Origin of the sequence: Mammaliicoccus sp. J-M41 (assembly GCF_022385935.1) — a bacterium.
GTDB classification, from domain to species: Bacteria; Bacillota; Bacilli; order Staphylococcales; family Staphylococcaceae; genus Mammaliicoccus; species Mammaliicoccus sciuri_A.
The window spans coordinates 1-98,195 of record NZ_JAJNIR010000006.1; the positions used below are offsets into that span (position 1 = coordinate 1).

The following is a 98,195-nucleotide window of genomic DNA, read 5'->3' on the forward strand; positions in this document are numbered from 1 at the left end:
GCCACGAAATTAGCATCATGCTAGCAAGTTAAGCGAACACTGACATGATAAATTAGTGGTTAGCTATATTTTTTTACTTTGCAACAGAACCGAAAATAATCTCTTCAATTTATTTTTATATGAATCCTGTGACTCAATGATTGTAATATCTAAAGATTTCAGTTCATCATAGACAATGTTCTTTTCAACATTTTTTATAGCAAATTGATTAAATAAATTCTCTAATTTCTCCCGTTTGATTTCACTACCATAGATTATATTATCATTGATATAGTCAATGAATAATGACAAATTATCACTCATAACAGTCCCAACCCCTTTATTTTGATAGACTAATTATCTTCATCATTGTAAAACAAATTACACCCTTTAAATTTAACTCAACTTAAATATCGACAAATTAAAAAACAATAAAATTACTTGAATATTATTCATAATATATTAACAACTTTATTATACTGCTCTTTATATATAAAATCATTAATAATTAAACAAGCCTTAAAATATTTAACTTTTTTGTGATTATTACACATTATCTTATCTGCTCTTTATCACCATAAAAATAGAAAAAACAAGATTCCTAAAGAATATAGGAATCTTGTTTCAGACTGTGGACAAACTGATTTTTTATCAGTTAGCTTATTTAGAAAGTTTTATTTAAATTACAGTTTCTATTTTTATTAGATCACAATTTTATTTTAGCTCTTGTTCAAGTAATCATTTTTCGCCAAAAACTTTATACTGAATAGCTTCTACATTAAATACTTTGTCAATGAGATCATCTACATCTTTAAATTCAGAATAATTTGCATATGGATCTATAAAATAAAATTGTGGTTCTTTACCAGAAACATTAAATATTCTTAATATTAAATATTTCTGCTTATATTCTTTCATAGCAAACATTTCATTTAGCGACATAAAAAATGGTTCCTCAATACTAGAAGATGTAGATGTTTTAATTTCAATAAATTTTTCTACAGCTTTATCTGTATTTGTTGGATCAAAAGCTACTAAATCATAGCCATGACCGTGTTGAGAGCCTGGATTATCATTTAAAATATTCCTAAACTGTTCTTTCTTATCTTCGTCTATTTTATTATCAATTAGCTCATTAAAGTAATTTAGCGCTAATTTTTCTCCAACTTTACCGGTTAATTTATTCTCTTTATTTGATTTTTCAATTTCTGAATCATTTTTAGTAGTCTTTGATACACCTTTTTTATATTTTGGAATTATTCCTTTAGGTGCTTCCACTTCCTTGAGTGTCTTATCTTTTTGTGCTGTTCTAATTTCTTCAATTTCGCTGTCTTCCTGTATTTCGTCTATGCTATTGACCAAGCTATCATAGGATGTTTTTGTAACTTTTGAAGCTAATTCATTAAATAGTTCTAAAAATTTCTTTAAATCCTCTAGCATATCTTCTTCTGTGAATCCTTCATTCAAATCATAATATTTGAATCTTATTGATCCATGAGAATATCCTGATGGATAATCATTTTTTAAATCATAAGATGAATCTTTATTTTCTGCGTAATAAAATCTTCCAGTATTAAATTCATTTGATGTAATATATTTATTGAGTTCGGAAGATAAAGTTAATGCTCTTTGTTTTGCAGCATTTTTATCCCGCGGAAACATATCACTTATCTTTGACCATCCTTGATTCAAAGATAAGTATATGCCTTCTCCTTCCGGATGAAAAAGATATACCAAATAATATCCATCCTTTGTTTCTTTTGTTATATTCTCATCATATATTGAAATCCAAGGAACTTTACTATAGTTCCCAGTAGCAACCTTCCCTACAACTGAATATTTATCTTCTTTTATATGCACTTTTAACTGCTTGGGTAACTTATCATGGACTAAAGTTTTATATAGATCACCTTTATCCCAATCAGATTTTTTAACTACATTATTGGTACGTTTCTCTTTAATTAATTTAAGGACCTGCATAAAGTTGTCTATCATTTGAAATTCCCTCCTATTATAAAATATATTATGTCTCATTTTCTTCAATATGTACTTATTTATATTTTACCGTAATTTACTATATTTAGTTGCAGAAAGAATTTTCTCAAAGCTAGAACTTTGCTTCACTATAAGTATTCAGTATAAAGAATATTTCGCTATTATTTACTTGAAATGAAAGACTGCGGAGGCTAACTATGTCAAAAATCATGAACCTCATTACTTATGATAAGCTTCTTAAAAACATAACAGCAATTCACATAAACCTCATATGTTCTGATACATTCAAAATCCCTTTATGAAGCGGCTGAAAAAACCGCATCATTTATGATATGCTTCGCCACGCATGATTTTGAATGCACGATACACTTGTTCCATCAGGATGACTTTCATCATTTGGTGTGGGAAGGTCATTTTGCTGAATGATAGGGCGTAGTTGCTGCGTTGTAATACTTTTTGATGCAGGCCGTTTGATCCGCCGATGATAAATGTGATGTGTGAATTGCCTCTTGTCATGAGGTTATCGATTTCTTTACTGAGGCCTTCGCTTGTTAACATTTTGCCTTGTATTTCCAAGGTAATAACGTAACTGTCTTGTTTGATTTTAGACATGATTCTGTCCGCTTCTTTTTCCTTCACTATCTCTATATCTTTATCGCTCATATTATCGGGTGCTTTTTCATCTGCTACTTCAATGAGTTCTGTCTTTGTATATGCACCTAAACGTTTATTATATTCATCTACGGCTTGTTTCCAGTATTTCTCTTTTAGTTTACCTACCGTTATGATTGTTATCTTCATTTTTATCCACCTTTATTCATCTTGTTAAAAGTTATCCACATGTTATTAACTTATGCACAGTTTTCTTTATTATTATATCAACAATTTTAATTTTTTGTACGTTTTCTAAATATTAAGTCGTTTATTTTTATACATTTTATTATGATTTATCCACGGATTTATATACATTGTGGATAAAACAGTGGATAACTACCTATATTATTCACAGTTTGTGGACATTTGTGTATAACTGTGGGTATATATGTGCACAAACTAAAAAGATATCCCCAACTCAATAATTGGGGATATCTTTTTTAAATGTAGTATATTGGTGTTGCTTTTTCTTTATCTGTATCACATAAAATGACTTCTTTATTTGTATCAATATCATGTTTGTTTAATACTTGTCCAACGCTCATTCTTGCTAAATCTTTCATGTTGTTGTCTTGGCTTAAGTGTGACAGATAGATACGCTTCGTACTTCCTGTTATAACATCACACATTGCATGTGCTGCATCTTCGTTAGATACGTGACCCATGTCGCTTAATATACGTTGTTTCGTCTTCCATGGATATTTGCCCATTCTTAACATATCCACATCATGATTACTTTCGAATACAAAGGCATCACTTCCGTGTATCATACCTTTCATGCGGTCTGACACGTAGCCTGTATCTGTAATCATCGTTAACTTTTTATAGTCGTGATTAAAGATATAGAACTGTGGGTCTATTGCGTCATGTGACACGCTAAATGATTCGATATCCATACCTGCTAAAGTCTTAGTTTCATATGGTTCAAAATGGAACTTTTGATCTAGTGGTATGTTTTTATCTTTAGCTTCTATCATTTGCCATGTCTTTTTGTTCGCATAGATAGGAAGTTTATACTTTCTTGCGAGTACACCTAACCCCTTTATGTGATCGATATGTTCGTGGGTTACTAAGATACCTTCTAGGTCGCTGATGTTACGGTCAATTTGTTGAAAGAGACCTTCTATTTTCTTTCCTGTTAAGCCAGCATCGACAAGTAGGCTTCCTTTATCTGATTCTATATAAGTGGCATTTCCTGTACTGCCACTTGCGAGTACGCTCATTGCGATCACAAGTGTTCATCTCCTTTAATTACTGCTTCTCTTACGATTCTTCTAAGACGGTAGATTCTGGTTTAATGGCATCGATATACAATGTCTTCGTATCTGTTTTACCGTCTTTTTCGGATTTAATTTTAACTTCCCATGACGGTACAAGTACTTGTCCGCCTATTTCTTTAACGACACTGTAGTAGCCTAACCTTACAGACTCTACTTTATCGCCTTTTTTAAGGTACGTGTTGTAATACAATGTCTCTAAAGCTGTCTTCGCATCTGCTATTTTACGTTTATTATTGTTGTCGCCATTTCCTGGTTTAAGTTTGTCTAAGTACGTTTGTGTAAATGACTTAGCTCTACCATTATCCATATCTATGACGATTTGTCCTTTGTTGTTGTTGAGTATTGGTAAATCTTCATAGTTTTGTTCATAGACGACTTTGTTTTTATCTGTGTTGTTCTTTTTATATTCGTAATCTTTACCTTTAAAGGCATCTTTATTAATAAAGCTCTTAAATGACGACTGTTTACTATCTTTATCTAAATCTGCATTGACGTCTTTATTGATTTTCGTGTCTTTTTCACTTAATGAATAAACACCTTCAAGTTCATCTGAATCAAACGATTTACTACTACCTGTTATGGCTTGCATCTTCTTATCTCGATATTCTGGTAACTGCGGGATGTCTATGCCTTCTTTAGCAAAATTGACATCTGATTGTGCGTTTGATTCTTGAACGATAGAGTTATTTACTTTATTAAAGTATACAACGACCAATCCTATATTAATGAGAATAAACACAATGATGAAGAGTGACTTAGCATGTTTCCAATCCATTAAGAAAGTCCTCCATTCTCGTACCGTTTCCATTCACCGTCATATTTGATATACCATTTCGGTGTAAATTCAATCGTGTCTTGTAAGTTATTAATTTCGTCTTTAGGTAATGATAAATCATAGCCAATTGCTAAATTCGTAACTTTGTTAAAATCAATCGAACCATTTGAAGCTAGGTTAAATCTAACTTCTTCTGATGAAGGTAATCCATCCGCTTCTTTTTTAGACGGTACGGCTACTCCTGTTGTAATAAGACCGCGATTATATTCATTAATCGTATCTCTACCCCACACCGCTTCTATTGAAGATAACTTATCATCATTAAACACTGGATAATTATTTAAGAACATTTGATAGTCTATTTTACCAGATTTTTGATCCGTACTAAATAGACGGAATTCATCTGTATATCCTGCATGTTCATTAATAAATTTAAATGAATTTGTAATCGATTTTGACATATCTTTTTGACGATTTTCATCTTCTGATAAATTCGTATAACGATATGTTTGTTTCGCTTCATTCACGGTAGAAATCCCCGTATTGTTGTTATATGTCGAAACGTTATGTTCATTACTACGCGCAATCACTGAATCACCAAGAATAACATCATTTAATTCAGATACTGATATTTTGTTAGAAACGTAACGGTAAATATTCATATTATCCGCATTCTCTGGTGCATAAATTTGGTAAATTTCATTCGTAGTCGTCTCATTTGTAATCATGCCTGTATAAGGTTTCAAATCTGGTGCTGCTTCTTTATTCACCTTATCAAATTGCGTGCTTTTAATATTTGTCTGTAGTTTAACAGCTTTTTGTTTATTCTCACTTAAAAGATACACAACAGCTTCTTTCGTTGATTTCGTATCTACAAGAATTCGATCAAAATTAATATTAGGATAATAGTTCATATTCATGCCTAATACTTGGTTCAAGTACATTTCACTCGGAATGCTATCAGGGAAGTCTAAAATCGTATACCTTTCAGATAAATCTTCAAGTTGAACGACTGACTCACTGCTTAGAATATCAACTTTCTTCACTTCTTTACTCAACAATTGGTCAGTAATCTTCTTGATGTCTTTCACGTTAGACGTCCCTTTCACGTCCGTGCCATTTCGATTAATCATTCTAAACGGCATAATCACACTATCAATAGGCTTACTAATTTTAGGTCCAATAGAAGGTGTTTCTGTATTCACATCTGTTTCTAAATCTGTCAGTTCAGGTGTAAATGTCCATACACGGTATGTCATAAACACACTGATAAGCACAAGGATTATGAGGATAGCAGATTTAATCAGTTCTCTATTACGCATCCCAATCACCAAACTCATCTTCCATGACTTCACATGGCAATGTTATATAGATGGATGTACCTTGACCTTCTTTACTGCTCGCCCATATTCTACCTTTATGTGCTTCTACGATTTCTTTAGTGATGGCTAAACCTAAACCTGTACCACCCATTTTACGTGCTCTCGCTTTATCTACTCTGTAGAAACGATCAAAGATTTTATCTACTTTATTCACTGGAATACCGATACCATTATCTTTAATTTGTATCGTCATTCGGTTATATAAAGTATTTTGTTTCACATGAAACTCTACACGTTTATGTGATTCTTGTGAGTATTTAATCGCATTTGTAATGACGTTATCAAACACTTGTGTCATCTTATCTGGATCAATTTCAACGAATAAACCTTTAACAGGTATATCTCTAATGAACGTCACGTTCTTACCTTGTGTCATTTCGTGTCTGTTAATGATTTTGTTAATAAACATATTAAAATCAATCAATTCAGAGTTCATTTGATCACTTGAACTGTCCATTTTAGAAAGTTGTAATAAGTCATTCACAAGACGAATCATACGATCTGTTTCTTCACGTGTAACATTTAAGAATGTCGGTGCAACTTCAGGATCACGCCAAGCACCTTCTTCTAATGCTTCTATATAACTTCTCATAGATGTTAACGGCGTACGCAATTCATGTGAAACATTCGCAACGAATTCGCGACGTTCATTTTCTAAAATGTGCTGCTCCGTAACGTCATGTAATACGGCAATATAACCGTTGATAAAGCCTGTATCTTGAATAATTGTACTGAAGTTAACACGCGCAATAATGCCTTCTTCACTATTAATATCAATAATGAAACTATCATTATTCTCTTGTAAGTCATCTAATGAATAATCATCGTCAATATTTAGAATATCTAATATATGTTTCGCTTCTACATCAGCACGTTCTAGACCTAACATTTTAAGTGCCATTTCATTAATAATACGTACGCGGCCACGTCTATCAGTGGCAAGGACACCATCGCTCATATGCGTGATAACCGAGTCTAGACGACGCTTTTCACTTTCCGTATTCGCTTGTGCTTCTTGTACACGTTTAGATAAGTTGTTAAACGACAGTGCAAGTTCACCGATTTCGTCATTTCCGTATATCTTAACGCGCTGCGTATAGTTACCTTTAGACATCTCTAACGTTTGGTTACGCATGTCTGATATAGGTTTCGTAATCGTTCTCGCAATGAAGAAACCGAGCACGATTGTGATCAATAATGAGATTGCTGTACCGATGATGAAGATTTGGTTAATGTTGTTTAACTGTTCGTAAACAGAATCAATATCTGATTCAACATATATATCTCCGACAACTTCACCTTCGTATTCAACAGGTTTATTTTTGATCCATACTCTATTACTATCGGATGAATCATTTTTTAATACGATTTTATCATTAGCTTTTCCTAATGATAACGCCTTTTGTACAGAGCTATCGTTTACTTTTTGATTGACGGTATTTTGATTCGTAGCTTTAGATGTCGCCACAATAATTTGATCTTGATCAATAAACTTAATCTCATCAATTTCAGTTCTATTGGCATAATCATCTAATATATTTTGTATTTCTTTTTGGAAGTTCCGATTTGGATCTTCTGAGTTGTACGTTTTCTTTATGTTGTAATTAATCTGTTTCACGTGTTGTTCAATATTTGTCTTGAAGTTACGTGTCAGTTCTTTCTCAAGACTGTTTGTAAAATATAATCCAATAATTTGCATACCAATAATGATTAATAAAACATAAATAACGACAAGTTTAATGTGTAAGGACTGAAACTTCTTTAGCCAATTCATAATATCAGCCTACTCTTGTGTTTGTAGGAAATAACCCACACCTCTACGCGTCACAATATATTCTGGGTGTGATGCATCGTCTTCGATTTTCTCACGTAGACGACGTATCGTAACATCGACTGTACGTACATCTCCAAAATAATCATAACCCCATACAGTTTGGAGTAAGTGTTCACGCGTCATAACTTGTCCAATATGTTTTGCTAAATAATGAAACAATTCAAATTCACGGTGCGTCAATTCGATATCGACACCACGTTTTTTAATTGAATATGCATCAGGGTATACCGTAATATCTTTAATGACGATTTCATTTGTTTCTTCGTCTTCTGTTTGTGTTGGTTGAGAATAATGTCTACGTAAGTTTGCTTTCACACGCGCGATTAATTCACGTGTTGAAAAAGGCTTCGTCACATAATCATCTGCACCTAACTCTAACCCTAGAACTTTATCAATTTCTGAGTCTTTAGCTGTTAACATAATGATTGGCATTTCAAATTTCTTACGAACCTCTCTACATACTTCCATACCATCTCTACCAGGTAGCATAATATCTAATAATACGATGTCTGGTTCTTCTGCATATATCAAATCTACTGCGTCATTACCGTCATATGCGCAATAAACATCATAACCTTCTTTTTTTAAATTAAATTCAAGTATATCTGCAATTGGTTTTTCATCATCAACGACTACTATTTTTCTAGCCATACATTTACCTCATTTCTTTTTGAAAATAAGTATCTCTAAGCACACAATTGTGCATGATATCCTATACTATAATTTAACACTATTTGTCTATTAATTCTATTGTTTGACGTTAATCTATGATTGAACAACAAAAAAATGCTTATCGTTATTACGATAAGCATTAAAAGCGGTCCCGACGGGAATCGAACCCGCGATCTCCTGCGTGACAGGCAGGCATGTTAACCGCTACACCACGGGACCTTATGTATAAAATTGAGATGGTGACCCCTACGGGATTCGAACCCGTGTTACCGCCGTGAAAGGGCGGTGTCTTAACCGCTTGACCAAGGGGCCTCTGTTTAACACAAGATTGATTATAGCATGAATAATATACAGAAGACAAGATTTTATTTTAAATTTTTTATATAATAAATATAGAAGTACTAAAAAGGATGATAATATGGAACAAGCACAAGTTATTAGAAAAGGACATCGTAAATTACGTAAAGGAGAAATCCTCAAACGATTCATATTTATCACCATCGGCAGTATATTAATGGGGGTAGGGTTAGAATTATTTTTAGTTCCTAACAATTTACTAGATGGTGGCATTGTCGGTATCGCAATTATTTTGAGTCATCTCACCAATTTAAAGCTTGGATTATTTATCTTTCTACTAAATATTCCGTTTTTCTTTTTAGGATACAAGCAGATTGGTAAGACATTCACGATTTCTACAATTTACGCAATTACAATATTATCTATTACAACAGCCTACTTACATCATTTTGATCCTTTTATTAAAGAAGCGTTTTTAGTAACGATCTTTGGAGGCGCAATTATTGGTTTAGGCGTAGGTCTCGTAATACGATATGGAGGATCTTTAGACGGATCTGAAATCAGTGCTATCTTAATCAGCAGTAAAGCACCATTTTCAGTAGGCGAAATCGTCATGTTGATTAACTTCTTCATATTTACAGCTGCAGGATTTGTATTCAATTGGGAATCAGCGATGTTTTCCGTTATTGCATATTTTATAGCTGCTAAGATGATTGACGTAACCGTTCAAGGATTTGATGAATCAAAAGCCGTATGGATCATCAGCGATACATATAGAGATATCGGAGAAGCCATCAATGACCGACTCGGTAGAGGTGTCACATACCTGAATGGAGAAGGCGCATATACAGGTGAAGATAAAAAAGTCGTATTCTGCGTCATCACACGATTAGAAGAATCCAAACTAAAAGATATCGTAACAGAAATAGACAACACCGCATTCCTATCAATCGGTGACGTGAGCGAAGTAAAAGGCGGACGCTTTAAGAAAAGAGAAATACATTAATAAATCACAGTAATATGCATAAGAATTTATGATTTCAAAGTATAGATAGACGTCTATGATTGCGGACAGTCTTAATTAGGAAGCCTGATTAAGTTAGTTTCTAGAGCGCAGTTGGTAGACAACCTTGAAATGATAAGTTTTTATGCTTTTTTGTTGGGTGGGGTTGAGGGGGGATGGATTGCGGTGCGGTACGGAATAGGTGGAATTTAGTTAGGTTCAGGTCGGGTTGAAGTTTATGGGCGATCTCTTGGCTTTATTCAGGACTTAAGCCATGACTGTACTGAACCCAAAAATCTAAACCTTAATTAGTATATTATTTCAAAGGTTTGTCTCCTGTAATTTTTGGGAGATAAGCCTTTTAATTTTGATTTGATTCTTTCGTTATTATAAAAATTGATATATCGATGAATAGCTTGTTCAAGATCTTGAAAATCTTTAAATTCTTGGCCATAATACATTTCTTGTTTAAGTAACCCAAAAAAGTTTTCCATAACTGAATTATCTAGACAATTACCTTTTCTAGACATACTTTGAAATATCTTATGTTCTTTTAATAAATTAGTGTATTGCGAATGTTGATAATGCCAGCCTTGATCTGAATGAATCGTTAAACGGTGGCCAAGGTTTGGACGACGCTCTATCATTTCTTTTAGTGGATTGATTACTATATCTAATGTAGGACGACTTGAGATTTTAAAGCTTATAATCTCTGAACTATATAAGTCCAGATAAGGTGATAAATATAATTTCTGACCATTCTTTAATTTGAACTCTGTAATATCTGTTACGACTTTTTGAAATGGGAGACTTGTTTTAAATCTACGATTTAATATGTTTTGAGCTACTTTACCAACTTTACCTTTAAAGGAACGATACTTACGACCTCTATGTGTGAACTTTGTACAAGTTAGATTATGTTCTTTCATGATTCTTAGTACTTTTTTATGATTTACAATAATACCTCTATTTCTTAGTGCTTGTGTAACACGACGATAACCATAGGTATGGTTTGATTCATTACATATTTCTTTTATTACTTGAATCAACGATTCATCTTTATTAGGTTTACTAAATTGATTTATCCAATAATAGTATACAGATTTAGCTATTTGAGCGATTTTAAATAAGATGCTTAATCTTATATTATATGTTTCATTTAGTTCCTTAATGACCTTTACTATTTCTGATTTTTGCTTCCGTAAATGTCGGTCAAGGCCTGTAACTTTTTTTGATAAGCTATACCTGCCTTTAACGTCTCGACTTCATTTCTAAGTCTTTCAAGTTCTTCACGTTCATTTTCATTTAAAGGTAAATTTTTATTATCTGATTTAGCTCGTTTTTTAGTCATAGTGTGAGATCGTCCCTTTTGTTTATTATCTATATCAAGACGACATTTTTCATCAAACTGACGTTGCCAATTGGCAATGATAATAGGATTAATAATCCTAAAGTGATTCGCGGTATCTTGATAAGACAACATATTTTCTTGTCTAAATTTTAAAACAGATAATTTAAATTCGCTAGTATAAACACTATTTCTAATTTTTTACTTCTAAACTTTTATGATCTTGTGAGTTTACTACTCCTTTAACTCACATCTTCGCCGATCTGCCCCCACAATCTCGTCCGCTTTCTCAACCCAACTCTAAACAATCCTGTCCAACCCTAACCAACTCCAAACCTCATCACCTTATATCAACGCACAACACCCAAACTCAACTCACTCCAAACCACACAACACCTTCCCCCAATATGAAAAAACCAGCAGATACGCTACATATCTGCTGGTTTCTCTTTATTTATTAGTCCCATAGGTTTTCTAATAGGTTTGTTTGGTTTCTATCTGGTCCTACTGAGAAGATAGAAATTTTAACGTTACATAATTCAGAAATGCGTTCTAAATAACGACGTGCGTTATCTGGTAATTCTTCTAATGAACGGCATCCTGTGATGTCTTCTTCCCAACCTGGTAGTTCTTCAAAGATTGGTTTACAACGTTCTAATTCGTTTAAGTTTGCTGGATATTCAGTGATTTCAACACCATCAATTTCGTATGCTGTACAGATTTTAACTGTTTTTAATCCTGTTAATACGTCAATTGAGTTAATTGATAAATCTGTAATACCACTTACACGGCGTGAATGACGTAGAACTACTGAGTCAAACCAACCTACACGACGTGGTCTTCCAGTTGTTGTACCGTATTCACGACCTACTTCACGGATATGGTGACCATCTTCATCAAATAATTCTGTTGGGAATGGACCGTCTCCTACACGAGATGTATAAGCTTTACATACACCAATTACTTTAGATACGTATGTTGGACCAACACCGCCACCTACTGTAACGTTACCTGCAATTGGATTACTTGAAGTAACGAATGGATATGTACCGTGGTCGATATCTAACATCACACCTTGCGCACCTTCGAATAATACTTTTTCATTGTTTACGAAAGCATCATCTAATAATTTAGCTGTGTCTGTTACATAATCTTTCAAACGTTGTCCTGCTGCATAGTAAGTTTCAAAAATTTCTTCAAAAGTGAAACCTTCAGCGTTGAACATTTTTTCGAATAATTCATTTTTATATTCAAGATTTTCTTTTAAGCGTTTTTCAAAAGTTTCTTTATCTAATAAATCAGCCATACGGATACCGATACGTTGTGCTTTATCTACATAAGCTGGACCGATACCTTTTTTAGTTGTACCAATTTTGTTGTCACCGCGTTTTTCTTCTTCTAATTCATCTTGTTTAAGATGGTATGGTAAGATGACTTGCGCACGGTTTGAAATTCTTAAATTGTCAGTTGCAACTCCGCGTTCATTTAAAGCATCTAATTCTTTCAATAAAGCTACTGGATCAACAACTACACCGTTACCGATAACACTTGATTTCTCTTGATAGAAAATACCTGATGGTACTAAATGCAATTTGTAAGTTTCTCCATCAAATTTAATTGTGTGACCTGCATTGTTACCACCTGAAAAACGTGCAATAACGTTTGCATCCTCTGCTAAGAAATCTGTAATTTTACCTTTACCTTCGTCTCCCCATTGCGTCCCAACGACTACGATTGATGACATGTGAGCACCTCCGCTTTTTCTCATTAACCATTAAGTATTCTATCAGTACTATCCTTAAATTGCAAACTAAAAACGAACATTGATTACTAGTGTTAAATTACACTTCTTATTCATGCTGGAATTGCTAAAAAACACCTTAACCACAGTATTTAAAAGGATTATAATCGTTTTATCCATTTTCAAAAACACAAACTTAAGCACATAAGTGTTACTTTACACAAAACAAAAGACGTACATTTTTGCATAATACACAATAAATGTACGTCTTTTATATTAAAAACTTTTTTTATCCAAATTCCATTCCGGCATGTTGATAGTCAATATCGGTGAATTTGTTATATTGTTTCATGAAGTGTAGTTTAACAGTTCCTGTTGGGCCGTTACGTTGTTTAGCGATAATGATTTCAATTTCACCATTCTCGTCTTGTGCACCCGCATCAACCGCTTCTCCATCTTCATCTTCGCCACCTCTTGAGTAATAGTCATCTCTATATAAGAAGGCAACGATATCCGCATCTTGCTCAATCGAACCTGATTCACGAATATCACTCATCATTGGTCTCTTATCTTGTCGTTGTTCAACACCACGAGATAACTGACTTAACGCAATAACGGGACATTCTAATTCTCTTGCGATTGCTTTAAGCATACGAGAGATTTCTGATACTTCTTGTTGTCTATTATCTGAGCTACGAGAACCACTACCTTGAATTAATTGTAAGTAGTCAATCATGATCATATCTAATCCATGTTCTTGTTTGAGCCTACGACATTTAGCACGAATATCCGTAATTCGGATGCCTGGTGTATCATCGATAAATATTTTCGTTCTTGATAGTTTACCTACTGCAACTGTAAACCTGCTCCAGTCTTCCTCGGTCATTGAACCTGTACGCAATCTATTTGAATCGACATTTCCCGTACTACATATCATACGTGTAGCAAGCTGATCGGCACCCATCTCTAAAGAGAAAATACCGACTGAATACAAATCTTGGTGTGTTGCAACTTGTTGTGCGATATTTAATGCGAAGGCAGTCTTACCTACTGATGGACGTGCCGCAATAATGATTAAATCATTTCGGTTAAACCCTGCTGTCATTTGGTCTAAATCTCGATAACCAGTTGGTATACCTGGTGTTTGTCCATTATTTTGATCGAGCTGTTCGGCATTATCAAACACAATACTTAATACATCTTTAATATCTTTGAAGCCTTCCGTACCTCTTGAAGCAGAAATCTCTAAAATTCTCTTTTCTGCATCTCCTAACAATGATTCTAAATCAAGCTCAGGATTATACCCATCTTCAGCAATACTATCCGCCACACGAATGAGTTGGCGTTTCACTGCATGTTTAAACACAATATCTATGTAGAAATGTATGTTTCTTGTTGTTGGGACATTATTTGCTAATTCTGCTAAATAGGCTGGACCGCCCGCTTCTTCTAATAATGATTCTGCTGCTAACTGGTCCATCAATGTAACAGAGTCAATTTCTTTATTCTGTTCATTTAGCATTAACATCGCTCTAAATATGTGTTGATGATTTGCACGATAGAAAGCTTCAGGTATTAATGTTTCACCTGTTGAGTTAATCAGTTCAGGATCAATCAAGATTGCACCGATAACAGATTGTTCAGCCTCTATACTATGGGGCATTTGTTTTGGGTTCATCATATTATCCATACCATCCATACTGATTACTCCTTTCCATTTTTAATAATTTTTATTATAACGCATTAAAATAGGTCGGTAAATCAAATACCGACCATTTTATTGATGCCTTTATTCTTCAACAACATGTACTTTTAATGTACCAGAAACTTTGTTGTGTAGTTTAATTGGTACATTTGTATAACCTAAACTGTGAATACCATTTGGTAAGTCCATTTTACGTTTATCAACTTTGATTTTGTGTTGTTTATCTAATGCTTGCGTAATTTGTTTCGTACTTACTGATCCGAATAATTTACCGCCTTCACCTGTTTTAGCTGGAATTTTAACTTCTAATTCTTTAAGTTTTTCCGCAAGTGCTTTAGCATCTTCTATTTCTTGTTGTTTTAATTCTTCTTGACGTTTGTTTTGTTGTTCTAATTGTTTGAGGTTTCCAGGTGTTGCTTCTACAGCATAATTATTTTTGATTAAATAGTTTTGACCATATCCTACTGGTACGTCTTTCACTTCACCTTTTTTACCTTTACCTTTAACATCTTGTGTGAAAATAACTTTCATTATTCTTCCACTCCTTTATCATCTGATTCAACAACCTCAACTAATGCTTCGATTGCTTTTTCTACTGTTGTATTTTTAATTTGTGTTGCAGCATTGGATAAGTGGCCGCCTCCACCGAGTGCTTCCATCGTTAATTGTACGTTTACTTCTCCTAACGAACGGGCAGAAATTCCAATTGTATCTTCTGATCTTCGTGCTACTACATAAGATGCTTCTACACCTTCTAAGCCAAGCAACTCATCTGCTGCTTGTGCAACTGTAACGGGGTGATATGTTTCATGATCTTCACCATGTGCAATTGCGACACCTCCGCGGAATAATTTAACTGTCTTAATTAAGTCTGAACGTTTAATATACGTATCGATATCATCTTTTAAGAAATGCTGACAAAGAATCGTATCTGCACCATGACTTCTTAAAAAGCTCGCAGCATCAAATGTTCTTGATCCTGTTCTTAATGTAAAGTTACGTGTATCCACAATAATACCGGCTAACATAATCGTTGATTCGATTCTCGTTAAACGATGTTCTGTTGGTTGGTATTCTAACAACTCTGTAACAAGCTCAGCTGTCGAACTTGCATAAGGCTCCATATACACAAGTAATGGACTTGAGATAATACTTTCGCCTCGACGATGATGGTCAATAACGACTTTTCTGTTTGCTTTATTAAGCAAGTTCTCATCAATTACAAGTTCAGGTTTATGTGTATCCACGACAACGAGTGTTGTACGTGGTGTCATTTCATGCCAAGCTTCTTCTGATGTAATAAATCTTTCTTTCAAATCAGGCTTCTCGTCTATTTCAGCCATCACACGTTCTAATGTACTATCAATATCCGAATCGTTTAATACAATATATGATTCAAGATTGTTCATCTTCGCAATGCGTGATACACCGATTGCTGCACCGATTGCGTCCATATCTGGTGATTTATGACCCATAATGATCACTTTGTCACCTTCAATTAAGATATCTCGTAACGCATGAGATATCACACGCGCACGTACTCTCGTTCTTTTTTCCATCGGGTCAGTCTTACCGCCGTAGAATCTCACGTTACCATTACTATTTTTAATGGCTACTTGGTCACCACCACGGCCGAGTGCTAAGTCTAAACTCGATTGTGAAAGTTCACCTAGCTCAATTAAGTTCTCACTACCTTCACCAATACCGATACTTAGTGTTAATTGGTGACCGATGTCTCTTGTCTTATCTCTTAAATCATCTAATAAGTTGAACTTCAACGTTTCGATATCTTCTAATATACTCTTGTTTAATAACGCGATAAATTGATCAGCACTATAACGTTTAATAAACAATTGATAACGTGATGACCAGTCATCTATAACGCTTGTAATCAGACTATTGATTTCTGAACGTTGAGAGTCATTCATATTCTGCGTAATTTCATCAAAGTTATCTAAGAAAATAGTTGCTATGATTGGTTTTTCATTCTCATATAATTCATATACACGGGAAGATTCAGTAATATCAAACAGATAAATAGACTGTTCATCTTCAGTATAAGTGACTTTATATTTGTATGATCCTTCTTCAATCTCTACTTCTGAAGTATTTTCTAATCTTTTTAAGATATTTGGAAATACTTCGTTAATTGGTTCGTCTAAAACGTCTCGTTCTAATCGTTTATTAACAAAATTATTAATCCATTCGATATGATTATTTTTGTCTAATAATATGACACCTATTGGTAAGTCACTGACTGCACTTGTTTTACTTTTCGTAATTCTACCGGCTAAACTCCCAATATATAAATCTAATTTCAAAAAGCTCTGTCTAACAAAAAATATGCTTACTGCAATTAGAATTATCGTAGCAACCGTCGAAATAATCGCCCAAAAAATTGAATTAAAAAAACTGAATACGACTAGCACCAAAGCTAATATCATCATAATAATGTACGGAAATATTAGGGCTTTTTTAACAGATTGACGGTTCATAAACTCACCTCAATTTACTTTTTTATACGTTGTTTCAAGTTAAACCAAATGTCCATTAATCCGAATAAGTACGCAAACGGTTTAAATATAAATGCCATTACAAAGATGATGACACCTACTATAATTGGTAATTTTTTAACTTTTACAAATAAATGGAACAACGATAATGCTTGTATAAATATAACCCATTCTAACACAAATTGTAAGTTAGTGACTATGCCATACGCGACGACATTGTCTTGCGTGACAAACAAACTCACAAGTACTGTGATCACAAAAACAAATGCTACACTTCTATTGATTTGCCACATAAATAATGGTCTGAACACTGGTGTTGCGACTTTGAATTTTCTTAAAATCGGAAACGTCACAACTAAATTCACAAGCACTAATAAGAATACCCATAATACTATATACCCAGGAATGCTCGCTTGTAATATTTCTAATGAAACTTGTAATGATTCTTCGATTTCAGTTGTTATATTGCCACCCATTTGGAAATATGACAGTAATACATCATGGTACTGGCTAAAGAACTTGCTTGTTAAAGGTAAGTTTCCCGTAATTTGTAAAATTAACACACTACCTATCGTCAAAATACTCATAAATGTTGTCACTAAGTACAACATACGTTCTTTAGATGTATGCTCAATAAGTAACTGCCCAATAAATACACTCATAAAAATAACAAGTGTCATGGCAGTTAATAAGAATACATGATTAAATAGAACAGTTGCACATAAAGTTATGACAACCGTCACAAAAAAGGACGGTTTAGAGCGATACCAAAGAATCGTTCCTGGTATCGTAATAAATGGTATGATCAATATTGCTAATAATGGTACAAAGTTTATTATAGCGGCACTTAGAACTAGTACAAGTGTTGCTATGATTGTCGCTTTTATATCGACTTTAAAAGACAAATTTTTCACTTCCCAATCTAAATTAAACATCTTTCTCTATTTTACAGATTTTTATCCTTTAAAACAATATAGGTGACTTTTAAGTTGATATCAGCGTGCTTTAAATTTATATAATTTTAAGAAATGATAAACGTTCGGCGCCCAATCTCCAAAATTCAATAAAAATCCATCATGACCAACGTTGTCTTGAACATAGAAATGTCTATGATACTTAAAGAATCGGCCTAAAGCTCTCACTTGGTCATCTGGATATAATAAATCATCCGCAAATCCTAACGTTAATACTTTCGTTTCTAATTGACGTAGACGTTCTTCAACATCATCTCGCCCTCTAGATATGTCATGACTGTCTAATACATCTAACAATGTTAAATAGCAGTCTTTATCGAATGCTTCTTTAAATTTATTGCCTTGATATTTTTGGTAGCTTACAACATCATCTGCAGAGAATCTTGATTCGTAATCTTTACTTGAACGATACGTTAAAAAGCCAAGTTGTCTTGCGATGCTTAAACCGTCTTGTCCGTTCATATGAATAACTTGTCTAGCAATTTCATTAAATGCTCTACTATATGATGAAGTCTTCTCTGTCGCAGCTAATATGACTGCTTTTTTCACTTCAAACGAACCGTCATAAAGCATTTCTAACGTTTGCATTCCACCTAAAGAGCCACCAATTAATACATCTATTTTTTCGTAACCAAATTGTTTCAATCCTAATATGTTTGCTCTCGCAACATCTCTCATCGTCAAATGTTCCGGGAAATTTGGTGTATTTAATCTTGAACTGGATCCATAAGGACTGCCAATTACATTAAATGTTATAAATTGATAATCATTAATTGAAAGGTAACCGCCATCTATAATTTCACGCCACCAACCTGCATGCTCATCATCACCATATGTTAAATGGTTGCCAGTTAACGCATGACAAACTACAACGAGTGGCTGGCCTTTATAACCCACATACTCATATTGAAGTTTTAAGTTATCAATCACTTCACCAGATTCTGTTTCAAAATGTCCAAGATCTACTATGCCTGTTTCTCGAGAAATAATCACATTAAAACCCCCTCTTATTTAAATTGAAAGACTTCTTACTCGTCAAAGAAGTAAGAAGTCCTCATCATCCTTATTATGCGAGTATACTCGTTGGTAGTAGCACCGTATCTGTTATGACCGGTTGCTGAAGTGTCGTCGGGCCAATTCCCTCAACTTCTCTGAATAAGCTTTGCTATGTAATTTATATTAAGAATACTAGAAATGAGCAATTCTTTCAATAAGTTAACGAATGAAATTAAAAGACTAATCTCACAATTGCCATAATAAACATACCGGCTATAACTGTAATCGTTAAACTTCTAAATATGAGCGCTATTAGAATCGTTGGTATCGCGACAATAATGCTCTCAAAATTAAGCGTAAATCCAGCATTGCCTTCTTGATTTAACATGCCTTCTAATATAAATGCCGTAAAGAGACATACCGGCACATATTGTAACCACTTGATCATACTTTCAGGTAAATCCGCTTTTGATAACAATACAAATGGAGAAACACGGATAATCCAAGTTAAAATAAAACAACTTAACGTAATTAAAATTAAATACATCGATATACTCATTTATCAAACACCACCCCTACGATAGAAGCAATAATTGTCGACACAATAATAGATAAATAAGTTGGCATAAATAATGTCAGAATAAGCATGCATACAATCGTTAATAAAATTAAATAAAGATATACTAAGACTTTGCTTTTATGTATCGTTTCAAACTGAGCAATCAATAAAAATATAAACATCGCTGTTAAAGCATAATCGAGACCAAACATTTCAGGTTTAGGTATTAAGTTTCCGACTAAACCGCCAATAATAGATGTCACAATCCATAATAAATAAGCTGAAATATTTAAACCATGCATCCAAGTCGCATTGAGCGATTTCTCTTTCGCATATTTCGTAATCGCAACACCAAATGACTCATCCGTTACAAGTGTACCTATTCCTACATTCGACCAGAAACCATTACCTTTAAATGCTGGTACTAAAGCCAAACTTTGAAGAAACATTCTTGAGTTAACAAAAAATACCGTCAATAGAATTGCTGAAATAGGGGAGTGAATGGCAACTAACGCACATATAATAAATTGAGCAGCACCCGCATAGACAAAAATAGACAACAATGCAATTTCTAAAATAGATAAATCAGATGAAATACCGACAATACCAAAAGCTAATGCAACACTAAAGTACCCAAGCATAGTAGGTATACAGTCTTTCACACCTTGAAGAAACAAACCTTTATTCGTAATACTCGTACTTGTCACAACGTTGCCTCCAAACTACAGTTACAGGTAAGTCTAACGTTTGTCTAACCTCAGTCTTACTTACCTATAAAGAAATTTAATATGTATTAGTTTTATCATACCTATATTACTTTATCAATAACACTTGATTAAATATTCGGAAAATAATTAAATAAAAAACAGCAGAAATTCAATTGAATGAATTTCTACTGTTTGATTATCTATATGAATTATTCACTTAAACCGAATTCTGCACTTGCTTCGAATTTAACATCTCTACCGATCATTACGCCACCAGTTTCTAATGCTTGGTTAAATGATACGCCGTATTTTTCACGGTCGATTTTACCAGTTACTGCGAAACCTGTTACTGTTTCACCGTTTAATGGGTTTTTACTTACGCCGTTGAAATCAACGTCGAATGTTTCTTCGTGTGTTACACCAGCGATTGTTAAATCACCTGTAATTGAATCTTCACTGATTGATTTTGTTTCAAATGTAATATTTGGGTTTTCATCTGCACTAAAGAAGTCAGCTGATTTTAAGTGAGCGTCACGGTCAGCGTTTTTAGTGTTGATTGAATCTGCTTTTATTGTAACTGTTGCTTTTAATGTAGAAAGGTCATTGATATCTCCTGATACTTCTACGTTATAATCTTCAAAAGTACCTTTAACGCGAGATACCATTAAATGTTTTACTGTAAATTCTAAACTACTGTGTGCTTTGTCGAAATTGAAATTTGTCATGTGTCAAAACTCCCTTTATTTATTTTGTATACTTAGTATATCAAATATAAAAAGTATATTCAAGCATTAAATCAAAAAAAGAGTAACCAATATATGATTACCCTTTTTGAGAGATTTAACTCATTTATAATTTGATTGTTTTTAAGCCGCCCATAAATGGTACTAATACTTCAGGTACAGTGATTGTACCGTCTTCATTTTGGTAGTTTTCAACGATTGCAGCAAATGTACGACCTACTGCTAAACCACTTCCGTTTAGTGTGTGTACGTATTCTGGTTTCGCATCTTTGTTTCGTTTAAATCTAATATTTGCTCTACGTGCTTGGAAATCTGTCATATTTGAACATGAACTGATTTCTTTATAATCGTTGTAACTTGGTAGCCATACTTCTATATCATATGTTTTAGAGCTTCCAAATCCAATATCTCCAGTACATAAGTTCACAGTTCTGTATGGTAATTCTAAAGCTTGTAAAATATTTTCAGCGTGTTGAGTTAACTCTTCTAGTGCTTTAAATGAATCTTCAGGTCTTTCATATCTCACCATTTCAACTTTGTTAAATTGGTGTAATCTAATTAAACCTCTTGTATCTCTACCTGCTGATCCAGCTTCACTTCTGAAACATGCAGATTGCCCTGTAAATTTAATTGGGAATTGTTCATCTTGTAACACTTCATCACGATAGAAGTTTGTTAAAGGTACTTCAGCTGTTGGAATTGTATATAAGCCTTCTTTTTCTACTTTGAATAAATCTTCTTCAAATTTAGGTAATTGGCTTGTACCAAACATAGAATCTGCGTTTACAAGTTGAGGTACCATCATTTCAGTATAACCATGTTGCGTTGTATGCATCGTTACCATGAAGTTCATAAGTGCTCTTTCAAGTTGTGCTCCTTGACCTGTTAAGAATACGAAGCGTGCACCTGATACTTTAGCAGCTCTTTCAAAGTCTGCCATTTTAAGACTTTCAACTAAGTCCCAATGCGCTTTAGATTCAAAATCAAATTGACGTGGTGTACCCCATTTACGTACTTCTACATTATCATCTTCATCTTTACCAACTGGTGTTTCATCACTAATTAAATTAGGAATTCTTACTAATCTGTACGTAACATCTTCATTTAATTGATTTAAATTTTGATCGATTTCTTTAATTTGATCGCCAACTTGACGCATTTCTAAAATAACATCGTCTGCATTTTCTTTATTGCGTTTCTTCTGCGCAATTTCCCCGCTTACTTTATTACGTCGTGATTTAAGTTCTTCTGTTTGAGCGATGAGTTCACGGCGCTTTTTGTCTAATTCTAAAATTTCATCGATGACCTTTGGATCGTCACCTCTTTTGGCTACTTTATCTTTAACAAATTCCGGTTCAGACCTAATTAATCTAATGTCTAACATAATATTTCCTCCCTCTTATACTATAATTGTTTAAGAAAAAAGCACCACGTTCCTCGTTGTTACACAAGGGACGTGGTGCTTACGCGTTGCCACCCTATTTAACAGTTATTAAAAACTGCACTCTAAGTCATATAACGGTTTCTACCGATTGTTCTTCTTAAAAGGATAGATTCGTTTAAGTTTCATGACTTGTTTGCACCAACCACAAGCTCTCTATACATGTACGCTTAAATTACTTATTCCTAAACAATATAGTTATTAAATTAACATAAATATATCAAATTGATATCATATTTTCAAGCTATACTTATGATTCAGTCAAAAGACCTGTATTTTCATAGACTTTTTTACCGTTAATGATCACTGTTTCAGCATGGTTTACACCGTAATGATATGGTAAATATTCATGGTTTGGAATATCCCATACGACTACATCAGCTTGATCGCCAACTTCAAGTGTACCTGCTTCTGCATCAATTGCTTTAGCTGCATTAACAGTGACAGCATTCCAAATTTCATTAGGCGTCAGTTTAAGCTTTAATGCCGCAATGCTCATTACAAGTTGAAGGTTGTCCGTCACACAGCTACCTGGATTGAAGTCAGTCGCAATTGCTACTGCACCGTTATGATCAATCATACCTCTTGCATCTGCATATTGATCTTTACCTAAATAGAATGTTGTGCCTGGCAATAGTACGGCTACAGTGTCACTGTCTTTTAACGCTGCCTTATCTTCTTCACTAGAAGCTACGAGATGGTCTGCAGATATTGCACCCTCATCTATCGCTAATCCTAGTCCACCAAGTGGATCGATTTCATCAGCATGAATTTTAACTTTTAAACCTTTATCTTTTGCCGCTTGCATATAACGTCTTGATTCTTCAATTGTGAATACACCTGTTTCACAGAAGATATCCGCGAAGTCAGCTTTATCTTTCACATCGTCTAATAAATCAATCATTTCTTGTAAGAATGTTGCATTGTCTTTCGCATCTTTAGGCACTGCGTGTGGTCCTAAAAATGTATGTTTCATTCGAATCGGTAAATCTTGCGCTAATTGGTGTGCCACATTTAATTGTTTTAATTCAGTTGCTTTATCTAAACCATAACCACTTTTAGCTTCTACAGTTGTCGTACCGAATTGAATCATTCTAATAATTTCTTTTTTAGATTTTTCGTATAGTGTTTCTTCACTTGATTCACGAGTAGCTTCAACCGTACTTAAAATTCCGCCACCTTGTTTCAAGATATCAAGATAACTTACCCCTTGTTGTTTAAGTGCCATTTCATGTTCTCTAGACCCGCCAAATACTAAGTGTGTATGTGCATCTACTAAACCTGGTGATACGACTTTATGAGTGGCATCAATGACTTCTTTAGCTTCAAATTCTTCAGTATGTTCACCTGCATAAACGACTTTACCTTCATTTACGACAACTGTGCCATTCTTGATAATATTTAATTCATTTAATGCTCTTCCTTTAAGAGGTCCGTCAGTCTTCTTCGGCAAAATTAATCCACCTATATTTTGGATGATGATATCATTCATGGTTATCTTTCTCCTTTAACATTGGAATATCTACGTTTCTTTCTTTTGCAGTATCAATTGCAATGTCATACCCTGCATCAGCATGTCTTACTACACCCATACCTGGGTCAGTTGTTAATACTCTGCCTAGTCTTCTCTCAGCACGTTCACTACCGTCTGCTACTACGACCATACCAGCGTGTAATGAGTAACCCATACCTACACCGCCACCATGGTGAACTGAAATCCAAGAACCACCAGCAGCTGTGTTTACAAGTGCATTTAAGATTGCCCAGTCACCTACAGCATCTGATCCATCTTTCATTGATTCTGTTTCTCTGTTTGGTGATGCTACTGAACCTGAATCTAAGTGGTCACGTCCAATAACGATTGGTGCTGAAATTTCACCTTTTCTTACAAGTTCATTTAATGCTAATCCCATTTTTGCACGTTCGCCATATCCAAGCCATGCAATTCTTGAAGGTAAGCCTTGGAAAGCAATTTTTTCACTTGCCATATCTAACCAGCGCATTAATTTTTCATCTTCAGGGAAGAGTTCGCGCATTAATTCGTCTGCTCTTTCAATATCTTTAGGGTCACCACTTAAAGCAGCAAATCTAAATGGTCCTTTACCTTCACAGAATAATGGACGGATATATGCAGGTACGAATCCTGGGAAATCAAATGCATTTTCTAAACCTTCATCAAATGCTACTTGTCTAATATTATTACCATAGTCAAATGCAACAGCACCATTTTTTTGGAATAATAACATTGCTTCTACATGTTTTTTCATAGATGCTGAAGACAATTCTACGTATTTTTTAGGGTCACTTTCACGAAGTTTATCCGCTTCTTCAAGTGAATATCCTTCAGGCACATAACCGTTTAATGGATCATGTGCAGAAGTTTGGTCAGTCACAATATCAATTTTAAATCCTCTATTTAAGATTTCATGATGAATTTCAGCAGCATTACCTACTAAACCAATTGATAAAGGTTTACCCGCTTTTTTAGCTTCTTCTGCTTTTTCTAAAGCTTCATCTAATGAATCTGTCATAACATCACAATATCTTGTTTCGATACGTTTTTCAATTCTAGACGGATCGACGTCTACACAGATAGCGACCCCACCATTCATCGTTACAGCTAATGGTTGCGCACCACCCATACCGCCTAATCCAGCTGTTAACGTAATCGTACCTTCTAATGATCCTCCAAAATGCTGGTTCGCACATTCAGCAAATGTTTCGTAAGTACCTTGAACAATACCTTGAGAACCAATATAGATCCAGCTACCAGCAGTCATTTGACCGTACATCATAAGCCCTTTTTTATCTAATTCATGGAAATGTTCCCAGTTAGCCCATTTAGGTACTAATACAGAGTTTGATAATAATACACGCGGTGCTTCTTCATGTGTTTTGAAAACAGCAACTGGCTTACCAGATTGAACAAGCATCGTTTCATCATTTTCTAATCTTCTTAACGTTTCAACTATCGCGTCGAAACTTTCCCAGTTACGCGCTGCTTTACCAATACCACCATATACAACTAACTTCTCAGGATGTTCCGCAACCTCAGGATCAAGGTTGTTGTATAACATTCTTAGAACCGCTTCTTGCTCCCAACCTTTACACTCAATTTCCAAACCTTTTTTCGCTTTAATCGCTCTAGACATATTTCATTTCCCCTTTACTAAAAAATTAATAAACTAAACGGTATCGCAATTAATAAAGTAAGTGCGACACGGATAAACCAAATCACTACTAACTTCCATATTGGAATTTTGATATCTGTTGCTAAAATACAAGGTACCAAAGCAGAGAAGAATATAATTGCTGAGATACTCGTAATTGCTGTAACGAACTTCACTTCAATTGATGCTTTAACAACTAGAAGTGAAGGTAAGAACATTTCTATAATTGAAATTGTTGAAGCTTTCGCTAACAATGCTTTATCATCTATCGGAAAAATATAGATAAATGGATAAAATATATAACTTAACCAATCAATAATAGGTGTGAAATTAGCTAATACCAAACCTAGAAATCCGATTGAAAGAATAGAAGGTTGTATCGCCATCGTCATCTCTATACCGTCTTTTAAGTTGGTCATGATATTTTTAAATAATGATAATGATTGGTGTGATTGTCTCTTTGCTTCTTCATAAGCTGTTTTTAAATAATTGCCTTGCACTTTTACTTCTTTTTGACCTTCTTGGTTCTGATAATAAGCTTCCGATTCACTTGAAATCGGCGGTAGATGTGCAGAAATTGCAGTCACTGCAAATGTGATCACTAACGCCGACCAGAAGAACAAATTCCACATATCCATTAAATCTAGTGTTCTTGCGACAATAACCATAAATGTTGCTGATACTGTAGAAAACCCAGTCGCAATTATGACCGCTTCTTTCTTGTTATACATATCATCTTTATAAACTCTATTTGTAATCAGTAATCCTAATGAATAACTCCCTACAAATGAAGCTACTGCGTCAACAGCAGACTTACCAGGCGTCTTAAATATCGGTCTCATAACAGGTTGCATAAAGACACCAATAAATTCTAAGAGCCCATAACCAACTAAAAATGATAATGCAATAGCACCTACTGGAATCAATATACTGAGTGGTAACATTAACTTTTCAAATAAGAACGGACCGTAGTTAGGCTCAAATAATAGTTTCGGACCAATTTTAAAGACATACATACACCCAATAATTGCGCCGATAATTTTGACTAATACTAAAATTAAATCTGTAACTGACTTTTTAAAATCCATTCTTATGACAGGTAATATTGCGCCAATCAATATAATGATTAGTGCGTAATAAGCAGTGTATTCACCTAATAATGAACGTATGCCCAAATGTATGTGATCTACTAGTATCGTATTATTTTTACCAATCGTTATAGGTACAAAGAACAATACAATACCTAACAGACTAAATACATAAAATCTCCACATATCCTTACCTTTGTTGTTTTGATGCTGATTTCTCATCACAACACCCCTTTGTTTGTATAATAACTATCTTAAATATTCACAAACTTTCTCTATATCATGATGGAATACTCTATCTTGTGTGATTGAAGGTACGATTGATCTTAGTTCTTCGTATTTTGCTTTTGTCTTCGGTGATAGTTTGTCTACACCTTTAATTTCTACTGCTTGCAGCGCGATAATACATTCTATAGATATAACTCTTCGTACGTTCTGTATAATTTGATACGCATGTCTTGCGCCTATTGTTCCCATTGATACATGGTCTTCTTGGTTTGCAGATGATGGGATTGAATCCACACTTGCTGGATGTGCTAATGTCTTATTCTCTGATACGAGTGATGCTGCTGCGTATTGCATGATCATTGCACCACTTTGTAAGCCTGGCTCAGGACTTAAGAATGCTGGTAATCCGCCATTGAGTTGTGGATTAACTAATCTTTCAAGTCTTCTTTCTGATACATTCGCTAACTCAGCGACACCAATTTTCAAGAAATCTACGGCAAATGCTATTGGTTGTCCATGGAAGTTACCACCTGAGATTACGAGTGTTTCATCATCGTTATCAAATATTAATGGATTATCATTTGCTGCGTTCATTTCTAATTCTAATTTTTCTTTTACATAATTTAATACTTGGAAGCTTGCGCCGTGTATTTGCGGTATACATCTCAATGTATATGCATCTTGTACGCGTACTTCACCTTGTCTAGTTGTTAATTTAGAACCTTCTAACCAATTTCTCATACGCTCTGCTACTTCAACTTGTTCATTAAAGTTTCTGACGATATGCACATGTTCATCATATGCATCTACGATACCGTTTAATGCTTGATGTGTTAATGCAGCAATCCATTCTGCATGATATGCAATATTTTCAGCTTCAATATATGCAATCACACCTTGAGATGTCATCGCTTGTGTACCGTTTATAAGGGCTAATCCTTCTTTCGCTTGTAACGAATGTGGTTCCAATCCTACTTCGTGTAAGACTTCTTTCGCATTTCTAGTTTCACCTTTATAATGGACGTCTCCTTCACCAATTAACGCTAAAGCTAAGTGAGATAATGGTGCTAAATCTCCTGAAGCACCTAACGATCCTTGCTCAGGTATGACAGGAATGATTCTTCTATTAATAAATTCTACTAATAACGAAACAAGTTTTTCTGTAACACCTGAATGGCCTTTTAACATTGTATTTAACCTTAAGACCATCATGATTAATGACACATTATCTGGAAAAGGTTTACCCGTACCACATGAATGAGAACGTATTAAATTGACTTGTAAATCGTTGTATTTTTCTTTTTCTATTAATACATCACTAAATAATCCGAAACCAGTCGTAATACCATAAATCGTTTCTTTATTTTTAATGATTTTTTCTACTGTTTCACGACTTTTTCTGACATTAACTAATGCTTCTTCTGAAATGGATATTTGACCACCTTCTTTCAAAAATTGTTTAATGTCTTGAATTGTTAAATCTTTACCATTCAATACTAAGTTCACTGAAAACACTCCTTTTTAGGACACAAAAAAATACAACAAATCAAAATTTGTTGCACCTTTCTTATATCTAGTATCTAGTAGGTGTTTCTATGTCTTATATATGATTGATACCTAACCCAATTGTTTCATGTTCTTTACCTTTTATAGGCGCTCCGATTGTACCGTACAAACTCACAGCTATCCATTCACCTTCTGCTTTATCTCGGTAAGGATAACCTCTAACTATTGAAAACTTTAAGCCAACCGTTCGCATAATTTCACCAATAGATAATTCACCTCTTGTAATACCATTCACCGCTTCTAAAATCGCATGGTATAACGCGTGTGTTTCTCTATACTGACTTTCCGAAATAATCCCTTGTCTTCTAGCCGCTGTTTCAACAGATGCAATGATTTTATTTAATGACATTGTGCCAATTTTGCCTACAATAAATTGCATATCATGACATTGAGGCATTAATTGCTTTGCCGTTTGCTCATCTGTGATCGTTAATAACGTAGCGTACTTCCCAATTGATATTTGTTCAGTCATGTGAAAGCTCCTATCTCATCTAATAACTAATGTCTATATTTATATTAAGTATACGCTTTCAGAAATTTTCTGACAATACTTTTTAGCACATCCATAACTCAGTGATTGATTAATATATTAGCCTGTTAAAGTAATTTATTTGTTACGTTTTGGAAAATTCTCTGTTCAATTTCAACTTTAAGTGGCATAATAAATCGTACAATTATTTGAAGGTGGGTTAATATGAAGACTATTTCATCTGTCACAATTCCAAAAAGAGAACAAGAATCTCATAAAGGGGATTATGGTAGGATATTATTAATCGGAGGTAACGCTAATTTAGGTGGCGCAATTATTTTAGCAGCGAGGGCATGTGTATTTAGTGGTAGTGGACTTATAACTGTTTCTACACATTCATCCAATTTTGCTGCATTGCATTCAAGATGTCCTGAAGCAATGGTTTCAGATATCACGGATTTAAAAAAGCTTTCTAAATTAATTGAGCAATCGGATTGTATTTTAATAGGTCCAGGTCTCGGTTTAGATTTTAAAGGGAATAACACATTAACATTTCTATTCCAAAATATTCAGCCACACCAAACATTAATTATTGATGGAGATGCTATTACGATTTTAAGTAAGTTAAAGCATACTTTACCTGAATGTGAGATTATCTTTACGCCTCACCAAAAAGAATGGGAAAGACTGAGTAATATCCCGATTGAAGAACAAACATATGAAAACAATAAAGAAGCGGTTGATGCGTTAAATGCAACAGTCGTATTGAAAAAACATGGTACTGAATTATTCTTTAAAGATCATGAATATAAATTATCTATTGGTACACCTGCTATGGCAACAGGTGGAATGGGAGATACGTTAGCAGGAATGATCACAAGTTTCGTTGGACAATTTGATTTAGAAGAAGCGGTTATTAACGCAACGTATATTCACAGTTATATTGGTGAAAAGCTTTCTAAAGATATGTATATCGTACCACCATCAAAACTTATAGATGAAATTCCATATGCTATGAAATCATTCGAAGCTTAAATATTCAAAATAAAAAAGCATATCACGCTACTGATGCTCATCAGTAAGCTTGTGATATGCTTCTTTATATATTATTCTTCGTCGTTATCTTGTTCTTCGATGTCTTCATTTACACGTTCCATGAAGTCTTCTCTTAAATCTTCTTTACCTTCTTGTGCGTCAGTTTCAACAGCTTCAGTTTCTGTTGTTTCTTCTAACACTCCTTCAACAGGTGATTCTGCAATTTCATCTTCGTCTGGCTCAACTTTAGCTACTGTTGCAACATGTTGATTATCACCTAAACGGATTAATCTTACACCTTGAGCACTTCTACCATTTTGAGAGATATCTGCTACGTGTAATCTAATGATGACACCTGAATTTGTAACAATCATTAAGTCTTCGTCACCGTTGACTGTTGTGATACAAACAAGGTTACCATTCTTCTCAGTTAGAGTGGCAGTCTTAATACCTTTACCACCTCTATTAGAGATACGATATTGATCAGCTGACGTACGTTTACCATAACCTTTTTCAGTTACGATAAGTATTTCATCTTGTTGATCTTCATCTGTAACATCTAATCCGATAACTTCATCATCTTCTCTTAATGTAATACCTTTCACACCCGCTGCTGTTCTTCCTAATGGGCGTAATTTAGATTCATCAAAGCGTATTAATGATGCATGTTTCGTACCAATAATGATTTCTTTCGTACCATCTGTCAGTCTAACCGCAATAAGCTCGTCGCCTTCTTTAAAGTTGATCGCGATTTTACCATTTTTGTTAATACGTGAGAAATTAGATAATTTAGAACGTTTAACTGTACCATGTTTAGTAGCAAAGACTAAGTAATCTTCTTCACTTGATAAGTCTTTAACAGCTATCATCGTACTAATCATTTCATCTTTTTCGATTTCTAATGCATTAACGATTGGTAAGCCTTTAGATTGTCTAGACATTTCAGGAATTTCGTAACCTTTAAGTTTGTAGACACGACCTTTATTCGTAAAGAATAAGACGTTATCATGTGTACTTAATGTTACGAGTTGGCTAACAAAGTCATCTTCTATCGTATTCATACCTTGTACACCACGTCCACCTCTATTTTGTGAACGATATGTAGATACTGGTAATCGTTTAATATAGTTGTTATGACTTAATGAAATAACGATTTGTTCTTCTGGGATTAAGTCTTCATCTTCAATTTGATCAAGACCTGCTGCCGTAATTTCTGTACGACGCTCATCACCATATTTATCTCTTATTTCAGTAATTTCTTCTCGAATGATTTCTAGTAATTTTTCTTCATCACGTAAAATCTCTTTTAATTCTTCAATAAGTTTAAGTAAATCTTGATATTCTTTTTCGATTTTGTCGCGTTCTAAACCAGTTAAACGACGTAAACGCATATCTAAAATCGCTTGCGCTTGTCTTTCAGAAAGGTTGAAACGATTTTGTAAACCTTCCATCGCTTCTGAGTCACTTTGTGATTCACGAATTAATGTAATGATTTCATCGATATGATCTAATGCGATTCTTAAACCTTCTAGAATATGCGCTCTATCTTGAGCTTTTTTCAAGTTATATTTCGTACGTCTTGTTACGACATCTTTTTGGTGTTCTAAATAATGATATAGAACTGCACGTAAGCCTAATAATTTAGGTTTACCATCGACTAATGCAATCATATTCACACCAAATGATGTTTGTAATGGTGTTTGTTTGTATAGATTGTTAAGAATAACATTAGCATTCGCATCTTTTCTAACTTCTATAACTATACGTACACCGACTTTTAAGCTTGTTTCATCTCTTAAGTCTGTAATACCTTCAATTTTCTTATCGCGTGCTAATTCAGCAATTTTCTCGATTAATCTTGCTTTATTAACTTGGTAAGGTATTTCAGAAATGACGATACGTTCTTTACCATTTTTCATAACTTCGATTTCAGAACGTGCTCTCATTAAGATTGATCCACGACCAGTTTCGTATGCACGTCTAATGCCACTTCTACCCATAATTAAACCAGCTGTTGGGAAGTCAGGACCATGAACGATATCCATTAACTCATTTGTCGTAATTTCTGGGTTATGACTAAGCGCTAATACGCCGTCTATAACTTCATTTAAGTTATGAGGTGGAATATTTGTTGCCATACCAACTGCGATACCTGATGTACCATTCACCAATAAATTAGGGAATCTTGCAGGTAAGACTACCGGCTCTCTTTCGTTACCATCATAGTTGTCTTGAAAATCAATTGTATCTTTATTGATATCTCTTAATAATTCACTTGTAATTTTAGCCATACGTGCTTCTGTATAACGCATTGCAGCAGCACCATCACCATCCATAGAACCAAAGTTCCCTTGGCCATCTACTAATGGATATCTATAACTAAAGTCTTGTGCCATACGTACCATTGCTTCATAAATAGATGAGTCACCGTGTGGGTGATATTTACCCATTACGTCACCAACAATACGTGCAGACTTCTTGTAAGGTTTGTCTGAAGTCATACCTTGATCATTCATACCATATAAAATACGTCTATGAACTGGTTTTAAACCGTCTCTAACATCGGGTAATGCACGAGATACAATTACACTCATTGCATAGTCTAAGAATGATTCTTTCATTTCTTTACTGATGTTACGTTCACTAACTCTTGATTGTGGTATTTCAGCCATTAATCATATCCTCCTTAAATCGTAAATGATGCTTTATATATCTAACGTTGCGTATTCGGCATTTTCTTCAATAAATTGACGACGAAACTCAACAACATCTCCCATAAGCATTTCAAAAGTTTCGTCAGCTTCTATCGCATCTGTTAGTGTTACTTGAAGCATTGAACGATGTTCAGGATTCATTGTTGTTTCCCACAATTGATCAGCATTCATCTCTCCAAGACCTTTATAACGTGCTATAGACAATTTCGGTGTTGAGCTAAGTTCTTCTTTTAATTTATCTAATTCTCTATCGTTAAATACATAATATTTTTTCTTACCTTGTTCTACTTTGTATAAAGGTGGTTGTGCAATGTATACATAACCCGCTTCAATAAGTGGTCTCATAAATCTATAGAAGAATGTTAATAATAACGTTCTAATATGTGCACCATCGACATCGGCATCTGTCATAATAACTAATTTATGATATCTCGCTTTACTAATATCAAACTCTCCACCAATACCTGTTCCTAGACCTGTAATCATGGCACGAATTTCGTTATTACCTAAAATTCTATCTAAACGTGCTTTTTCAACGTTTAAAATCTTACCACGTAACGGTAGAATCGCTTGTGTCTTAGAGTCACGACCTAATTTAGCAGACCCCCCGGCAGAGTCACCCTCAACGATGTATAATTCACATTCTTCAGGTTTCTTACTTGAACAGTCTGCAAGTTTACCAGGTAAGCTTGATACTTCTAATGCTGATTTACGTCTTGTAACTTCTCTCGCTTTTTTAGCGGCAAGACGTGCTCTAGAAGCCATCACACCTTTATCTACAATGATTCTTGCCACGTTTGGATTCTCTAATAAGAAGCGTTCAAAGAGTTCAGAGAATAATTTATCAACGATTTGACGTACTTCTGAGTTACCTAATTTAGTCTTTGTTTGACCTTCGAATTGAGGATCACCGTGTTTAACAGATACAACAGCTGTCATACCTTCACGTACGTCTTCACCAGATAGCTTTTCTTCGCCTTCTTTAAGAAGCTTGTTCTTAATACCATAGCTGTTAATAACACGCGTTAATGCACGTTTAAATCCATCCTCATGCGTACCACCTTCATAAGTATGAATGTTGTTCGCATAAGTTAATAAATTCGTCGCAAAACCATTGTTATATTGAATGGCAATCTCAACTTCTACGTCATCTTTAGTATCATGAATATAGATTGGCTCATCATAAAGTACTTCTTTAGATTTATTTAACATTTCAACATAAGATTTAATACCGCCTTCATAGTGGTATGAATCTTCTTGAATGTTTTCGTCATCTCTTTCATCTCTCAATGAAATTTGGATACCTTTATTTAAGAATGCTAATTCACGAATACGTTTTTGTAATGTTTCATAGTCATATTCAGTTGTTTCAGTAAAGATTTCACCGTCAGCTTTAAAGCGTATTGTTGTACCTGTATGATCTGTGTCACCAATGACTTTCAAATCAAATGCTGGTACACCTCTTTCATACGCTTGATGATAAATTTTATTGTTAAGGTGAACGTAAACTTCTAAATTAGAAGATAGCGCATTTACGACAGATGAACCTACACCATGTAAACCACCAGATACTTTGTATCCGCCACCGCCAAATTTACCACCGGCATGAAGTACTGTTAAGATAACTTCTACAGCAGGACGTCCCATTTTCTCTTGAATATCAACAGGTATACCTCTACCGTTATCTGTTACTTTAATCCAATTGTCCTTTTCTATTACAAGTTCAACATGATCTGCATATCCAGCTAATGCTTCATCGATACTGTTATCTACAATTTCCCAAACGAGATGATGTAATCCTCTTGCAGATGTAGAACCTATATACATACCAGGGCGTTTACGGACTGCCTCTAAACCTTCTAATACTTGTATCTGATCTGCACCATAACTTGAAGCGTTATTTTGTTCTGACACGTATTTCCACCTTCACTTTCATCTACTCAATAATATTGCCTTTAGATACATTAAATACCTTGGCATCTTTCATAATCTCATGCTCTATTCCATCAACAGATGTTGTTGTTACAAACGTTTGTACCTTCTCTTGAATTGTACTTAATAAATGGGTTTGTCGATTATCATCAAGTTCACTTAGCACATCGTCTAACAGTAGAATTGGATATTCACCAACGACTTGATTAATCAACTCAATCTCAGCAAGCTTTATGGATAATGCTGTCGTACGTTGCTGTCCTTGAGAACCATAAATTTGTACATTCATATCATTAACATGAAAACTAATGTCGTCTCTATGCGGTCCAAAGCGTGCACTTCCACGTTCAATCTCTTTATCCATTGAATCATTAAGCAACGAACAAAAAGCCTCTTTCAGTTCAGTTACATCTTGATATGTTTCTGATAGTTTAATATTCGGCTCATATTGAACCTTTAAACTTTCTTTTTCGCTCGTAATGCCTTGATGGATCACTTCGGCAATCTTTTCTAATTCACGAATAAAGTGCGCACGTTTCAAAGTCACATTGGCTGCCGCTTCTGAAAATTGCTCATTGAATACTTCTAACATCGTTCGATCTTTCATTTTCCCAATTTGTAATTGTTTGAGGTAATGATTTTTTTGTTTAAGTAATCTTTGATAACTAGATAAATGATTTAAATAGACCGCAGACATCTGACCGAGTTCCATATCAATAAAACGTCGTCTGATTTGCGGGCTACCTTTTACAATATTTAAATCTTCTGGTGCGAACAACACCACGTTTAAGTGACCAATATACTGCGTTAATCGGCTCTGTTCTAGATGATTAACTCTCGCCTTTTTGCCTTTTTTCGTAATGATTAAAGAAATAGGCATTGAGCCATGACGATAACTTAGTTCACCTTCTATTTTACCATACTCTTCACCAAACTGTATGAGTTCTTTATCATTCGAAGTCCTATGACTTTTAGCCAATGCTAAAGTATAGATAGATTCTAATAAATTCGTCTTACCTTGCGCATTCTCACCAATTAATATATTAACATTGGAATTAAATTCAAGTGTACATTTATCATAATTTCTATAATGAGTTAAAGTAAGTTTCTGTAATATCATAATCTATTCATTGAGATGGTTAATACGAAATTGACCTTCAGAAGGAATTTCGACTAAATCACCATCATGTAATTTTTTGCCACGACGAGTTTCACGTTCACCATTTATTAATACTTCTTCATCTTGGAGGAACCATTTAGCCTGACCACCCGTTCCAATGACGCCTTCATTTTTTAGGAATTGTCCTAAAGTAATATCGTCTTTTACTGAGATATCTTGTACCACTATCTTCACTCCAATCTTAATTAGTCATCTCTATATTATACCTTTTTTTTACCAAAAAATCATGCTTTTACGCACAATTCATTTTAAGATAAATTAATCTTCAAAATATTTATATTCTAAGTGAAAAATTAAGTCCGGAACTTAAACATTATTTTCATAATAAAATCAAAAAAGTATAGCTAACGAACATAGTGAGATACTATGACGCCCTATCCTTACACTTCTCCACAAAAAAGCTGAGACAATGTTCTTTGTCTCAGCCCTTCTAAATATTTATATTGCTTTATCTTTCTTTGTAAAAATTAAAATCAAACTGATTAACAGGAATGCTGTTCCTGCTAAAAATGGAATTGTGATGAATCCAAATACATTGATATATTCTGATGAACATGGAACACCTTGTGTACATGGTTTGATTTCAGCAAATCCTGGTACTTTTTGCTCTAAGTAATGCCATGTGGATATCAATAGTCCAATGATTGATAACGGTAGTGCTATTTTTTTAACATTAAAATCATTTTGGAATGAGCCTATTCCGAGTATTAACACGAGTGGATACATACAGATTCTTTGATACCAGCACATTGTACAAGGAACAAATTGTCGTATCTCACTAAAGTATAAACTACCTAACATAGCTACTAAAGCTATTACCCAGGAAATAAATAGTGCATATTGTTGCTTCAAATATATCACCTATTTTTATTTATTTTTCTTTTCTATCGCTTGATCGATTGCTTTAGAAACTTTGTCGTAATCCATTGGATCTGATAATACTTTACCGTCTACCACAATTGTAGGTGTAACATCTACATCGTATTTATTTGTTAAATCTGAATCATTTTTCATTTGTTTATAAGACTCTGAATTTCTATCTTTCACTAATTTCATGATTTGATCTTTTTTAGATTTATCAATATCTAATCCGTCTACTGCTTTTTGGACTACTTTAAGATCTAACCATTCGTCATCTGTTTCTGCATTATGGTCATCTGGTTGAGCTTCAAATAATGCTCTGTGGAAATCCCAATATGCATCAGGTGCGATTTTATAAACAGCATGTGCTGATGCACCACCAACTTCAGATCCTTCACCGTGGAATGGTGCGTTCACAAATCTATATTCCACTTTGTCTTTATCGATATAATCTTTTTCAATTTGATCCATGTAATTCGTTTCAAATGCTTTACATGCTGGACATTTAAAATCTCCAAATTCAACTATTTGAACTTTAGCTTTGTCTTTTTTATGTGTTGGATTATCTTTTGTATCTTTTGATAAGTCTGTGGCTTTAACAGTTCTATCAAATAGACTATCTTCTTTGTTGTCACTTCCGCTTCCACCAAACACAACAAGCAATACGATACCTACGACAACAACAAGTATTGCTATCATTAAAAACATAATATTACTGTTACTATTTTTATTCGCCATATTAATCCCTCAATCTCTTTTGTTGATAATATAAATTTTATACTATCACTTAAAGAAATTCTATATCATTCACTAAAAATTCATTAAGGTTTTGTGACAAAATGGTGATTAATATTTTCGTAAAAATTATTTAGTAATATTTAATGCATTTTTTAAATTTTTGATAACGCCTTTTTCATAAGTGAGCACACTACCACGATATGTTTTCGCTGCAAACACCAGTAGAATGATACATGTAACAATTGAAATGACAATTCCTAAAAGTAAATGCCATTCAGGTGTTGATTCTGATGTAGTTCTTAATAACATGACCATTGGCGATAACATCGGAATGAAGCTTGTCACTTTTACAAGCATCGTATCCGGGTTTGAAATACTAAATATCGCAATATAGAATGCCGCTAATGAAATAAATGTAACTGGCATCATAGATTGAGCAAGATCTTCTATACGGCTCGTTAACGCACCTAGAATAGCCGCTAATGAAATATAGGATACAACACCCAAAATTAAGTAAACTGCGCCATAAATAATGATTCTCGTCGTCTCAGGGCCATATTCAACGCCAGCTGACTCAAATAATCCTTTCAAATCAAATGCGAATATACTAATTACAATTGCCAGTATGATAAAGAATATTTGTGTAAAGGCTACTGCGATGATTGCAAGAATTTTCGCGGACACATGAATCGACGGTTTCACACTTGTAACAATCATTTCAATCACACGTGTTGTTTTTTCAGTCGCAATTTCTGAACCAATCTGGTTAGCGTAATTGATTGTGATAAAGAATGATAAGAAAATGATGATGTAAACAACTGCTGAGTTTAATGCTTGAACTTTCGGGTCAATATCACTAGATTGTTTTTCATCATTCGTTTTAATTTCTTCTGTCTTCACATCACTCGGTGTATTTAACGTACTTAAATCTTTTTCTGACAGATTTAATTTTTGAGCTGTTAATGATGATTGCATTTGGCTAAGCGTTGATTGTAAAGTCATTTTCTCACTTTCACTGACGTTGCCTTTTTCATAAATTGTGCCATCTACTTTTTCACCGTTCACGTTTACTTGAATTAAACGTTTATACTTTTCGTCTTTAACACCTTTTTTACCTTTTTCGAGTGAAACTTTTTCTACTTTTTCAATATCGTCGTTTTGTTTATATTGCTTTTCTAATACTTTATAGATCATGTCGTTATCTGTTTGTATCGCGACAACTTTACTATCGTTATCAAAGAAATCAATAATTTTGTCGATGTTACTTAATGCAAAGATTAAAATCATAAAAATTGCAGTCATGATGATAAAAGATTTACTTTTCACTTTTTGCATATACGTTAAATTAAATGTCGGCCAGAATTTATTCATGCTTATCACCTACCTTAGCTATAAAGATATCGTTTAGAGATGGTTCAGCAACTTGGAATCGTTTGAGGTAACCTAACTTCGTCACATTTTGATAAATATTTTCTGCATATTTTTCATCAGAAATTGTGATTTTAACGCCTTTTTTAGTCGTTTTAAATGCTTCTACACCTTCAAAGTCTTTTAAGAATCCTAAATCGTAGTCGCCTTCGATAAATACATCTTTCTTACCAAAGTCGTCTTTAACTTGATCAAGAGAACCAGCAACGACTGCTTTACCTTTATTCATAATGCAAATATAGTCACAAAGTTCTTCTACATGTTCCATTCTATGCGAGCTAAATATAATCGTTGTGCCTTGTTCTTTTAAATCTTTAACAGCAGCTTTTAGCAATTCAACATTGACTGGATCAAGTCCACTGAATGGTTCATCAAGAATTAATAATTCGGGTTTATGAATGATTGCTGCAATCAGTTGTACTTTTTGTTGATTACCTTTCGATAATGCTTCGATCTTTTTTTCTTTATTTTCGAATGCATCAAATCGTTTTAACCAATAATCTAATGCTTCGGAAATATCTTTTCTTTTCATGCCTTTTAGTTCAGCTAAATATTGCACTTGCTCCCAAACTTTTAATTTTGGATGCAATCCTCTTTCTTCAGGTAAATAACCAATCGTATTCGTCATACTATAGTCAATTGGCTTATCGTTAAACGTCACAACACCTGTTGTCTTTGGTAATAAACCTAAAATCATACGAAATGTTGTTGTTTTACCTGCACCATTTCCACCTAAAAATCCATACATCGTACCTTTAGGAACTTCCAAATTAACATCATGTACTGCCGTAAAGTCATTGAATTTCTTGGAAACATCTTTAATTAGTAATGTCATAATGTTTACTCCTTTTCTTTGGATTCTAATTCTGAAATATCTATATTCTCATCTTCTTCAAAAATAAATAATTCATCAATAGATACTTCGAACACTTGAGAAAGCTTATGCGCTAATACTAACGTGGGATTGAATTTGTAACGCTCAATAGAATTGATGGTTTGTCTAGACACTTTAACCAATCGAGAGAGTTCACTTTGCGTCATGTTTTTCTGAGTACGATATTCATAAACTTTGTTTTTCAATTCATCACTTCCTGTCAAGTTAACTTTACATTATATAAATTTTTACACTATGTCAAGTAAACTTGACACAAAAAAAGCTGAGACCCAAATCGGGTCCCAGCCATGACATGTTTATTAATATGTTCTGATCGGTAAGATAAGTTGTACGACTGTTTCGTCGTCTTTAGGTTTAAGAATAAATGGTCTCATTGTACCAAAGAATTCTACTTGTACTTCATCGTTGTCGATAGCTTTTAATGCATCCATCATGTATTTAGAGTTGAATGAGATTTTTAATGACTCACCTTCAACATTGTCTGTAGATACATCTTCTTTAACTGTACCGATTTCTGGTGAAGTAGATGATAATTCAACTTTATCAACATCCGTAGATAATTTAATGACATTGTTACCACCTTCACGTGCTAATAATGATGCACGGTCTATTGCATGATAGAACTCACTGTTATCTAAGATGATTTTAGTTTCATAGTTCTCTGGGAATAATCTTGTTGTATCTGGATAGTTCCCTTCAAGTAATCTTGAAATAAAGTTAATGTGACCAACTTTAAATAATACTTGGTTACTTGCAAAGAAGATATTGATGTCTTCTTCAGAATCAGAAACGATTTTGTTTAATTCAGATAAAGCTTTACCTGGAATAATCACATTTTTATCATCGATTTCTTCGTCTTCTAATTTTAATTTTCTTAATGCAAGTCTGTGTGAATCTGTTGCAGTACAGATCAGTTCATTGTTTTGAATAAGCCAGTTAACACCTGTTAATACAGGACGTGTTTCTGACGTGGACACTGCAAAGTTCGTTTGTGCGATAATGTTCTTTAATACTTTGATTGGTAATTTAATCGCATCTTCTTCAGATACTTGTGGTAATAATGGATATTGATCTGGATCTAAACCACTTACGTTAAATTCAGAATGTCCTGATGTGATAAGTGTTTTAAATTGATCATTCGTTGATAAATTAACGGTTTTACCTGGTAATTTTTTAACGATATCTACAAAGAATCGTCCTGGAAGTACTACAGAACCTTTTTCTTCAATATCTACAATTTTTTCACCATCAATATTTTGATTTATTGTTATTTCTATCGATATTTCAGAGTCTGATCCTGTTAAGATGATGCCTTTATCTGTCGCATCTATCTTGATTCCTGTAAGTATCGGTAATGTAGTTCTTGGTGAAATTGCTTTTAATGTATCATTCAATTGATTAAGAAAGTAATCTCGTTGAATTGTAAATTTCATAACTTATAAAACTCCTTCCAGTCGTTATATATTTAATTATATATCTTTTAAAATCATAGTAATAGTCATAGGGGCTGTGGATTGGTGGATAACCCGCTTTAAATAGCGATATAAAAGTTATTCACATGTTGATAAAATGTGTATGACTGTGCACAACTTATCCACATTATCCACGGATTTGTTTTTCTAGTTGTTCTAAATCATTTTTGAGTTCTTGATTATTTTCTAAATCTTTTTTAATTTTATCATGTGCATGGATGACAGTTGTATGATCTCGTCCACCAAATTCTTCACCAATTTTAGGTAATGAAAAATCAGTAAGTTCTCTTGATAGATACATAGCGATTTGTCTAGGATATGCAATTGATTTTGTACGTTTCTTAGCAGCAAAGTCTTCGATTCTAACGTTATACATTTTACTAACCGCTTGTTGAATGTCTTGAATCGTGATTTTAGTTGATCTTGGTGATGAAATAATATCTTTAAGCGCTTCTGCTACTAAATCTGTGTTGATCGGTTTATTTCTAAGTTTGGAGTATGCTAATACTCTCGTTAAAGCACCTTCTAATTCACGTATATTAGATTGAATAGAATTAGCGATATAAGTTAAAGCTTCAACAGGTATATCTAAGTTTTCTTCTTCGATTTTCTTTTGTAAAATAGCCATTCTCGTCTCAAAGTCAGGAGGCGTAATATCTACTATTAATCCCCATTCGAAACGTGTTCTTAAACGATCTTCTAAAGTTGGAATTTCTTTAGGCGGACGGTCACTTGAGATGACAATTTGCTTTTTATTTTGATGTAAATCATTAAAAGTATGGAAGAATTCTTCTTGCGTTTGTTCTTTCTTTTGAATGAATTGAATGTCATCTATTAAGAGCACATCGATGTTTCGATACTTGTCTCTAAAGCTTTCCGTATCGTTCATACGTATAGACTTAATAAATTCATTTGTGAATTTTTCGCTTGATGTATATAGAACGTTAGCATTTGGATTTTGTTCAAGCACATAATGACCAATTGCATGCATTAAATGTGTCTTTCCTAAACCGACGCCTCCATATATGAAAAGCGGATTATAAGCATTGGCTGGTTCTTCAGCTACTGCAAGTGAAGCAGCATGCGGGAACTGGTTACCAGGTCCAATAACGAATGTATCAAAAGTGTTATTACTGTTCAGCTGACTATTTGTAACTTCTTCATATGCTTCAGTTTCTTTAGGTTTTTCTGGCTGTTCAGTGAAATCTTCACTTTGTAAATCTTCTTCTGATATAAATTTAACTTGAACTTTGTCTCCAATCACTTCATAGATAAAGTTTGTGACATGTTCATGATATTTATTGGTTAACCACTCAGCGACAAAAGGACTTTGTGCAACAACTATTGCGCGCTTACTATCAATTTGATGTAAGTAAGTCCCTTTGAACCATGTATTATAACCAGCAGAAGCGATTTGATCTTCAGCAATAGATAACACTTGCGCCCAAATTTCTTCTTTTGAATTCATAAAAGTCCTCTTTCTCATTTAAATTTATTGAGTTATACACATAAAATAAGATTGTTGATAAAGAAAATCACAGGCTGTGAATTATTATCCACAACTTACACACAAACGGTGGATAACTACACTTTATAATTCTCTTGTCCACAATCTTTACACGTAAATATTTATGAAATAATCACAGTAATATCAATGCTTTGTATAACTTATCCACACAATTATACTTTTAAACAAATCGAGTTGTCAAATACCTGTGAATATGTGCAGTTTGATGAGATTATATTGTGAATAAGAATAAATCTTAATCAATTTATCCACAAAAAGTTGGTTATGCATTGTGAATAAGTGGATAACTTAATAAATAGAAGTTGTAAATTTCTTCTTGATTTTTAAAATCTGATTTGTTATAGTTTAGTAGTTATTGAAATTGTGACAAATCACACGTATGGTATAAATAATTTTGAAACTAATCTTCTGATAAATATAAATGAATATCATACAAATGATAATCTAATGTAGAATTAGATGTTAAGAATAATTAATGGAGGTGTTCTTAAATGGTAAAACGTACGTATCAACCAAATAAACGTAAACATAGTAAAGTACACGGTTTCCGTGCACGTATGAGTTCTAAAAACGGCCGTAAAGTGTTAGCTCGCCGTCGTCGTAAAGGTAGAAAAGTATTATCAGCTTAAGATCACTGAAGAGCAGTGGTCTTTTTTTTGTTTTAATTGAAGGAATTGTTTTGTATAATAAACAATAATTAAGTGATGTATTGTGGAGTGGATGCTTGTGGAAAAGGCTTATCGAATAAAGAAAAATAATGATTTTCAAAGAATTTATAAAAAAGGTAAGTCAGTCGCTAATAGACAATTTGTTATTTACACAGCTGAAAATGATCTTGATCACTTTAGATTAGGTATAAGTGTTTCAAAGAAAATGGGTAATGCTGTGACAAGAAATAGAATTAAAAGGTCCATTAGAGAATGTTTTAAGAATCATAAAGAAAATATTATTCCTAAAGACATCATTGTTATCGCTCGAAACCAAGCTGTTGATTTAAAAGTCATCGAAACACAGAAGAGTTTAGAGCATGTATTGAAGATTGCTAAAGTTTTTAATAAACGTATTCCCTAAGTATTGATATATTACTAGGAGGTTGCAGCATGCTTAAATCGCGCTATGAAGGACAATCAGTAGAACAAGCACTACAACAAGGTTTAGAAGATTTGAATGTTCAAGAACAACAAGTAAGAATTGATGTTATTAATGAAGGTAAAAAAGGTATTTTTGGATTTATGAAACAAGATGCACAAATTGAATTAACTGTAATCGATCCAGAACTTAAGCAGTTTGAATCAATTGAAGCATTAAAAAATCGTCACGCGTCGGTCGAAGAGGATAATAGCCCAATAACAGATGAAGTGACACAACAAGAAGACACAATAATAGAAGAAAAAGATATTCAGTCAGAAACAGGTATACGTGAAGATCGCAATCAGAAAAAAGATTCATTAAATGAAGTGGCACAAAACACTTTAGATTATGTACTTAATATCATAGGAGAAATGGATATTGATGTAGATGGTTCATATGAAATTAAGTCTAATACAATTTATATTAATATGACTTCCAACAATGCTGCTTATATAATAGGTAAGCGTGGTCAAATTTTAAACGCCTTACAAATAGTAGGTCAAAATTATATGCATCAATTTGTTAAAGGTTATTATACGCTTATATTAGATATCGAATCGTATAGAGAAAAGCGTAAAGAAACGTTAGAGAAGTTGGCGGTTAATATGGCTAAGAAAGCAACTCAGACAAAGAGACCGGTTAAATTAGAACCTATGCCAAACTTTGAACGTAAAATTATGCATCAAGCAGTCAGTAAAATTGAAAATATCGAAACATACTCTGAAGGAAGAGAACCTCATCGATATTTAGTCATTAAGAATAAATAAAAATAGTCGGAGTGAGTCATCTCGCTCCGCATTTTTTCGAACAATATATTCGAAAAATATTACAAAACCATTTACAATCAATAGAATAGTTATTAATGGTGGAGGAGAATATCATGGATTTAGATACAATTACAAGTATCTCAACGCCTATGGGTGAAGGTGCAATAGCAATCGTACGATTAAGTGGTCCGGATGCCTTAAATATTGCTAATCGTATATATAAAGGTAAAAAACAAATTACTGAAGTAGCATCACATACAATTAATTATGGTCATATTATTGATCCTGAGACTGATGAAGTCGTAGAAGAAGTTATGGTAGCTGTCATGAAAGCACCTAAGACTTTTACGAGAGAAGACATCGTTGAAATAAATTGTCATGGTGGTTTAGTAACGGTTAATCGCGTACTTGAGTTAACGTTATCTAACGGTGCTAGAATGGCAGAACCAGGTGAGTTTACGAAACGAGCATTCTTACACGGACGTATTGACTTGTCTCAAGCAGAAGCGGTTATGGATTTCATCCGTTCTAAGACGGAACGCGCATCGAAGGTAGCCTTAGGTCAGATGGAAGGACGTCTAAGCAGTCTTATTAAAGGCTTAAGACAGTCTATATTAGAAATACTCGCTCAAGTAGAAGTGAATATTGATTATCCTGAATACGATGACGTAGAAGAAGCGACGACTAAATTCTTATTAAAAGAATCAAGGCATATTGAAAATGAAATTGATCAGTTATTAAGAACTGGCCAGCAAGGTAAAATTATGCGAGAAGGTCTATCAACGGTCATTGTTGGGAAACCGAATGTAGGTAAGAGTTCCATGCTTAACAACTTGATTCAAGATAATAAAGCGATTGTTACTGAAGTAGCTGGTACAACAAGAGATGTATTAGAAGAATACGTCAATGTTCGTGGTGTACCATTAAGGTTAGTGGATACTGCAGGAATTCGTGAAACAGAAGACATCGTAGAAAAAATAGGTGTAGAAAGATCGAGAAAAGCTTTATCAGAAGCAGATTTAATTTTATTTGTTCTTAATTATAATGAAGCATTAACGGAAAATGACTATCAGCTATTTGATGTCATTAAAGATGAAGATGTGATTGTAATTATTAACAAAATGGACTTAGAACAAAAGTTAGATATTGATGAATTAAAAGCAATGATAGGTGACCATCCTTTAGTTCAAACTTCTATGGTTGAACAACAAGGTATCGAAGAACTTGAACAGAAGATTTCAGAGTTATTCTTTGGTGGACAAGTACAAGCACAAGATATGACATATGTCTCAAATTCAAGACATATTGCATTATTAAAAGACGCTAAGACATCTATAAATGATGCAATACAATCTGCTGAAGACGGTGTACCTATAGATATCGTACAAATAGATTTAATCAAAACTTGGGAATTGCTCGGTGAAGTAATTGGTGAAGAAGCAAGTGATTCACTAATTGACCAACTGTTTAGTCAATTCTGTCTCGGAAAATAAAAAGGAGGAAAAATTTTGACACAAAAATATGACGTTATTGTTGTCGGCGCTGGACATGCAGGTGTAGAAGCTGGTTTAGCTTCTGCAAGACGTGGTGCAAAAACATTAATGCTTACAATTAACCTTGATAGTGTAGCATTTATGCCATGTAATCCATCAGTTGGTGGTCCAGCTAAAGGAATTGTTGTAAGAGAAATCGATGCACTTGGTGGTCAAATGGCTAAGACAATCGATAAGACACACATTCAAATGCGTATGTTAAACACTGGTAAAGGTCCAGCTGTAAGAGCGTTACGTGCACAAGCAGATAAAGTATTGTATCAAGAAGAAATGAAACGTGTGATTGAAGATGAACCAAATCTTGATATTATGCAAGGTATGGTTGAACGTTTAATTATAGAAGATAATAAAGTTAAAGGTGTAGAAATGGTTATCGGCTCAACTTATGAAGCGGATGCTGTTGTATTAACGACAGGTACATTTTTACGTGGTGAAATTATTTTAGGTAACTTGAAATATTCAAGTGGTCCAAACCACCAAATGCCATCTATTAAATTAGCTGAACACTTGAAAGAATTAGGCTTTGATATCGTGAGATTCAAGACTGGTACACCTCCACGTGTGAATGGTAATACAATAGATTACAGCAAAACAGAAATTCAACCAGGTGATGAAGTAGGGCGTGCATTCAGTTATGAAACGACAGAATACATTTTAGATCAATTACCTTGTTGGTTAACATATACAAATGAACAAACGCATAAAGTAATCGATGACAACTTACATTTATCTGCTATGTACTCAGGTATGATTAAAGGTACAGGTCCAAGATATTGTCCTTCAATTGAAGACAAATTTGTAAGATTCAATGATAAACCAAGACACCAATTGTTCTTAGAGCCAGAAGGACGTAAGACACAAGAAGTATATGTACAAGGTCTATCAACAAGTTTACCTGAACATGTTCAACGTAAAATGTTAGAAACAATTCCAGGTCTTGAAAAAGCAGACATGATGCGTGCAGGTTACGCAATTGAATATGATGCAATTGTACCAACACAATTATGGCCAACACTTGAAACGAAAGTCGTTAAAAACTTATTTACTGCTGGTCAAATCAATGGTACTTCAGGATATGAAGAAGCGGCTGGACAAGGTTTAATGGCAGGTATCAACGCTGCTGGTAAAGTATTAGGTAAAGAAAACGTTATTTTACGTCGTTCAGATGCTTATATTGGTGTGTTAATTGATGATTTAGTTACAAAAGGTACGAACGAACCATATCGTTTATTAACTTCTAGAGCGGAACATCGTCTATTATTAAGACATGATAATGCAGACTTAAGACTGACAGATATCGGTTATGAAATTGGTATGATTTCTGAAGAACGTTACGCTAAATTTAATCAAAAACGTGAAGCAATTTCAGCTGAACAAGAAAGATTAAGAGGTATTCGTATAAAACCGAATGCACATACACAAAGTGTTATCGAAAGTCGCGGTGGAACAGCGCTTAAAGATGGTATATTAGCTTTAGATTTATTACGTAGACCAGAAATGGATTACGCAGCTATTATGGAAATCTTACAAGAAACTTCACCAGTAGATGAAGATGTACAAGAACAAGTAGAAATTCAAACGAAATACGAAGGTTATATCCAAAAATCATTAGCACAAGTTGAAAAAATGAAACGTATGGAAGATAAAAAAATTCCTGAAAATATCGATTATGATGCAATCAATAGTTTAGCGACTGAAGCTCGTCAAAAACTTAAAGAAGTTAAACCACTTGATATTGCACAAGCTTCTCGTATTTCAGGTGTAAACCCTGCAGATATTTCAATTTTACTTGTGTACATTGAACAAGGTAAAATTCAGAAGGTGAACTAACATGAATGAACAAACTTTTATTGATACGTTAAAAGAATCTGGTATAACATTAACAGATAAACAAATTAAGCAATTCGAAACATACTTTGAGATGTTAGTAGAGTGGAACGAAAAAATTAACTTAACAGCAGTTACTGAAAAAGAAGAAGTGTACTTGAAACACTTCTTTGATTCAGTGACACCAAGCTTTTATATAGATTTTAATGAAATTGAAACGATCTGTGATGTAGGGGCAGGCGCTGGATTTCCGAGCATCCCTTTAAAAATCGTATATCCACACTTGCAAATTACAATAGTAGATTCATTAAATAAAAGAATTAAATTTTTAAATGAATTAGCTGCATCATTAGACTTAGATCAAGTAAACTTTGTACATGATAGAGCAGAAACATTCGGTAAATCACAACAGTATCGTGAAAGCTTTGATCTTGTAACTGCAAGAGCAGTAGCACGATTATCTGTATTAAGTGAATTATGTCTACCTTTAGTGGAAAAGGGCGGTCAATTTGTCGCATTAAAAGGCTCACAAGGTAATGAAGAGTTAGAAGATGCACAATTTGCAATTTCTGTATTAGGTGGAGAAGTAAAAACAGTACATGAATTTACGCTACCTCTTGAAGAAAGTATGAGACAGATCATTACGATAGATAAATTAAGACAAACACCTAAGAAGTATCCAAGAAAGCCAGGAACACCAAACAAAGAACCTTTAACAAAATAATTCCTGGGAAATATGTATGAACGAAAGTAGGTATATTGAGATGAAAAAGCCTTTTTCTAAATTATTTGGACTTAAAGACAAAGAATTAGAACACATAGAAGAAGCACGAGCTGAAGGTAATGTGGCAGTCGTATCAACAGAAAGAATAGTGCCAAACCGTTATCAACCGAGAAAAGTATTCGATGAATCTAAAATTAAAGAACTCGCACAATCTATAAAAGAACATGGATTATTACAACCTATTGTTGTTCGTCCAATTGAAGAAGGTATGTATGAAATCATAGCAGGTGAGCGAAGATTTCGTGCAATGAAATATAACGATTTACCAGAAACTGAAGTTATTATTAAACCATTAAATGACAAAGAAACAGCAGCCGTTGCGCTGATTGAAAATATACAAAGAGAAAATTTATCAGCTATAGAAGAAGCGGAAGCCTATAAGAAATTGTTGGATTTAGAAGACATTACACAACATGACTTAGCGGTTAGTATGGGTAAGAGCCAATCATTTATAGCCAATAAATTAAGACTGTTAAAATTATCAGAGCCTATAATTATTTCATTACAAAAAGGTGAAATAACAGAAAGACATGCAAGAGCATTGTTAGGTTTAGATGATGAAGGGCAGCAAGAAGTCTTAACATCCATACAATCTCAGAACTTAAATGTTAAACAAACAGAAGATCGCGTTAAGAAAATACGCGGCTCTGAAAAAGTAAAAGCAAAACAATTTCAATTCGAACAAGACATCACAGAAGCACTTGATACACTCGGGCAAAGCATTAAAAATGTTGAAAAAGAGGGTATTAAAATCAAGCGAATTGATGAAGAACATAAAGACTTCTATGAAATTACAATTAAAGTTTATAAGAAGAAATAATATATAGAGTTTGGGATAATATACTATATCCCAAACTCTTTTTTTATGTTTACATACAGAATTTCTGTAAATTTCCGATATATTATTGTTATTTGTAAAAAACTCATTTATACTTTTCTGTAAACGTTTTCATTTAAAAAGGGGGATTTTAATGATTACATTTTTAGTTTCTATCGTTTTATTAGTTATAGGTTATTTTACATATGGCAAGTATATTGAAAAAATGTTTGGTGTTAAGGATGAACGTCCGACGCCTGCTCATGATCAAAGGGATAATATTGATTTTGTTCCGATGTCGACAAATAAGAACTCATTGATTCAATTGTTAAATATTGCAGGTGTTGGACCGATATTTGGACCGATTATGGGTGCTTTATATGGACCTGTTGCGTTTATTTGGATAGTATTAGGGTCTATATTTGCTGGTGCTGTTCATGATTATTTAACAGGTATGATTTCTATACGTAATAAGGGTGCTCATTTACCTGAATTAGCTGGTAAGTTCTTAGGTAATGTGATGAGACATCTCGTGAACGTCTTTACACTATTACTATTATTGTTAACAGGTACGGTATTTGTTACCAGTCCGGCATTACTATTACATTCTTTAATGGATGGTAGAGTGGCTTTAGGTATTATTGTCTTTGTTATTTTCTTATATTATTTCTTATCTACAGTGTTACCTATCGACAAAATTATTGGTAAAGTTTATCCGATATTTGGTTTCATCTTGATGATTTCTGCAGTAGGCATCTTTGTACGATTAATTATGACTGGTGCAGAAATTCCTGAACTAACATTGAAAAATATGCATCCTGATTCGGCGCCTATTTTTCCTTTATTATTCTTTACGATTACTTGTGGTGCTTTATCTGGTTTCCATGCGACACAATCGCCGATTATTTCTAGAACGACGAATAATGAGAAAAATGGTCGTAAAATATTTTACGGCATGATGATTGCTGAAGGTATTATTGCGATGATTTGGGCTGCAGCTGCTATGAGTTTATTTGGTGGCTATGGTGGTCTACAAGAAGTGTTAGCGAAAGGTGAAGCGGCGCTTGTAGTGAGTGAGGCATCTACTATGTTATTAGGTTCTGTATTTGGAACATTAGCGATATTAGGTGTTATTGTATTACCAATAACAAGTGGTGATACTTCATTTAGAAGTGCGAGAATGATTTTGGCTGACTACTTTAATTTCGGTCAGAAGAAAGTAATGAATCGCTTCGCAATTGCGATACCGATGTTTGTTATTAGTTTTATTTTAACGAGAGTAGACTTCACAATACTATGGAGATACTTCTCATGGGCAAACCAAACAACAGCTGTTATCGCTCTATGGATAGGCGCTATGTATTTATTACTATCTAAAAAGAATTTCTATGTCGCTTTAATACCTGCTTTATTCATGACGTGGAATATATTCACATATATATTAAGCCAACCAATAGGATTTGGGATGGATTTATCGCTTAGTTATTGGTTATCAGCTGGTTTGACGATTTTATGGTCTATGTATTTCTATTATTTATATCGTAAAAATAGTGAAAATGCGATAGAAATAGATTATCAAATCGGAGGATCACCCGTATCTAAATATTAAACAGTAAAAGCACCTTTCGATCTCCATCGAAAGGTGCTTTTTATATATTTAATATAGGGAAGGTAGTCTGCCATACGATACTCGCTCAAAAATATCATATGGCAGTGCTATTATTTAGGGGTAATAGCAAATGCTCGGACAGGGAATCCGGGTGCATTTTTAGGTTTAGGGCTAATGGCTAATATAACTGAACCACGTGTCGGTAGTTCATCTAATCCGGTTAACAGTTCTATTTGAAAAGTATCTAAACCAAGTACGTATCGTTCACCGACAATGTCATTGTTTTTACGGATGTCTACTGAAGCATCAGTATCAAATGTTTCATGTCCGATTGACTTGATCTTTCTCTCTTCAAACAAGTATTTAAGTGCGTCTAATGACCATCCTGGGAGATGTTCATGACCATCTTTGTCTTTGTTCTCAAATTGCTCTTTATCTGGCCATTTCTTTGACCAGTCACTTCTAAATGCGACAAACGTTCCACTTTCAATTGGTCCATTTTCAGATTCCCATTGAAGGATGTGTTCTTTAGTTAGTCTGAAATCTGAATCTTGGGCTACTTCTTTTGAAAAATCTAACACGATTAAAGGTAAGACTGTTTCTTGTAAACCGAGTTCATGAAGATATCGTTTATGCTCTACAAAATGTATCGGTGCATCTATATGCGTGCCATATTGTGTAGGAAATTGCCATGATTGGGCAAAGAAACCGTCGTCTTTAACTTTATACAATGTTTTTGTTTCTGCATTTTCAAAAGCTGAAAAATGTGGAGATTCTGAATCAAATGTATGCGTTAAATCTACCCATTTATATTCTTTCAGTTGATTTAGCGTGTTCCATAATGGATATGACATAACATCACCTCATTTATTAGTTAGGTTGTTTAACTGTATTGTCTTGACGTAATTTTTCTACTGAATTAACTAATACAGTTAAAGCTTGTTTTACTTCTTCTTCTTGTCTTGTCTTCAATCCGCAGTCAGGGTTTACCCAGAATAGAGAACGGTCAATTTCTTGAAGTGCTCTATCGATTGCGATTGTAATTTCTTCTTCTGTAGGTATACGAGGGCTATGAATATCATATACACCTAAACCAATACCTAAGTCATATGTGATATCTTCAAAGTCTTTGATTAAGTCACCATGACTTCTTGAAGTTTCGATTGAGATAACATCAGCATCTAATGATTTGATCGCATGGATGATTTGACCAAATTGTGAGTAGCACATATGTGTATGAATTTGTGTTGAATCTTGTACTGAAGAAGTTGATAATCTGAATGAATGTACAGCTTTATTCAAATAATCTTCATGGTATTCAGAACGTAATGGTAAGCCTTCGCGCAATGCAGGTTCGTCTACTTGGATGACTTTAATACCCGCTTCTTCAAGTGCTAGAACTTCTTCATTAATTGCTAATGCGATTTGATCTTGAACTTCGCTACGTGGGATATCTACACGTTCGAATGACCAGTTTAAGATCGTAACTGGACCTGTAAGCATACCTTTAACAGGTTTGTCAGTTAAACTTTGAGCATATAATGTCTCTTTAACTGTTAATGGTGCTGTCCATTTAACATCTCCGTAAATGATTGGTGGCTTAACGGCACGAGAACCATATGATTGAACCCAACCAAACTTAGTTACTAAGAATCCGTTTAGCTTTTCACCGAAGAATTCAACCATGTCATTACGTTCAAATTCACCGTGTACTAATACGTCTAATCCAATTTCTTCTTGAATTTCAATCCAACGTTTAATTTCATTTTGTACGAACTCTTCGTATTTTTCATCTGAAATACGATTGTTTTTCCAATCAGCACGGTATTTACGTACTTCTCTTGATTGAGGGAATGAACCAATCGTTGTTGTTGGTAAGTCTGGTAAATTTAATACTTGATCTTGTAAGACTTTTCTTTCTTTAAATGGTGTAGTACGTTCTGATTTAACTGAATCATAGTCATATTCTAATTGTTTGAATGACTGACTTTCAAAGCGTTCATATTGTGCTTTTAATTCGTTATATAAAGTGTCATCATTTTCGTTAAATAATTGTTTTAAAGCATATAGTTCGTCTAATTTTTCAGTCGCAAAGCTTAAGCCTTCACGAACTGAGTCGTCTAATGTTTCTTCTTCTAAAGTAACTGGTACATGTAATAATGAAGAAGATGGTTGAATCACTAATTCATCTGTATAAGATTGTAATGTTTCGATTAAAGCTTTCTTCTCTTCAATATTAGTAGACCAAACGTTTCTACCATCAACGATACCAGCGAATAAAGCTTTTTCTTTAGGGAATAAGCCATCTTTGATTTGTTGTAAGTTAAATCCATTGTCATGTACAAAGTCTAAACCGAATCCATAGACTGGTAATTGACCAACAAAGTTTAAATCTACACGTTCGAAATATGTTTGTAAGACAAGTTTCGCAGTAGGTGCCGCTTCGTTAAAGAATTCATATGCTTCTTTCGTAATATCTTGAAGATCAGCTGCACCGTCTGTTACGAGAATTGGCTCATCTACTTGGATGTATTCAGCGCCTGCTTCAGTTAATTGCTCGAATACTTCTTTATATAATGGTAAAAGTGTTCTTACTTTTTCATCGAAACTTTGGTCTCCACCTTTAGATAATGCTACGTAGGTAACAGGACCAAGAATAACTGGGTGAGATGTTACACCAACTTCTTTAGAGAAATTGAATTTCTCAAGTAATACATTGTTATTTAATTGAGGTGACACGTTGTCCCATTCAGGTACGATGTAGTGATAGTTTGTGTTGAACCATTTGATTAACGCACTTGCAACATGATCTTTGTTACCACGTGCAATATCGAATAATAAATCGTCATCTACAGGACGTCCTTGGAAACGTTCTGGAATGATGTTAAATAGTAATGATGTATCTAACACGTGATCATATAGTGAGAAATCACCAGTAGGGATATGATCAACGTGATGGTCTTTCTGAATTGTTAAAATTTCTTTGTGTAAATCCTGCAACGTTTGATCTAATTCGGCTTTATCTATTTTTTTAGCCCAGTAACTTTCGATGGCTTTTTTCCATTCTCTTTTCTTACCTAGTCTTGGGAATCCTAAATTTGATGTTTTAATTGTCATAATATTGCCTCCTTGGTTTGTGTTCCAGTTTTTAGTTTTGAATAATTTGCTAATTCAACTGTTAAATCATATTTTAAAAATGGTGTAACTAAGTACAGGCCATTAAAATATTGGTGTACTGCATCAATCAATTGTTTACTCAAATTAATACTGAGTTCTCTTGTTGCATCTCTGTCGTCTTTGACTTTTTCAAAGGCGTTTAGCACTGTATCTGATAGTTTAATACCAGGTACTTCGTTGTGTAAGAAGAGTGCGTTATTGTAATTCGTAATTGGCATAATACCAATGAAAATCGGGGCGTCTATATGTTTAGTTGCTTCATATATTTCTTTAACTTTTTCAGGTTCATAAATCGGTTGTGTAATAAAGTATTCCATGCCAGATTCAATCTTTTTTTCTAATCTTTTGACTGCTGGTTCTAGTCGTCTTACATTTGGATTGAATGCACCTGCAACAGAGAAGTTGGTATTGCTTCTCAATGTATCTCCATCGGCGTTTATACCTTGATTGAACTGAGTAATGATTTCAGCTAATCCGCTAGAATTAACGTCGAATACACTTGTTGCGCCTGGGAAATTCCCCACTTTAGAAGGGTCACCCGTAATCGTTAATATGTCATTAATGCCAAGTAACGAAAGTCCCATTAGGTGAGATTGCAAGCCGATTAAGTTTCTATCACGGCAAGCTAAGTGTACGAGTGGTCTAATTTTATACTTTTGTTTAATGATACTTGCTGCGGCAATGTTAGAAATCCTCACGCTCGCTAGTGAATTGTCAGCAAGTGTGACCGCATCTACACCTGCATCTTCAAGTGCTTGTATCCCATCGAAAAATTTATTCGTATCTAAATGTTTAGGTGTATCTAATTCAACAATGACGGTTGGTCTTTGTTGAACAAGCTCTTTAATACTAGGTTCTTCTTTATTTTGCCTTTTGTACTGTTTTGTTTCGATTGGTATAACATTTTTGTGCTTGATAGGCTTTAAATCTTTGACGACATTCTTTATTTTTTTAATATGTTCTGGTGTTGTACCACAACATCCACCTATTAATCTTACGCCTTGGTTAACGAGCTCTTTAGCTGCATCTGAAAAGTAATCTGAGTTGTTATTGTATTTCAAGTCGTTGTCTTCTAAATCCAGCAAACTTGCATTTGGATAACATGAAAGGTAAGCATGATCAGGTAAGTCAATATGTTTAAATGTCTTAATCATATGGTATGGACCGTGATGACAATTTAAACCAACGACATCTGCACCGGCTTTTACTAATGTTTCTAATGCATCTGGTATAGGTGTGCCATTTCTCAAATAATTTGTGTTACTAGCTGTTAGTTGAGCAATAATCGGAATGTCGTATCTTGCTTTTGTATCTTTTAAGACAGCAAGTAATTCTTCTAAATCGTAGTATGTTTCAAATAAAATACCATCTACACCTTCATTAACAAGTGTTTCAATTTGAATCTCTGTGTGATATTGAATGGCTTCAATTGATAAGTTACTCTTTTTGATATTACGAAAACCGCCTACCGTACCTAGAATAAACGTATGATCGTTGCTCGCTCTTTTAGCGATTTGAACAGCTTCACGATGAATTTCTTTTACGCGATGTTCTAAATTAAAATCTTGAAGCTTCTCAAAATTTGCACCGTACGTGTTTGTTTGAATAATATCTGCACCAGCTTCAATATAAGAACGGTGAATTTGTTCTATCTTGTTAGGGTGTGTCAAATTATAACTTTCTGGACAAGTATCCAATCCTTCAGAGTAGAGGATGGTTCCAATTGCTCCGTCAGCTACTAAAATTTGGTTCTTTAACGCTTCTTTTAGACTCATATGTAGCCTCCTTTAATGCCCAATCGATATCTGTGATCAATTCTTTGACATCTTCTAAGCCGACTGACAATCTAAATAATCCGTTAGTGATACCACGTTCAGCTCTCACTTCTTCAGGGATGGCTGCGTGACTCATTGTAGCTGGGTGAGAAAGAATCGTTTCTACACCACCTAAGCTTACAGATACAAGTGGGATATTAAGATGGTCAACAAATGCTTGTGCTTTTGATTCATCTTTAAGTCTGAATCCGAGCACGGCACCGCCATTTTTAGCTTGTCTTAAATGTGTGTCATTTGTGATTGGATAATAGACTGTTTCAATTGCTTCATTATCGATTAAATATCTATAAATTTGTTCTGTATTATAAACAGATTGTTTAAATCTAATTGGTAATGTCTTTAAATGTTTAGCAAGTGTCCAAGAATCATAAACGCTTAATCCTGAACCTGTACCATTCTGAATAAGATAAATTTCATTTTTAAGTTCTGGATCATTCACAACTACTGCGCCAGCTATGAGGTCACTGTGACCGCCTAAGAATTTTGTAGCTGAATGAACGACGATGTCAGCACCTAGTTTCAATGGTGATTGTCCTAACGGTGTCATAAATGTATTATCGACAGCTAATAGTGCGTCGTGTTTACGTGCAATTTGGCTAACACCATCAATATCTGTCACTTTAAAGAGTGGGTTAGAAGGTGTTTCAACATAGATCAGTTTCGTATTTTCTTGAACAGCTTCTTTGATATTTTGTAAGTCTGTTTGATCGACAGTTGTAAATTCTATTTCGAATTTCTTAAGAATTTGCTCTGTTAGTCTGAACGTTCCACCGTAAACATCATCTGGAAGAATCACGTGGTCTCCAGGTTTCAATGTTAAGAAGACAGCTGTTATTGCAGCAATTCCTGAACTAAATGCAAATCCATAATTACCGCCTTCTAAATCTGCTAACTTTTCTTCAAGTAACTTTCTATTAGGGTTACCACTGCGTGCATAATCAAATTCTTGATTGCCACCTAAAGTTTCTTGATGATAAGTGGATGAATAATATAATGGTTGATTGCTTGATAAGTGTTCGTTACCTCTAGTGGAATCCAATATTAAAGACGTTTCTTTTGAATAGCTCATATTGACACTCCTTCTTTTCTTGAATTTTTTAAGGCTTGTAGTATGTCTTCGTAAATATCTTCATAATCTTCTATTCCAATAGATAAACGGAGTAAATATTCATCTATACCGCGTTTATCTTTTTCTTCATCTGCCATATCTACATGTGTTTGTGTATATGGGAATGTGATAAATGTTTCAGTCCCGCCAAGACTTTCAGCAAATATACATAATTTAATATTTTGTAAGAAGCTATCAACGCTATATGCATTGTTTAAACGGATACTTAACATTCCGGTTTGACCTGAGTAAAGGACTTCATCAATGCTTTCAACAGATTGTAGTGATTGTGCTAACTTTTGAGCATTTTCAGTAGAACGGTCAAGTCGTAAATGTAATGTCTTTAAGCCTCTCAGTAATAAATAACTATCGAATGGTGAGAGTGTTGCACCGATCATATTATGAAATTGGCCAAGTACTTCACCTAAGTAATCATCTGATACAGTGACAATGCCTGCTAACACATCATTATGACCACTTATGTACTTTGTAGCAGAATGTAAGACGATGTCAGCACCATCTTTTAATGGTGTTGATAAGTATGGTGTTAAGAATGTGTTATCGATAATCGTTAATATATTTCTTGCTTGTGCAATTTCATATAAAGGATTTAAGTCTACTGAGAACATTAACGGATTTGAAATGGGTTCAATAAAGAATGCGCGTGTATGTTCATTAATCGATGCGTTTACTTCATCAATATTTGAAAAATCAATGTACTTGAATTTGATGTTGTATTGTTTTTCGTAAAATTCAAATAGTCTAAATGTGCCGCCATATAAGTCGAATGACACTAAGATTTCATCATTTGGTTTAAATAAGTTACAAACTAATTGGATACTAGCCATACCGCTTGAAGTTGCAAATGAGTATTTACCACCTTCAAGTTTGGCAAATGCCTCTTCAAAGTTTGAGCGAGTTGGATTTTTCGTTCTTGTATAATCAAAGCCGGTTGAACACCCTAATTTTTCATGTTGATAGGCTGTTGAAAGATAAATTGGGTTTGTAGTTGCCCCGGTATGGTCTTTAGTTAATGAAATTTGAGCGAGTTGAGTAGATTTCATAATAGCCTTCCTCCCTAATGAATTAAAAAATAAAAATAAAAAAAGCTTCCGTCCTTTAAACCCGAAATAAATCGGATGTAAAGGACGAAAGCTTAGCTCGCGGTACCACCTTTGTTCGCAATGACATTACTGACATTACCTCTATAAGTACGAGTCTCTTACAAGAAGATATAATGGCAGTAAAATTGGTGAACAAATTCCAGTACGCCATCATCGCTAAAGAGACTTTAATACTGTATCGCTATAACGGGCGATCCCGTTGACACCTCAATATCGATGCCACCACTCCAAGGCCATTTTCAATCTTTCTTTCAATGTTCCCTTTCAGCAAATGGGAACTCTCTGATGATTGCAGTGTAAGATTTACTTTCCTTTTTATCGTGATTTTATTTGTTTTCGTTGTTGATATATTACACAATACTATGCGTATATTTTTTTGTCAACAACTTTTCTGAATATTTTAATTTATCGCTCAACTTTTCTTTTGTGCATATATCTTTCAAAATTGTTATAATCTAATTTGGATGTTTTACGTGAAACATACGAGAATAAATAACGTGGTGATGAAATGAAAGAAAGAAATCAAGCCTTAACAGATAAGATTTCTTATAACCATAGTCATGATAAAATTGTTGCACTTCCTTTAGAAAAATTAAGAAGGAATCCGTATCAACCGAGAGATTATTTTGATGAAGAAGCTTTGAGAGATTTAACGCAGTCGATTTCACAGCATGGTGTGTTACAACCTATCGTCGTAAGAGAAACGATAAAGGGTTACGACATCGTTGTAGGTGAAAGAAGATTTAGAGCAAGTCAATTAGCTAACAAAGATTCAGTACCGGCAATCATAAAAAATTTAACCGATGAAGAAATGTTAGAACTTGCTATTATAGAGAATCTTCAACGTGAAAATTTAAAACCTCTAGAAGAAGCAAAAAGTTATGCAACGATGATGGAAGAACTGAACTTAAAACAACAAGACGTAGCAGATAGATTAGGGAAATCAAGATCATACATTGCAAATGTTTTAAGGTTGCTGAACTTACCACCAAGTGTAAAAAAATTAATCAACGAAGAAAAAATATCGAGTGCACATGGTAGAACATTACTTGGTTTAGATAAGAAACATCAATTAGATCAAGTGGCTAAAAAAGTTGTAAAAGAACATATGAGTGTTAGAGCATTAGAAGAATATATTAAACAGTTAAATGCTCAAGGCCAAGACAAGAAAAAGAAAACGAAACAACCGAAACCTAATTTCTTAGTTAAACATGAATATCGATTAAAAGAAAAATTTGGAACAAATATTGATATTTCTAAGACTAAAAAAGCAGGTAAAATTTCTCTTGAATTTAATTCTGAAGATGAATATAAGAGAATATTAGAATTATTGCTAGATGAATAAGAGGTGTAAAAGTGAATAAGATTATGAACATCATCCATAAATTGATAGACCCGTTTATGGATCCAGAAAATTGGCAGAAGTGGATAGAACAAATATTAATTGGCATATTCTACATTGTATTAGCTTACGTCATTATTAAAGTCCTTCATAAAGTCGTAGAGAAATTCTTTACAACGAAATACGGAACTAAGAGGGTAGGGAAGTCTAACAAGCGCGCTAAAACAATGGTTAACTTACTACAAAATGTTATTTCCTATGTCGTATGGTTTATAGTTGCGACAACCATTTTAAGCAATTTAGGCATAAGAGTTGAAAGTATTATCGCTGGTGCCGGTGTGGTAGGCTTAGCAATTGGTTTCGGTGCACAAACTTTAGTAAAAGATGTCATTACGGGCTTCTTTATTATTTTCGAAAATCAATTTGATGTTGGCGACTATGTAAAAATTAATACAACAGGTACCACTGTTGCGGAAGGTACTGTACAATCAATAGGAATGAGATCTACAAGAATTTTATCATTTGCTGGTGATTTAACGATTCTTCCTAATGGTACAATGAATGAGATCGTAAACTTCTCAATTCACAACGGTATGGCTATCGTAGAAATACCTGTATCTATTAAAGAAGATTTAGATGAAGTTGAAAATAAGTTAAATGAATTTTTACCAACAGTTAAAGAAAGATATGAAATTTTCATTAAAGATCCTGAAATTTTAGGTGTAGAAACTGTGACAGCAGGGGAAGCAACGATTAAAATAGCAGGGGAAACAGAACCAAATGAACATGCATCAGGTGCTAGAATCTTAAGAAGAGAAGTGAAATCATTCTTTGATAAAGAAGGTATTCAAGCGCCAATTCCAACAATGGTTTCTTATAATCCAAATAACATTCAATAATCATCTAATCGGGAGGCAAAAATATGATCAAATCATATGAGTTAAATGATATCGTTGAAATGAAAAAACAACACGCATGTGGGTATAATAGATTTAAAATTATCAGACTCGGTGCAGATGTTAGAATAAAATGTGAAGAATGTTCTCGTAGTATCATGCTACCAAGACAAGAGTTTAATAAAAAAATTAAAAAAATATTAGTAAAAGGACAAGGTGAATAAAATATGGCATTAACAGCTGGCATAGTAGGATTACCAAACGTAGGTAAATCAACATTATTTAACGCAATTACGAAAGCAGGAGCACTTGCAGCGAACTATCCTTTCGCAACAATCGACCCTAATGTAGGGATTGTAGAAGTACCAGACCATCGTTTACAAGAATTAACGAAATTAGTAAAACCTAAGAAAACTGTACCAACAGCATTCGAATTTACAGATATTGCAGGTATTGTTAAAGGTGCATCTAAAGGTGAAGGATTAGGAAATAAATTCTTATCACATATCCGTGAAGTAGATGCGATTTGCCAAGTCGTACGTGCATTTGTTGATGAAAATGTTACACACGTATCAGGAAAAGTAGATCCAATAGATGATATCGAAGTTATTAATATGGAATTAGTATTAGCAGACTTAGAATCAGTTGAAAAACGCTATGAAAGAGTAGCAAAAATGGCAAAACAAAAAGATAAAGATGCCGTAGCAGAAGAAAAAGTATTAGCAAAAATTAAAGAAACATTAGAAAACAATAATCCAGTAAGAAGTTTAGAATTCACACCAGAAGAAAAAGCAATCGTGAAACATTTAAGCTTACTCACTTCTAAACCAATGTTATATGTAGCAAACGTAGCAGAAGACGAAGTAGCAAACCCAGAAGATAACGAATACGTACAAAAAATCGAAGAATATGCAAGTAACGAAGGTTCACAAGTTATCGTTATTTCAGCAAAAATCGAAGAAGAATTAGCAACATTAGATGACGAAGACCGCGAAATGTTCTTAGAAGATTTAGGCGTAGAAGAAGCAGGATTAGACAAATTAATCCGCGCATCATATAACTTATTAGGATTAGCAACATACTTTACAGCAGGTGAACAAGAAGTAAGAGCTTGGACATTTAAAGAAGGCATGACAGCACCACAATGTGCCGGTATCATCCATACAGACTTCGAAAGAGGCTTTATAAGAGCAGAAACCGTAAGTTATGATGATTTATTAGCAAATAACGGCATGAACGGTGCTAAAGAAGCGGGTAAAGTAAGATTAGAAGGTAAAGAATACCTAATGAAAGACGGAGACGTTGTACACTTTAGATTTAATGTGTAAGATAAAGGCCAGTAGTGTTTATGCACTATTGGCTTTTTCTTTGATATCAATGAGAAAAAGATTGTAAAAAGTAATACTCTATGCTATAATTCTTGATTGTGAGTAATGAAAATTATTCCTTGCTTAATACTGAGTTATTAGGCCGCATAGACCACAAGGAGGTGTAAATTGATGAGAACATATGAAGTAATGTACGTAGTACGTCCAAATATCGAAGACGAAGCTAGAAAAGCTGTCGTTGAGCGTTTTAAAGGAATCTTATCTTCAAACGGTTCAGAAATCATCGAAGAAAAGGATTGGGGTAAACGTCGTTTAGCTTATGAAATCCAAGACTTCACAGAAGGTTTCTACAACATCGTTAGAGTTAAGTCTGAAAATGACGAAGCTATCAGTGAATTTGATCGTTTAGCAAAAATCTCTGATGATATCATTCGTCACATCGTAGTACGCGAAGAAGAAAAATAATTTAACTTATAAAATGGGGGAGATTAAATGATTAATCGTGTTGTATTAGTCGGTCGATTAACTAAAGATCCGGAATACAGAGTAACACCCTCAGGCGTTCAAGTTGCTACTTTTACTTTAGCTATTAATCGTACTTATACGAATCAGCAAGGTGAAAGAGAAGCTGACTTTATCAACTGTGTTGTATTTAGACGTCCCGCAGAGAATGTAAACAATTACTTATCTAAAGGTAGTCTGGCAGGAGTTGAAGGTCGTCTACAATCTCGTAGCTACGAGAACCAAGAAGGTCGTCGTGTTTATGTAACTGAAGTTGTTTGTGACAGTGTTCAATTCCTTGAACCAAAAGGCGCAAATCAACGTCAATCTGGTAATGATAATCAATCATATAACCAAAATAATAACGAATTCCAAAATTATGGACAAGACTTTGGTGGTAACCAACAACAAGGACAAAAAGCACCTTCAAATCAACAGTCAAATAATCAACAATCAAGTAATCCATTTGCAAACGCTAATGGCCCAATTGATATCAGTGATGATGATTTGCCGTTCTAATAGTTGATTGAAACGAATATAAATTGATAAACATTTAACGAGAAGGGAGGAACACAATCATGGCAGGTGGACCAAGAAGAGGTGGTCGTCGTCGTAAAAAAGTTTGTTACTTCACAGCAAACGGTATTACACATATCGACTACAAAGATACAGATTTACTTAAAAAGTTTATCTCAGAAAGAGGTAAAATCTTACCACGTCGTGTAACAGGTACTTCAGCAAAATACCAACGTATGCTTACTGTAGCTATCAAACGTTCACGTCACATGGCTTTATTACCATACGTTAAAGAAGAACAATAAGAATTAGCGTATAATATAACCCTCTAGCAATCAGGCTAGAGGGTTTTTTTGTGTTTAGAATTATAGAAAAGTTGTTATTTATAATAACAACGATATTATTGTAAATAATTTGGAATTATTAAAAGCATAAATAGTATAAACATTGCTAGTGCGCTGAAGTAAATAGACGTCTTATTTCTTATATATACTTTAGATATTGTTTCACAAATTAATAATTGAGTTAAAAAGCTAAATACAAACAAGAATAATAAACTAAAGATTAGATTTAATAAATTAATATTTGTTAAATCAATAGACATAATCATAAACATAGCCAGAAATAAAATTATTGTATAAATAAAGTATTGGAAAAGAATGTTTATTTTATCTAATAATCTTCTAATAAATTCAAAGTCAAAGATGTATTTTAGTAAAAATATGTTTACTGAAATAGAGAAAATAAATTGTAAAAATAGCAAAGACGATAAATTATTAAAAAAAGATGCCTTTTGATCCAAGAACGTCGTTATTATAGATAATAATAAAATGAGAAATACGATGAATAAATTTGTTTTTCTATACATAAAAAAAGCTCCAATAAATTAATTGATTTTTACTGCGTTTTGAAAGCTATCAGGTGCATCTTTCTTATTGTTTATAATATCAATATAATCAAGTATAACATCTTCCCCAATACCTGTAGTGTATACTAAGTATGATTCATTGTAAGATAAAAAAAGAGGCAACCTCTCGGTCAACCTCTTAAAACGGAAAGAACTATTGTTCTTTCATAATAAACAAGAGATAAAAGGTATCTCTTGGAGGCACATGCCTCATTCCTTATACATAATGTTAATTGTTCTTGACGTAATTAGTCAATCATTTTATGTTTAGTTTTATAAAAATTTCGCAATTTTTTCGTGGAGAATGAATGATTCTAGAACACTGATTATAAAAAAAGAGGCGACCGTCAGTAACAGTCAACCTCAAGTACACTCCGCAGATATGTACCGCTATTTGAATATAATTTTAATCTATATTTAGATAATTATTAATATTATTGATGAACTTTAATTACCATTATTGAAACCAGAATTAAATATTTCATGAATTCCTTGTTTTAAATCTTCTCCTACAACTATGTCGGACATTTCCTCTAATGTTTTAGACACTTTGCTATTAAACTCCCAGTCATTTGCTGTAATAATAAATACTTTTGAAGCGGGATTATCTTTTATATGATTAACTAATATTTCAATGTTTTTTCCTTTTATTGTTTTTGGATTCACTGGATAATATATTGCAAATTCGCCAAAGTTAGGGGTATTTGCGGTATATAAATTTAACTGTAATGATAAATCATTTAATGTGAAAGTTGTGTTTAGTGGTATCTCTTTTGTAAGCATGCCTTGTTCTGTCAGATCTTTGAAAACTTCTTTAGAATGAGCATTTAATGTTCCTTTTGAATATTGGGATTGAGTTTCTATTGCAGCTAAAATGGATAATAATTTTATCTCATGAAACATACCTTTCGTTAACACTATTCGGTTATCGCTATTTAAAAATTTAATAAATTGCTTTTTAAACTCTTGAAATATTTCCATAAAATCACTCCAAAAATGTAAGGTTAGTATGTATAGTTTATTATACTATGCAATTGAAATAAATATGTCTCATTTCATTCATTGTAAAAATACAATATAATAATGTGTAATAGAGTCTAAAGGGTGTGTTCTTAATGACAATCGAAGAAATAATTGAAAGATATAAAAATAAATTTCCAGATCAACAAGTAACAGACGAAGAATTTAAATTAATGATGTCCAATATTGGAAATCCTACTGCCAATATTCGTGAAGATAATTTTGATTTAATTGCGCGTTTTATTATAAGCGGTAAACTGGATAACCATCAACTGCTACAGTTACTTGAGGATTGTGAATTTGTTTTAAGAAGTGTTGACGAAAGTGATACTGAACATCTTGTGCTGGATAGAAGTTTCAGTGCACTTATTATCGGAATCATTATTGAATATTTAGAAGAGCATAATCAGTTACCTCAGGATATTTATGAGAAGATTATAAACTTAGCGATTGATTACATGGATAAGGAATCTGATGTTAGAGGATATGTACAAGGGAAAGGATGGATGCATAGTGTTGCGCATGGATCAGATTTACTTGCAACTTGTGTTAGATCTAAAAATTATACAGGTGACTGTAATAAAGTGATATTAAATGTTGTCGCTAAAAAACTTTATCAGTTAAATACTGATTTATCTTGCTATATAGATGATGAAGATGAGCGACAAGCATTTATCATTGAAGCATTACTTGAAAAAGGACTTACAGATCAAGAATTGAGTAATTGGGTAAGCGAGCTATTCGTGACAGTTAATGAAACAGATTTAAATCAATCTGAAGAGGCATATTTAAGTTATTTTAGAATACGAAAAAATATAAAAGATTTCTTGAAGACATTGTATTTTAGACTAAAATTTAATCAAAAATATCAGGTATCTCAAGATAAAATAGAAGAAATCTTTAAAAAGTTATGCTTAGAATTAACACAACAAGGAGAATAAAAATGGGAATAAAGTTTTATGTAGCAGGTAGTTTTGGAAATAAGAATATTGTAAACAAACTTATAGAGAACTTAGAACAACACGGCTTACAAAATACTTATAATTGGACGCTGAATGATAAAGCAATTAATAAAGAGGACTTAAGAAAAATTGGTCAATCTGAAGCGGATGCAGTGAAAAATTCAGATATACTTTTAGCTATATTGCCTGGAGGTAAGGGGACACATACAGAAATAGGTATTGCGATAGGACATAATAAACCTATTCTATTATTAGCACAAAATGAAAACATATTCGAAGCTGATAATGCAGCTACATTTTATTTCCTGGAAAATGTTTATCGAAAGCAACTTGATAGGGTTAATGTATATGAAGAAGTTGTAGGTATAGCGAAGTTATTATTGTAATATAACTCTTTTTGAAACTATGTTACCATTGGTCTTAGTTATGAAAAAGGAGGATTTTATGAATAATTTAAATCGCCAAAGAAAATTAGATATAGATCACATCATTTTTATTGGCCGTACATATGAAGAATACTTGAACATGTTCAATTTATCCCTAGAATATTTAGAAGGTAAGAGGATCTTAGATTGTCCTGCTGGTGCATGCTCTTTTAGTGCAACTGCAAGGAAATATGATATAGATGTTGAAGCTTGTGATTTAGCATATTATTTTAATGATGATATTTTGTATGAAAAAGGTATTAATGATATTAAACATATGATTAATAAAATGGAACATTCTAAATTGAATTATAATTGGACCTTTTTTAAAGACCTAGATGATTTGGAATTTCACAGAAAAAAAGCTTTAGAAACTTGTGTAAAAGATATGAAAAATAACCAAGATAAATATTGTCCAGTAGAAATGCCACAATTACCATATAATAATAATGCGTTTGATGTATTGTTATCAGCTCATTTTTTATTTTTATATGCTGATGTATTTGATATCGACTTTCATATTCAAACAATTAAAGAAATGATTAGAGTTACAAAAGAAGAGATTCGTATTTTTCCATTAGTTGATATGGGAGGGAAAAGATATAAAAATTTAGATGAAATTATAAAATTATTAAAAGATAATGGCTATAAAACAAGTGAAATAAAAGTACCTTATGAATTTCAGGTTAACGCGAACTCATTTTTGAAGATACAAATTCAGTAAATATAAATAAAGGATGATGTTTCATGAAATCGGTTAGTGTATATCATTATGATGCATTTAGTTTAGAAGCGAATAAAGGAAATCCTGCTGGTGTGGTATTAGATAGTGAAGGATTAACAGATGAAGATATGCAAGAAGTTGCGAAACAAATTGGATTTAATGAAACAGCATTCCCTTTAAAATCAAACCGTGCTGATTTTAGGATACGGTATTTTACACCTGGCCACGAAGTGGATTTGTGTGGACATGCTACTATTGGAACAATCGCAGCAATGAAACAACATGGATTGTTAGAGGATAAGAAGGAATTTACAATAGAGACGAATGCAGGTATCTTACCAATTACTTTAAATATTGAAAATGATAATATTTATATAACCATGCAACAAGCTAGTCCTCAATTTGAAGTGTTCAATGGATCGAGGGCAGATTTGGCTCATGCTATTGGAATTGATGAGAAAGATATTGTAACAGAATATCCGATTGTTTATGGCAGTACAGGAACATGGACATTATTAGTACCTGTTAGGAATCTAGAAGTATGTAAAAGAATGTCTCCTCAAAATGAATTATTTCCAGAAATATTAAAAGAAAGACCCAAAACTTCAATTCATCCATTCTGTATGGAAACTTACAATGAAGACTTACATATGCATGCAAGACATTTTTCCTCACCATTTTCAGGGACAACTGAAGATGCAGTTACAGGAACAGCTTCTGGCGTAATGGGCGCATACTATGCTCAATATATAAATACATCTGCTAAATATCCACTTGAACTAATCGTAGAACAAGGACAAGAAATAGGAAAAGATGGACAAGTGTATGTGCATGTCAATAATATAAACAATCAGCTTAATATTGAGATTACAGGTAGTGCAGTATATGTTAAAGAATTAATAATAGAATTGTAATTCTTTAGACTGCCAGGATACTAAAAACCCTCTCTAGACAAGGACTAGAGAGGGTTTAATGTATAACTTAAAATTTATTAAATTTCAGTTTTTCTATAACATGGTCGTGATTTTTATATAGTACGAGATCTGCTCTGTTTTTAGTTGGCAAGATGTTTTTGATTAAATTGACTTCGTTAATATTGTCCCATAAATCTGTTGCTATTTTTAAGGCTTCGTCTTTTGGGATGTCTCGATATTTATAGAAATGTGAGTCTGGTTTTTGGAAGGCTTCTTCTTGAAGTAGTAAGAAGCGGTTGAGATACCATTTCTTCATATTTTCTATTGTTGTGTGTAAATATATTTTGTAATCAATATAATCACTAACGAGTTCTTCTTCATGTGGACTTACTTGGAAGATGTTCACGCCTTCTATAATAAGAATGTCCGGACAGTTTATGTTGTGATATTGGTCTTTAAGACGGTCGTATGTGATATGTGAATACGTGTATGTTGGAATGTTAGGCTCGTTGTTCTTAATTTGTTTTAAGTGACTGATCAATGTTTTTGTATCATAACTTTCAGGAAAACCTTTTTTAGAAAGTAAGTCTTTATCGATGAGTTCTTGTTTAGGCATGATATAACCATCAGTCGTAATCAAATCAACTTTCCAGTCCGCGTTATATTCTTGTAGTAAGTTTAAAAGCAGTCTTGAGACAGTACTTTTCCCTACAGAAACCCCTCCTGATATTCCGATAATAAAAGGTGGTGTGTTATTTTTGTTATGTAATTTGTTGTTAATGTTAGATGAATAATCTTTATGGAACTTAACTTTGTTTGTCAAAAAATTAATGAGTGGCAAATAGAGTTCATTAATTTCTGAATTTGTTAAGTTATCATTTAAACTGATAATTTCTTCTAAATTTAAATGACTTGTATCCATATCTAATTTAAAATTTGTGTTTTGCCATTCTTCTTTTGTGAATTTCATAATGAGTTCCTTTACTTAAGAATTTTTCACTTTTTACAGTACTCGTATAGGGTAACATAAATAGTCATGAAAGTGCTTTATTAATTTTGAAAAATTCTTATATAAGGTAAGACATTTAAAATTCTGCTATGACAAGTTTGTCTTCAAGGACTTGGTTTACAAAGTTTACGGTTGCTTCTCTTGATATAGGGTTATGTCCGAGCTTTTTATTGTTGTATAATATGAACTTTATGTTTGAACTGTTTATTTCGTATTTATCTAAGAAACTACAAAATGGATCGAAATGTCTAGTCATATCAGTCTCACATAATCTGTTTTGTATGTAGTAAATTTTAGGTACATATTTTTGTTTGCGGAATAAGCTTGTGATCGATAGTCTAAGTGCGTATTGTTTTTTGATGTAATCACGTGAACGATTGGGAAATATTTTGTTGTATAGTTTTTCAACGTTCACTTTATCGTAGCGATCTACGTAACATTGTGGATTGTTCACTACAGCAGTCGTGCCTTTATGTAATGTTGCTAAATACATAGACATAAAGCCACCTGCAGATGAACCACAATAGACGACATTTTGAGGTTCTATTTGAAGTGCTTGCGTGACTTGTTGCGCAATCTCAGAATAGTCTTTTAAGAAATGACGTTCTTCTCTTCCAACACCCCAACCTATACGTAATTGTTTATAATGAACAGTTCTGTCATCTATATAAAGACAATTCGCATTGAAATCTTCATGCCATTTACTTCTCATAAAGACAGGCGGTTTACTTTTAGACGGATCAATCGCGCCATTCGAAAATACAACTAATTTATGATTATCTTCTTTAAGATTTAATTTGATATAGATGTCTAAATCATCTTTCATGATTTTCACAACTTGATGATTATGCGCCCATAAAAGGTCGTTGTTCAAATCTTCGTAATTTAATGTTTCCATGATGTGAAACACTCCTAATGGTTAATATTCATTACAAATACTTAATATAAAATTCAATATAACAAAGTACTCTAGCAATTAACAATTATATAGTGGAAATTTACAAAAACTTAACAAAAAAGAGGCTAGGCATCATGCCCAACCTCTTTTTAAAGGGATTAGATATTGAATAATCTTTGGAAGAATCCTTTTTTCTTAGGTTCTTCTTCAGTTTCTGATTTGATTTCTTCTTTTACTTCTTCTTCTTTGTTTTCTGAAGGCATTGAAGTTTCGTCTACTGTCGTTTCTGGTGCTTTTTCTTCAGTAGATGCTGCCGCTTTTTCAGTAGTTTCTTCTTTAGTTGTAGTTGCATCTTCTTCTTTAGATTCTACCGCTTTATCAGTAGCAGTTTCTGGTTTAACAGCAGTTTCTTTATCTTCTGATTTCACTTCAGCTTGTGTTTCTGATTTAGCTGGCTCTTCAGCTACAGCAACTTTTGTTTCTTCTTTTTCTTCTTGTTTGTTCGTTTCAACTGATTCACTAGAAGTCTTATCTTCTGAAACTACTTTAGAACTTTGTGGTTGTTCAGCTTGTTTCGCTTCAACTTTAGTATCATTCTCTTGAGCAGTATCCTCTGATTGTTGAGGTGCTTGTAATGCTAAAGTTTGTTCTAGTTTCTGTTGTTGAATATGTACTTGTTGCAACATTTCACCAAGCATTTGTCTTTCTCTACGCATATGTTGAACTTCTAATCTTAATTCTTCAATTAAATGTTGTAGTTCAGGTGTTTGATTAGCAGGTTCGTCTTTAACAAGAACTTGTAAAAAGTCTTTCTCTTGTTCAAGTGTTTCGAATGCTTGGTCATAACTATTAGTTTCTTTAACCTTTTCCGCTATTTCTTGGAAAAGTTCAATATCTTCTTCTTGGAAGTCTGTCGCTTCTCTTCCACGATATTCTGTCTTAGAAAGTTGATATCCTCTGTCTTCTAAGTGCTGTACAATTTTTCTAACTTGCTTTTCACTAAGACCTACTTTAGTTGCGAATTCTTTAGTTAACATATTATAAATCATCCTTTATTTGACAGTAATTTAATAGGTAGGGTTGTCTGTCGGCAGACAACCGTCACACTTCCCTTTATACATTACATGTAAATAACAGAAAGTTCAAGTATTTATTGTATTAATTGTGAAAAGTATTATATGCAAAAAAGAAATATGTTATTATTTAGGAAATTAGAACAATGAAAATTAATATTGGAGCTGTTAGATATGTCTAATAATACTGAGAAAAAAGCTTTTAAACCAATTTGGATTATTGTTAGTTTTGTTGTATTAATTGGAATATTGTTATTACCAACTTCAAATGATTTACCTGTTATGGCAAAATGTGCGCTAGCGATTTTAGCTTTTGCAGTTATTATGTGGGTAACAGAAGCCGTAAGTTATCCTGTATCAGCGGTCATGATTGTTGGCCTGATCGTTGTACTAATTGGATTTAGTCCAGTTCAAAATTTAGGAGATGCGTTAGGCAATCCGTCAGCAAATGGAAAAGCTTTAGAAGGGGATGCGTTACTAGGTACAGGCAATGCATTACAAATGGCTTTAAGCGGATTTTCAGGGTCTGCAGTGGCACTCGTTGCAGCAGCATTATTCTTAGCTACAGCGATGCAAGTAACCAATCTACATAAACGGTTAGCATTACAAGTACTTTCTATTGTAGGAAACAAAACAAATCGAATTGTTATTGGTGCAATTGTCGTTTCTATTATTTTAGCATTCTTTGTACCTTCAGCTACAGCAAGAGCAGGTGCTGTTGTACCCATATTATTAGGTATGATTGCTGCATTTAATACATCTAAGAACAGTAAATTAGCAGCATTATTGATTATTACTGCCGTGCATGCCGTCTCAATATGGAATATAGGTATTAAGACTGCCGCCGCTCAAAATATCGTTGCGATAGGATTTATTAATAAATCAATGGGACAAGATGTGTCTTGGGGTGAGTGGTTCTTATATGCAGCACCATGGGCGATTATCATGTCAGTCGTCTTATACTTTGTGATGATTACTGTCATTAAACCTGAGGAGAAAGAAATAGAAGGTGGAAATGAATTAGTTAAAGCACAATTAAAAGAATTAGGATCAGTTTCAGCAAGAGAGTGGCGACTCATTACGATTTCTGTCTTATTATTATTTTTCTGGTCTACCGAAAAAGTGATCCATCCTATTGATTCATCTTCTATAACAATCATCGCATTAGCAATTATGTTAACACCTAAAATCGGTGTCTTTACTTGGGAAGATGTTGAGAAGAAAATTCCGTGGGGTACAGTTATCGTATTTGGAATTGGTATCTCATTAGGAACAGTATTGTTGGAAACAACAGCGGCACAATGGTTAAGTGATAAAACATTTGGATTGATGGGACTTAATCATATGCCACTAATCGCAACCATTGCACTCATTTCAATATTTAATATTTTAATACATTTAGGATTTGCGAGTGCAACGAGTTTATCTTCAGCCTTAATCCCTGTGTTTATAGCCTTAACACAAACATTAAATCTAGGAGATCAATCAATCGGATTTGTACTTATACAACAATTCGTGATTAGTTTTGGTTTCTTATTGCCAGTTAGTTCACCACAAAATATGCTGGCTTACGGTACAGAAACATTTACCGTTAAAGACTTTATTAAAACAGGTGTACCACTCACAGTTATTGGATACTTATTAATTATCTTGTTCAGCATGACATATTGGAAGTGGATAGGATTGATATAAAGGAGGTTTAAACAGGCTGCTGAGATAAGAAATCATTGAAGTCGTGGCTTAATGTCAGAGTAAAGCCAAGAGATCATCCAAATCCATCCGAACTACATAAAAAAGCCGTTCAATTCCCAAAAAATTGAACGGCTTCTTCTTTTCTCTATTTAAATTAATTGTCCAATAAATACGGCGATGATGATAATTGGAAGTACAAATTTAACTAAGAAATACCATGTATTCACAAAGAGTCTTCCTTTTTTAGTATCGCTCATATTTAATTCTTTCATAATGATTTCTTTATTGAATATATGACCAACGAAGATGGTTACGCCTAATGCACCTATTGGCATTAAGATATTCGCGACTAAGTAATCCATATTATCGAAGAATGTTCCGACACCGAATGTAAAGTCCTGGAGTAATCCGTTTGAAAGTGCTGATGGTATCCCGAATATAAAGACTAATATACCAATGATATATGACCATTTCTTTCTATTATCATTATTATTTTTAGTAATATTTGAGATGTTCAATTCTAATAACGAAATTGAAGATGTAATGGCTGCGAATAAAAATAATATTAAAAATAGTAAATAGAACAATTGACCGACAAACATTTGATCAAATACTTGTGGAAGGACGATAAATAATAATCCTGGTCCTTGGTTAGGTTCTAATCCAAATGCGAAAATAGCTGGGAAGATGGCTAACCCGGCTGCTATTGATACAGCTATGTTCATCCACACAATAGCATTCGCACTTTTGACGATATTTGTTTTACGGTCTAAATATGAAGCGTATGTCATCATACCGCATGTTCCAAGTGATAATGCGAAGAACGATTGACCTAGGGCATATAGTATACCTTCAGCACTTAAATCTGAAACTTTTGGTTGTAGGAAATATTGAATTCCGTCTAAAGCACCGTCTAAAGTGATTGACCTAATAATGACAATTACAAATGATATAAATAAAAGTGGCATCATGACTTTTGAAGCTTTCTCGATACCTTTTTCTACACCTTTACTGACAATGACTACAGTGAACAGTATAAAGGCAAACTGACTCGCTAATGAATAGAATGGGTTAGATATATAATCATTAAAGATATTGCCGTAATTATGTGATTGCGTTAATCCAAAGCTGTCTAAAAGAGTACGTATAATATATAAAATGATCCAACCACCGATAACACTATAGAAAGAAAATAGTACAAAGACTGTTAGATTTCCAAGCCATCCTACTAAATTCCAAGATGATTTACCGGATACTTTTTTGAAGATGTTAGTAGAATATGTTCTACCATAACGTCCCAATACAAAATCACTTAAAAGTAGTGGTAAGCCGACAAGCAATGTGAAAATAATAAATATTAGTAAAAATGCGCCACCACCGTATGTTCCAGCCATGTATGGGAATTTCCATACAGCACCAATTCCTATAGCTGACCCGGCACTTGCTAGAACGAAGCCGATATTGGACGACCATTGAGATAAATTTTTCATATATATTCCTTCTTTTAATTTGATATTCACTTTAAAGCGGTAAAGCTTTTAAGTAAAAAAATAAAACTCACAGCAATGAATTTTACACTATATTTTGGGATAATGCAATATTAAAAAATATCGGCAACATAAGTTAGTTGCCGATAGGGTATTATAATTAATAGAACGAATAAAAACCTTATTCGCCGATTGAACCGTTACTTTCATCATTCCAAGCGATGATTCTATCTACTGGTAATCTACTAGAATCATGTGGTGGTTTAACACCTTTACCAATAGCGATTAAATGAGCTGGTACATATCTAGAAGTATCAATGTTTAATGCTTCTAATACAGCTGTTTTATCGAATCCACCGATAGGGTTTGTATCATAACCGTGATCAGTCGCAATAAGCATTAATTGCATAGAAGCTAAGTTAGCATCCATTAAACCTTGTGCATTAAAGTAACTTTCATCAGCACTGCTAATTAAATTTGAGATTGTTTCAATAAAGTAATCTTTTGAATTTTCATCCATATAGCCAAGTTCAACGTTCTTCTCGTAAATATCGCTCACATATTCAGCGTGTTTTAAATCTGCAAGTACAAGAATAATCGCACTTGATGAATGTAATTGTCTTTGGTTGAACTGTACAAGATGGTCTAATTTTTGTTTTGTTTCTTCAGAATCGATGATAACAAAGCGCCATGGTTGTAGGTTGATTGATGAAGGTGCTTTAGTAGCAAGTGCTATCATTTCTTTCATTTCTTCTCTTGGAATTTTGAAGTTTGAATCGAACTCTTTAACTGATTTTCTTTTATTAATAATTTCAGTTAATGAAAGCTTTGAGTGTGTCATTTTATTTCTCCTTTTAGTATGATGTCATTATAATGCACCAATTAACTAAAAAAATAAAATGATTAGCTTACGAATTAAATTTTTTTAGGAGGGATTGTCATTGGAATCGAAAATATTAATATCAGAACTGGATAAACCGATTTTTCTAGCGGGTATGGCTGGAGGTATTACAACACCTGATTTAGTGGCTTCAGTTTGTAATGAAGGCGGCTTTGGACAAATTGGTGCTGGATATATGACACCTGATGCTTTAGCTAAAGATATAGACCAAATTAGACAAATGACTTCTGAACCGTTTGGCGTCAATTTATTTGTGCCAGAGTATCCGGCTATTGATCAAGAAAAAGTTAATTTTATGAATAAAATATTACATCCCATAACTGAAAAATTAAACAGTAAACAAATACAAGATGTTTCAATAGATGTGAATTTTGAGGACATGTTAAACGTGATTATAGATAAACATGTTAAATATGTAAGCTTTACATTTGGTAAGCCTTCAGAAAGTCTCGTTCGCACATTACATGGCCATCATATTAACGTAATAGGAACTGCAACAGATTTAAATGAAGCTCAAGCTTTGGAATCCATTGGTATTGATGCGATAGTGATTCAAGGTAGTGAAGCGGGTGGTCATAGAGGTTCATTTGAACAATCATTGCCAGAAAATCGTCTTACAACTGAGCAATTGTTTAATCAAACGTATCCTTTGATTAACGTTCCATTAATAGTAGCGGGCGGTATCACGACACCAGAATTAGCGAAAAGTTATATTCAAAAAGGTGCTCATGCAGTTCAACTTGGGACAGCATTCTTAACAACACATGAAAGTGGTGCGCCAGATGTACATAAAGCGCATATATTAAAAGCACATCCTGATGATATTATATTAACGAATACGTTTAGTGGGCGTTATGCAAATGGTATTATAAATCCGTTTATACAGTATATGGAACAATTTAAAGATGATATTTGTCCGTATCCGATTCAAAATATATTAACACAACCTTTAAGAGGGCAGTCTAAAAAGTTAAAGAATCCAGATTATATGAATTTATGGTGTGGTACAAATCCAGCAGGCGCTAAAGATGAAAGTGTCCGTGCATTAATGGAAAGGTATCATAAAGTAATAAAAAGCTGACATCGCAATCGATGTCAGCTTTTCTAACTTATAAATCCATAGATTCTAATAATTCGTATACAAATTCTCGATCGTTTTCATTTCCGTGTATGTACTTGTTGATGTAACAAGAACGAATACTCGGTGAGATAACGTCTTTTTGAAGCGGCAAGTATTGCTTAATATATAAATCTAAAGGTGTAGGTGCTAATGATTTTTGTGGATTTGGTTGTATATAAGGGATGTCTTGTTGAACTTCATAACCATGTCTATTAAAGAAGTTCTTACGCAGAATCGCTTCTTCTTTACCACTGTTGTTTTCGTATGATTCTTCTCCAAACGATTCCAACATAATCATGTTAGCATCTCTTCCATGAACATCTTGAGCATGTTTATGAAGTTCTGCTTCAATTCTTTCCAACGTTTGTCCGCCAACACGCTGATTGCGGTATTCAGGATGCGTCATTAAATAAATAATAAAAGCTGAATTTGTTGTAGGTTCATAATGACCTGTAGACAAACTTACGACCGTGTCATCAATTAAACCAACTAAAAATATATAATGTTTCTTTATGTACTCAGATGTAAGCGAATGGATGAAGACATGACGGTCTTCTCGCACCTCTGCCTTGAAAATATCTTCATACATTTCTAATGCTTTTTTGAATAATGGATCATCGATAGATGTGACAACTTCAAAATTCATAGTTATGAACCCCTCATAATCAATATTTTATAATATTATAACATAAGATTTTAATAGTAGTACTATCGTATTGAGGAAATAAAAAGAGAGACCAGGACATGACACTATGTCCCAGCCTCTTAAGTTATTATATTGTCTTATTTAGGATTATCATCTGTAGGGTTAGTGATATCTGCTTCTTCATGTCTCACTTTTTCAGAAACATGTTCAGTATCTTGAACTTTATTTTTCTTAATGACGATTTCTTCAGATACGACATTTTCTTTGTCTACTTTTACACGTTCGTCATGTAATGGAATGTGTACGGAATCATCATCATTTGCGTTAAAGTCTTCGTCTACTTTCTCATTAACCGGTCTACGTTCGATGGTTACTTCTTCACGTTCAACAGGTACATCAAACTCTTGTTCTTCTTCAACAACATGTTTATCAACAGAAGCTTCTCCTGTTTCAACATTCTCTTTGTCTACATTTAGACGTTCTTCATGAAGTTGAACAGATTCTTCATCTACGTTGTTATTTTGTGTTTCATTATTGTAAGATGTTTCACCTACATTATTATCTTGTGTGTCGTTGTTGTATGACTGCTCAGAAGTGTGAACATTTGTATCTTGTTCATCTTGGCTAGTAGAGAAGTTAGATTCACGTGTTGTTGTTTCATCTGATGTTGGTGGTTCAACACTTTCATTTGGGTTATCGTAGTTTAAGCTAGAACGTTCTATTTCTACGTCGTCATCATGCACTCTTGAGAATGATGATTCATCTTCTCTTGTTAAATCTTGTTGATCTTTAACATTATCTGTTTCACCATATTGAGCAGTCGTATTTGTCGTTTCACGATTATTTAAGTCTTCTAAGTCTCTTTCATTATCGCTAGAGTAGACTCTTCTATCGTCCTGTACGTCATCTTCTGTTTCTTGTTGTTCTCTATGTTCATTTGCATATCCAGCTGCGCCAAGAGCAGAAGCACCTGCTAAATTAGCTGAAGTTGATGTTTTTTGATGGTCGATGTTTGAATCATCCACATCATCATGCGCTACATCTTCTTCATTAATATTATTGCCATATCGATTTGTATTTACATCTCGGTCCGTTTCAGCTTCGTTATCGAATGATGGTGCATCTGTTTTTTCTGTATCTGCATTATCCACATCTTGAGTTAGATCATTTTCAGATACTTCATCTTGCTGATTAAATTCTTCTTCTCTTTCAGCTTTATCAAAATCAGAAGTTTCATTCACATCTTCCTCTTGATCTGAAGATGAATGCGCAGCAGCAGCACCAGCGCCCGCAGCACCTGCACCTGCACCTAATCCAGCACCAGCAGCTGTACCTTTAGATACACCACTATCTTCGCTCTCTTCACTAGAAAATGGTTTTGTATTATCGTAATGCTCATTTCCTGTTTGAGAGTCTTTAGGATGATCTGAATCATAGTTTTCAGTATCACTTATATTGTCATTATCAACATATAATAGTATTTTTCCGTTATTAAGTTCTTGTTTATAGCTATCTAATTCTTCTTCTGGAACATTTAAACTAGATAATACACGTTCTTCAGCACTTTCACCTGAGAATAGTGCAGTAATTTTGTCGCTAAATGAACCTCTAGAGTTCTTCACTTTAACATCCGTGTAGTCTAAAGAGTTATCATCTAACTTGTCTTCGGAAATAACTTGTAAGTCACTTTCTCCGACACCTTCTTCTTTCAATTGATCAATACGTTGCAGTAAATCACTTTCGTTACTAAACTTTTCTATTTTACCCATACTAAAACCTCCATAAATTTGTAATGTGTAAAAATCTTATCAACAGTGATTATTCTCTAGGTGTTTAAATACTTAATAAATATTGTCTACGTTAATACAATATAATTCTCAAATACCCTTATGGAGGAGCATCAAACAATATTCAATCAACTTTCTAATTATTTAGATTTTTCAGTTTATTTAAAACCTCTTAAAATAGCGCTAACATAAGGTTTTGCCTATTGTAAAAATACTGATATTTTGTTATTATCAATGAATAATTTATTACTAAAAACTCATATAATCTGAAGAATATGGCTTTGGAAGTTTCTACCGTGTTGCCTTAAACGACACGACTATGAGTAAATGAATAACACTGGAATCAGACTATCCAAAATGGTGTGGTTTTATATTATTTTTTACTCATCTTACCTATTTTTTAGGATTAAGGTGTGTTTTTTTTAATCTAAATGAGGAGGCGAGTAGTGTGAGGACACTACAAGATAGGGTTAAAGAAGATGGTGTAGTCATCGATGAAAAGATTCTTAAGGTTGATTCATTTTTAAATCACCAAATTGATGCAAAGTTAATGTATGAAGTTGGTCAAGTTATTACGGAACATTTTAAAGACAAGAAAATCACGAAAGTACTTACGATTGAAGCGTCAGGTATCGCACCTGCAATTATGGCATCTTTACATTTAGACGTGCCATGTTTATTTGCGAAAAAAGCAAAACCATCTACAATGACATCTGAATTTTATCAAACAGATATTCACTCATTTACTAAAAATACAACGAGTACAGTGGTTATTGCGAAACAATTTTTAAATGAAGACGATCATGTATTAATTATTGATGACTTTTTAGCGAATGGCGAAGCATCATTAGGATTACATCGTTTAGTTCAAGCAGCAAACGCAACAACATCTGGAATTGGAATTGTTATAGAAAAAAGTTTCCAACCGGGCAGAGAGAAGTTGGAATCTGAAGGATTAGAAGTCTTATCTCTATGCCAAGTTGCTTCATTATTAGGAAATACAGTCAAACTGGTAGGAGAATAACATGAAAAATTTCATCTTAAGTGTTCAACATTTACTTGCTATGTATGCGGGTGCCATAATGGTACCTATTATCGTCGGATCTGCTTTAAAATTCACACCTGAAGAAGTGGCTTACTTAGTCGCTATTGATATCTTTATGTGTGGTGTAGCAACATTTTTACAAGTATATAAAGGAATAGGAATTGGACTGCCGGTAGTCTTAGGATGTACATTTACAGCTGTAGCACCAATGATTCTAGTTGGTAACACACACGGTATCGGTGTGCTGTACGGTTCTATATTTCTTTCAGGGATTATTGTAGTCTTAATTTCTCCATTTTTCTCATATTTAGTAAAATTATTTCCACCTGTTGTTACAGGAAGTGTTGTTACAATAATCGGTATTACGTTAATGCCAGTTGCCATGAATTATTTAGCAGGTGGTCAAGGTGAAAAGAACTACGGAGACAGTAAAAATATATTCTTAGGTTTATTTACATTAGTGATCATCTTATTAATACAAAGATTATCTAAAGGGTTCATTAAATCTATAGCGATATTACTCGGTTTATTAATAGGTACAACCGTCGCTTCCTTCTATGGATTAGTGGATACATCGAATTTAAAAACTTCGAATTGGTTGGAACTACCTAGACCATTTAGATTTAGCGGGTTTGAATTTGAATTTGGTACAACGATTGTCTTTGTCATTATTGCAATCGTTAGTTTGATTGAATCAACAGGCGTGTACCATGCTTTAAGTGAAATTACGAAACAACCTATATCAAGAAAAGACTTATCAAAAGGTTATAGAGCTGAAGGAATTGCGATTATAATTGGTTCAATCTTTAATGCATTTCCTTACACAGCTTATTCTCAAAACGTCGGGCTAGTTTCATTATCTGGCGCTAAAAAGAATCAAATCATGTATATGATGGTTGCATTATTAATCGTTTGTGGCTCAATACCTAAACTCGGTGCATTGGCAAGCATGATTCCATTTCCAGTATTAGGTGGTGCGATGATTGCGATGTTTGGAATGGTTATGGCATACGGTGTGAAAATGCTTGGTGGCATAGACTTTAACAAACAAAACAATTTACTCGTGATTGCCGTATCGGTCGGGATTGGTGCAGGTATTACAGCAGTACCTCAAGCGCTTGAAACATTTGGAGAAGAATATGCTTGGTTAACACAAAACGGTATCGTATTAGGTACTTTCTCAGCTATTATATTAAATTTATGTTTTAATGGATTAAACAATCAACAAAACAGTGAAAATGTGAAATAATAAATATGAAAATAAATTAGTGGAGGTTATATTCATGTGGGAAAACAAATTTCAAAAAGAAGGCTTAACGTTCGATGATGTATTATTAGTACCAGCAAAATCAGAGGTATTACCAAGTGATGTAGACTTAAGCGTATCTCTTTCAAAAAATATTAAGTTAAATATTCCAATCATTTCAGCTGGTATGGATACAGTTACTGAAGCTAAAATGGCGATTGCTATGGCAAGACAAGGTGGCTTAGGTGTTATTCATAAGAACATGTCTATAGAACATCAAGCAGATGAAGTACAAAAAGTTAAACGTTCAGAAAATGGCGTTATTACAAACCCATTCTTCTTAACACCTGATGAGCAAGTGTACGCAGCAGAAGCATTGATGAGTAAATACCGTATTTCTGGTGTTCCAATCGTTAATAACGAAGAAGATATGGAACTTATCGGTATTATTACAAACCGTGACTTAAGATTTATCGAAAACTTCTCAATTAAAATTTCTGATGTTATGACTAAAGAAGATTTAGTAACAGCACCAGTTGGCACAACGTTAGAACAAGCAGAAGAAATTTTACAAAAATATAAAATCGAAAAACTTCCATTAATTTCTGAAGAGGGTAAACTTAAAGGATTAATTACAATTAAAGATATTGAAAAAGTAATCGAATTCCCTTATGCGGCAAAAGACAGCGAAGGACGTCTTCTTGTTGCAGCGGCATTAGGTATTGCTAAAGATACACCAATTCGTGCTCAAAAATTAGTAGAAGCAGGCGCAGATGCACTTGTTATTGATACTGCACATGGTCACTCTAAAGGTGTCTTAGATGTCGTTAAACACATTAGTGAATCATACCCAGAAGTTACAATTATCGCAGGTAACGTTGCTACAGGTGAAGGTACTAAAGCATTGTTTGAAGCAGGAGCAGACGTCGTTAAAGTTGGTATTGGACCAGGTTCAATCTGTACAACTCGTGTTGTTGCAGGTGTAGGTGTACCTCAAATTACAGCTATTTATGATTGTGCAACAGAAGCACGTAATTATGGTAAAGCAATTATTGCTGACGGTGGTATTAAATTCTCTGGTGATATCGCGAAAGCTTTAGCAGCTGGCGGAAATGCAGTTATGTTAGGTAGCTTACTTGCTGGTACAGAAGAAAGCCCTGGACAAACAGAAATCTTCCAAGGTCGTCAATATAAAGTTTATCGTGGTATGGGATCACTTGGTGCAATGGAACAAGGTTCTAAAGACCGTTACTTCCAAGAAGACACTGCAGCTAAGAAATTTGTACCAGAAGGCATTGAAGGTAGAATTGACTTTAAAGGCCCATTACAAGATACAATTTATCAATTAATTGGCGGTATTAAGAGCGGTATGGGTTACACAGGATCAGCTAACCTAGAACAATTAAGAGAAGAAGCTCAGTTTATTAGAATGACTGGCGCAGGCCTTAAAGAATCACATCCACATGATGTTCAAATTACTAAAGAAGCACCAAACTACTCATTTTAATTAAAGGAGAACTACAATTATGGAAATGGCTTTTGAACAAGAGTTAATTCTTGTATTGGATTTTGGTAGTCAATATAACCAATTGATTACACGTCGTATAAGAGAAATGGGCGTATACAGTGAGTTACACGATCATGAAATCTCAATCGAAGAAATTAAAAAAATGAATCCTAAAGGTATTATACTTTCAGGTGGACCAAATTCAGTATACGAAGAAGGATCATTCACAGTTGATCCTGAAATCTTTGAATTAGGTATTCCTGTTTTAGGTATTTGTTATGGTATGCAATTAATGACTAAATTATTAGGTGGTTCTGTAGAAAGAGCTAACGAACGTGAATACGGTAAAGCAACATTAAACGTTAAATCAGATGACGAGTTATTCTTCAGCTTACCTAATAGTCAAACAGTTTGGATGAGTCACAGTGACAAAGTAATCGATATTCCTGAGAACTTTGAAATCATTGCAGACAGCCCAAGTTGTCAAAATGCAGCAATTGAAGATAAATCAAGAAAATTATACGGTGTACAATTCCATCCAGAAGTAAGACATACTGAATACGGAAATGACTTATTAAGAAACTTCATTCGTCGTGTCTGTGAATGTACAGGAAACTGGACTATGGAGAACTTTGTTGAAATCGAAGTAGAAAAAATTAGAGAACAAGTTGGCGATCGTAAAGTATTATGTGCGATGAGTGGTGGAGTTGATTCATCAGTTGTAGCAGTATTACTTCATAAAGCAATTGGCGATCAATTAACTTGTATCTTCGTAGACCATGGATTGCTTAGAAAAGGTGAAGGCGACATGGTAATGGAGAACTTTGGTGAAGGCTTCAATATGAACATCATTAGAGTAGATGCCAAAGATCGTTTCATGAGTAAATTAGCTGGCGTTTCAGATCCTGAGAAAAAACGTAAAATTATCGGTAATGAATTTGTATACGTATTTGATGACGAAGCATCAAAATTAGAAGGCGTTGATTTCCTTGCACAAGGTACGCTTTATACAGATATCATTGAATCAGGTACAAAGACTGCACAAACAATTAAATCACACCATAACGTAGGTGGATTACCAGAAGACATGCAGTTCCAATTAATCGAACCAATTAATACACTATTTAAAGACGAAGTACGTGCACTAGGAATCGAATTAGGCATACCAGAACATTTAGTATGGCGCCAACCATTCCCAGGCCCAGGTTTAGGTATTCGTGTATTAGGTGAAATTACTGAAGAAAAATTAGAAATCGTAAGAGAATCAGACGCAATTCTAAGAGAAGTCGTGCGTGAAGAAGGTCTAGAAAGAGACATTTGGCAATACTTCACAGTATTACCAGATATCCGTTCAGTAGGTGTTATGGGAGACTACCGTACATATGACTACACAGTCGGCGTACGCGCAGTAACATCAATAGACGGCATGACAAGTGACTTCGCAAGAATTGACTGGGAAGTCTTACAAAAAGTATCAAGTCGTATCGTAAACGAAGTAGACCACGTAAACAGAGTGGTCTATGACATTACATCTAAGCCCCCAAGCACAATCGAGTGGGAATAGAATTATAAAAAGCAAGAAACCCTTTAACCACAACGGTTAGAGGGTTCTTTTTGTACTTATAAAATTAAAAAATGGGCAGGAAATGGGCGAAGTGTAAGAAAAATTAAATTATGGAAATAAAAAAGGGCTATGTGTAATAACACATAGCGCTTCTTTTTTTTGCTATAACAAGACGAAAATACAAGCGTCTTGCAGAACTTTTAATAGAGTTCTCTTAATGAATTGATAATATCAATCATTTTTATAATTGTCAATCATTTTGTTAATACCATTTATTACGACACTAAGGTTAGTATAACTACTGTAGTAAGAATTACGATTTAATCTCATTTTGAAATCTACCATTTGTTTATATCTATTTTCCCTTATACCCTTACTACAATATAATTGATGGGTATAAAACGTTGCGAAAATATCTCTAAGAGGCTTGTATTGTACCTGTTTATACGTCAATTTATAAGAGGTTTGACCTTTGTCTGTTAAATATCTATTAGTTTTATCAAATTTTGGAGTACCAAGGTTTGCAATAATCGGCTGACTATGAGCGCTCATATTTCTAACGGTCTTAACGTGAGAAAGAAGATTTTTTGCACATTTTAATTGATTATCGTTAGTGTGTGTTTGATAAAATATAACAAATTCAACAAATTGATTGTAACTCATCAATTCCAGGCACACCCATATTGGTGGATTATTATAATAGTTTTTAAATTCCTTCTTTGGTGTTACTACTGTACTATACTTACCACTTGAATTTTTTTTTCTTTTTTTGGAGATTACATTCCTAAATGTTCTATTTTTTTCTGAATCATTTTTGTAAAATTGAGTCATTATATTATACCCATCTTCACATGGATCATTTGCTACTTTGTCTAATATGTATACTTTTAAGCTATGTTCGATATCTAAGCACATATGTATTAACAAATAGCGTAGTTGCATATCTATAGAAGCTAAATCTTTTAAATAAGCAAATTCAATATTGTAACGTCCGTTTACTTTGGGAAAATTTTTTCTAAAATATCCAAGTTTAAAAAAATAACTATATTTTGATAGACTATCTTTTGCTACTTTTTCATTATCTATATTAAAACGAATACCTAATTTTTTCATTTTACTAACCATTTGATTTTTAGTTAACATCTGTTTTTTATTCAATTTTATATTCGCCCCTCCTTAATAACTAACCGCTTCTAATTTACTCATCATGTCTTTATCCATCTGTTCTGTCACATGACTGTATATTTGTAATGTTGTTTTGTGATCTGTATGCCCCACGCGTTCCATAATTGCTTTAAGAGATACACCTAACTGACTTAACAATGATATATGGCTATGTCTAAGTGTATGAGTAGTAACATGCTTAGTGATGATTTGTTTACCGTCTGTGTCCTTAATACTTTCTACTGCTAATTTAATATTGCGGTTTACAGATGATAGAGCCATAGGGTTACCATAATGATTAGTAAATATAAACCCTCTATCGTTGTAATTGCTATCCCACTGCTTAGCTTTCTTAATCTCTAGCATGGCTTTACGCAATATATCCATACTTCTAGTAGTAAGCGATATTGTTCTATATGACGCTTCTGTCTTTGTAGTATCTTTTACACCATGACCGCTTCCATCTGCTTCATCTATCCAGTGTATTGTACCGTCTATTTCTAAAGTAGATTTATCAAAGTCTATATTATTTGGTTGTATTGCTAAACATTCACCAATACGCATACCGTTTAGAGCCATAAACTCAACGATATAAGCAGTCATAATAAATGATAGCTTCATGTATCCAGTACGCTTAGAAGTGGCTATATCGTTTAATTTATCCACAATTAATTGTATTTCTGACATCTCTAAATAGTTTTCACGCTTAGCCTTTATTTCATCTCTAGTTTTAGCTTGTTTAGGTATTACTACATCTTCTAAGTACGATATATCATCAAGTTTATATTTCTTTTGTGTATGCTTCATGATATTTCTAACAATACTCATAGCGTCTTTAATTACTTTGTGGCTTAGATTGTCATTAGAAGCGGAAGTTATGAAGTCCTGGAAGGTTTCAGTAGTCATATTCTTGACTAGTATATCTTTACTGATATTACGCTTAATATGTTCAACTTTGTAATACTTAGTTGATATAGTCGATTGTTTAGATCCCGATATAATTTTATAGTTACTAAACCACTCATCACAAGCCTGGTGGAATGTTAAAGTTTTAAGTGTTGAAGGTGTTTTGTCATTTAGTTTAGCTTGTATCTTCTCATTTAAACGCTTTTCCGCTTCTTTTTGTGAGGGCTTAGTGTTCTTATTCATTACAACACTAGTACGCTTCCACTTGTCTGTTAAAGGGTCTTTATACTTCTCTATGAAGCGGTATTTAGTTATACCATTCTTATCCTGGAACGCTTCACACCACATATGTTAGTCCTCCTTAGAAAAACTTAAATTCATCATTAATTAAATTGATATGCATATCTTTAACTAATTGATGATTTGAAATAATAAAAGGGTTATCATTCGGTTTAAAATAACTTAATAAAAATTTTCTGTATTGATCAATCAAGTCGTTATAAATCATTTTTTTAAATTGTTTTGGAATTTTATTAAATTGTTCTACAAAGTTTTCTTTATCTTCTACTGAATAAAATACAATTTCAATATCTATATGTTTTTCTTGATAATCATCTTCCATAAAATCAGGTGTAGGAAAGTTAGATAATACATTAGAAGTATCAATTTTAATTTGAGTATCAAATGAATAAGAATTTTCTCTTTCTTTAATATCAATTAATAAATCACAATTAAACTTGGGTTGTAACAAGTATTCTTTACTATATATCTCAACCAATTCTATTTTTTCATCTTCTAAAAAAGTAAGTTCTATGTCTACAGGTATATATTCAAAAAAATCACAAGGAGTAATATTTAAGAATTTGCATATTTTATTAATGGTATTCAGTTGTAACATTTCACTGTTATTAGAAGCCGTATTTGTAATAGTATTTCTTGATATACCAGTTTCTTTAGACAATCGAACGACTTTAATATCTCTTTCAAACATTATTTCTGCAAGTCTATTTCTTATCATTTGTATTTTTACCTCCAATAAATTTGTTCTTTAGCTATCCTAATAGTCTTACATAATCAAGGAAAAGTCAACAAATGCACAAGAAACTTGTCGCTTTTTATTTTATATGATATAACTATATATAACAAATGCACAAGAAAGTTAGCATTAGATAAGGAGGTAGGACATTGAATATAAAAAGCAAAACTATCAAATTGAAAGTTGAATTATTAAAGAATGGGTTATCTATTGTGGATTTATCCAAGAAAGTTAGTATAGATCCGTCCTATTCTAATCAGATAGTAAACGGTAAACGTAACCCAAGCCCAAAACTTGCTAAACGTATAGCGGAAACTTTAGGTGTTGAAATTACTGATATTTTTACAATTGAAATAAATAAGGAGGCTAACTAATGAAAACAGAAATATGGAACGGTCATAATATCCGCTTCATTGTAGTTAATTCTGAATGGTGGGCGGTAGCTAAAGACGTAACAGAAGCTTTAGGACTGAAACAACACTCAAAGGCTTTATATGGTCTACATAAAGATGGGGTTACTACTAGTAAGGTCATAGACAAAATGGGGCGTACTCAAACTGTGAATGTGATTAATGAAATCAATATCTATAATTTAGTATTTAAAAGCAGAAAACCGGAAGCGGAATCATTTAAGCAATGGATATTTGAAGTTATTAAAGAGTTACGCCATAACAACGGTTTAGAAGGCTTCCAGGTGTTCAGAATGTTAGACAAAGAACATCAAAAAGAAGCCATGAAACGCTTGTATGAAGCCCTTAGAAGTGATGATAAAGAAGCGGTAAAGTACAACAGTATCAAAGCTAATTCAATCACTAATAAAGCTATAAGTATCATGTATGGACTTCCTAAGATGATAAGTAAAGAAGATATGACACCGGACATGTTACAGGATAGACAGAAATTACTTGATGAAGTAACCAACTTAATGATTATGAATGAAAAATATAAATTGAACTTATCTATTTCAAAGACAATTTACGATAGTATTCTTAATCAAGTTAAAACCGCATAAGGAGGTACAAGAAATGATATTAATACTTAAGTTATTTATGTATTGCTTCATATCCGTGTGTATTAGCGACACATTCAGCAGTGATATAAGTACTCAATACATGATCATATATTTTTGTATGTTAGTCTTTTTCACGATTGAAGCATATAAAAAATACAATGGAGGTGCATTAAATGACTAATGTAATTGAACTACCGACACCACACCCTAGCAATACAGTATTAAAAGATGAGCAAGTAGCACCGGTAAAGATGATTTATTGCAAGATAAGTACACTACCTAAGCTATTCAATGTAAGTAAAGCTACATGTTACCGCTTCATTAAAGAAGCCGAGGAAATGCCGGAATTTAAAGGACGTATATGTGTTGATGTATCCGCAACAATGACACTGGTACATATTGATACATTTGTAGAGTTTTTAAGAAGTAAGCATAAAAATATTTGTAGGAGGATAACAACATGCAAGAAGTAAATAACATGATTGAGTTTAGCAAAATGGTAATGTTTTCAGATGTCACAACTGAATTAGAAGCGGTTAAGCAGTTTATTAAAACAACAGATAACATAAGAATGTATCAAGAAAAAACAATAGAAAGCGATTTGACTATAAAAGAAATATATTTAGCGATTGAAGAAATATGTAAGGTAATAAGCTTCATAGTACCTAAAGAGATGAACAATACAAATAAAGGCATGGAAATAGAACGTATTAATGCCACATATAACATAGGTAGGGTACTTTCTATGATTAATACGGAATTAAGCAATTATATATCAATGAATGACTTATGGGAGGAAGAATAAAATGGTAAATGAAGATGTAAAAGTTATGATTGAACAATTAAAAATGAAATTAAATGCTTTAAACCACCATGAACATAATCACTTAGAAAGTATTGAAACTTCATTAGGTACAACATGGTGCCAACAAAACAGATTAGCATATGAATACATGAAGGAAGTTAACCAAGATTTATATATATCGACTACATTAATAAGTGATATTCAAAAAGATATAGAGCGTTTAGATGAAGAAATTAATAAACAAAAAGCCTAGTTACATAATCAACCGACCAAAGCAGTTATGTAACTAAGCCCACAAAAAGTAGGACTATTTTATATAGTCCTTACTTGTATTTTAACAGAAAGGGAAAGCCCTTTACATTAATTATAACATGATAAGGGCGTATCTAATCATGGACAATACAACTTTTACAGTAAATCACTATGACAATTTAAATGCACAATCATATAGAGGTAGTGAAGCGTTAACCTTTGATGAGTTAGTGAACTACCTTAACTATAAAACTGTATCAAATAACAAGTATGAGGGCGGTCTATTCCTTCTAGGTGAGATGTCCGACCATCACCGCAAGAATGACAATATTATTAATAAGCATTGCTTAGTAATAGATTATGATGATCTACCGCCTGGAACTGATTTACCACAACTAGTAAAGGATAAGTTTAAGGCTAGTTATATACTATTTTCAACACATAATCACACGATAGATAACCCTAGATTAAGGTTAGTTATTCCGTTGTCGCTACCGCTTCACAATGATTACTATAGCCTAGCGATTGAAGAAGTAGATAAGGTGTTAGGCGTAACGTGTGACCAAAGTAGTAAAACGATAAGCCAGGCACAAGCAAGACAGGTACTTAAAACAGACACATCACCCAGAGTATTTGAGTACAGCAAGACAACACTACTCAATACCGATACATTAATTAAAGCGATTGAACACAATGCACCAAAGAATGATTTTAACTTTACAGTTAAACCGCCCAAACGTGATGTAAGTTGGTGGTCTGAAATATGTTATGGCGTTGGTGAAGGACAGCGTAACAGTAGTTTGGCTAGTATTACAGGCCTATTGTTATATCGTGGTGTACCGATAGAAGCGGTTACGGGTCTGTTATGGTGTTGGAACCAGTGTAATGATGAAGTGATGAGTAATGAAGAATTTCAAAAGACGTTAGATAGCATAATAAAGAAACACATCAATGGAGGAGGAAAGATAATCACTTATGACAAAAAAGCAGAAACCGACTGAATTAATAGAGTTTGCTAGTGAAATCAGAAAAGAACATAATACAAAAATTATAAAGTTTGAAAAAGGTACATCAGATTTTTTTGATGGCGGAACGTTCTTACATGATGAGTTTGCCCAATATATGCTACAACGTTATAAATTTACTATATTAGACGGTGACGCACTACATTACTTTGAAGATACACACTATGTGTATGTAGATATGAATAAGTTTAGAAGGATATTAGTAGATGAACTACCGATAATAAAAGAAAACCAACGTAAAGAAGTATTTTATAGTTTAATGGCTAGAGCAAAACAGGGTCATAGATCTAGCCCACGTTATATAGCTATGAAAAATGGTGTATTTGACGTTGAAACTATGCAATTAGATAAAAACCATAGTAACTATGTCATAACAAACTATGTAAACATTACTTATGATAAGGAAGCCTATAGCAAAGATTTAAACCGCTTCTTAAATGAAATATCTAATCATGATAAGGATATTAGGAAGCTACTAGAGGAAAGTGTAGGCTATGGCTTATATGCCAGTACGTTCATGCAAAAGTGTTTTATCTTGTACGCACCAGGAAGCAACGGGAAGTCCACATGGTTTAGTTTGCTATATCAATTCTTTGGTGATGATAACATAACGCCACTAAGCCTACAGGACACGCAACATGAATTTAAGTTGTTTGGTCTGCTTAATAAGATGGTGGCAATCGGTGACGATATTTCTGCTACACGCATAGAAGAAGCAGAAAACTTTAAGAAGTTAGTTACAGGTGACCCGATATATTGTAATCGAAAATATCAAGATCCATTACCACTAAAGAATTACGCCACATTGATGTATTCGAGTAACCAGTTACCTAATATTAAAGACACAACACATGGACTATATAGACGTTTAATCATTATTCCATTTATGAATACATTCAGCAAAGAGAAAGGCAATTTAGATTTATCCATAGTTGAGAAGTTAGATAATCATATAGTACGCTCACATCTATTTAATTTAGCCATACAAGGCTTACAAAGAGTTATGGAACATAAGCAGTTTACAGAGCCGGAAGCGGTCAAGAAAGCATTACAGGACTATCAAAAAGAAAATAACATAGTAGTAGAGTTTGTAGAAGATATAGGTATCAATAAAGTAGTTGACCAGGATAAGACGGAAGTATTTGAACATTTTAAATGGTGGCTAGAACGTAATGGTCTTAAAAGTAAATCAGCTAAGTACCTTACTAATGAACTCAATAAAGTATATGGCTTAGAAGTGAAACAATCATCTAAGCGTGTGAATGGAATACCGACGCCTTATAGAAAATACACAAAACCTTAAAAAAGACGAATACATGTTATACATTACGAATACGTTTTAGCGTTGATATAACAGGCTTTTAATGACTTTGTATAACCACATAACAACTTATCGGATAGAAACTATTATTTATATATAAGTATTAAGTAAATATATAAAGGTTTTTGAAGAAAAAGACGTTATTACGTTATACAAATGCTATAAACCATTGATATGAAAGGTTTAAAACGTATTCCACTTGTTTAATGTGTATAACCACATAAGCAGAATACAGTTAGAAAGGTGATATACATGGAAAATGTACAAATAAAGATATTTGAACGTGAAAGAGTAGAAACAAAGCCATACTATAACCCTATATTTAATATGACTGAATCAAAACGATATGAAAACAAACAGGAATACCAGGAGCGTGTAAACCGCTTCTTGATGGATCATACTATCTATAGTATTACACCTATGGTTGATGGTGATTTTGATGAGGGAAGCGGTGGCTTTACTAGTAAAATTCTAGTGTGCTATAAAGCACCTGGAAGCGAAGCATAGGAATATATAAGACTTTAATACACATATGCATGTATTAAGGTCTTATTTACTAGTCAAAAATGTGCATTACTAAAAACCACTTCAACCGTTGATATTACTGTATTTCTTTAATTTATCAATGCAAATAAATGCTAATTTTCGGGGAGTTTTTAACGATAGTATTTCACAAAGAAAACCTACATTTCTCAATATATTTAGGTGTTTCCACTTATATAAGAAAAAAGGAGGGATAACATGGCTTATACAGGTCAAAGGAAATGGTACACCAAAGAATTACTAGAAATATGTATAGATGATATGGAAGTGACAGGTGAAAAGTTTACAGGTGTTCAAAAGAAAGGGCTTGATTTTACTAATTTTAAAATTCCGTGCTATGTAGAAGGTGTAAAGGTTGGATATGGTATTAGATACTTCTTTAGGTGTTATAAATGCGGTGAGCGTATTTCAAAAATTTATACAATGCCAAACCCGACTAAAGATAATATTACAGGTTGTAGGCATTGCCTGGAACTCAATTACATATCACAACAGGCAACTAAAACACAGATGGACTATGAAGCACACCTATTATATAGATACGGTAGAATGTTAGATCCTAATTTTAAATTAGATACAATCACACATACGCCATGTCCTTGGAAACCTAAAAACATGCATTATAAAACGTATGAGAAAATAAAGAGCAAATATGAAATGGCACAATTAAAGGCACAAAAAAATTTATAGCAATGGTAGGAACATTGCTTAAAAGAACAGGGAATTAATTGTTAAATTAATAAGTAAAAAATCTTATTTAAAATAGTTTACCAATATAAATGTTATTATTCGTAATTTTGTTTTTTATAAGTTGTTAGTAAATAGTATTCAACATTAATAATAGGTATATTCTTTTATGTATATTTGTTATAATCATTTCTATAGCTGAAATAATACTAAATATATGTAATTTTTAAGGAGGGATAGTCATGCTAGTGTTCATTATGCGTAATGTAGATAAATTATCTACTGTTTTATACAAACAAAAAAACAGTGATTACGCAGATAAATAAATAATATAAATGAATTAAATGACAATTCGTGTTAAGGTCCAAGGGCAATTAAAATTACATATAAATTATTAAGCTATCTATTTGTTTATCGATGTAATCACTATCGGAGTGATTACATGAATCAAAATATTAAGTTTACTCAAAATTTTATTACAAACGAAAAATTATTATCTAATATAATGAAACAAATAAATATAGATGAGAATGACATAATTTATGAGGTTGGAACTGGTAAAGGTCATCTGACCTCTAAATTAGCAGAAAAATGTAAGCATGTTTATTCAATAGAGTTAGATAAAAAATTATATGAACTTTCTTCGAATAAGTTACAAGATAATAGTAGAGTTACTCTAATCAATCAAGATATTTTACAATTCAATTATCCGTATAGAAAAAAATATAAGATAGTTGGTAACATACCATTCAATATAAGTACTCAAATCGTGAAAGATGCAGTATTTAGAAGCCAAGCTTCTGAGATGTATTTTATTGTAGAAGAAGGTTTCTACAAAAGAATGATAGATACTCGTAGAACTCTAAGTTTGCAACTACAAACACAGGTTTATATACAACAATTGTTACCTATACCTGCTGGAAGTTTTCACCCAAAGCCAAAAGTAAATTGTATTTTAATAAAACTTACAAGACACATATCAGATATAAAAGATAAACATAAGAAAAAATATGAGTTTTTTATATCAAAGTGGGTTAATAAAGAGTATTCAAAATTATTCACTAAAAATCAGTATCATCAAGCATTGAAACATGCAAGGATAAAAGACCTTAATAAAATAAGTTATGAACAAGTATTATCAGTTTTTGAAAGTTATATATTATTCAATCCACGAAAATAAGTGTAATAATTGAGCCCTCCTAGTATTGAAATAGGTGGGCTTTTTATATAAATTATAGTATAAAGTGATTATTCTATAAATTTTCAAAGGTAATATTATTAAATTAACACAAGTGCATATTATAATGGGCAGAAAATGGGCAGATTTATAAAACAATGGGCAACCCCTGGAAACGTAAATTAAAAAAGTAATCGCTTCAAAGCCTTGATATAAGGGTTTTTGAAACTCTGAGGAAATTCTAAAATAGCAGTTAGCGATTGAGTGGGAGTAAGATAATTAAACACCCCTTTAGCCTTAATGGTTAAAGGGGTGTTTATATTTTTATAAAGCATTTCATATGTTTGTAATTTTTATTTTTGATATATTGGAATATATAGACAAGGAGGCGTTATGAATGTTCGTTGCACAAGCAATTTTTTCTACTAAAGATGAGGCATCTAAGGCTATATTAGATAAAAAAGCTAGTCATGCTAAACAAGATTTTGAAGGCTTTGAGGGCTTTATTGATGCACAAGTTTGGAAGTCTGAAACGGGAAGCAAGTTAGAGTACGCGATTATTTCTAAATGGAATGATAAGAAAGATTTTCAAGCTTGGATTTCTAGACCTTCTCATGTTGAAGAGCATAAAAATATGAGTAAAGAAAAGAAAGAAAACGAAGAAGCGAAAGTTTCAAAAATCGAAAAGCAAATTAAAAAATACGAACTTGTAGATTAATAAGTAAGTTATTTTAATGAGCTTTATAAAATAAAAATCACGAGTGATTTTAGGTGGATGTACCTTTAGTCACTCGTGGTTTTTTGTAGAAGTTATTCTTATTTCTGTAAAATTTTGTATAATAAAAGAGAACTTAAGTATATATAAATACATTCCTAAGTTATAATTTGAAACGTTTATTAGGAGGGAGTGGCGATTAAAAAGTTACTAGTATTATTATGTATATTTATCGTAGTTGTGATCTGTGTGATGTTGTTTACATCAAATGGAAGAGATAGTAATCGTGATGTTCGGAATTTCACTTCTAAAAATGGAACAGAAGGTGAATATTTAATTTATCCTGTTAAGGACGCTAAGGGAATATTAGTGTGGTTACATGGTGATGGTGCTTATGAGTTTCATCATCCTGATTCAGAAGTCTATTTAGCTGGGAAAGATGGCATCCGTCAAGTTGCTAAAGAAAAAGGGTTAACTTTAGTTGTACCGAAGTCTGTTAACGATGAAGAGCAATGGTGGAAGAATGGAGAAGCCAATGTGCAATATTTAGTTGAATTGATTGATTCTTTACCAAATCATGAAAAATTATGGATAGGTAGCTTTTCAGGTGGTGCAGAAACAACAGCATATTGGGTGCTGGAAAAATTACCAGAATTAAATGTTCAATCTGGTGGCGCTATATTGTTTGGAGGAGGAGGTTCTCCAAAGAAAGAAGGGATTACCACTCATATAGAAAAGTCACAACATGTTAAAGGATCATTCCCGTTAACATGGATTGTTGGCGAAAATGATCACGTAGGTGGAAAAACTGAAGATGACCCATTTGATGCTTTTGTTACAAGTAAAGGAGGGGAAGCATTTTACGCTCAAGAAGGCTGGGAAACAAAGAGGGTTGTCTTAAAACATTACAGTCACGTATTGGCAAATGGAGAAGTCGGACTGTATGGGAAATATTTAAGAGAATATATTGATTGAAAATTACCAATTCATATTAAATATTTATTAGTTTCTAGAGTTTATATATAACTAAAGCTGTATTACTTAAAATTAATATTATGAATTTTTAGGTTTATTTGAATTTACCATCTTAATTTTAATTTATTTATGCTAAAATTATATATAAATATATATAAGGAGTGTTTAATATGAATTGTCCTAAATGTGGTTCACCTGTTATGCAAGATGACAGATTCTGTGGCGAATGTGGTGAAAAGTTAATTCAATCTAATGGGAACACAACTGCAGTAGAATCAACTAATCATGAAAAAGTTGAGAAGTTTAAAAGTTCATTAAATACATATAAGAATGAAACCTTAAATGAGAGTAAAGGTTTCTTTAAAAATATTTTCACGAATTTAGATCAAGAAGTCTCAAGTGCACACACATATAGTTATAAGTTTATAGCTTCTTTAGTAGGCGCGGGTATTCTATTACTGTTAATTTTCTTGTTAATTATAGTACCTGCAGATATAAGCTTTTTTGGACCATCTAAATCAAGCATTGTTTTCAGTGTGTTATTTTCAATCATTTTCAGTTTAGCACTATTGTTTGGTATAACTTTAGGTATTGTTAAACTGTTGAATACAAATATTGGCGTGCATAAAGTATTATCAGACTTTGTTTCATTTAATTTATTTTCAACGGGATTCTTCTTTGTTGGATTATTATTTGCACTCATTAAAGTACCAAGTTTCGCAGCGATATTAATTTTGTTAAGTATTTTATTATTTGTAGTATCTCCTATCTACTTAATGACGAAATATAGTAACCAATTCAACTTCCGTTTTCAAGTGGTGTACGGCATTCTTATTTACTTTGTTGTTGCATCGATTATATTACGCATATTAGTAGAAAAATCAATTTCGGATTCTCTAGATATAGTCAATTCGTTATTAACTGATTACTAGGAGGTAAAGTATGAAATATTGTAAAAATTGCGGGAATAAACTTTCTGAAGGACAAAAGGTATGTACACAATGTGGTACGCCTGTAGCTCAAGAAAATCAAGCGAATCAGAATGTTGAACATAAGAAAATGAATAAAAAACCACTGATTATTATTGCAATTGTAGCATTACTGTTATTGCTAATATTTGCAGTTTATAAAGTTGTCGAATCACAACTATCCCCTGTTAATGATGCTGAAGAAATTGCTTCAGATATTAAAAAAGGAAATACTAAATCTTTAAAAAATCATTTGAAATTTAATAACCGTGATTTAAGCCAAACAGAAAGTAAAGCTTTTTATGATTATGTAGTTGAAGCGGATAGTTCTGATAGATTTGCTGATGAGGTTGAAAGCCAAGTGAAAGATATGAATCAAAGTGATGCTGAAAGTACTACTATAAGTGCTGGAGAACAGCCTGTCATTCAAGTTAAGAAAAATGGTAAGAAATATGGCGTCTTTGATAACTATGAATTTGAAGTTGTAAAAGAAAGTGTTTCAATACAATCAGATTCAGATAGTACAATTACGTATGACTACAATGGTAAAAAGAAAAACATCAAATTATCTAAAGATAACGATAAAGTATTTGCAACATTGCCAATAGGTAATTACCATTTAGATGCTACTAAAGCGATAGATGATAAGAAATTTAAAGGTGAAGTTATTGTTAACATGGTAGATTCATCAGAAGTAGTAGAGAATTTCAAACAGAAAAATGTTAAAGTAAATATCGACTCAGAGTATAGTTATGGAGATGAAGATATAGATATTTATATTAATGGAAAGAAACAAGGTACTTATCAAACATATGATGAAACAACATATGGCCCGTTCTTACCAGATGAAAAAGTAGCAATATATGCACAAACTAAAGTAAATGATAAAGTATTTAAAACAAATACTGTTAATGCCACAAAAGCCGATGAAGGTGAAGATGAAATAACGGTTGATCTTTCATTTGATGATGATGCAATCAAAGATTATAAAGAAAATGAAGAATTAAAAGATGATGTACAAACATTTATGGAAGATTATATAGACGCATTAAATGAAGCATATGAGGAAGAAGACTATATGTATGTATCAAGTTATATTAAGAGCAGTTCAGATACAGCAGATCATATAGAAAATGTTGTTGAAGAAGGCGGTAGTACAGAGTTCTCTACACCTAAAGTGACAAAGTATGATAAAAAAGGTGACACAATTACAATTGAAGTAGAAAAGAAAGATCAAAATGGTAAAAGTATTAAATCTAAATACGTATTAGATTATGATTCAACATTCTCTGAGTTTAAAATTAAAGATTATACAGATATCTAATTTAATCAATATAGTTTAGGATCTAAGGCATTAGAATATGTCTTAGATCCTTATTTGTGTAATTAAAACCATACGCTATGCGTATGGTACAGTATGGTTTCACCGTTGTATTAAAAAATGCATCTCTACATGCTAGAATAA

The 98,195-nt window shown here is 33.3% G+C and carries 95 protein-coding genes, 2 tRNA genes, 2 riboswitches and 2 other annotated features; of the genes, 42 read left to right on the forward strand and 55 right to left on the reverse strand.

Going from position 1 to position 98,195, the window contains the following annotated elements:
- Nucleotides 1-63: 63 nt before the first annotated feature.
- The 10 genes from LQ686_RS03595 to LQ686_RS03640 all read right to left on the reverse strand — a co-directional run bounded on the left by LQ686_RS03595 (nucleotide 64) and on the right by LQ686_RS03640 (nucleotide 8,883).
- Nucleotides 64-303: a hypothetical protein gene (locus tag LQ686_RS03595; protein WP_001282728.1), complete on the reverse strand. Its 240-nt coding sequence runs from the start codon at nucleotides 301-303 to the stop codon at nucleotides 64-66.
- A gap of 414 nt (nucleotides 304-717) precedes the next feature.
- Entirely contained in the window at nucleotides 718-1,974 is a 1,257-nt protein-coding gene (locus LQ686_RS03600; RefSeq protein ID WP_000566670.1) for an MrcB family domain-containing protein, read from the reverse strand.
- Between the two features lie 321 nt (nucleotides 1,975-2,295).
- Nucleotides 2,296-2,775: a 23S rRNA (pseudouridine(1915)-N(3))-methyltransferase RlmH gene (gene rlmH / locus LQ686_RS03605; RefSeq protein ID WP_025906271.1), complete on the reverse strand. Its 480-nt coding sequence runs from the start codon at nucleotides 2,773-2,775 to the stop codon at nucleotides 2,296-2,298.
- A gap of 293 nt (nucleotides 2,776-3,068) precedes the next feature.
- Nucleotides 3,069-3,851: an MBL fold metallo-hydrolase gene (locus tag LQ686_RS03610; protein WP_103360507.1), complete on the reverse strand. Its 783-nt coding sequence runs from the start codon at nucleotides 3,849-3,851 to the stop codon at nucleotides 3,069-3,071.
- A gap of 40 nt (nucleotides 3,852-3,891) precedes the next feature.
- Nucleotides 3,892-4,683 (reverse strand): two-component system regulatory protein YycI, encoded by a 792-nt coding sequence (locus tag LQ686_RS03615; RefSeq protein ID WP_103360472.1) that lies wholly within the window; start codon nucleotides 4,681-4,683, stop codon nucleotides 3,892-3,894.
- Nucleotides 4,683-6,005 carry a YycH family regulatory protein gene (locus LQ686_RS03620; protein WP_107590415.1) on the reverse strand — a complete coding sequence of 441 codons (1,323 nt, stop codon included), beginning with the start codon at nucleotides 6,003-6,005 and terminating at the stop codon, nucleotides 4,683-4,685. Before LQ686_RS03620 ends, LQ686_RS03615 begins: the two co-directional genes overlap by 1 nt.
- The gene (walK, locus tag LQ686_RS03625) at nucleotides 5,998-7,839 is read right to left on the reverse strand and encodes a cell wall metabolism sensor histidine kinase WalK (RefSeq protein WP_107565750.1); all 1,842 of its coding nucleotides are present in this window, start codon (nucleotides 7,837-7,839) and stop codon (nucleotides 5,998-6,000) included. Before walK ends, LQ686_RS03620 begins: the two co-directional genes overlap by 8 nt.
- 9 nt (nucleotides 7,840-7,848) lie before the next feature.
- A complete protein-coding gene (yycF, locus tag LQ686_RS03630; RefSeq protein WP_025906262.1) occupies nucleotides 7,849-8,550 on the reverse strand; it encodes a response regulator YycF in 702 nt (233 codons plus the stop codon).
- 167 nt (nucleotides 8,551-8,717) lie between these two features.
- Nucleotides 8,718-8,790 (reverse strand) — tRNA-Asp (locus LQ686_RS03635).
- An 18-nt stretch (nucleotides 8,791-8,808) separates the two neighbouring features.
- Nucleotides 8,809-8,883 (reverse strand) — tRNA-Glu (locus LQ686_RS03640).
- Between the two features lie 106 nt (nucleotides 8,884-8,989).
- Here LQ686_RS03640 and LQ686_RS03645 point away from each other — a divergent pair.
- On the forward strand, nucleotides 8,990-9,874 hold the full coding sequence (locus tag LQ686_RS03645) for a YitT family protein (RefSeq protein ID WP_025906261.1): 885 nt from the start codon (nucleotides 8,990-8,992) through the stop codon (nucleotides 9,872-9,874).
- 305 nt (nucleotides 9,875-10,179) lie between these two features.
- On the opposite strand, the gene LQ686_RS03650 is transcribed toward LQ686_RS03645, so the two are convergent.
- From LQ686_RS03650 to hutP, 17 genes are all read right to left on the reverse strand, one after another.
- On the reverse strand, nucleotides 10,180-11,055 hold the full coding sequence (locus tag LQ686_RS03650; RefSeq protein ID WP_311403031.1) for an IS3 family transposase: 876 nt from the start codon (nucleotides 11,053-11,055) through the stop codon (nucleotides 10,180-10,182).
- Nucleotides 11,052-11,354, reverse strand: coding sequence for a helix-turn-helix domain-containing protein (locus LQ686_RS03655; RefSeq protein WP_103362215.1), 303 nt, complete (start codon nucleotides 11,352-11,354; stop codon nucleotides 11,052-11,054). Before LQ686_RS03655 ends, LQ686_RS03650 begins: the two co-directional genes overlap by 4 nt.
- Nucleotides 11,355-11,676: 322 nt before the next feature.
- A complete protein-coding gene (locus LQ686_RS03660) occupies nucleotides 11,677-12,963 on the reverse strand; it encodes an adenylosuccinate synthase (protein ID WP_048542847.1) in 1,287 nt (428 codons plus the stop codon).
- Nucleotides 12,964-13,249: 286 nt separating this feature from the next.
- Nucleotides 13,250-14,650 carry a replicative DNA helicase gene (dnaB, locus tag LQ686_RS03665; protein ID WP_025906258.1) on the reverse strand — a complete coding sequence of 467 codons (1,401 nt, stop codon included), beginning with the start codon at nucleotides 14,648-14,650 and terminating at the stop codon, nucleotides 13,250-13,252.
- Between the two features lie 99 nt (nucleotides 14,651-14,749).
- Nucleotides 14,750-15,196 carry a 50S ribosomal protein L9 gene (rplI, locus tag LQ686_RS03670; RefSeq protein WP_037589493.1) on the reverse strand — a complete coding sequence of 149 codons (447 nt, stop codon included), beginning with the start codon at nucleotides 15,194-15,196 and terminating at the stop codon, nucleotides 14,750-14,752.
- Complete coding sequence (locus tag LQ686_RS03675; RefSeq protein WP_107565158.1) at nucleotides 15,196-17,160, reverse strand: DHH family phosphoesterase; 1,965 nt, start codon at nucleotides 17,158-17,160, stop codon at nucleotides 15,196-15,198. The genes rplI and LQ686_RS03675 overlap by 1 nt, the downstream gene beginning before the upstream one ends.
- A 14-nt stretch (nucleotides 17,161-17,174) precedes the next feature.
- A complete protein-coding gene (locus LQ686_RS03680; RefSeq protein WP_233678303.1) occupies nucleotides 17,175-18,092 on the reverse strand; it encodes a DUF2232 domain-containing protein in 918 nt (305 codons plus the stop codon).
- Nucleotides 18,093-18,173: 81 nt separating this feature from the next.
- A complete protein-coding gene (metX, locus tag LQ686_RS03685) occupies nucleotides 18,174-19,142 on the reverse strand; it encodes a homoserine O-acetyltransferase MetX (RefSeq protein WP_199219729.1) in 969 nt (322 codons plus the stop codon).
- 70 nt (nucleotides 19,143-19,212) lie between these two features.
- Nucleotides 19,213-19,314: riboswitch (SAM riboswitch) on the reverse strand.
- A gap of 66 nt (nucleotides 19,315-19,380) precedes the next feature.
- Nucleotides 19,381-19,707 carry an AzlD domain-containing protein gene (locus LQ686_RS03690; RefSeq protein WP_239733170.1) on the reverse strand — a complete coding sequence of 109 codons (327 nt, stop codon included), beginning with the start codon at nucleotides 19,705-19,707 and terminating at the stop codon, nucleotides 19,381-19,383.
- Nucleotides 19,704-20,348 (reverse strand): AzlC family ABC transporter permease, encoded by a 645-nt coding sequence (locus LQ686_RS03695; RefSeq protein WP_182461750.1) that lies wholly within the window; start codon nucleotides 20,346-20,348, stop codon nucleotides 19,704-19,706. The genes LQ686_RS03690 and LQ686_RS03695 overlap by 4 nt, the downstream gene beginning before the upstream one ends.
- Nucleotides 20,349-20,623: 275 nt before the next feature.
- Nucleotides 20,624-21,139: a YceI family protein gene (locus tag LQ686_RS03700; protein ID WP_025906249.1), complete on the reverse strand. Its 516-nt coding sequence runs from the start codon at nucleotides 21,137-21,139 to the stop codon at nucleotides 20,624-20,626.
- A 124-nt stretch (nucleotides 21,140-21,263) separates the two neighbouring features.
- On the reverse strand, nucleotides 21,264-22,541 hold the full coding sequence (serS, locus tag LQ686_RS03705; RefSeq protein ID WP_025906247.1) for a serine--tRNA ligase: 1,278 nt from the start codon (nucleotides 22,539-22,541) through the stop codon (nucleotides 21,264-21,266).
- Nucleotides 22,542-22,604: 63 nt separating this feature from the next.
- Nucleotides 22,605-22,800, reverse strand: a binding site (T-box leader).
- A 48-nt stretch (nucleotides 22,801-22,848) separates the two neighbouring features.
- A complete protein-coding gene (gene hutI / locus LQ686_RS03710; RefSeq protein WP_107565155.1) occupies nucleotides 22,849-24,090 on the reverse strand; it encodes an imidazolonepropionase in 1,242 nt (413 codons plus the stop codon).
- Nucleotides 24,083-25,750, reverse strand: a complete 1,668-nt coding sequence (gene hutU / locus LQ686_RS03715; protein WP_107565154.1) for a urocanate hydratase — start codon at nucleotides 25,748-25,750, stop codon at nucleotides 24,083-24,085. The genes hutI and hutU overlap by 8 nt, the downstream gene beginning before the upstream one ends.
- Nucleotides 25,751-25,767: 17 nt before the next feature.
- Nucleotides 25,768-27,078 (reverse strand): YjiH family protein, encoded by a 1,311-nt coding sequence (locus tag LQ686_RS03720; RefSeq protein ID WP_239733171.1) that lies wholly within the window; start codon nucleotides 27,076-27,078, stop codon nucleotides 25,768-25,770.
- Nucleotides 27,079-27,105: 27 nt separating this feature from the next.
- Nucleotides 27,106-28,590: a histidine ammonia-lyase gene (gene hutH, locus LQ686_RS03725; protein WP_107572671.1), complete on the reverse strand. Its 1,485-nt coding sequence runs from the start codon at nucleotides 28,588-28,590 to the stop codon at nucleotides 27,106-27,108.
- A 94-nt stretch (nucleotides 28,591-28,684) separates the two neighbouring features.
- Nucleotides 28,685-29,122, reverse strand: coding sequence for a hut operon transcriptional regulator HutP (gene hutP, locus LQ686_RS03730; RefSeq protein WP_025906241.1), 438 nt, complete (start codon nucleotides 29,120-29,122; stop codon nucleotides 28,685-28,687).
- Between the two features lie 222 nt (nucleotides 29,123-29,344).
- Here hutP and LQ686_RS03735 point away from each other — a divergent pair, with 222 nt between their 5' ends.
- Nucleotides 29,345-30,154 (forward strand): NAD(P)H-hydrate dehydratase, encoded by an 810-nt coding sequence (locus LQ686_RS03735; RefSeq protein WP_025906240.1) that lies wholly within the window; start codon nucleotides 29,345-29,347, stop codon nucleotides 30,152-30,154.
- A gap of 71 nt (nucleotides 30,155-30,225) precedes the next feature.
- On the opposite strand, the gene gyrA is transcribed toward LQ686_RS03735, so the two are convergent.
- From gyrA to dnaA, 11 genes are all read right to left on the reverse strand, one after another.
- Entirely contained in the window at nucleotides 30,226-32,826 is a 2,601-nt protein-coding gene (gene gyrA, locus LQ686_RS03740; RefSeq protein WP_025906238.1) for a DNA gyrase subunit A, read from the reverse strand.
- 33 nt (nucleotides 32,827-32,859) lie between these two features.
- Nucleotides 32,860-34,782 (reverse strand): DNA topoisomerase (ATP-hydrolyzing) subunit B, encoded by a 1,923-nt coding sequence (gene gyrB, locus LQ686_RS03745; protein WP_025906237.1) that lies wholly within the window; start codon nucleotides 34,780-34,782, stop codon nucleotides 32,860-32,862.
- Between the two features lie 22 nt (nucleotides 34,783-34,804).
- A complete protein-coding gene (gene recF / locus LQ686_RS03750) occupies nucleotides 34,805-35,920 on the reverse strand; it encodes a DNA replication/repair protein RecF (protein ID WP_025906236.1) in 1,116 nt (371 codons plus the stop codon).
- A gap of 3 nt (nucleotides 35,921-35,923) precedes the next feature.
- Nucleotides 35,924-36,154 carry a S4 domain-containing protein YaaA gene (gene yaaA / locus LQ686_RS03755; RefSeq protein WP_269749922.1) on the reverse strand — a complete coding sequence of 77 codons (231 nt, stop codon included), beginning with the start codon at nucleotides 36,152-36,154 and terminating at the stop codon, nucleotides 35,924-35,926.
- Between the two features lie 264 nt (nucleotides 36,155-36,418).
- Nucleotides 36,419-36,832: a disulfide oxidoreductase gene (locus LQ686_RS03760; protein ID WP_025906234.1), complete on the reverse strand. Its 414-nt coding sequence runs from the start codon at nucleotides 36,830-36,832 to the stop codon at nucleotides 36,419-36,421.
- Nucleotides 36,833-36,847: 15 nt separating this feature from the next.
- Complete coding sequence (locus tag LQ686_RS03765; RefSeq protein WP_025906233.1) at nucleotides 36,848-37,579, reverse strand: DsbA family protein; 732 nt, start codon at nucleotides 37,577-37,579, stop codon at nucleotides 36,848-36,850.
- 126 nt (nucleotides 37,580-37,705) lie between these two features.
- Entirely contained in the window at nucleotides 37,706-38,950 is a 1,245-nt protein-coding gene (locus LQ686_RS03770; RefSeq protein ID WP_107572670.1) for an ABC transporter permease, read from the reverse strand.
- Entirely contained in the window at nucleotides 38,943-39,842 is a 900-nt protein-coding gene (locus tag LQ686_RS03775) for an ABC transporter ATP-binding protein (protein WP_103360489.1), read from the reverse strand. Before LQ686_RS03775 ends, LQ686_RS03770 begins: the two co-directional genes overlap by 8 nt.
- Nucleotides 39,843-39,847: 5 nt before the next feature.
- Complete coding sequence (locus LQ686_RS03780) at nucleotides 39,848-40,087, reverse strand: helix-turn-helix transcriptional regulator (protein WP_025906228.1); 240 nt, start codon at nucleotides 40,085-40,087, stop codon at nucleotides 39,848-39,850.
- Between the two features lie 114 nt (nucleotides 40,088-40,201).
- The gene (dnaN, locus tag LQ686_RS03785; RefSeq protein WP_025906227.1) at nucleotides 40,202-41,335 is read right to left on the reverse strand and encodes a DNA polymerase III subunit beta; all 1,134 of its coding nucleotides are present in this window, start codon (nucleotides 41,333-41,335) and stop codon (nucleotides 40,202-40,204) included.
- A gap of 166 nt (nucleotides 41,336-41,501) precedes the next feature.
- The gene (gene dnaA, locus LQ686_RS03790; RefSeq protein ID WP_107572669.1) at nucleotides 41,502-42,842 is read right to left on the reverse strand and encodes a chromosomal replication initiator protein DnaA; all 1,341 of its coding nucleotides are present in this window, start codon (nucleotides 42,840-42,842) and stop codon (nucleotides 41,502-41,504) included.
- 551 nt (nucleotides 42,843-43,393) lie between these two features.
- On the opposite strand from dnaA, the gene rpmH reads away from it, so the two are divergent.
- The 8 genes from rpmH (at nucleotide 43,394) to LQ686_RS03830 (ending at nucleotide 51,390) form a co-directional block, all read left to right on the forward strand.
- On the forward strand, nucleotides 43,394-43,531 hold the full coding sequence (gene rpmH / locus LQ686_RS03795) for a 50S ribosomal protein L34 (RefSeq protein WP_016999186.1): 138 nt from the start codon (nucleotides 43,394-43,396) through the stop codon (nucleotides 43,529-43,531).
- A gap of 91 nt (nucleotides 43,532-43,622) precedes the next feature.
- The gene (rnpA, locus tag LQ686_RS03800) at nucleotides 43,623-43,973 is read left to right on the forward strand and encodes a ribonuclease P protein component (RefSeq protein ID WP_232152577.1); all 351 of its coding nucleotides are present in this window, start codon (nucleotides 43,623-43,625) and stop codon (nucleotides 43,971-43,973) included.
- Between the two features lie 29 nt (nucleotides 43,974-44,002).
- Nucleotides 44,003-44,800 carry an RNA-binding cell elongation regulator Jag/EloR gene (gene jag / locus LQ686_RS03805; protein ID WP_107572668.1) on the forward strand — a complete coding sequence of 266 codons (798 nt, stop codon included), beginning with the start codon at nucleotides 44,003-44,005 and terminating at the stop codon, nucleotides 44,798-44,800.
- 113 nt (nucleotides 44,801-44,913) lie between these two features.
- Complete coding sequence (gene mnmE, locus LQ686_RS03810; protein ID WP_025906217.1) at nucleotides 44,914-46,293, forward strand: tRNA uridine-5-carboxymethylaminomethyl(34) synthesis GTPase MnmE; 1,380 nt, start codon at nucleotides 44,914-44,916, stop codon at nucleotides 46,291-46,293.
- A 15-nt stretch (nucleotides 46,294-46,308) separates the two neighbouring features.
- The gene (gene mnmG / locus LQ686_RS03815) at nucleotides 46,309-48,183 is read left to right on the forward strand and encodes a tRNA uridine-5-carboxymethylaminomethyl(34) synthesis enzyme MnmG (protein WP_107572667.1); all 1,875 of its coding nucleotides are present in this window, start codon (nucleotides 46,309-46,311) and stop codon (nucleotides 48,181-48,183) included.
- Between the two features lies 1 nt (nucleotide 48,184).
- The gene (gene rsmG / locus LQ686_RS03820; RefSeq protein ID WP_107572666.1) at nucleotides 48,185-48,904 is read left to right on the forward strand and encodes a 16S rRNA (guanine(527)-N(7))-methyltransferase RsmG; all 720 of its coding nucleotides are present in this window, start codon (nucleotides 48,185-48,187) and stop codon (nucleotides 48,902-48,904) included.
- A 40-nt stretch (nucleotides 48,905-48,944) separates the two neighbouring features.
- A complete protein-coding gene (gene noc, locus LQ686_RS03825) occupies nucleotides 48,945-49,784 on the forward strand; it encodes a nucleoid occlusion protein (RefSeq protein ID WP_025906213.1) in 840 nt (279 codons plus the stop codon).
- A 151-nt stretch (nucleotides 49,785-49,935) separates the two neighbouring features.
- On the forward strand, nucleotides 49,936-51,390 hold the full coding sequence (locus LQ686_RS03830) for a carbon starvation CstA family protein (RefSeq protein ID WP_025906212.1): 1,455 nt from the start codon (nucleotides 49,936-49,938) through the stop codon (nucleotides 51,388-51,390).
- A gap of 110 nt (nucleotides 51,391-51,500) precedes the next feature.
- Here LQ686_RS03830 and LQ686_RS03835 read toward each other — a convergent pair whose 3' ends face one another.
- Genes LQ686_RS03835 through LQ686_RS03855 form a run of 5 tightly spaced genes read right to left on the reverse strand, consistent with a single transcriptional unit; the run spans nucleotide 51,501 to nucleotide 58,574 of the window.
- Complete coding sequence (locus LQ686_RS03835; protein WP_025906211.1) at nucleotides 51,501-52,244, reverse strand: cyclase family protein; 744 nt, start codon at nucleotides 52,242-52,244, stop codon at nucleotides 51,501-51,503.
- Nucleotides 52,245-52,260: 16 nt separating this feature from the next.
- Nucleotides 52,261-54,510 (reverse strand): 5-methyltetrahydropteroyltriglutamate--homocysteine S-methyltransferase, encoded by a 2,250-nt coding sequence (metE, locus tag LQ686_RS03840; protein ID WP_107572665.1) that lies wholly within the window; start codon nucleotides 54,508-54,510, stop codon nucleotides 52,261-52,263.
- Complete coding sequence (locus tag LQ686_RS03845) at nucleotides 54,504-56,342, reverse strand: bifunctional homocysteine S-methyltransferase/methylenetetrahydrofolate reductase (RefSeq protein ID WP_107572664.1); 1,839 nt, start codon at nucleotides 56,340-56,342, stop codon at nucleotides 54,504-54,506. The genes metE and LQ686_RS03845 overlap by 7 nt, the downstream gene beginning before the upstream one ends.
- A complete protein-coding gene (gene metC / locus LQ686_RS03850; RefSeq protein ID WP_037589456.1) occupies nucleotides 56,299-57,471 on the reverse strand; it encodes a cystathionine beta-lyase MetC in 1,173 nt (390 codons plus the stop codon). The genes LQ686_RS03845 and metC overlap by 44 nt, the downstream gene beginning before the upstream one ends.
- Nucleotides 57,468-58,574, reverse strand: a complete 1,107-nt coding sequence (locus LQ686_RS03855; RefSeq protein WP_037589454.1) for a PLP-dependent transferase — start codon at nucleotides 58,572-58,574, stop codon at nucleotides 57,468-57,470. Before LQ686_RS03855 ends, metC begins: the two co-directional genes overlap by 4 nt.
- A gap of 77 nt (nucleotides 58,575-58,651) precedes the next feature.
- Nucleotides 58,652-58,962 (reverse strand) — a binding site (T-box leader).
- Between the two features lie 180 nt (nucleotides 58,963-59,142).
- On the opposite strand from LQ686_RS03855, the gene LQ686_RS03860 reads away from it, so the two are divergent.
- From LQ686_RS03860 to rpsR, 7 genes are all read left to right on the forward strand, one after another.
- Nucleotides 59,143-59,979 carry a ParB/RepB/Spo0J family partition protein gene (locus tag LQ686_RS03860; protein WP_107596388.1) on the forward strand — a complete coding sequence of 279 codons (837 nt, stop codon included), beginning with the start codon at nucleotides 59,143-59,145 and terminating at the stop codon, nucleotides 59,977-59,979.
- Nucleotides 59,980-59,990: 11 nt separating this feature from the next.
- Nucleotides 59,991-60,875: a mechanosensitive ion channel family protein gene (locus tag LQ686_RS03865; RefSeq protein ID WP_078099956.1), complete on the forward strand. Its 885-nt coding sequence runs from the start codon at nucleotides 59,991-59,993 to the stop codon at nucleotides 60,873-60,875.
- Between the two features lie 23 nt (nucleotides 60,876-60,898).
- The gene (locus LQ686_RS03870) at nucleotides 60,899-61,096 is read left to right on the forward strand and encodes a DUF951 domain-containing protein (RefSeq protein WP_025906204.1); all 198 of its coding nucleotides are present in this window, start codon (nucleotides 60,899-60,901) and stop codon (nucleotides 61,094-61,096) included.
- 3 nt (nucleotides 61,097-61,099) lie between these two features.
- Nucleotides 61,100-62,200 (forward strand): redox-regulated ATPase YchF, encoded by a 1,101-nt coding sequence (ychF, locus tag LQ686_RS03875; RefSeq protein WP_103360498.1) that lies wholly within the window; start codon nucleotides 61,100-61,102, stop codon nucleotides 62,198-62,200.
- Nucleotides 62,201-62,371: 171 nt separating this feature from the next.
- On the forward strand, nucleotides 62,372-62,665 hold the full coding sequence (rpsF, locus tag LQ686_RS03880) for a 30S ribosomal protein S6 (RefSeq protein WP_025906202.1): 294 nt from the start codon (nucleotides 62,372-62,374) through the stop codon (nucleotides 62,663-62,665).
- Nucleotides 62,666-62,692: 27 nt separating this feature from the next.
- Nucleotides 62,693-63,220, forward strand: coding sequence for a single-stranded DNA-binding protein (gene ssb, locus LQ686_RS03885; protein ID WP_025906200.1), 528 nt, complete (start codon nucleotides 62,693-62,695; stop codon nucleotides 63,218-63,220).
- 59 nt (nucleotides 63,221-63,279) lie between these two features.
- Entirely contained in the window at nucleotides 63,280-63,522 is a 243-nt protein-coding gene (rpsR, locus tag LQ686_RS03890) for a 30S ribosomal protein S18 (protein WP_025906198.1), read from the forward strand.
- Between the two features lie 581 nt (nucleotides 63,523-64,103).
- Here rpsR and LQ686_RS03895 read toward each other — a convergent pair.
- Entirely contained in the window at nucleotides 64,104-64,247 is a 144-nt protein-coding gene (locus LQ686_RS03895; RefSeq protein ID WP_158011154.1) for a hypothetical protein, read from the reverse strand.
- Nucleotides 64,248-64,571: 324 nt separating this feature from the next.
- Nucleotides 64,572-65,105 carry a hypothetical protein gene (locus LQ686_RS03900; protein ID WP_107573042.1) on the reverse strand — a complete coding sequence of 178 codons (534 nt, stop codon included), beginning with the start codon at nucleotides 65,103-65,105 and terminating at the stop codon, nucleotides 64,572-64,574.
- A 134-nt stretch (nucleotides 65,106-65,239) separates the two neighbouring features.
- Between LQ686_RS03900 and LQ686_RS03905 the strand changes: the two genes are divergently transcribed.
- From LQ686_RS03905 to LQ686_RS03920, 4 genes are read left to right on the forward strand one after another with little or no spacing between them, the layout of a single operon-like run.
- Nucleotides 65,240-66,085, forward strand: a complete 846-nt coding sequence (locus tag LQ686_RS03905) for a DUF2785 domain-containing protein (RefSeq protein ID WP_103360500.1) — start codon at nucleotides 65,240-65,242, stop codon at nucleotides 66,083-66,085.
- Nucleotides 66,086-66,087: 2 nt separating this feature from the next.
- The gene (locus tag LQ686_RS03910; RefSeq protein WP_158258982.1) at nucleotides 66,088-66,492 is read left to right on the forward strand and encodes a nucleoside 2-deoxyribosyltransferase; all 405 of its coding nucleotides are present in this window, start codon (nucleotides 66,088-66,090) and stop codon (nucleotides 66,490-66,492) included.
- Between the two features lie 58 nt (nucleotides 66,493-66,550).
- Entirely contained in the window at nucleotides 66,551-67,255 is a 705-nt protein-coding gene (locus tag LQ686_RS03915; protein ID WP_103360502.1) for a class I SAM-dependent methyltransferase, read from the forward strand.
- 23 nt (nucleotides 67,256-67,278) lie between these two features.
- A complete protein-coding gene (locus tag LQ686_RS03920; RefSeq protein WP_103360503.1) occupies nucleotides 67,279-68,169 on the forward strand; it encodes a PhzF family phenazine biosynthesis protein in 891 nt (296 codons plus the stop codon).
- 67 nt (nucleotides 68,170-68,236) lie between these two features.
- On the opposite strand, the gene coaA is transcribed toward LQ686_RS03920, so the two are convergent.
- From coaA to LQ686_RS03935, 3 genes are all read right to left on the reverse strand, one after another.
- Nucleotides 68,237-69,139: a type I pantothenate kinase gene (gene coaA / locus LQ686_RS03925; protein ID WP_037589445.1), complete on the reverse strand. Its 903-nt coding sequence runs from the start codon at nucleotides 69,137-69,139 to the stop codon at nucleotides 68,237-68,239.
- Nucleotides 69,140-69,254: 115 nt separating this feature from the next.
- Nucleotides 69,255-70,076: a YqiA/YcfP family alpha/beta fold hydrolase gene (locus tag LQ686_RS03930; protein ID WP_103360504.1), complete on the reverse strand. Its 822-nt coding sequence runs from the start codon at nucleotides 70,074-70,076 to the stop codon at nucleotides 69,255-69,257.
- Nucleotides 70,077-70,234: 158 nt separating this feature from the next.
- Nucleotides 70,235-71,113 (reverse strand): hypothetical protein, encoded by an 879-nt coding sequence (locus LQ686_RS03935; protein WP_107618075.1) that lies wholly within the window; start codon nucleotides 71,111-71,113, stop codon nucleotides 70,235-70,237.
- Between the two features lie 210 nt (nucleotides 71,114-71,323).
- Here LQ686_RS03935 and LQ686_RS03940 point away from each other — a divergent pair, with 210 nt between their 5' ends.
- Nucleotides 71,324-72,841 carry a DASS family sodium-coupled anion symporter gene (locus LQ686_RS03940; protein ID WP_107573038.1) on the forward strand — a complete coding sequence of 506 codons (1,518 nt, stop codon included), beginning with the start codon at nucleotides 71,324-71,326 and terminating at the stop codon, nucleotides 72,839-72,841.
- 149 nt (nucleotides 72,842-72,990) lie between these two features.
- On the opposite strand, the gene LQ686_RS03945 is transcribed toward LQ686_RS03940, so the two are convergent.
- Together LQ686_RS03945 and LQ686_RS03950 are read right to left on the reverse strand one after the other, a co-directional pair.
- Complete coding sequence (locus LQ686_RS03945; RefSeq protein WP_239733172.1) at nucleotides 72,991-74,331, reverse strand: sodium-dependent transporter; 1,341 nt, start codon at nucleotides 74,329-74,331, stop codon at nucleotides 72,991-72,993.
- A 178-nt stretch (nucleotides 74,332-74,509) separates the two neighbouring features.
- Nucleotides 74,510-75,169, reverse strand: a complete 660-nt coding sequence (locus LQ686_RS03950; RefSeq protein WP_103361450.1) for a nitroreductase family protein — start codon at nucleotides 75,167-75,169, stop codon at nucleotides 74,510-74,512.
- A gap of 100 nt (nucleotides 75,170-75,269) precedes the next feature.
- Here LQ686_RS03950 and LQ686_RS03955 point away from each other — a divergent pair, with 100 nt between their 5' ends.
- Nucleotides 75,270-76,310 (forward strand): NAD(P)H-dependent flavin oxidoreductase, encoded by a 1,041-nt coding sequence (locus LQ686_RS03955; protein WP_239733173.1) that lies wholly within the window; start codon nucleotides 75,270-75,272, stop codon nucleotides 76,308-76,310.
- Between the two features lie 28 nt (nucleotides 76,311-76,338).
- On the opposite strand, the gene LQ686_RS03960 is transcribed toward LQ686_RS03955, so the two are convergent.
- The gene (locus tag LQ686_RS03960) at nucleotides 76,339-76,995 is read right to left on the reverse strand and encodes a GNAT family N-acetyltransferase (RefSeq protein WP_107573036.1); all 657 of its coding nucleotides are present in this window, start codon (nucleotides 76,993-76,995) and stop codon (nucleotides 76,339-76,341) included.
- Nucleotides 76,996-77,132: 137 nt separating this feature from the next.
- A complete protein-coding gene (locus tag LQ686_RS03965) occupies nucleotides 77,133-78,764 on the reverse strand; it encodes a DUF2382 domain-containing protein (RefSeq protein WP_239733174.1) in 1,632 nt (543 codons plus the stop codon).
- Nucleotides 78,765-79,019: 255 nt separating this feature from the next.
- A riboswitch (purine riboswitch) is annotated at nucleotides 79,020-79,122 on the forward strand.
- A 108-nt stretch (nucleotides 79,123-79,230) separates the two neighbouring features.
- On the opposite strand from LQ686_RS03965, the gene xpt reads away from it, so the two are divergent.
- From xpt to guaA, 4 genes are read left to right on the forward strand one after another with little or no spacing between them, the layout of a single operon-like run.
- Nucleotides 79,231-79,806, forward strand: a complete 576-nt coding sequence (gene xpt, locus LQ686_RS03970; RefSeq protein ID WP_037589423.1) for a xanthine phosphoribosyltransferase — start codon at nucleotides 79,231-79,233, stop codon at nucleotides 79,804-79,806.
- Nucleotide 79,807: 1 nt separating this feature from the next.
- Entirely contained in the window at nucleotides 79,808-81,076 is a 1,269-nt protein-coding gene (locus LQ686_RS03975; protein ID WP_107573034.1) for a nucleobase:cation symporter-2 family protein, read from the forward strand.
- Nucleotides 81,077-81,110: 34 nt separating this feature from the next.
- Nucleotides 81,111-82,580 carry an IMP dehydrogenase gene (guaB, locus tag LQ686_RS03980; protein ID WP_107573033.1) on the forward strand — a complete coding sequence of 490 codons (1,470 nt, stop codon included), beginning with the start codon at nucleotides 81,111-81,113 and terminating at the stop codon, nucleotides 82,578-82,580.
- 19 nt (nucleotides 82,581-82,599) lie between these two features.
- Nucleotides 82,600-84,144 carry a glutamine-hydrolyzing GMP synthase gene (gene guaA, locus LQ686_RS03985; RefSeq protein ID WP_037589419.1) on the forward strand — a complete coding sequence of 515 codons (1,545 nt, stop codon included), beginning with the start codon at nucleotides 82,600-82,602 and terminating at the stop codon, nucleotides 84,142-84,144.
- A 231-nt stretch (nucleotides 84,145-84,375) separates the two neighbouring features.
- Here guaA and LQ686_RS03990 read toward each other — a convergent pair whose 3' ends face one another.
- From LQ686_RS03990 to LQ686_RS04000, 3 genes are read right to left on the reverse strand one after another with little or no spacing between them, the layout of a single operon-like run.
- Nucleotides 84,376-85,302 (reverse strand): Abi family protein, encoded by a 927-nt coding sequence (locus LQ686_RS03990; RefSeq protein WP_239733175.1) that lies wholly within the window; start codon nucleotides 85,300-85,302, stop codon nucleotides 84,376-84,378.
- Between the two features lie 18 nt (nucleotides 85,303-85,320).
- Nucleotides 85,321-86,562 carry a tyrosine-type recombinase/integrase gene (locus LQ686_RS03995; RefSeq protein WP_239733176.1) on the reverse strand — a complete coding sequence of 414 codons (1,242 nt, stop codon included), beginning with the start codon at nucleotides 86,560-86,562 and terminating at the stop codon, nucleotides 85,321-85,323.
- Nucleotides 86,563-86,575: 13 nt separating this feature from the next.
- Nucleotides 86,576-87,232: a helix-turn-helix domain-containing protein gene (locus LQ686_RS04000; RefSeq protein ID WP_150886199.1), complete on the reverse strand. Its 657-nt coding sequence runs from the start codon at nucleotides 87,230-87,232 to the stop codon at nucleotides 86,576-86,578.
- A gap of 167 nt (nucleotides 87,233-87,399) precedes the next feature.
- Between LQ686_RS04000 and LQ686_RS04005 the strand changes: the two genes are divergently transcribed.
- The 15 genes from LQ686_RS04005 (at nucleotide 87,400) to LQ686_RS04075 (ending at nucleotide 98,054) form a co-directional block, all read left to right on the forward strand.
- Entirely contained in the window at nucleotides 87,400-87,624 is a 225-nt protein-coding gene (locus tag LQ686_RS04005; protein WP_150886197.1) for a helix-turn-helix transcriptional regulator, read from the forward strand.
- Nucleotides 87,624-88,262: a BRO-N domain-containing protein gene (locus tag LQ686_RS04010; protein WP_239733177.1), complete on the forward strand. Its 639-nt coding sequence runs from the start codon at nucleotides 87,624-87,626 to the stop codon at nucleotides 88,260-88,262. The genes LQ686_RS04005 and LQ686_RS04010 overlap by 1 nt, the downstream gene beginning before the upstream one ends.
- 173 nt (nucleotides 88,263-88,435) lie before the next feature.
- Entirely contained in the window at nucleotides 88,436-88,735 is a 300-nt protein-coding gene (locus LQ686_RS04015; RefSeq protein ID WP_239733178.1) for a hypothetical protein, read from the forward strand.
- Nucleotides 88,723-89,067, forward strand: coding sequence for a hypothetical protein (locus LQ686_RS04020; RefSeq protein WP_123808068.1), 345 nt, complete (start codon nucleotides 88,723-88,725; stop codon nucleotides 89,065-89,067). Before LQ686_RS04015 ends, LQ686_RS04020 begins: the two co-directional genes overlap by 13 nt.
- A 1-nt stretch (nucleotide 89,068) precedes the next feature.
- Nucleotides 89,069-89,320, forward strand: coding sequence for a hypothetical protein (locus LQ686_RS04025; protein WP_150886193.1), 252 nt, complete (start codon nucleotides 89,069-89,071; stop codon nucleotides 89,318-89,320).
- 139 nt (nucleotides 89,321-89,459) lie between these two features.
- Nucleotides 89,460-90,320: a primase alpha helix C-terminal domain-containing protein gene (locus LQ686_RS04030; RefSeq protein WP_191620608.1), complete on the forward strand. Its 861-nt coding sequence runs from the start codon at nucleotides 89,460-89,462 to the stop codon at nucleotides 90,318-90,320.
- Nucleotides 90,295-91,647, forward strand: a complete 1,353-nt coding sequence (locus LQ686_RS04035; RefSeq protein ID WP_150886189.1) for a DNA primase family protein — start codon at nucleotides 90,295-90,297, stop codon at nucleotides 91,645-91,647. The genes LQ686_RS04030 and LQ686_RS04035 overlap by 26 nt, the downstream gene beginning before the upstream one ends.
- Before the next feature lie 270 nt (nucleotides 91,648-91,917).
- Nucleotides 91,918-92,172 (forward strand): hypothetical protein, encoded by a 255-nt coding sequence (locus LQ686_RS04040; protein ID WP_150886187.1) that lies wholly within the window; start codon nucleotides 91,918-91,920, stop codon nucleotides 92,170-92,172.
- 234 nt (nucleotides 92,173-92,406) lie between these two features.
- The gene (locus tag LQ686_RS04045) at nucleotides 92,407-92,898 is read left to right on the forward strand and encodes a hypothetical protein (protein ID WP_150886185.1); all 492 of its coding nucleotides are present in this window, start codon (nucleotides 92,407-92,409) and stop codon (nucleotides 92,896-92,898) included.
- A 239-nt stretch (nucleotides 92,899-93,137) separates the two neighbouring features.
- Nucleotides 93,138-93,221: a 23S rRNA methyltransferase attenuation leader peptide gene (locus tag LQ686_RS04050; RefSeq protein WP_150886207.1), complete on the forward strand. Its 84-nt coding sequence runs from the start codon at nucleotides 93,138-93,140 to the stop codon at nucleotides 93,219-93,221.
- Between the two features lie 116 nt (nucleotides 93,222-93,337).
- Nucleotides 93,338-94,075 carry a 23S rRNA (adenine(2058)-N(6))-methyltransferase Erm(45) gene (gene erm(45) / locus LQ686_RS04055; RefSeq protein WP_063844522.1) on the forward strand — a complete coding sequence of 246 codons (738 nt, stop codon included), beginning with the start codon at nucleotides 93,338-93,340 and terminating at the stop codon, nucleotides 94,073-94,075.
- Between the two features lie 394 nt (nucleotides 94,076-94,469).
- Entirely contained in the window at nucleotides 94,470-94,790 is a 321-nt protein-coding gene (locus tag LQ686_RS04060) for an antibiotic biosynthesis monooxygenase family protein (RefSeq protein WP_107573032.1), read from the forward strand.
- A gap of 189 nt (nucleotides 94,791-94,979) precedes the next feature.
- Nucleotides 94,980-95,762, forward strand: a complete 783-nt coding sequence (locus LQ686_RS04065; protein WP_107573031.1) for a hypothetical protein — start codon at nucleotides 94,980-94,982, stop codon at nucleotides 95,760-95,762.
- Nucleotides 95,763-95,932: 170 nt separating this feature from the next.
- A complete protein-coding gene (locus tag LQ686_RS04070; RefSeq protein ID WP_107573030.1) occupies nucleotides 95,933-96,694 on the forward strand; it encodes a zinc ribbon domain-containing protein in 762 nt (253 codons plus the stop codon).
- 10 nt (nucleotides 96,695-96,704) lie between these two features.
- Complete coding sequence (locus LQ686_RS04075; RefSeq protein ID WP_239733179.1) at nucleotides 96,705-98,054, forward strand: TcaA NTF2-like domain-containing protein; 1,350 nt, start codon at nucleotides 96,705-96,707, stop codon at nucleotides 98,052-98,054.
- The last annotated feature ends 141 nt before the right edge of the window (nucleotides 98,055-98,195 follow it).

Excerpts from the sequence above, each read along its gene's own strand:
- LQ686_RS03595 (WP_001282728.1), bottom strand. The coding sequence starts at position 303 with ATGAGTGATAATTTGTCATTATTCATTGACTATATCAATGATAATATA.
- LQ686_RS03600 (WP_000566670.1), bottom strand. The coding sequence starts at position 1,974 with ATGATAGACAACTTTATGCAGGTCCTTAAATTAATTAAAGAGAAACGT.
- rlmH (WP_025906271.1), bottom strand. The coding sequence starts at position 2,775 with ATGAAGATAACAATCATAACGGTAGGTAAACTAAAAGAGAAATACTGG.
- LQ686_RS03610 (WP_103360507.1), bottom strand. The coding sequence starts at position 3,851 with ATGAGCGTACTCGCAAGTGGCAGTACAGGAAATGCCACTTATATAGAA.
- LQ686_RS03615 (WP_103360472.1), bottom strand. The coding sequence starts at position 4,683 with ATGGATTGGAAACATGCTAAGTCACTCTTCATCATTGTGTTTATTCTC.
- LQ686_RS03620 (WP_107590415.1), bottom strand. The coding sequence starts at position 6,005 with ATGCGTAATAGAGAACTGATTAAATCTGCTATCCTCATAATCCTTGTG.
- walK (WP_107565750.1), bottom strand. The coding sequence starts at position 7,839 with ATGAATTGGCTAAAGAAGTTTCAGTCCTTACACATTAAACTTGTCGTT.
- yycF (WP_025906262.1), bottom strand. The coding sequence starts at position 8,550 with ATGGCTAGAAAAATAGTAGTCGTTGATGATGAAAAACCAATTGCAGAT.
- LQ686_RS03645 (WP_025906261.1), top strand. The coding sequence starts at position 8,990 with ATGGAACAAGCACAAGTTATTAGAAAAGGACATCGTAAATTACGTAAA.
- LQ686_RS03655 (WP_103362215.1), bottom strand. The coding sequence starts at position 11,354 with ATGTTGTCTTATCAAGATACCGCGAATCACTTTAGGATTATTAATCCT.
- LQ686_RS03660 (WP_048542847.1), bottom strand. The coding sequence starts at position 12,963 with ATGTCATCAATCGTAGTCGTTGGGACGCAATGGGGAGACGAAGGTAAA.
- dnaB (WP_025906258.1), bottom strand. The coding sequence starts at position 14,650 with ATGGATAATATGATGAACCCAAAACAAATGCCCCATAGTATAGAGGCT.
- rplI (WP_037589493.1), bottom strand. The coding sequence starts at position 15,196 with ATGAAAGTTATTTTCACACAAGATGTTAAAGGTAAAGGTAAAAAAGGT.
- LQ686_RS03675 (WP_107565158.1), bottom strand. The coding sequence starts at position 17,160 with ATGAACCGTCAATCTGTTAAAAAAGCCCTAATATTTCCGTACATTATT.
- LQ686_RS03690 (WP_239733170.1), bottom strand. The coding sequence starts at position 19,707 with ATGAGTATATCGATGTATTTAATTTTAATTACGTTAAGTTGTTTTATT.
- LQ686_RS03695 (WP_182461750.1), bottom strand. The coding sequence starts at position 20,348 with ATGCTTGGGTACTTTAGTGTTGCATTAGCTTTTGGTATTGTCGGTATT.
- LQ686_RS03700 (WP_025906249.1), bottom strand. The coding sequence starts at position 21,139 with ATGACAAATTTCAATTTCGACAAAGCACACAGTAGTTTAGAATTTACA.
- serS (WP_025906247.1), bottom strand. The coding sequence starts at position 22,541 with ATGTTAGACATTAGATTAATTAGGTCTGAACCGGAATTTGTTAAAGAT.
- hutI (WP_107565155.1), bottom strand. The coding sequence starts at position 24,090 with ATGAATGATATCATCATCCAAAATATAGGTGGATTAATTTTGCCGAAG.
- hutU (WP_107565154.1), bottom strand. The coding sequence starts at position 25,750 with ATGTCTAGAGCGATTAAAGCGAAAAAAGGTTTGGAAATTGAGTGTAAA.
- LQ686_RS03720 (WP_239733171.1), bottom strand. The coding sequence starts at position 27,078 with ATGAGAAATCAGCATCAAAACAACAAAGGTAAGGATATGTGGAGATTT.
- hutP (WP_025906241.1), bottom strand. The coding sequence starts at position 29,122 with ATGACTGAACAAATATCAATTGGGAAGTACGCTACGTTATTAACGATC.
- LQ686_RS03735 (WP_025906240.1), top strand. The coding sequence starts at position 29,345 with ATGAAGACTATTTCATCTGTCACAATTCCAAAAAGAGAACAAGAATCT.
- gyrA (WP_025906238.1), bottom strand. The coding sequence starts at position 32,826 with ATGGCTGAAATACCACAATCAAGAGTTAGTGAACGTAACATCAGTAAA.
- recF (WP_025906236.1), bottom strand. The coding sequence starts at position 35,920 with ATGATATTACAGAAACTTACTTTAACTCATTATAGAAATTATGATAAA.
- LQ686_RS03765 (WP_025906233.1), bottom strand. The coding sequence starts at position 37,579 with ATGGCGAATAAAAATAGTAACAGTAATATTATGTTTTTAATGATAGCA.
- LQ686_RS03770 (WP_107572670.1), bottom strand. The coding sequence starts at position 38,950 with ATGAATAAATTCTGGCCGACATTTAATTTAACGTATATGCAAAAAGTG.
- LQ686_RS03775 (WP_103360489.1), bottom strand. The coding sequence starts at position 39,842 with ATGACATTACTAATTAAAGATGTTTCCAAGAAATTCAATGACTTTACG.
- dnaN (WP_025906227.1), bottom strand. The coding sequence starts at position 41,335 with ATGAAATTTACAATTCAACGAGATTACTTTCTTAATCAATTGAATGAT.
- dnaA (WP_107572669.1), bottom strand. The coding sequence starts at position 42,842 with ATGAATTCAAAAGAAGAAATTTGGGCGCAAGTGTTATCTATTGCTGAA.
- rpmH (WP_016999186.1), top strand. The coding sequence starts at position 43,394 with ATGGTAAAACGTACGTATCAACCAAATAAACGTAAACATAGTAAAGTA.
- rnpA (WP_232152577.1), top strand. The coding sequence starts at position 43,623 with ATGCTTGTGGAAAAGGCTTATCGAATAAAGAAAAATAATGATTTTCAA.
- jag (WP_107572668.1), top strand. The coding sequence starts at position 44,003 with ATGCTTAAATCGCGCTATGAAGGACAATCAGTAGAACAAGCACTACAA.
- mnmE (WP_025906217.1), top strand. The coding sequence starts at position 44,914 with ATGGATTTAGATACAATTACAAGTATCTCAACGCCTATGGGTGAAGGT.
- rsmG (WP_107572666.1), top strand. The coding sequence starts at position 48,185 with ATGAATGAACAAACTTTTATTGATACGTTAAAAGAATCTGGTATAACA.
- noc (WP_025906213.1), top strand. The coding sequence starts at position 48,945 with ATGAAAAAGCCTTTTTCTAAATTATTTGGACTTAAAGACAAAGAATTA.
- LQ686_RS03830 (WP_025906212.1), top strand. The coding sequence starts at position 49,936 with ATGATTACATTTTTAGTTTCTATCGTTTTATTAGTTATAGGTTATTTT.
- LQ686_RS03835 (WP_025906211.1), bottom strand. The coding sequence starts at position 52,244 with ATGTCATATCCATTATGGAACACGCTAAATCAACTGAAAGAATATAAA.
- LQ686_RS03845 (WP_107572664.1), bottom strand. The coding sequence starts at position 56,342 with ATGAGTCTAAAAGAAGCGTTAAAGAACCAAATTTTAGTAGCTGACGGA.
- metC (WP_037589456.1), bottom strand. The coding sequence starts at position 57,471 with ATGAGCTATTCAAAAGAAACGTCTTTAATATTGGATTCCACTAGAGGT.
- LQ686_RS03855 (WP_037589454.1), bottom strand. The coding sequence starts at position 58,574 with ATGAAATCTACTCAACTCGCTCAAATTTCATTAACTAAAGACCATACC.
- LQ686_RS03860 (WP_107596388.1), top strand. The coding sequence starts at position 59,143 with ATGAAAGAAAGAAATCAAGCCTTAACAGATAAGATTTCTTATAACCAT.
- LQ686_RS03870 (WP_025906204.1), top strand. The coding sequence starts at position 60,899 with ATGATCAAATCATATGAGTTAAATGATATCGTTGAAATGAAAAAACAA.
- ychF (WP_103360498.1), top strand. The coding sequence starts at position 61,100 with ATGGCATTAACAGCTGGCATAGTAGGATTACCAAACGTAGGTAAATCA.
- rpsF (WP_025906202.1), top strand. The coding sequence starts at position 62,372 with ATGAGAACATATGAAGTAATGTACGTAGTACGTCCAAATATCGAAGAC.
- ssb (WP_025906200.1), top strand. The coding sequence starts at position 62,693 with ATGATTAATCGTGTTGTATTAGTCGGTCGATTAACTAAAGATCCGGAA.
- rpsR (WP_025906198.1), top strand. The coding sequence starts at position 63,280 with ATGGCAGGTGGACCAAGAAGAGGTGGTCGTCGTCGTAAAAAAGTTTGT.
- LQ686_RS03900 (WP_107573042.1), bottom strand. The coding sequence starts at position 65,105 with ATGGAAATATTTCAAGAGTTTAAAAAGCAATTTATTAAATTTTTAAAT.
- LQ686_RS03905 (WP_103360500.1), top strand. The coding sequence starts at position 65,240 with ATGACAATCGAAGAAATAATTGAAAGATATAAAAATAAATTTCCAGAT.
- LQ686_RS03910 (WP_158258982.1), top strand. The coding sequence starts at position 66,088 with ATGGGAATAAAGTTTTATGTAGCAGGTAGTTTTGGAAATAAGAATATT.
- LQ686_RS03915 (WP_103360502.1), top strand. The coding sequence starts at position 66,551 with ATGAATAATTTAAATCGCCAAAGAAAATTAGATATAGATCACATCATT.
- LQ686_RS03920 (WP_103360503.1), top strand. The coding sequence starts at position 67,279 with ATGAAATCGGTTAGTGTATATCATTATGATGCATTTAGTTTAGAAGCG.
- coaA (WP_037589445.1), bottom strand. The coding sequence starts at position 69,139 with ATGAAATTCACAAAAGAAGAATGGCAAAACACAAATTTTAAATTAGAT.
- LQ686_RS03930 (WP_103360504.1), bottom strand. The coding sequence starts at position 70,076 with ATGGAAACATTAAATTACGAAGATTTGAACAACGACCTTTTATGGGCG.
- LQ686_RS03935 (WP_107618075.1), bottom strand. The coding sequence starts at position 71,113 with ATGTTAACTAAAGAATTCGCAACTAAAGTAGGTCTTAGTGAAAAGCAA.
- LQ686_RS03940 (WP_107573038.1), top strand. The coding sequence starts at position 71,324 with ATGTCTAATAATACTGAGAAAAAAGCTTTTAAACCAATTTGGATTATT.
- LQ686_RS03945 (WP_239733172.1), bottom strand. The coding sequence starts at position 74,331 with ATGAAAAATTTATCTCAATGGTCGTCCAATATCGGCTTCGTTCTAGCA.
- LQ686_RS03950 (WP_103361450.1), bottom strand. The coding sequence starts at position 75,169 with ATGACACACTCAAAGCTTTCATTAACTGAAATTATTAATAAAAGAAAA.
- LQ686_RS03960 (WP_107573036.1), bottom strand. The coding sequence starts at position 76,995 with ATGAATTTTGAAGTTGTCACATCTATCGATGATCCATTATTCAAAAAA.
- LQ686_RS03965 (WP_239733174.1), bottom strand. The coding sequence starts at position 78,764 with ATGGGTAAAATAGAAAAGTTTAGTAACGAAAGTGATTTACTGCAACGT.
- LQ686_RS03975 (WP_107573034.1), top strand. The coding sequence starts at position 79,808 with ATGAAAAATTTCATCTTAAGTGTTCAACATTTACTTGCTATGTATGCG.
- guaB (WP_107573033.1), top strand. The coding sequence starts at position 81,111 with ATGTGGGAAAACAAATTTCAAAAAGAAGGCTTAACGTTCGATGATGTA.
- guaA (WP_037589419.1), top strand. The coding sequence starts at position 82,600 with ATGGAAATGGCTTTTGAACAAGAGTTAATTCTTGTATTGGATTTTGGT.
- LQ686_RS03995 (WP_239733176.1), bottom strand. The coding sequence starts at position 86,562 with ATGTGGTGTGAAGCGTTCCAGGATAAGAATGGTATAACTAAATACCGC.
- LQ686_RS04000 (WP_150886199.1), bottom strand. The coding sequence starts at position 87,232 with ATGATAAGAAATAGACTTGCAGAAATAATGTTTGAAAGAGATATTAAA.
- LQ686_RS04010 (WP_239733177.1), top strand. The coding sequence starts at position 87,624 with ATGAAAACAGAAATATGGAACGGTCATAATATCCGCTTCATTGTAGTT.
- LQ686_RS04015 (WP_239733178.1), top strand. The coding sequence starts at position 88,436 with ATGACTAATGTAATTGAACTACCGACACCACACCCTAGCAATACAGTA.
- LQ686_RS04020 (WP_123808068.1), top strand. The coding sequence starts at position 88,723 with ATGCAAGAAGTAAATAACATGATTGAGTTTAGCAAAATGGTAATGTTT.
- LQ686_RS04025 (WP_150886193.1), top strand. The coding sequence starts at position 89,069 with ATGGTAAATGAAGATGTAAAAGTTATGATTGAACAATTAAAAATGAAA.
- LQ686_RS04030 (WP_191620608.1), top strand. The coding sequence starts at position 89,460 with ATGGACAATACAACTTTTACAGTAAATCACTATGACAATTTAAATGCA.
- LQ686_RS04035 (WP_150886189.1), top strand. The coding sequence starts at position 90,295 with ATGACAAAAAAGCAGAAACCGACTGAATTAATAGAGTTTGCTAGTGAA.
- LQ686_RS04040 (WP_150886187.1), top strand. The coding sequence starts at position 91,918 with ATGGAAAATGTACAAATAAAGATATTTGAACGTGAAAGAGTAGAAACA.
- LQ686_RS04045 (WP_150886185.1), top strand. The coding sequence starts at position 92,407 with ATGGCTTATACAGGTCAAAGGAAATGGTACACCAAAGAATTACTAGAA.
- LQ686_RS04050 (WP_150886207.1), top strand. The coding sequence starts at position 93,138 with ATGCTAGTGTTCATTATGCGTAATGTAGATAAATTATCTACTGTTTTA.
- LQ686_RS04060 (WP_107573032.1), top strand. The coding sequence starts at position 94,470 with ATGTTCGTTGCACAAGCAATTTTTTCTACTAAAGATGAGGCATCTAAG.
- LQ686_RS04070 (WP_107573030.1), top strand. The coding sequence starts at position 95,933 with ATGAATTGTCCTAAATGTGGTTCACCTGTTATGCAAGATGACAGATTC.
- LQ686_RS04075 (WP_239733179.1), top strand. The coding sequence starts at position 96,705 with ATGAAATATTGTAAAAATTGCGGGAATAAACTTTCTGAAGGACAAAAG.